The 114790-nt window shown below is 59.3% G+C and carries 110 protein-coding genes and 6 tRNA genes (1 of these 116 cut by a window edge); 83 read left to right on the forward strand and 33 right to left on the reverse strand.

Annotated features, from left to right (window positions below):
• Window positions 1–90: 90 nt before the first annotated feature.
• On the reverse strand, window positions 91–1038 hold the full coding sequence (locus tag QP934_RS01925; RefSeq protein WP_419126657.1) for an NAD(P)/FAD-dependent oxidoreductase: 948 nt from the start codon (window positions 1036–1038) through the stop codon (window positions 91–93).
• An 80-nt stretch (window positions 1039–1118) separates the two neighbouring features.
• Between QP934_RS01925 and QP934_RS01930 the strand changes: the two genes are divergently transcribed.
• Window positions 1119–1493 carry a DUF805 domain-containing protein gene (locus QP934_RS01930; protein ID WP_337887760.1) on the forward strand — a complete coding sequence of 125 codons (375 nt, stop codon included), beginning with the start codon at window positions 1119–1121 and terminating at the stop codon, window positions 1491–1493.
• 30 nt (window positions 1494–1523) lie between these two features.
• Window positions 1524–2249, forward strand: a complete 726-nt coding sequence (locus QP934_RS01935; protein WP_337887761.1) for a fructosamine kinase family protein — start codon at window positions 1524–1526, stop codon at window positions 2247–2249.
• Here the strand turns inward: QP934_RS01935 and nadE are convergent.
• The gene (nadE, locus tag QP934_RS01940; RefSeq protein WP_419126658.1) at window positions 2246–3067 is read right to left on the reverse strand and encodes an ammonia-dependent NAD(+) synthetase; all 822 of its coding nucleotides are present in this window, start codon (window positions 3065–3067) and stop codon (window positions 2246–2248) included. The genes QP934_RS01935 and nadE overlap by 4 nt on opposite strands.
• A gap of 27 nt (window positions 3068–3094) precedes the next feature.
• Between nadE and QP934_RS01945 the strand changes: the two genes are divergently transcribed.
• The 7 genes from QP934_RS01945 (at window position 3095) to nrdE (ending at window position 8982) form a co-directional block, all read left to right on the forward strand.
• A complete protein-coding gene (locus QP934_RS01945) occupies window positions 3095–4450 on the forward strand; it encodes a sugar porter family MFS transporter (RefSeq protein ID WP_049378439.1) in 1356 nt (451 codons plus the stop codon).
• 120 nt (window positions 4451–4570) lie between these two features.
• Window positions 4571–4693, forward strand: a complete 123-nt coding sequence (gene ykgO, locus QP934_RS01950) for a type B 50S ribosomal protein L36 (RefSeq protein ID WP_003847162.1) — start codon at window positions 4571–4573, stop codon at window positions 4691–4693.
• A 166-nt stretch (window positions 4694–4859) separates the two neighbouring features.
• Window positions 4860–5144 (forward strand): esterase/lipase family protein, encoded by a 285-nt coding sequence (locus QP934_RS01955; RefSeq protein ID WP_419126659.1) that lies wholly within the window; start codon window positions 4860–4862, stop codon window positions 5142–5144.
• Window positions 5141–5764, forward strand: a complete 624-nt coding sequence (locus QP934_RS01960; protein ID WP_419126660.1) for a lipase family alpha/beta hydrolase — start codon at window positions 5141–5143, stop codon at window positions 5762–5764. Before QP934_RS01955 ends, QP934_RS01960 begins: the two co-directional genes overlap by 4 nt.
• Window positions 5765–6071: 307 nt before the next feature.
• Entirely contained in the window at window positions 6072–6311 is a 240-nt protein-coding gene (gene nrdH / locus QP934_RS01965; RefSeq protein WP_198491999.1) for a glutaredoxin-like protein NrdH, read from the forward strand.
• 22 nt (window positions 6312–6333) lie between these two features.
• Window positions 6334–6765 (forward strand): class Ib ribonucleoside-diphosphate reductase assembly flavoprotein NrdI, encoded by a 432-nt coding sequence (gene nrdI / locus QP934_RS01970; protein ID WP_239278412.1) that lies wholly within the window; start codon window positions 6334–6336, stop codon window positions 6763–6765.
• 54 nt (window positions 6766–6819) lie between these two features.
• Window positions 6820–8982 carry a class 1b ribonucleoside-diphosphate reductase subunit alpha gene (gene nrdE, locus QP934_RS01975; protein ID WP_419126661.1) on the forward strand — a complete coding sequence of 721 codons (2163 nt, stop codon included), beginning with the start codon at window positions 6820–6822 and terminating at the stop codon, window positions 8980–8982.
• Between the two features lie 55 nt (window positions 8983–9037).
• On the opposite strand, the gene QP934_RS01980 is transcribed toward nrdE, so the two are convergent.
• Window positions 9038–9733 carry a FadR/GntR family transcriptional regulator gene (locus QP934_RS01980; protein WP_284788760.1) on the reverse strand — a complete coding sequence of 232 codons (696 nt, stop codon included), beginning with the start codon at window positions 9731–9733 and terminating at the stop codon, window positions 9038–9040.
• A 142-nt stretch (window positions 9734–9875) separates the two neighbouring features.
• Here QP934_RS01980 and nrdF point away from each other — a divergent pair, with 142 nt between their 5' ends.
• The 4 genes from nrdF to QP934_RS02000 all read left to right on the forward strand — a co-directional run bounded on the left by nrdF (window position 9876) and on the right by QP934_RS02000 (window position 14919).
• Window positions 9876–10865: a class 1b ribonucleoside-diphosphate reductase subunit beta gene (nrdF, locus tag QP934_RS01985; protein WP_049378445.1), complete on the forward strand. Its 990-nt coding sequence runs from the start codon at window positions 9876–9878 to the stop codon at window positions 10863–10865.
• A gap of 342 nt (window positions 10866–11207) precedes the next feature.
• Window positions 11208–12902 (forward strand): cytochrome c oxidase subunit I, encoded by a 1695-nt coding sequence (ctaD, locus tag QP934_RS01990; RefSeq protein ID WP_316127911.1) that lies wholly within the window; start codon window positions 11208–11210, stop codon window positions 12900–12902.
• A gap of 102 nt (window positions 12903–13004) precedes the next feature.
• Window positions 13005–14195, forward strand: a complete 1191-nt coding sequence (gene serB, locus QP934_RS01995) for a phosphoserine phosphatase SerB (RefSeq protein WP_419126723.1) — start codon at window positions 13005–13007, stop codon at window positions 14193–14195.
• Window positions 14188–14919 (forward strand): peptidyl-tRNA hydrolase, encoded by a 732-nt coding sequence (locus QP934_RS02000; protein ID WP_419126662.1) that lies wholly within the window; start codon window positions 14188–14190, stop codon window positions 14917–14919. The genes serB and QP934_RS02000 overlap by 8 nt, the downstream gene beginning before the upstream one ends.
• Here the strand turns inward: QP934_RS02000 and QP934_RS02005 are convergent.
• On the reverse strand, window positions 14885–16864 hold the full coding sequence (locus tag QP934_RS02005) for an ATP-dependent DNA helicase (RefSeq protein ID WP_419126663.1): 1980 nt from the start codon (window positions 16862–16864) through the stop codon (window positions 14885–14887). The two genes, QP934_RS02000 and QP934_RS02005, sit on opposite strands and share 35 nt — an antisense overlap.
• Window positions 16865–16882: 18 nt before the next feature.
• Entirely contained in the window at window positions 16883–18211 is a 1329-nt protein-coding gene (locus QP934_RS02010; protein ID WP_408926742.1) for a nicotinate phosphoribosyltransferase, read from the reverse strand.
• Window positions 18212–18333: 122 nt separating this feature from the next.
• On the opposite strand from QP934_RS02010, the gene clpS reads away from it, so the two are divergent.
• The 8 genes from clpS (at window position 18334) to rdgB (ending at window position 23752) form a co-directional block, all read left to right on the forward strand.
• Window positions 18334–18660, forward strand: a complete 327-nt coding sequence (clpS, locus tag QP934_RS02015) for an ATP-dependent Clp protease adapter ClpS (protein WP_005323948.1) — start codon at window positions 18334–18336, stop codon at window positions 18658–18660.
• A 4-nt stretch (window positions 18661–18664) separates the two neighbouring features.
• The gene (locus QP934_RS02020) at window positions 18665–19201 is read left to right on the forward strand and encodes a DUF2017 domain-containing protein (RefSeq protein ID WP_049377279.1); all 537 of its coding nucleotides are present in this window, start codon (window positions 18665–18667) and stop codon (window positions 19199–19201) included.
• Entirely contained in the window at window positions 19201–20127 is a 927-nt protein-coding gene (locus tag QP934_RS02025) for a P1 family peptidase (protein WP_419126664.1), read from the forward strand. Before QP934_RS02020 ends, QP934_RS02025 begins: the two co-directional genes overlap by 1 nt.
• Window positions 20128–20140: 13 nt before the next feature.
• Window positions 20141–20794: a rhomboid family intramembrane serine protease gene (locus QP934_RS02030; protein WP_419126665.1), complete on the forward strand. Its 654-nt coding sequence runs from the start codon at window positions 20141–20143 to the stop codon at window positions 20792–20794.
• Window positions 20794–21573, forward strand: coding sequence for a glutamate racemase (gene murI, locus QP934_RS02035; protein WP_419126666.1), 780 nt, complete (start codon window positions 20794–20796; stop codon window positions 21571–21573). The genes QP934_RS02030 and murI overlap by 1 nt, the downstream gene beginning before the upstream one ends.
• Window positions 21574–21644: 71 nt before the next feature.
• Window positions 21645–22406 (forward strand): MBL fold metallo-hydrolase, encoded by a 762-nt coding sequence (locus tag QP934_RS02040; protein ID WP_198491987.1) that lies wholly within the window; start codon window positions 21645–21647, stop codon window positions 22404–22406.
• Between the two features lie 15 nt (window positions 22407–22421).
• On the forward strand, window positions 22422–23150 hold the full coding sequence (gene rph / locus QP934_RS02045) for a ribonuclease PH (RefSeq protein ID WP_005323955.1): 729 nt from the start codon (window positions 22422–22424) through the stop codon (window positions 23148–23150).
• Window positions 23144–23752, forward strand: a complete 609-nt coding sequence (rdgB, locus tag QP934_RS02050; RefSeq protein WP_419126667.1) for an RdgB/HAM1 family non-canonical purine NTP pyrophosphatase — start codon at window positions 23144–23146, stop codon at window positions 23750–23752. The genes rph and rdgB overlap by 7 nt, the downstream gene beginning before the upstream one ends.
• On the opposite strand, the gene QP934_RS02055 is transcribed toward rdgB, so the two are convergent.
• Together QP934_RS02055 and QP934_RS02060 are read right to left on the reverse strand one after the other, a co-directional pair.
• On the reverse strand, window positions 23749–24093 hold the full coding sequence (locus QP934_RS02055) for a DUF3817 domain-containing protein (RefSeq protein WP_225746500.1): 345 nt from the start codon (window positions 24091–24093) through the stop codon (window positions 23749–23751). The two genes, rdgB and QP934_RS02055, sit on opposite strands and share 4 nt — an antisense overlap.
• A 2-nt stretch (window positions 24094–24095) precedes the next feature.
• On the reverse strand, window positions 24096–24518 hold the full coding sequence (locus QP934_RS02060) for a hypothetical protein (protein ID WP_225746501.1): 423 nt from the start codon (window positions 24516–24518) through the stop codon (window positions 24096–24098).
• A 90-nt stretch (window positions 24519–24608) separates the two neighbouring features.
• On the opposite strand from QP934_RS02060, the gene QP934_RS02065 reads away from it, so the two are divergent.
• Window positions 24609–24690 (forward strand) — tRNA-Leu (locus QP934_RS02065).
• 85 nt (window positions 24691–24775) lie between these two features.
• Here the strand turns inward: QP934_RS02065 and QP934_RS02070 are convergent.
• Window positions 24776–25954 (reverse strand): IS1249 family transposase, encoded by a 1179-nt coding sequence (locus tag QP934_RS02070; protein WP_419126724.1) that lies wholly within the window; start codon window positions 25952–25954, stop codon window positions 24776–24778.
• A gap of 207 nt (window positions 25955–26161) precedes the next feature.
• Here QP934_RS02070 and QP934_RS02075 point away from each other — a divergent pair, with 207 nt between their 5' ends.
• The gene (locus QP934_RS02075) at window positions 26162–26752 is read left to right on the forward strand and encodes a hypothetical protein (protein WP_340419881.1); all 591 of its coding nucleotides are present in this window, start codon (window positions 26162–26164) and stop codon (window positions 26750–26752) included.
• Here QP934_RS02075 and QP934_RS02080 read toward each other — a convergent pair whose 3' ends face one another.
• Window positions 26753–28663 (reverse strand): solute carrier family 23 protein, encoded by a 1911-nt coding sequence (locus QP934_RS02080; protein WP_419126668.1) that lies wholly within the window; start codon window positions 28661–28663, stop codon window positions 26753–26755. It abuts the gene before it with no gap.
• Between the two features lie 316 nt (window positions 28664–28979).
• On the opposite strand from QP934_RS02080, the gene pflB reads away from it, so the two are divergent.
• Genes pflB through QP934_RS02105 form a run of 5 tightly spaced genes read left to right on the forward strand, consistent with a single transcriptional unit; the run spans window position 28980 to window position 34690 of the window.
• Window positions 28980–31067, forward strand: a complete 2088-nt coding sequence (gene pflB / locus QP934_RS02085) for a formate C-acetyltransferase (RefSeq protein WP_419126669.1) — start codon at window positions 28980–28982, stop codon at window positions 31065–31067.
• Between the two features lie 41 nt (window positions 31068–31108).
• The gene (gene grcA2 / locus QP934_RS02090; RefSeq protein ID WP_005323969.1) at window positions 31109–31360 is read left to right on the forward strand and encodes an autonomous glycyl radical cofactor GrcA2; all 252 of its coding nucleotides are present in this window, start codon (window positions 31109–31111) and stop codon (window positions 31358–31360) included.
• Window positions 31361–31362: 2 nt separating this feature from the next.
• The gene (gene pflA, locus QP934_RS02095; RefSeq protein ID WP_284788732.1) at window positions 31363–32232 is read left to right on the forward strand and encodes a pyruvate formate-lyase-activating protein; all 870 of its coding nucleotides are present in this window, start codon (window positions 31363–31365) and stop codon (window positions 32230–32232) included.
• An 11-nt stretch (window positions 32233–32243) separates the two neighbouring features.
• The gene (locus tag QP934_RS02100; protein ID WP_419126670.1) at window positions 32244–33482 is read left to right on the forward strand and encodes an alpha/beta fold hydrolase; all 1239 of its coding nucleotides are present in this window, start codon (window positions 32244–32246) and stop codon (window positions 33480–33482) included.
• A 59-nt stretch (window positions 33483–33541) separates the two neighbouring features.
• Window positions 33542–34690, forward strand: coding sequence for an SPFH domain-containing protein (locus tag QP934_RS02105; RefSeq protein ID WP_225746505.1), 1149 nt, complete (start codon window positions 33542–33544; stop codon window positions 34688–34690).
• A 131-nt stretch (window positions 34691–34821) separates the two neighbouring features.
• Here the strand turns inward: QP934_RS02105 and QP934_RS02110 are convergent, their stop codons facing one another.
• Window positions 34822–36252 (reverse strand): peptide MFS transporter, encoded by a 1431-nt coding sequence (locus QP934_RS02110; protein WP_419126671.1) that lies wholly within the window; start codon window positions 36250–36252, stop codon window positions 34822–34824.
• A 43-nt stretch (window positions 36253–36295) separates the two neighbouring features.
• Here QP934_RS02110 and QP934_RS02115 point away from each other — a divergent pair, with 43 nt between their 5' ends.
• Both QP934_RS02115 and bioD read left to right on the forward strand, forming a co-directional pair.
• On the forward strand, window positions 36296–37567 hold the full coding sequence (locus tag QP934_RS02115) for an adenosylmethionine--8-amino-7-oxononanoate transaminase (protein ID WP_284791475.1): 1272 nt from the start codon (window positions 36296–36298) through the stop codon (window positions 37565–37567).
• On the forward strand, window positions 37564–38220 hold the full coding sequence (bioD, locus tag QP934_RS02120) for a dethiobiotin synthase (RefSeq protein WP_284791474.1): 657 nt from the start codon (window positions 37564–37566) through the stop codon (window positions 38218–38220). The genes QP934_RS02115 and bioD overlap by 4 nt, the downstream gene beginning before the upstream one ends.
• Before the next feature lie 24 nt (window positions 38221–38244).
• Here bioD and QP934_RS02125 read toward each other — a convergent pair whose 3' ends face one another.
• The 3 genes from QP934_RS02125 to bcp form a co-directional block, all read right to left on the reverse strand.
• Window positions 38245–39231 carry an HNH endonuclease signature motif containing protein gene (locus QP934_RS02125; protein WP_419126672.1) on the reverse strand — a complete coding sequence of 329 codons (987 nt, stop codon included), beginning with the start codon at window positions 39229–39231 and terminating at the stop codon, window positions 38245–38247.
• 75 nt (window positions 39232–39306) lie between these two features.
• Window positions 39307–39513: a hypothetical protein gene (locus QP934_RS02130; RefSeq protein WP_419126673.1), complete on the reverse strand. Its 207-nt coding sequence runs from the start codon at window positions 39511–39513 to the stop codon at window positions 39307–39309.
• Between the two features lie 22 nt (window positions 39514–39535).
• The gene (gene bcp / locus QP934_RS02135) at window positions 39536–40003 is read right to left on the reverse strand and encodes a thioredoxin-dependent thiol peroxidase (protein ID WP_284768741.1); all 468 of its coding nucleotides are present in this window, start codon (window positions 40001–40003) and stop codon (window positions 39536–39538) included.
• A 96-nt stretch (window positions 40004–40099) separates the two neighbouring features.
• On the opposite strand from bcp, the gene QP934_RS02140 reads away from it, so the two are divergent.
• The 5 genes from QP934_RS02140 (at window position 40100) to QP934_RS02160 (ending at window position 44769) form a co-directional block, all read left to right on the forward strand.
• The gene (locus tag QP934_RS02140; RefSeq protein ID WP_005323988.1) at window positions 40100–40378 is read left to right on the forward strand and encodes a DUF3618 domain-containing protein; all 279 of its coding nucleotides are present in this window, start codon (window positions 40100–40102) and stop codon (window positions 40376–40378) included.
• Window positions 40379–40430: 52 nt separating this feature from the next.
• Window positions 40431–41708, forward strand: coding sequence for a glutaminase (locus QP934_RS02145; protein ID WP_419126674.1), 1278 nt, complete (start codon window positions 40431–40433; stop codon window positions 41706–41708).
• Between the two features lie 90 nt (window positions 41709–41798).
• Complete coding sequence (locus QP934_RS02150; RefSeq protein ID WP_419126675.1) at window positions 41799–42962, forward strand: ABC transporter substrate-binding protein; 1164 nt, start codon at window positions 41799–41801, stop codon at window positions 42960–42962.
• Window positions 42962–44017, forward strand: a complete 1056-nt coding sequence (locus tag QP934_RS02155; RefSeq protein WP_049377258.1) for a FecCD family ABC transporter permease — start codon at window positions 42962–42964, stop codon at window positions 44015–44017. The genes QP934_RS02150 and QP934_RS02155 overlap by 1 nt, the downstream gene beginning before the upstream one ends.
• The gene (locus QP934_RS02160; RefSeq protein WP_419126676.1) at window positions 44008–44769 is read left to right on the forward strand and encodes an ABC transporter ATP-binding protein; all 762 of its coding nucleotides are present in this window, start codon (window positions 44008–44010) and stop codon (window positions 44767–44769) included. Before QP934_RS02155 ends, QP934_RS02160 begins: the two co-directional genes overlap by 10 nt.
• A gap of 51 nt (window positions 44770–44820) precedes the next feature.
• On the opposite strand, the gene QP934_RS02165 is transcribed toward QP934_RS02160, so the two are convergent.
• A tRNA-Lys gene (locus QP934_RS02165) sits at window positions 44821–44896 on the reverse strand.
• Window positions 44897–45108: 212 nt separating this feature from the next.
• On the opposite strand from QP934_RS02165, the gene QP934_RS02170 reads away from it, so the two are divergent.
• From QP934_RS02170 to QP934_RS02180, 3 genes are all read left to right on the forward strand, one after another.
• Window positions 45109–46338, forward strand: coding sequence for a L,D-transpeptidase (locus QP934_RS02170; RefSeq protein ID WP_419126677.1), 1230 nt, complete (start codon window positions 45109–45111; stop codon window positions 46336–46338).
• A gap of 29 nt (window positions 46339–46367) precedes the next feature.
• Complete coding sequence (locus QP934_RS02175; protein WP_419126678.1) at window positions 46368–47324, forward strand: MsnO8 family LLM class oxidoreductase; 957 nt, start codon at window positions 46368–46370, stop codon at window positions 47322–47324.
• A 377-nt stretch (window positions 47325–47701) separates the two neighbouring features.
• Window positions 47702–48355: a LysE family translocator gene (locus QP934_RS02180; RefSeq protein ID WP_419126679.1), complete on the forward strand. Its 654-nt coding sequence runs from the start codon at window positions 47702–47704 to the stop codon at window positions 48353–48355.
• Window positions 48356–48381: 26 nt separating this feature from the next.
• Here QP934_RS02180 and QP934_RS02185 read toward each other — a convergent pair whose 3' ends face one another.
• Window positions 48382–49365 (reverse strand): tyrosine-type recombinase/integrase, encoded by a 984-nt coding sequence (locus QP934_RS02185; protein WP_419126680.1) that lies wholly within the window; start codon window positions 49363–49365, stop codon window positions 48382–48384.
• Window positions 49366–49939: 574 nt separating this feature from the next.
• Between QP934_RS02185 and QP934_RS02190 the strand changes: the two genes are divergently transcribed.
• From QP934_RS02190 to QP934_RS02225, 8 genes are all read left to right on the forward strand, one after another.
• On the forward strand, window positions 49940–50125 hold the full coding sequence (locus tag QP934_RS02190) for a helix-turn-helix transcriptional regulator (protein ID WP_121910508.1): 186 nt from the start codon (window positions 49940–49942) through the stop codon (window positions 50123–50125).
• A gap of 26 nt (window positions 50126–50151) precedes the next feature.
• Window positions 50152–52668 (forward strand): hypothetical protein, encoded by a 2517-nt coding sequence (locus QP934_RS02195; protein WP_419126681.1) that lies wholly within the window; start codon window positions 50152–50154, stop codon window positions 52666–52668.
• A 434-nt stretch (window positions 52669–53102) separates the two neighbouring features.
• Entirely contained in the window at window positions 53103–53675 is a 573-nt protein-coding gene (locus tag QP934_RS02200) for a hypothetical protein (RefSeq protein ID WP_419126682.1), read from the forward strand.
• A 2-nt stretch (window positions 53676–53677) separates the two neighbouring features.
• Window positions 53678–53980, forward strand: coding sequence for a hypothetical protein (locus QP934_RS02205; RefSeq protein WP_419126683.1), 303 nt, complete (start codon window positions 53678–53680; stop codon window positions 53978–53980).
• Between the two features lie 391 nt (window positions 53981–54371).
• Window positions 54372–54560, forward strand: a complete 189-nt coding sequence (gene mobC / locus QP934_RS02210) for a plasmid mobilization relaxosome protein MobC (protein WP_419126725.1) — start codon at window positions 54372–54374, stop codon at window positions 54558–54560.
• Window positions 54547–56115, forward strand: coding sequence for a relaxase/mobilization nuclease domain-containing protein (locus QP934_RS02215; RefSeq protein WP_419126684.1), 1569 nt, complete (start codon window positions 54547–54549; stop codon window positions 56113–56115). The genes mobC and QP934_RS02215 overlap by 14 nt, the downstream gene beginning before the upstream one ends.
• Window positions 56099–56527 carry a hypothetical protein gene (locus QP934_RS02220; RefSeq protein ID WP_419126685.1) on the forward strand — a complete coding sequence of 143 codons (429 nt, stop codon included), beginning with the start codon at window positions 56099–56101 and terminating at the stop codon, window positions 56525–56527. The genes QP934_RS02215 and QP934_RS02220 overlap by 17 nt, the downstream gene beginning before the upstream one ends.
• Window positions 56528–56532: 5 nt before the next feature.
• A complete protein-coding gene (locus QP934_RS02225) occupies window positions 56533–56748 on the forward strand; it encodes a hypothetical protein (RefSeq protein WP_419126686.1) in 216 nt (71 codons plus the stop codon).
• Between the two features lie 96 nt (window positions 56749–56844).
• Here the strand turns inward: QP934_RS02225 and QP934_RS02230 are convergent.
• Both QP934_RS02230 and orn read right to left on the reverse strand, forming a co-directional pair.
• A tRNA-His gene (locus QP934_RS02230) sits at window positions 56845–56920 on the reverse strand.
• A 49-nt stretch (window positions 56921–56969) separates the two neighbouring features.
• The gene (gene orn / locus QP934_RS02235; protein ID WP_340418922.1) at window positions 56970–57617 is read right to left on the reverse strand and encodes an oligoribonuclease; all 648 of its coding nucleotides are present in this window, start codon (window positions 57615–57617) and stop codon (window positions 56970–56972) included.
• A 210-nt stretch (window positions 57618–57827) separates the two neighbouring features.
• Between orn and QP934_RS02240 the strand changes: the two genes are divergently transcribed.
• Window positions 57828–59375 carry an alanine/glycine:cation symporter family protein gene (locus QP934_RS02240; RefSeq protein ID WP_419126687.1) on the forward strand — a complete coding sequence of 516 codons (1548 nt, stop codon included), beginning with the start codon at window positions 57828–57830 and terminating at the stop codon, window positions 59373–59375.
• Here QP934_RS02240 and cmrA read toward each other — a convergent pair.
• The 3 genes from cmrA to QP934_RS02255 form a co-directional block, all read right to left on the reverse strand.
• Window positions 59372–60172, reverse strand: a complete 801-nt coding sequence (gene cmrA, locus QP934_RS02245; RefSeq protein ID WP_005327278.1) for a mycolate reductase — start codon at window positions 60170–60172, stop codon at window positions 59372–59374. The genes QP934_RS02240 and cmrA overlap by 4 nt on opposite strands.
• A gap of 96 nt (window positions 60173–60268) precedes the next feature.
• Window positions 60269–60342 (reverse strand) — tRNA-Arg (locus QP934_RS02250).
• 39 nt (window positions 60343–60381) lie between these two features.
• Window positions 60382–61299, reverse strand: coding sequence for a LysR family transcriptional regulator (locus QP934_RS02255; RefSeq protein WP_419126688.1), 918 nt, complete (start codon window positions 61297–61299; stop codon window positions 60382–60384).
• Window positions 61300–61365: 66 nt separating this feature from the next.
• On the opposite strand from QP934_RS02255, the gene QP934_RS02260 reads away from it, so the two are divergent.
• From QP934_RS02260 to ald, 6 genes are all read left to right on the forward strand, one after another.
• Window positions 61366–63417, forward strand: coding sequence for a cytochrome c oxidase assembly protein (locus QP934_RS02260; RefSeq protein ID WP_419126689.1), 2052 nt, complete (start codon window positions 61366–61368; stop codon window positions 63415–63417).
• A gap of 182 nt (window positions 63418–63599) precedes the next feature.
• On the forward strand, window positions 63600–64241 hold the full coding sequence (locus QP934_RS02265) for a single-stranded DNA-binding protein (RefSeq protein ID WP_269953627.1): 642 nt from the start codon (window positions 63600–63602) through the stop codon (window positions 64239–64241).
• Window positions 64242–64360: 119 nt separating this feature from the next.
• On the forward strand, window positions 64361–66031 hold the full coding sequence (gene ettA / locus QP934_RS02270) for an energy-dependent translational throttle protein EttA (protein WP_049377249.1): 1671 nt from the start codon (window positions 64361–64363) through the stop codon (window positions 66029–66031).
• Between the two features lie 25 nt (window positions 66032–66056).
• Window positions 66057–66473 (forward strand): thioesterase family protein, encoded by a 417-nt coding sequence (locus tag QP934_RS02275; protein WP_340418916.1) that lies wholly within the window; start codon window positions 66057–66059, stop codon window positions 66471–66473.
• A 42-nt stretch (window positions 66474–66515) separates the two neighbouring features.
• Window positions 66516–67154 carry a hypothetical protein gene (locus tag QP934_RS02280; RefSeq protein ID WP_419126690.1) on the forward strand — a complete coding sequence of 213 codons (639 nt, stop codon included), beginning with the start codon at window positions 66516–66518 and terminating at the stop codon, window positions 67152–67154.
• 289 nt (window positions 67155–67443) lie between these two features.
• Window positions 67444–68535, forward strand: coding sequence for an alanine dehydrogenase (ald, locus tag QP934_RS02285; protein WP_349820876.1), 1092 nt, complete (start codon window positions 67444–67446; stop codon window positions 68533–68535).
• A gap of 100 nt (window positions 68536–68635) precedes the next feature.
• Here the strand turns inward: ald and QP934_RS02290 are convergent, their stop codons facing one another.
• Together QP934_RS02290 and QP934_RS02295 are read right to left on the reverse strand one after the other, a co-directional pair.
• Window positions 68636–69019 (reverse strand): globin, encoded by a 384-nt coding sequence (locus QP934_RS02290; protein WP_239273989.1) that lies wholly within the window; start codon window positions 69017–69019, stop codon window positions 68636–68638.
• On the reverse strand, window positions 69020–70030 hold the full coding sequence (locus QP934_RS02295; RefSeq protein WP_419126691.1) for a mechanosensitive ion channel family protein: 1011 nt from the start codon (window positions 70028–70030) through the stop codon (window positions 69020–69022).
• A gap of 142 nt (window positions 70031–70172) precedes the next feature.
• Here QP934_RS02295 and QP934_RS02300 point away from each other — a divergent pair, with 142 nt between their 5' ends.
• Entirely contained in the window at window positions 70173–71330 is a 1158-nt protein-coding gene (locus QP934_RS02300; RefSeq protein ID WP_284788843.1) for a cystathionine gamma-synthase, read from the forward strand.
• Between the two features lie 35 nt (window positions 71331–71365).
• Here the strand turns inward: QP934_RS02300 and QP934_RS02305 are convergent, their stop codons facing one another.
• Window positions 71366–73234, reverse strand: coding sequence for an FAD/NAD(P)-binding protein (locus tag QP934_RS02305; RefSeq protein WP_419126692.1), 1869 nt, complete (start codon window positions 73232–73234; stop codon window positions 71366–71368).
• A gap of 202 nt (window positions 73235–73436) precedes the next feature.
• Here QP934_RS02305 and QP934_RS02310 point away from each other — a divergent pair, with 202 nt between their 5' ends.
• The 7 genes from QP934_RS02310 (at window position 73437) to QP934_RS02340 (ending at window position 81417) form a co-directional block, all read left to right on the forward strand.
• Window positions 73437–75092: a TIGR04028 family ABC transporter substrate-binding protein gene (locus QP934_RS02310; protein ID WP_419126693.1), complete on the forward strand. Its 1656-nt coding sequence runs from the start codon at window positions 73437–73439 to the stop codon at window positions 75090–75092.
• A 3-nt stretch (window positions 75093–75095) separates the two neighbouring features.
• A complete protein-coding gene (locus QP934_RS02315; RefSeq protein WP_419126694.1) occupies window positions 75096–76106 on the forward strand; it encodes an ABC transporter permease in 1011 nt (336 codons plus the stop codon).
• Window positions 76103–76915, forward strand: coding sequence for an ABC transporter permease (locus tag QP934_RS02320; protein ID WP_340418909.1), 813 nt, complete (start codon window positions 76103–76105; stop codon window positions 76913–76915). The genes QP934_RS02315 and QP934_RS02320 overlap by 4 nt, the downstream gene beginning before the upstream one ends.
• Complete coding sequence (locus tag QP934_RS02325) at window positions 76915–78537, forward strand: dipeptide ABC transporter ATP-binding protein (protein ID WP_419126695.1); 1623 nt, start codon at window positions 76915–76917, stop codon at window positions 78535–78537. The genes QP934_RS02320 and QP934_RS02325 overlap by 1 nt, the downstream gene beginning before the upstream one ends.
• A 29-nt stretch (window positions 78538–78566) precedes the next feature.
• Window positions 78567–79781, forward strand: a complete 1215-nt coding sequence (locus QP934_RS02330) for an alkylhydroperoxidase domain protein (RefSeq protein ID WP_419126696.1) — start codon at window positions 78567–78569, stop codon at window positions 79779–79781.
• A 65-nt stretch (window positions 79782–79846) separates the two neighbouring features.
• Window positions 79847–80563 carry an SDR family oxidoreductase gene (locus tag QP934_RS02335; RefSeq protein ID WP_419126697.1) on the forward strand — a complete coding sequence of 239 codons (717 nt, stop codon included), beginning with the start codon at window positions 79847–79849 and terminating at the stop codon, window positions 80561–80563.
• Window positions 80564–80637: 74 nt separating this feature from the next.
• Window positions 80638–81417 carry a GntR family transcriptional regulator gene (locus QP934_RS02340; protein ID WP_337887922.1) on the forward strand — a complete coding sequence of 260 codons (780 nt, stop codon included), beginning with the start codon at window positions 80638–80640 and terminating at the stop codon, window positions 81415–81417.
• On the opposite strand, the gene pepN is transcribed toward QP934_RS02340, so the two are convergent.
• A complete protein-coding gene (gene pepN / locus QP934_RS02345) occupies window positions 81414–83930 on the reverse strand; it encodes an aminopeptidase N (protein ID WP_419126698.1) in 2517 nt (838 codons plus the stop codon). The genes QP934_RS02340 and pepN overlap by 4 nt on opposite strands.
• A 97-nt stretch (window positions 83931–84027) precedes the next feature.
• Between pepN and QP934_RS02350 the strand changes: the two genes are divergently transcribed.
• The gene (locus QP934_RS02350; RefSeq protein ID WP_419126699.1) at window positions 84028–84651 is read left to right on the forward strand and encodes a disulfide bond formation protein DsbA; all 624 of its coding nucleotides are present in this window, start codon (window positions 84028–84030) and stop codon (window positions 84649–84651) included.
• Here the strand turns inward: QP934_RS02350 and QP934_RS02355 are convergent.
• Window positions 84648–85052: an MFS transporter gene (locus tag QP934_RS02355; protein WP_419126700.1), complete on the reverse strand. Its 405-nt coding sequence runs from the start codon at window positions 85050–85052 to the stop codon at window positions 84648–84650. The genes QP934_RS02350 and QP934_RS02355 overlap by 4 nt on opposite strands.
• Window positions 85053–85168: 116 nt before the next feature.
• Here QP934_RS02355 and QP934_RS02360 point away from each other — a divergent pair, with 116 nt between their 5' ends.
• Entirely contained in the window at window positions 85169–85642 is a 474-nt protein-coding gene (locus QP934_RS02360; RefSeq protein ID WP_284788850.1) for a ribose-5-phosphate isomerase, read from the forward strand.
• A gap of 86 nt (window positions 85643–85728) precedes the next feature.
• Here the strand turns inward: QP934_RS02360 and QP934_RS02365 are convergent, their stop codons facing one another.
• From QP934_RS02365 to QP934_RS02380, 4 genes are all read right to left on the reverse strand, one after another.
• Window positions 85729–86562 (reverse strand): aldo/keto reductase, encoded by an 834-nt coding sequence (locus QP934_RS02365; protein WP_419126701.1) that lies wholly within the window; start codon window positions 86560–86562, stop codon window positions 85729–85731.
• Window positions 86563–86580: 18 nt separating this feature from the next.
• Window positions 86581–87213 carry a hypothetical protein gene (locus QP934_RS02370; protein ID WP_419126702.1) on the reverse strand — a complete coding sequence of 211 codons (633 nt, stop codon included), beginning with the start codon at window positions 87211–87213 and terminating at the stop codon, window positions 86581–86583.
• 180 nt (window positions 87214–87393) lie between these two features.
• On the reverse strand, window positions 87394–88086 hold the full coding sequence (locus tag QP934_RS02375) for a nitroreductase (RefSeq protein ID WP_419126703.1): 693 nt from the start codon (window positions 88084–88086) through the stop codon (window positions 87394–87396).
• A gap of 117 nt (window positions 88087–88203) precedes the next feature.
• Window positions 88204–88278: transfer RNA gene (locus QP934_RS02380), tRNA-Gly, on the reverse strand.
• 122 nt (window positions 88279–88400) lie between these two features.
• On the opposite strand from QP934_RS02380, the gene QP934_RS02385 reads away from it, so the two are divergent.
• The 9 genes from QP934_RS02385 (at window position 88401) to QP934_RS02425 (ending at window position 96393) form a co-directional block, all read left to right on the forward strand.
• Complete coding sequence (locus QP934_RS02385) at window positions 88401–89225, forward strand: DUF1542 domain-containing protein (RefSeq protein ID WP_419126704.1); 825 nt, start codon at window positions 88401–88403, stop codon at window positions 89223–89225.
• A 134-nt stretch (window positions 89226–89359) separates the two neighbouring features.
• A tRNA-Pro gene (locus QP934_RS02390) sits at window positions 89360–89433 on the forward strand.
• Between the two features lie 90 nt (window positions 89434–89523).
• On the forward strand, window positions 89524–90879 hold the full coding sequence (gene tig / locus QP934_RS02395; RefSeq protein ID WP_204611148.1) for a trigger factor: 1356 nt from the start codon (window positions 89524–89526) through the stop codon (window positions 90877–90879).
• Between the two features lie 189 nt (window positions 90880–91068).
• Window positions 91069–91680, forward strand: a complete 612-nt coding sequence (locus tag QP934_RS02400) for an ATP-dependent Clp protease proteolytic subunit (protein WP_419126705.1) — start codon at window positions 91069–91071, stop codon at window positions 91678–91680.
• 20 nt (window positions 91681–91700) lie between these two features.
• Window positions 91701–92324, forward strand: coding sequence for an ATP-dependent Clp protease proteolytic subunit (locus QP934_RS02405; RefSeq protein ID WP_005324052.1), 624 nt, complete (start codon window positions 91701–91703; stop codon window positions 92322–92324).
• A gap of 236 nt (window positions 92325–92560) precedes the next feature.
• The gene (locus tag QP934_RS02410) at window positions 92561–94063 is read left to right on the forward strand and encodes a peptide MFS transporter (RefSeq protein ID WP_419126706.1); all 1503 of its coding nucleotides are present in this window, start codon (window positions 92561–92563) and stop codon (window positions 94061–94063) included.
• Between the two features lie 318 nt (window positions 94064–94381).
• Entirely contained in the window at window positions 94382–95680 is a 1299-nt protein-coding gene (locus QP934_RS02415; RefSeq protein ID WP_337887798.1) for an inorganic phosphate transporter, read from the forward strand.
• Window positions 95681–95683: 3 nt separating this feature from the next.
• Complete coding sequence (locus tag QP934_RS02420) at window positions 95684–95974, forward strand: hypothetical protein (RefSeq protein ID WP_049377224.1); 291 nt, start codon at window positions 95684–95686, stop codon at window positions 95972–95974.
• A 170-nt stretch (window positions 95975–96144) separates the two neighbouring features.
• The gene (locus QP934_RS02425) at window positions 96145–96393 is read left to right on the forward strand and encodes a hypothetical protein (RefSeq protein WP_239661049.1); all 249 of its coding nucleotides are present in this window, start codon (window positions 96145–96147) and stop codon (window positions 96391–96393) included.
• Window positions 96394–96489: 96 nt separating this feature from the next.
• Here the strand turns inward: QP934_RS02425 and fabG are convergent, their stop codons facing one another.
• Window positions 96490–97257, reverse strand: coding sequence for a 3-oxoacyl-ACP reductase FabG (fabG, locus tag QP934_RS02430; RefSeq protein WP_419126707.1), 768 nt, complete (start codon window positions 97255–97257; stop codon window positions 96490–96492).
• 227 nt (window positions 97258–97484) lie between these two features.
• Between fabG and clpX the strand changes: the two genes are divergently transcribed.
• The gene (gene clpX, locus QP934_RS02435; RefSeq protein WP_419126708.1) at window positions 97485–98780 is read left to right on the forward strand and encodes an ATP-dependent Clp protease ATP-binding subunit ClpX; all 1296 of its coding nucleotides are present in this window, start codon (window positions 97485–97487) and stop codon (window positions 98778–98780) included.
• 69 nt (window positions 98781–98849) lie between these two features.
• Here the strand turns inward: clpX and QP934_RS02440 are convergent, their stop codons facing one another.
• The gene (locus QP934_RS02440; protein WP_419126709.1) at window positions 98850–99614 is read right to left on the reverse strand and encodes a TetR/AcrR family transcriptional regulator; all 765 of its coding nucleotides are present in this window, start codon (window positions 99612–99614) and stop codon (window positions 98850–98852) included.
• 373 nt (window positions 99615–99987) lie between these two features.
• Between QP934_RS02440 and QP934_RS02445 the strand changes: the two genes are divergently transcribed.
• The 7 genes from QP934_RS02445 (at window position 99988) to QP934_RS02475 (ending at window position 108103) form a co-directional block, all read left to right on the forward strand.
• Window positions 99988–100938, forward strand: a complete 951-nt coding sequence (locus QP934_RS02445) for a malate dehydrogenase (RefSeq protein WP_419126710.1) — start codon at window positions 99988–99990, stop codon at window positions 100936–100938.
• Between the two features lie 80 nt (window positions 100939–101018).
• Window positions 101019–103739, forward strand: coding sequence for a valine--tRNA ligase (locus tag QP934_RS02450; RefSeq protein WP_284836891.1), 2721 nt, complete (start codon window positions 101019–101021; stop codon window positions 103737–103739).
• Window positions 103739–105274 carry a bifunctional tetrahydrofolate synthase/dihydrofolate synthase gene (folC, locus tag QP934_RS02455; RefSeq protein ID WP_419126711.1) on the forward strand — a complete coding sequence of 512 codons (1536 nt, stop codon included), beginning with the start codon at window positions 103739–103741 and terminating at the stop codon, window positions 105272–105274. Before QP934_RS02450 ends, folC begins: the two co-directional genes overlap by 1 nt.
• Window positions 105271–105783, forward strand: coding sequence for a DUF4233 domain-containing protein (locus tag QP934_RS02460; RefSeq protein WP_049377216.1), 513 nt, complete (start codon window positions 105271–105273; stop codon window positions 105781–105783). Before folC ends, QP934_RS02460 begins: the two co-directional genes overlap by 4 nt.
• A gap of 54 nt (window positions 105784–105837) precedes the next feature.
• A complete protein-coding gene (locus QP934_RS02465) occupies window positions 105838–106149 on the forward strand; it encodes a hypothetical protein (protein WP_225746550.1) in 312 nt (103 codons plus the stop codon).
• Between the two features lie 78 nt (window positions 106150–106227).
• Window positions 106228–106638, forward strand: a complete 411-nt coding sequence (gene ndk, locus QP934_RS02470) for a nucleoside-diphosphate kinase (RefSeq protein ID WP_419126712.1) — start codon at window positions 106228–106230, stop codon at window positions 106636–106638.
• Between the two features lie 160 nt (window positions 106639–106798).
• On the forward strand, window positions 106799–108103 hold the full coding sequence (locus tag QP934_RS02475; RefSeq protein ID WP_419126713.1) for an exonuclease domain-containing protein: 1305 nt from the start codon (window positions 106799–106801) through the stop codon (window positions 108101–108103).
• 13 nt (window positions 108104–108116) lie between these two features.
• On the opposite strand, the gene QP934_RS02480 is transcribed toward QP934_RS02475, so the two are convergent.
• The gene (locus QP934_RS02480; protein ID WP_337887791.1) at window positions 108117–108467 is read right to left on the reverse strand and encodes a metalloregulator ArsR/SmtB family transcription factor; all 351 of its coding nucleotides are present in this window, start codon (window positions 108465–108467) and stop codon (window positions 108117–108119) included.
• Between the two features lie 108 nt (window positions 108468–108575).
• On the opposite strand from QP934_RS02480, the gene arsB reads away from it, so the two are divergent.
• On the forward strand, window positions 108576–109640 hold the full coding sequence (arsB, locus tag QP934_RS02485) for an ACR3 family arsenite efflux transporter (RefSeq protein ID WP_198491934.1): 1065 nt from the start codon (window positions 108576–108578) through the stop codon (window positions 109638–109640).
• On the opposite strand, the gene QP934_RS02490 is transcribed toward arsB, so the two are convergent.
• Complete coding sequence (locus QP934_RS02490; protein WP_419126714.1) at window positions 109637–110404, reverse strand: hypothetical protein; 768 nt, start codon at window positions 110402–110404, stop codon at window positions 109637–109639. The two genes, arsB and QP934_RS02490, sit on opposite strands and share 4 nt — an antisense overlap.
• A 203-nt stretch (window positions 110405–110607) precedes the next feature.
• Between QP934_RS02490 and QP934_RS02495 the strand changes: the two genes are divergently transcribed.
• Together QP934_RS02495 and rplU are read left to right on the forward strand one after the other, a co-directional pair.
• On the forward strand, window positions 110608–114474 hold the full coding sequence (locus tag QP934_RS02495) for a translation initiation factor IF-2 N-terminal domain-containing protein (RefSeq protein ID WP_419126715.1): 3867 nt from the start codon (window positions 110608–110610) through the stop codon (window positions 114472–114474).
• Window positions 114475–114700: 226 nt separating this feature from the next.
• Window positions 114701–114790 carry the beginning of a 50S ribosomal protein L21 gene (gene rplU / locus QP934_RS02500; protein WP_049377209.1) on the forward strand. The gene runs 216 nt beyond the window's last position, so 90 of the gene's 306 nt are visible here — the first part of the coding sequence; its start codon is at window positions 114701–114703; its stop codon lies beyond the right edge, outside the window.

A 114790-nucleotide genomic window follows, 5' to 3' on the forward strand; every position in this document is an offset into this window, starting at 1 on the left:
AGCCAAGCTCACGAATAGTCTTGGTAACTGATTGCGTGCGTTTATAAACCTGGATGGCTCGACGTCGCTCTTCTTTGGTATACGAACGATTCATGATGGAATTCTCCAAAATTCCGTCCGCATCCCCTTTTGTCGTTTAACCCGGTCCTCATCGAGCATGCGCTGATCGATGGCGATGCCGACGGCCGCGCTGCTTCCCATCGCTTGCGAGACTTGGTCCGGCGAGCTGACCACATTGCCGGCCGCCCACAGGCGCGATACCGAGGTCTGGCCATGCTCTACGCTGACCCACCCGTTGGCTAATTCGCAGCCGACATCCCGCAGCAGTGCGTCATTGGGCAGAAAATCGGGCCCAGTAAAGCATGCTTCGTAGGTGTCTTCTCCAGTAGAGCTTTGCACTACTACGCCGGTTGACGATGTCTCCTCTGGCCGGATCTGTGTCACTTCCGCATCGTTTACCTCTACGCCTAATCCGGCGAGTTGAGTGCGATCAAGATCGGTGAGCTCAAGGCCGTTGGGATAGAAGGTCAGAGTGTCCGACCACTTGGACAGCAGCTTGCTGATCCGGATGGTAAAAGGCGGATTCGCGCCGCCGATGAGCGCAACCTTCTTCCCAGTGACTTCGTAGCCATGGCAGTACGGGCAGTGAAAGACCCTGGTGCCCCACAAATCGCTGAGGCCGGGAACTGCAGGGAGCTTGTCCGTGAGCCCCGTCGCGATGAGAACGTGGCGGGACTCGAGAACCTCGCCGCTGGCAAGTTTTGCCTGCCAAGGCTCGTGCTCGGAAACACGGGTGAGTTTCTCCACCGAGCCCTGGGTAATGGTTCCGCCGAATTTCTTGACCTCCGCGTGACCGCGCTGAAGCAGTTCGGCGGGAGCCGCGCCATCGAGGCCAAGGATGCCGTGGGCATGGTCACTGAAGCGATTGCGGGGAGCCCCGGAATCGATTAATTGAATATTTCGGTTAGCGCGGGCCAAGGTGATGGCGGCGGCGGTGCCGGCAAAGCCACCGCCGACGATAATGACGTCCGAGTACATTGCTCCTCCTGTATAGGACGTGGGTAGCATGGTGCGCAGCCGAGTATATGCAGTCAACATCAAAGGGGCTCGCGCGCAGAATGAATCGTGGTTCCACAGGGTTCTTTACACGTGAAGCGCTCTATGGGGCGTCGCCTGTGCAAGCAGTGGGCAGGTTCTTTGTAAAGTACTTCAACTTTCGTGGCCGGGCGTCCATGAGTGAGTTTTGGTGGGTCTTTGGTTTCCTCGTGCTGATTTCTGTGGCAATCGGCATTATCGACCGGCACTTTGGCGTGGATATTGAGACTATTGCAGAGGCGGTACTTGTGATTCCAGTCGTTTCCTTGATGTGCCGGCGGCTGCATGATTCTGGGCGGACGGGCCTGTTATGCCTGATAGGGTTCATTCCCGTGTTCGGTGGAATCGCGTTGCTCTTTATGATGGCGCTGCCCACGCGCGATAACGCGGAGCTTTAAAAATGTCCTTGCCTGATTAGGCTGGGTGACATGCAGACTTTTTCAAAGCGAGTACGCGACACGGATCAAGCAGGTGCCGAGGCGGCCGGATTGCGGTGGCTGGGGGAAGCCACCGACGCGGTGGTCAACGTCGTAAGCGCCGACGGGCTAGAAATCGTTACCGAGCGCGTAGATGAGGTCATGCCCACGCCGGAGGCGGCGAGGAAGTTTGGTGCGGAGCTGGCGCGCATGCACCGCGCGGGAGCCGAAGCGTTTGGCGCGCCTCCTACCGGGTGGGAAGGCAAAAACTTCATCGGCAGCATCGAGCAAGACTGCATCCCGACGGATAATTGGGGCGAGTTCTACGTTAACCAGCGCGTATTGCCCTTCGCGGAACTGGCGGGGATAAGTGCGGCGCAATTGGACTTGGTAAGGCGTGCCTGCGACGCCATCGCCGCGCGCAGTTGGGATGTGGCGCCGGCGCGCATCCACGGCGATCTATGGGCGGGCAATCTGCTTTTTGGGTCCGACGGTGGCATCATGATTGACCCCGCCGCCCATGGTGGGCACCCGCATACGGATTTGGGGATGTTGGCGCTTTTCGGGGCACCGTACCTCGAGGAAATCTTCCAGGGGTATGGTGCGCCGAAGGACATAGAGAAGTGGATTCCCATGCACCAACTGCACCCGTTGGCGGTACATGCGCTTACGCACGGCGCTAGCTATAACCGGCCGCTGGAGCGCGCGGCGGCCGCTACCTTGGAGGCGCTGTGCTAAAGGTTCGGCCCCTGCGGCATGATGCGCTTATGGGCACCGCGGCGCCATAAGGTTTCGATGCGTTCGCGGGCGGCGTCGGGAATCGCCTTGCCCTCTAGGTAGTCATCGATGTGGGCGTAGGTGACGCCGAGGGCCTCTTCGTCAGGAAGCTGAGGCTTATCGTCCTCCAAGTCCGCGGTGGGAACCTTTTCCCAGGTAGAGCGCGGGGCGCCGAGGTGCTCTAGGAGGGCGGCGCCTTGGCGCTTATTGAGGCCGGCCAAAGGGAGGAGATCTGCCGCGCCATCGCCCCACTTGGTAAAGAAAGCGGTGACGTTTTCCGCCGCATGGTCGGTGCCGATGACTAGCGCGCCGACCTCGCCTGCGATGGCGTATTGGGCGGTCATGCGCAGGCGGGCTTTGGTATTGCCGCGGTTGAAATCGGTGACGTCGGCAAGCTGCAATGCATCCGCCACCTGCTCGTCGAGGGCCAGGGTGGCCGGCTTGATATCGACGGCGGGGCGGTGATCGGGCTGGATGAAATCCAAAGCAATCTGGGCATCGTCCTCATCGGCCTGCACGCCGTGGGGTAGGCGCACGGCCCAAAACTCCGCGCCGTCGACGCGCTCCACCGCCAGCTGCGCAAGCTTTCCCGCCAAGGTGGAGTCTTGGCCGCCGGAGATACCCAGCACGTAGCCTTTAGCGCCGGTGGTGCGCAGGTAATCAACTAGGAAATCCACGCGGCGCTGCACTTCGGCTTCTGGATCGATAAAGGGGCGCACACCCAGGGCTTTTATGATGGTTTGCTGCAGATTTTCGGCATCGTTCGACATGACGTTCATGGTAGCCGCCTGACACAATATTGTGCTGTGAATAAGGAAGTTTATGTCAAGGTAGTAGCTGGCATAGCGGCCCTGGGCGGGCTGCTATTTGGATACGACACCGGCGTGATGTCCGGTGCCTTGCTTTTTATTAGCCCCGCATTCGATATGAGCGCGCACCAAGAGGGCTGGGTGACCTCGATGCTGCTCGTGGGTGCTGCAGTAGGGGCGCTGACGGCCGGGCGCATCGCCGATAGATTCGGCCGGCGGCTTACGCTGATTGCCGGCGGCATCATTTTCGTGCTGGGCTCCGTCTGGTGTGCGCTTTCCGGCTCGGTGGGAATGCTGGCAACGGCGCGCACCTTTTTGGGCTTTGCCGTGGGTGCAGTCTCCATTGTGTCCCCCATGTACATCGCGGAGATCGTGCCGGCCAAGGTGCGCGGGCGCATGGTCTCGCTCAATACCCTAGCGATTGTGGTGGGCCAGTTGATGGCCTACCTGGTCAACTCCGCGCTGGCTTCTACCGGTAGCTGGGAGTGGATGCTGGGCCTAGCCGCCGTGCCGGGCCTAGCGCTGGCGCTCGGAATGGCTTTCCTGCCAGAGACGCCGGTATGGCTGGCTACTAACGGCCACATGGCTAGCGCCCAGGAGATTGCCGGGCGCGCCGGGATGGATATTTCGGAGCTGACCTCGCAGGAGACCGCGCGAAAGTCCAGCGGATCCGAATGGAAGGCGCTGAAGGCCAATCGGTGGATGCAGATTACGGTGCTGCTTGCCATGCTGATGGGGCTGACGCAGCAGATTACCGGCGTCAACGCCATCGTGTACTTCGCGCCGACCATGATGAACCAGGTGGGGATTTCCACGGCCAACTCGGTTTATACCTCCATCGTTATCGGCACGGTATCCGTGCTGGCTTGCTGGGTGGGGCTCAAGGTCGTGGACCGCATTGGGCGAAAGCGGCTATTGCTTACCGGCCTGACCGGCAACGTGGTCTCGCTGTTTATCCTCTCCTTTGCCTATTCCCATGCGCAGGACTCCACCGCCATGGCGATGGTCTCGTTGGTCTTTATGGCGCTGTTTATCGCCTTCCAGCAGGCTGCAGTGTCGCCCACTACCTGGCTACTCATCTCCGAGCTGGTGCCGCTGCAGGTGCGCGGCCTAGGCATGGGCATTGCGGGACTCTCGCTATGGGCCACCAACTGGGCCGTGGCGCAGTATTTCCTGCCGCTAGTGGAGTGGCTGACCGGCCCAGTGGCGTTTATCGTCTTCGGAGTCTTTGGTCTCATCGCCATCGGCTACACCAAGGTTTTGGTTCCAGAGACTATGGGACGTAGCCTGGATGAGGTAGGCGAGGAGATGAAGTCGCGCTACGAGCGCGAGTCCGCACCCGTGAAGCCTTAGTGTTTTGGTATTGACGGCCGTGTGAGGTAACATTTTTCCTCGTGTCATGGCTGGGGATTCCCAGTCCGTGCTTTACTTATTCAACCGCATGTAGATTGCGCATAACGAAAGGAGCGCCCGATGAAGGTCCGTAAGTCCCTTCGGTCGCTGAAGAAGAAGCCGGGCGCCCAGGTTATTCGCCGCCACGGTAAGGTCTTCGTGATCAACAAGAAGGATCCCCGTTTCAAGGCTCGTCAGGGCTAATTGAGACGCGATTCCATCCGCTCCCTCCGGCTTTCCGGAGTGGGGCGGATTTTTTCATGCGTGAGCTCTGGCACAAAAGGATACATTCTCTTCAGTTCCGGTAAACATAAAGGCAAATATATGAATATAATTATTTTGCCTATTTGTGTCGTGAGAAAGAAGACTAATGTCCCAGCGAATCGTTGCCGCGCTCACTGCCACCGCACTCGGATTGTCTGCCCCAGTAGCTCATGCCGCAGAACCACAGTGGGAATCCTCTGTACCGGAGTCCCTTGGCATCAATGACCCGTCCTGTGTGCCTTCAGGGGACATCACTGAGCCCGCTGTGCTGCTGCATGGAACCTCGAATAATGCTTCCGTGTGGGGAAATTTGGTCCACCTCTTGCAAGATCAGGGGGCGTGCGTGTGGGCCTTTGACTACGGCGCCGATGATGTCACCTTGCAGATATGATTCCAAGCGTCAAAGCCATCGCGGATCTGGATGATTCGGCCGCGGAAATTGCGGATCAGGTGGACTATGTCCGTGAGGTCACTGGCTCGGACAAGGTGAACTTGGTGGGCCATTCCCAAGGCGGTATGCACATCAAGACGTATACACAGATGCATGGTGGGGCGGGTCATGTGTCCCATGCGGTGGCGGTAGGTGGCAACTTCCACGGCACCACGCTTAACGGGCAGGGGGAGACGCTTTCTAAATTCATTGCCTTCGCACCTCACCTCGCCGCTTTCCTGGCTAGTACGGCCGGCATCCAGCAAGTAGTGGGGTCGGAGTTTATGAAACGGCTCAATGCGCTGCCAGATACCGCGCCAGGCGTGCTTTATACCTCCATTTACTCACCGGGGGATACGACGGTGACTCCGAATAGTTCTTCGCAGCTGGCGCTTGGCGACGGCGCCGATGTGGTCAACCTCGACCTGGGCGAGGTCTGCGGCGTGGCTCCTCGGCACGACAAGCTGCCGACCAACTGGACAGTGTTGAGTCAGGTCATTTTTGGTCTGAAGCGCGCCCCGGGGGAGGGGCCGGACTCGTCGACCTGCGTCTCTGAGGGGGCGCTGATAAGCGGGACCTAGAGCGGGCCGCCAGCCCCTTAAATGTGAACTTTGACACACAAAATCGTGAACTCCAGGTAAACCTGCAGGAATCCCATTGGTGTAGTTTCATGGCTGTCCTTAGGTGTGGTCAACATGTGGGGTCCGGGGGTGTGCCATCCTGGGAATACCATGGCTGTAACTACTACATATTGTGTTAGTTGCGGGTATTTCCCCCAAAGTATAGTGTCGTTGATGTTGCTCAGAGCGGCGCAGGAAGCGCCCGTTTAGGCGGGAAAACGCTCCCCGCTCTGACGAATTTTTCAATGCAGGAGCTTTAAGGATCTATATGTCTATCACCGTTTACACCAAGCCAGCTTGCGTCCAGTGCAATGCCACCAAGAAGGCCCTCGACCGCGCCGGTCTCGATTACAATCTGGTCGATATTTCTGTTGATGATGAAGCCCGTGACTACGTCATGGCACTGGGCTACGTTCAGGCACCAGTAGTTGAAGCTAATGGCGAGCACTGGTCCGGTTTCCGCCCTGACCGTATCAAGGGCTTGGCTTCCGTAGCGGCATCCGCCTAAGAGGTAGGGGAGGCCAGTAGCTATGTTGGTCGTGTATTTTTCCTCCGCGACGGAAAATACGCACCGGTTCGTGCAGAAACTGGGCTTTCCCAGCGCGCGCATTCCGCTGCGCCGCACGGAGGAGCCCCTCAAGGTCAACGAACCTTATGTCTTGGTGTGCCCCACCTACGGCGGGGGCGCTTCCATCAGCCACCAAAACTCTCGGCCCGTGCCAAAGCAGGTTATTAAGTTCCTCAATGATGAGCACAACCGCAGCCTCATTCGCGCGGTAATCTCTGGTGGTAATAGCAATTTCGGTGCCGATTTTGGCAAGGCTGGTGACGTCATCAGTGCCAAATGTAAAGTGCCCTATGTATATCGTTTCGAGTTGCTGGGAAACGATGACGATATAAAGATTTGTCGTGAAGGTTTATTGGCTAACGCCGCCGAGCTCGGGCTCGAGGCCGCGGCCTAGCGCCCACCACGACTTAAATAAAGATCCTGATTTTTAAGAAAGGCCTTGTCAGCTGTGAGTACGCAATTGGGGAAGACCGTCGCCGAGCCAGTAAAGCCAGAAGAGCAGTTGGATTACCACGCTCTGAACGCGATGCTGAATCTCTACGATGCTAACGGCAAGATTCAGTTTGAAAAAGACCGCGAGGCCGCTAACCAATTCTTCCTGCAGCACGTTAATCAAAACACGGTCTACTTCCATGATCTGGAAGAAAAGATCGATTACCTGATTAATAACAAGTACTACGACCCGCAGGTCATTGAGCAGTATGAGTTCTCCTTTATTAAGGAGCTGTTCAAGCGCGCTTATTCCTATAAGTTCCGCTTCAAGTCCTTCCTGGGCGCGTATAAGTACTACACCAGCTACACGCTGAAGACTTTCGACGGGCGCCGCTACCTCGAGCGCTTTGAGGACCGTGTGTCCATGACCGCGCTGTTCTTGGCAGACGGTGACGCAGGCTTGGCCGAGCACCTCGTAGACGAGATCATGACCGGCCGCTTCCAGCCGGCTACCCCGACCTTCCTCAACGCCGGCAAGGCCCAGCGCGGCGAGCTCGTCTCCTGCTTCCTGCTGCGCATCGAGGACAATATGGAGTCCATCGGCCGCTCCATCAACTCCGCGCTGCAGCTTTCTAAGCGCGGCGGCGGCGTGGCCCTCCTGCTGTCTAATATCCGCGAGTCCGGTGCGCCAATTAAGCACATTGAGAACCAGTCTTCCGGCGTCATCCCCGTGATGAAGCTGCTGGAGGATTCCTTCTCCTACGCCAACCAGCTCGGTGCCCGCCAGGGTGCCGGTGCGGTTTACCTCAACGCGCACCACCCGGACATCATGAACTTCCTGGACACCAAGCGCGAGAATGCGGATGAGAAGATCCGCATTAAGACCCTCTCGCTGGGCATCGTCGTGCCGGATATCACCTTTGAGTTGGCTAAGCGCAATGATGATATGTACCTCTTCTCGCCGTATGACGTCGAGCGCGTCTATGGCAAGGCCTTCGGTGACATCTCCGTGACCGAGCACTACGAGGAGATGGTGGAAGACCCACGCATCCGCAAGAAGAAGATCAACGCCCGCCACTTCTTCCAGACCGTGGCAGAGCTGCAGTTCGAGTCCGGTTACCCGTACATCATGTTCGAGGACACCGTAAACCGCGCGAACCCAGTGAAGACCTCGTGGATCAACATGTCCAACCTGTGCTCGGAAATCCTGCAGGTCAACTCCGCATCCGAATTCAACGCGGACCTGACCTATGAGGAGCTGGGCAGCGATATTTCCTGCAACTTGGGTTCCCTGAATATCGCGATGACCATGGATTCGCCGGACTTTGCCAATACGGTGGAAACCGCCATCCGCGGCCTGACCGCCGTGGCGGATAAGACCTCCATTGACTCCGTGCCGTCCGTGCGCCGTGGTAATGATGAGTCCCACGCCATCGGCTTGGGCCAGATGAACCTGCACGGTTACTTGGGCCGCGAACACATCGAGTATGGCTCGGAAGAAGGCTTGGACTTTACCAATGCTTATTTTGCCGCCATTTTGTATGCGGCGCTGCGTGCCTCCAATAAGATTGCCCGCGAGCGCGGCGAGTACTTCACGGAATTCCCCCAGTCCGAGTATGCCTCGGGCGAATTCTTTGACCGCTACGATCCGGAAGAGTTCAAGCCGAAGACGAAGAAGGTGCAGGAGCTTTTCGACGCCTCTTCGATCCACACCCCGTCCGCCCAGGACTGGGAGGACTTGAAGCAGGACGTGGCTAAGTACGGCCTGTATAACCGCAACCTGCAGGCGGTGCCGCCGACGGGCTCGATTTCCTATATCAATAACTCCACCTCGTCCATCCACCCGATTGCCTCCAAGATTGAGATCCGCAAGGAGGGCAAGATCGGCCGCGTCTACTACCCGGCACCGCACATGGATAATGACAACCTGGAGTACTTCAAGGATTCTTATCAGATCGGTTACGAGAAGATCGTCGATACTTATGCCGTAGCCACGAAGTATGTGGACCAGGGCCTATCGCTCACGCTCTTCTTCAAGGACACCGCGACCACTCGTGAGGTCAATCGCGCGCAGATTTATGCGTGGCGCAAGGGCATTAAGACCTTGTACTACATCCGCCTGCGCCAGATGGCGCTGGAGGGCACCGAGGTCGAGGGCTGCGTATCCTGCATGCTCTAAACCGGTGGTAGGGCGCCTCGATGCACGTCGCGGGGAAGGACGTGCATCGAGGCGTTTAACCGTTTTCGGCCCTAGTGCGGTCGAGAATGGTGCGGGAGGTTTCTTCGGCGGCGTCGGCAAGCCCGGCATCAATGGCGCGGGCCAGTTCCATGTGCAGCTGTGTGGTGCCGCTGATGGGGTCGCGTTTGCGGGAGCCGAAGACGGACTTGCCCTTGAGCATCGCCACTAGGGAGGGGGCGAGCGCGGCGAGCATTTCATTGCCGGAGGCCCGCAGGATGAGGGTGTGGAAGCGCAGATCGGTTTCCAATTCTTCGCCCACGCGCGGAGACGGGGTGGATTCCAGCTCGGCCAATCGCGCGGCGAGGCGCAGCAATTCCGCCCGCTGCTGGGCGGTGGCGTTGCCGGCAGCCAGACGCGCGGCCACCGGTTCGATGCCAAGCCTTAGCTCGTTGAGCCGGGCCACTTGCTGCCCGCGCGTTTTATCGTTGTCTAAGCGCCAGCCAATGATCGCTGGGTCGTATACCGCCCACTTCTCCATCGGTAGCACCGTGAGGCCCACGCGGCGCTCAGAGCTCACCATGCCGAGATGCTCCAAGGCGCGCATGGCCTCTCGGGCTACGGTGCGGGAGATGCCAAAGCGCTTTTCGACGTCCCCCAGCCGGAACCGCTCGCCCTCCGCGAGGTCTCCGCTTACTATATCCGCGCCGAGCTGATCCACCACGGAACCCAGCAGGGGAGGGGTGGCACTCATGCGGAAATCCTTTCTTTGCATGCTCCGAAGTAACTGGGATCAGTATAGGTAAGTGGTATCCAGCACAATGGCTTAGAGGGGCGGCGAATTGGGTATGCTGGAGACCTGAATTTGTCCGTTTTTAGTATTGGAGTGACGCCGCGTGTCGCACGAGTACGATGACTATCTTTCTAGTCATGAAAAGCCAGTTGAAGCCATTAACTGGAATAGCATCCCGGATGAAAAGGACCTTGAAGTGTGGGACCGTCTCACCGGTAACTTCTGGTTGCCGGAAAAGGTTCCAGTCTCCAATGACCTTCCCAGCTGGAAGACGCTGACGGAGAAGGAAAAGGAAACCACCATGCGGGTCTTTACCGGCCTGACGCTGCTGGATACCATCCAGGGCACAGTGGGTGCGATTTCCCTCCTTCCGGATTCCCAGACTCTGCATGAGGAAGCGGTCTACACCAATATCGCCTTCATGGAGTCCGTGCACGCCAAGTCCTATTCCAATATCTTTATGACCCTGGCGTCCACGCCGATGATCAACGATGCCTTCCGCTGGTCCGAAGAAAACGAGAACCTGCAGAAGAAGGCCAAGATCATCTTGTCCTACTACAAGGGCGATGATCCGCTGAAGAAGAAGGTGGCGTCCACGCTGCTGGAGTCCTTCCTGTTCTACTCCGGCTTCTACCTGCCGATGTACTTCTCCTCCCGTGCGAAGCTCACCAACACCGCCGATATCATCCGCCTGATCATCCGCGATGAGGCTGTGCATGGTTACTACATTGGTTATAAGTTCCAGCAGGCGTATAAGCAGCTGGATGAAGAGCGCCAGGCGGAGCTGAAGGAATACACCTTCGACTTGGTCTATGACCTCTATGACAATGAGATCGACTACACCGAGGATCTCTACGATGACCTGGGCTGGACCGAGGACGTTAAGCGCTTCCTGCGGTACAACGCCAATAAGGCGTTGAATAACTTGGGCTTCGAGGGGCTCTTCCCGGCCGATGAGACCCGCGTTTCCCCGGCTATCTTGTCTTCGTTGTCGCCGAACGCCGACGAGAACCATGACTTCTTCTCTGGTTCGGGTTCTTCCTATGTCATCGGCAAGGCTGAGGACACTACGGATGATGACTGGGACTTCTAAGCATTCCCGCTGATCAGCGTGGTCTAGCGGCACACCTTCTGCTCGAACTCAACCGAAAGGTTGATAACGAGCGGGGGTGTGTTTTTACGTTTTGGGGCCGCACAATTCGGCGCGACTGTGACATATAGCACGCTGCATCTTTGGCGAAAACCGTAGGAGGAAATAGTGGCTGCGCCACGTGCAGGGGCAATGTGGCAGATGTGGTCAGTGGTGAGGTGTGTCCTTGTGTCCGAGTATTGGGGGAAGCTGGAAAGAAGAGGGGAAAATGGCCTAATATAAGGCGAGTAAACCTAGGTGTAGGTGGAGTCTGTCCACAGACACTTTGTTATTCAGGAGGATTTTATGACCGCTGTGGCGCCACGGGTCGACGATTACGTCGCCCCCACACGTCCAGAGCCAACCGGTAACGCGAAGACCGGTTCAAAGGCTTGGGTATTTCTAACCACCACCGACCACAAGCAGCTGGGCATCATGTACTTGATCATGTCCTTCAGCTTCTTCTTCCTCGGTGGCTTTATGGCACTGTTGATCCGCGCGGAGCTGTTCACCCCGGGTCTCCAGTTCTTGTCCAATGAGCAGTTCAACCAGCTGTTCACCATGCACGGCACCGTGATGCTGCTGCTGTTTGCGACCCCAGTTGTGTGGGGCTTTGGTAACTACATTCTGCCGCTGCAGATTGGTGCGCCGGACGTGGCCTTCCCGCGTCTGAATGCCTTCGGCTTCTGGGTTACCCTGCTGGGCGGCATCGTCATGCTGCTGGGCTTTGTAACCCCAGGCGGTGCAGCTGACTTCGGCTGGACCATGTACATGCCGCTGGCTGATGGTGTCCACACCCCGGGCATCGGCGCGGATATGTGGATTGTCGGCGTGGGCGCTACCGGTGTCGGTACCATTGCCTCCGCTATCAACATGATTACGACTATCCTGACCCTGCGCGCACCGGGCATGACCATGTTCCGTCTGCCGGTCTTCAGCTGGGCTGTGTTTACCGCATCCGCCATCGTGCTCATGATTTTCCCACTGCTGACCGCTGCGGCACTGGGCGTTCTGTATGACCGCAAGCTGGGCGGCCACATCTACGATTCCGCTAATGGTGGCGCCATCCTGTGGCAGCACCTGTTCTGGTTCTTCGGCCACCCTGAGGTTTACGTCCTCGCGCTGCCGTTCTTCGGCGTTGTGTCTGAGGTCGTTCCGGTCTTCTCCCGCAAGCCGGTCTTCGGCTACATCGGCCTGGTCTTCGCACTGCTGGCCATCGGCTCCCTGTCCATGGCTGTGTGGGCACACCACATGTTCGTCACCGGCGCTATCCTGCTGCCGTTCTTCTCCTTCATGACGTTCCTGATTGCGGTTCCAACCGGCGTTAAGTTCTTCAACTGGGTCGGCACCATGTGGAAGGGCCACATCACCTGGGATACCCCGATGATCTTCGCCATGGGCTTCATGGCTACCTTCCTCTTCGGCGGCATGACCGGCGTTATGCTGGCATCCCCGGCACTGGACTTCCACCTGGCTGAGTCCTACTTCTTGATCGCACACTTCCACTACACCCTGTTCGGTACGGTTGTGTTCTCCGCCTTCGCCGGCCTGTACTTCTGGTTCCCCAAGATGACCGGCCGCATGCTGGACGAGCGTCTGGGCAAGATTCACTTCTGGTTGACCTTCATCGGCTTCCACGGCACCTTCCTGGTTCAGCACTGGGTCGGCAACATGGGTATGCCGCGTCGCTACGCTGACTACCTGGAGTCCGATGGCTTCACGGTCTTCAACCAGATTTCCACCATCTTCTCCTTCGTCCTCGGCGCTTCCGTTATCCCGCTGATTTGGAACGTATTCAAGTCCTGGCGCTACGGCGAGATCGTCACCGTGGATGACCCATGGGGCTACGGCAACTCCCTCGAGTGGGCAACCTCCTGCCCGCCGCCGCGCCACAACTTCGTGTCGCTGCCGCGTATCCGCTCCGAGCGTCCGGCCTTCGAGCTGCACTACCCGCACATGGTTCAGCGCATGCGCGAAGAAGCACACGTGGGTAGCCACTAAAGCGATATAACTCGCTAAAGCACTCCTGACTTAAGCCGCCTCCCAGCCCGCTAGGGCCGTGGGAGGCGGCTTCGGCGTATCTTATTTGCCCCACGTGCGATAATAGGCGGCGTGAGTACCCAAGCTGATACCTATGCCGTCATTACCACCACCGGGCCGGACAAGCCCGGGGTCTCGGCTGCCTTCTTCCGCGTGTTGGCGTCTTATAGCGCCGCGCTTGTCGACGTCGAACAGGCCATCTTTTCCGGCCGTATCACCCTCGCTGCCCATACCCGCATTCCCAGTGCGCGCGCCGAGCAGATTACACAGGGGTTGCGCAATACCTTGAGCATCTATGGGCAGCAGGTATCCGTGGACGTGCGGGAGGAGGAATCTAGCGCGCGAGCTCGCTCCACGCATGCGGTGGTCCTCATGGGAACGGAAGTAACAGCCCACCACGTAGAGGAGGTCGCCCGCGTATTGGCCAACTTCGATGCCAATATCGATCGCATCCGCGGGCTTTCCACCTCTCCGCTGACCGGCCTGGAGCTTTTCTTGTCCCTCGATGGTTCCGCGGCACCCGTACGCCAGGCGCTGGCAGAGCTGGCACAGCAGATTGGCATCGACATTGCCATCGAACCGGCGGGTCTGGGCCGGCGTTCCAAGCGCCTCGTCTGCTTCGACTGCGATAGCACCCTCATTCAAGGCGAGGTCATCGAGATGCTGGCCGCGCACGCCGGCAAGGAGGAAGAAGTTGCCGCAATCACGGCCCGGGCTATGCGCGGCGAATTGGACTTTGAGGAGTCCCTGCGCGAGCGCGTGGCCGTTTTGGCCGGCCTGGATGCTTCCATCATTGATGAGGTAGCCCGCGAGATTCAGCTGACCCCCGGTGCCCGCGAGACTATTGCCACGCTCAACCGCATCGGTTATCGCACCGCTGTGGTTTCGGGCGGGTTCATCCAAGTCCTGGAGGGACTAGCCGCAGAAATGCAACTAGATTACGTCCGCGCCAATACCTTGGAAATCGCCGATGGCAAGCTCACCGGCCGCGTAACCGGCAAGGTGGTTGACCGCAAGGCCAAGGAGGAATTCCTGCGGGAATTCGCCGCAGATTCCGGGGTAGGCATGCGCCAGACGGTCGCCGTGGGCGATGGTGCCAATGACATCGATATGATTACCGCCGCGGGACTGGGCATCGCCTTTAACGCTAAGCCGGCGCTGCAAGAAGTGGCGGATACCTCGGTAAATCACCGGCGGCTGGATGAAGTACTACAGATTTTGGGAATCCCGGCCGAGGAAGTTGTGCGTGGATAAGTTTGAAATCGCCCACCAGCGCTTGGTAGAAGCTTGTGACTCGCGCTCGTGGCGCGATGACCCAGAAAACCCTGACGAGCCCGCCACCATCCAAGCGATGCAGATTGCGCTTAACCTGCCAAAGCAGGAGCCGCCGGCGCGCACGGAGGTGCTGGAGGCGGCCGCCAGCGCCGTTGTGGCCGTGTGCTTGGACGAGCGCGCGGGGGAGGACGGGGCCTTCGCCCACGCCCTGGGCCAGTGGTACGGCCACCGCATCCGCAAGATCGCCCGCCGAGCGCGCAATAAGGCCTGGCGCGATGTACAGAGCCTGCCCGGCGTGACCGTGGCGGACCGTGCCCGGGCCTTCGCGCCTTCGGCCGTGGGGGAGGTGGATCCGCTCATCGGCAAGCTGCAAATCGGTCACACTGACCTTGCTTATGATGAGCCGGGAGCCCCGCTTGGCGATGCCCCCGTTATCTACGTCGACCGCAGCCTCAACATGTCTGCAGGCAAGGCCGCAGCGCAGGTGGGCCACGGTTCGATGATGCTCGCCGCGGCGATGTCGGTGGGGGAGGCCCGTGCCTGGGCCGACACCGGTTTTAAGCTTTCGGTTCGCGAGGTGTCCGGAGAAGATTTTCGCACTGCCTGTGCGCAGGACGGCGCCGTGATCATCGTAGACGCCGGCTTTACGGAGATTGCGCCAGACTCGGCTACCGTGTGCGCCCTGCGGCGACCAATCGCTTAAGCGCGCCGCGCACCGTATCCGGGTCGGTGGTTTGCCAAAAGCGCGGCATGGAGGCCTTGAGGAAGCTGCCGTAGCGCTTATACTCCAAGCGGTTATCGAGCACGGCCACCACTCCGCGGTCGGTCACGTGGCGCAGCAGGCGGCCTGCGCCCTGTGCCATGAGCAAGGCGGCGTGGTTGGCGGAAACCTCCATGAACCCGGAGCGGCCCGCAGCATCGGCTGCCTGGGCGCGCGCCTGCATCAGGGGATCGTCCGGCCGGGGGAACGGAATGCGGTCGATGATGACCAGTGAACAGGCCGGCCCCGGCACGTCCACGCCTTGCCACAGGGTAAGCGTGCCGAAGAGGCAGGAGTTTTCCTTCTGGGAGAATTTTTCTACCAGTGCGCCGATGGAATCCTCGCCTTGCACGAAGAGGTCAAAGGGGATGCGCGGCTTGAGGGCGGTGGCCGCCTCTTCCGCGGCGCGGCGGGAGGAGAACAGACCAAGCGTGCGCCCGCCGGCGGCCATAATGAGCTCGTAGATCTCATCGATGGTTTCTTTGGGCAGGCCATCGCGGCCCGGCGCGGGTAGGTGTTTGGCGGTGTACAGGATGCCGGATTTGGCTGGGTCGAAAGGCGTGCCCGCGTCCAGGGTGTCGTAGGTGCCGCTCGGCATGCCCCACTGCGCGGCCATGGCATCGAAGCGGCCGCCGAGGGCGAGGGTGGCCGAGGTCAGCACCACCGTCTGCTCCCCAAAGAGGTTCTCGCGCAGCATGTGGGCGATGGATAGGGGCGCCACGGCGAGGGTCTCGGCGTCGCTGCGCGGATCGCGCTCGAGCCAGACGACGTCATCTTGCTTGGCCGGGTCATCAGTGGCAAAGACCTCCAGCATGCGCGCTACGGCTTGTGCGAGGTCGGAGAGGTGGTTGCTCAAGTTTTGGCGCTCGGCGTTTTTCTCCGGATCGTCGGTGGCTTCGCCTTCTGGTGCGCGAGAAATGAGGGACTTAACGCGCAGGAATTCGTCGGCAAGCGCGCGCAAGTGGCCCTGTGCGGTTTCATCTAAGTCCGTCCAACGGCCTGGCTCTTGGATTTTCATCAGGTCATCAAATTCCTCGGCCAAGTCCGAGAGGCTGCCAGCATTGCCCAGCGACTTCGCGCGGTTGGCAGCCATCTTGATGGCGCGGGTAGTAATCTCCGCTGTGGACACCGAGGTGATGCGGCCGTCGAGCTCGTGGGCCTCATCGATAATGGCGACGTCATGCTCCGGCAAAATATTTGCCTCAGAAACCGCGTCGATGGCGAGCATGGCGTGGTTGGTGACCACGATATCGACGTCGGCAGCCGCCCTGCGAGCCTCTTCTGCAAAGCAATCTGGCCCGTGCGGGCAGCGCGAAGCGCCCAAGCACTCGTTGGACGTTACGGAAACCGCCCGCCACACCAAGTCCGGCACGCCCGGCTCTAGATCATCGCGGTCACCGGTGTCGGTTTCCTGCGCCCACTCGTGGATACGGCGCACGGCCTTGCCGCGGTGGGATATCTCGGATTCGTCGATAAGAGCTTCCGGGTCATCCGGCGTAGCCGCAATCTTATTCATGCACAGGTAGTTATTGCGGCCCTTCATGATGGCGAAGGTAGGCGTACGCTCCATAACAGGGGCGAGCGCCTTCGTAAGCCGTGGCAGATCGCGCTCCACCAGCTGGCGCTGCAAGGCTAGCGTCGCGGTGGAGACGATGACGGTGGACCCCGAGTTCATCGCATGCCGGATAGCCGGGACCAAGTAGGCCAGGGATTTACCGGTACCGGTACCGGCCTGCACTGCCAGGTGGCGCTCCTTTTCGAGCGCAGCCGTGACGGCCGTGGCCATGCGCACCTGGCCTTCGCGCCGGCTGCCGCCCAGCGCGCCAACGGCCTTGCCCAGCAGCGTTTCCGTGTCGAGGTTTAGGGGCTCATCTGCGTGCTCACTCACCCCACACAGTCTAGCGGCCTACTTTTTAAAGCCCACCATCCGCGTGGGCACGGCCGCCTCATCGCGCGAGAGCGCCAGGCCTTCCCACGGCAGGGTCTTGCGGGCCTGATCCAAATACTCGCGAGAGGCATGCAGATCCGGCAAGCCGTCAACGATGTGCCCATCGCGCATGAGCGGAATGGTCATCTCGCGGGTATCGAGCTGGCCGGTATCTGGCGCCGGTGCCTCAAAGGGGTAGACGATTTCTTCCACCGCCACGCCCGAGGAACGGTAGGTGCGTAGCGCGCGCTTGGCACCGCCGACGGACTGCTTGGAAGTAGAGCGCTTGGCTACTGGGATGCCATCTACCTCCACTACCTTGTAGACCATGCCGGCTGTAGGCGCGCCGGAGCCGGTGACCACGGACGTGCCGACGCCGTAGACATCGACCGGATCGCCGCGCAGGCCAGCGATGGCAAACTCATCGAGGTCAGAGGAGACCACGATATTGGTGTTGTGATTGCCCAAATCATCCAGCTGCTTGCGTACGCGGCGGGTGACCGCACCCAAGTCACCGGAATCTATGCGGACCCCACCTAGCTGCGGGCCACCTACTTTCACTGCGGTTTCTACGCCCTTGGTGATGTCATAGGTATCGACCAGCAGGGTGGTCTCTACACCCAGCGTGTCGATCTGGGAGCGGAAAGCGGCTTCCTCGTTCGGGGTGCCGTCCGGGTTGGTATGCGCCAAGGTCCAGGAATGGGCGGCAGTGCCGGAGACCGGAATGCCGTAGCGGTAGCCTGCCTCCAAATTGGAGGTGGCTTCGAAGCCAGCCAGGTAGGCCGCGCGGGCGGCGGTTACCGCCGCATACTCGTGGGTGCGGCGCGAGCCCATCTCGATAATCGGGCGGCCGTCGGCAGCCGTGACCATGCGGGAAGCAGCCGAAGCCACTGCGGAATCGGCGTTCAGGATGGACAGGATGACGGTCTCAAGGATTAAGCATTCACCAAAAGTGCCGCGCACCGTCAGGATGGGGGAGTTAGGGAAATACAGCTCACCTTCGCGGTAGCCGTCAATCTGCCCGGAAAAGCGGTAGTGACGCAGGTATTCCTTGGTTTTGTCATCCAGGAAGTCCATCTCTGCTAGCTGATTGGCTGAAAAGCGAAAATCCTCCACCGCACGCAGGACCCGCTCGGTGCCGGCAACCACGCCGTAGCGGCGCTCATTGGGCAGACGGCGGCCGAATACCTCGCAGGTGACCTGGCGGTTTGCCGAGCCGTCTCGCAGCGCGGCCTGGAGCATAGTGAGCTCGTATTTATCCGTCAGTAGAGCAGTGGAGCGATCATTAGGAATAGCTTTGTCATTCACGGGAGTGATAATACCCACTGACTAGGTGTTTTTCAGAGGTTTAGATTCTTTGGGCCTAGATTGTCCGCAGTCAGATTGGGCTGGCCCACAATAAATCCCCAAAAGTGGTTAGGCTAGAAAGCATGAAGGCGCAATTTCCCGTAGTCCGCATGAGCTCTCCTATGGCTACGCCCGAATTGGATGAAGAACTCGACGTAGATGTGGCCACGAGTGAGAACCTCCCGTGGATGTGCATCGTGTGGGATGACCCAGTCAACCTAATGAGCTACGTGTCCTACGTATTTCAAACCGTTTTGGGATATGACAAGAAGCGAGCCAATGAACTCATGATGCAGGTCCATACTGAGGGCAAGGCCGCCGTCTCCAGCGGCGAGCGCGACAAAATTGAGGCAGACGTGAAAAAGCTCCAGATCGCCGGTCTGTGGGCAACGATGCAGCAGGCAGGTTAAATATATGCAACCGTGGAAGAAAAAGAAGTCCCTCATGCGCGCGCCGAAGATAACGGCCGTTTTTGAGCCAATGGAGCGCGAGGTATTAGGTGATCTCACCGCTACCGTCTCCGAGGCGATCATTGGGCGCGCGCAGTCCGCACCTAAGGATGAGCTAGCAGAGATGCTGGACATGCCTACCGGCCACACCGAAGCCCCGGACGATCCCTCTCTGGCCCGTCTGTTTCCAGACTTTGAAATGCCCGGCGATGAGGAATACGAAGGCGATGCTTCTTTGCTGCGCTCGCTGCACGAGAATGACATTGCGCGCGCCAAGCTAGAAAACCTTCAGGTCATCGGTTCGGCCCTTGGCCCCACCGGCGGGGTAGAGGTCACCATTAGTGAGCAGGAGGCCCAAGCCTTTGTTGCCGGCCTTAATGATTTGCGCCTCTATGTTGCGGCAGGTGATGTTTCCGATGAAAACCTGATGTTGGACCGCGACAGCCTCGTGGAATGGTTGGCTTTCTGCCAAGATTCGCTGCTGCAGGTGCTGATGGACTAATGATAGACGGCATGAGCATCGGGCACTATAGCGGTGCCGATACTGGAGTCACGGTGCTCTACTGCGGGCCGGGTGGCGCGCTCGGCAGCGTCGATGTGCGCGGCGGCGGCCCTGGCACCCGCGAAACAGACCTTTTGCAGCCGCATAATACGGTCGAGCGCGTCCACGCCGTGGTGTTGGCAGGCGGTTCCGCCTTTGGCTTGGCGGCTGCCGATGGCGTAATGAATGAGCTGGCACACGAGGGGATTGGCTTCCCTGTCTTTGGCGAGGATAAGCCTGGACCGCGCGTGCCCATCGTCCCCGGAGCCGTCATCTTTGACCTCTTGGTCGGGCCTTCCCGCCCTAGGCCGAAAGAAGGCGCAGCCGCGCTGCGAGCCGCGTTCGCGGGCAGCGACGAATCCATGGGGTCGGTGGGAGCCGGCGTGGGGGCTACCGCTGGCAAGCTGCGCGGCGGGTTTGGCCTCGCTTCGCGCCGAGTGGGTGAGTATGAGGTCTCCGCCGCGATGGTCGCCAATCCCGTAGGCGAGGTCATCGATCCGCAGTCCGGCCGGCTGTACGGCGCGCCGGGTCGCACTCCGGTCAATGTTGCCGCCTACCGCGCCTTGCCGCACCCAGCGGAGTCCAAGCTCAATACCACCATCGGCGCCGTGCTTACCGACGCCCCCGTAACCACCGCCCAAGCGCAGCGCTTAGCAATGACTGCCCACGACGGCATCGCTCGTGCGGTGCGGCCTGCCCATTCACCGCTAGACGGCGACACCATCTTTGCCTTGTCGACCGCGCAGCGCCCAGCTGAACTCAGCACGCAGGAGATCACCCAGCTATGCGCCGCGGCCGCCGATGCCGTGGAGGAGGCTATCGCCAACGCGGTTACCGCCGCCGATCCCGGCCTAGGCTTGAGCGCGTACCGCGATCTGCTGGACTAAGATAAAGCGCATTATGACTTCAGGCGGAATATCTAACTACCGGCCGGCGCCCTCGGGGCCGGTCAATCGCGGCGATTCCAAGAATTACACCCGCAGCGGCCGCATCACCACCGGCTTTTCCATAGCCTTTGGCTTCCTTGTCGTGGAGTGGGCAGTCCATATTGTCAACGCCTTCCTCTTTGGCGGCCAGCTATCCAATTACGGCATCCGCCCGTTAGATTTCAACGGGATTTGGGGGATTTTTGCCGCTCCACTGCTCCACGCGAACTTTGAGCACTTGATGTCTAACTCGGTGCCCGGCGCCATCTTTTGCTTCCTCATCGGTCTTTCCGGCCGCAAGGCCTGGTGGGAGGTCACGCTGATTACCACGCTGGTTGCGGGCCTCGGAACCTGGTTTATCGGCGGTCCCGGTACCTCGCATATCGGTGCCTCCAGCTTGGTCTATGGCTGGCTGGCATATCTGATTGTGCGCGGAATTTTTAACCGCTCACTCCTCCAGACCATCTTGGGCATCGTGCTCGGCTTCGCTTACTCCGGCTTGGTATGGGGCGTGTTGCCCGTCTACGAGGGCGTGAGCTGGCAGGGCCACCTCTTCGGCGCCATCGGCGGGATCCTCGCCGGCATGACCATTACCTCGGACGACCCAGTTAAGGCAGTGAAGCGTTAATGCCAACTGCAACCTCTCCCATCGGCATCTTTGATTCCGGCGTGGGCGGGCTCACCGTGGCCCGCGCGGTGATGGAACAGCTGCCGCACGAATCCGTCATCTATACCGGCGATACCGCTCACAGCCCTTATGGCCCGCGGCCCATTTCTGAAGTCCGCACCTTTTCTCAAGACGTGGCCGATCGGCTGGTGGAGCGCGGCTGCAAGATGCTGGTCATTGCCTGCAATACCGCCACCGCCGCCTTCTTGCACGATGCGCGCGAGCGCTACGATATTCCCATCGTGGAAGTCATCCGGCCCGCGGTGCGCCGCGCCATGTCCACCACGCGCAACGGAAAAATCGGCGTCATCGGCACTGAGGGCACCGTTAAATCCGGTGCCTATCAGGATCTCTTCGCGCTCAACCCCAAGGTGCAGGCCTTTGCCACCGCCTGCCCGGATTTTGTTTCCTTTGTCGAGCGCGGCATTACCGCCGGTCGCCAGATCCTCGGCGTTGCCGAAGGCTACCTGGCCCCGCTGCAGGAACAAGGGGTAGACACGCTGGTTCTAGGCTGTACGCATTATCCGCTGTTGACCGGGATCATCCAGCTGGCGATGGGCGATAATGTCTCGCTGGTGACCTCTTCAGAGGAGACCACCAAGGATGTGATGCGGATCCTCACGGAAACGGATATGTTGGCCCCCGCAGAGAATCAGCCGGTCCACACTTTTGAATCCACCGGGGATCCGGAGGCTTTTGCCCGCCTTGCCAGGCGCTTTCTCGGCCCCCAGATTGCATAAGGAAGTGGAATTTCTCCCCCGTTTGCACGTTGAATACGCATGCGGGGTGATTTCATGGAACTATTGAGCCCATGAAGCTGACCATCCTAGGCTGCTCCGGTAGCGTCCCCACCGCCCAGAATCCCGCCTCCGGCTACTTGCTGTCCTTCGATAATGCGCCGTCCATCGTCCTCGACATGGGCCCTGGCACCTTGGCGCAGCTGGAACAGCAGCAGGATCCTTGTGATGCGCACGTGGCCTTTAGCCATCTGCATGCCGATCACTGCCTGGATTTTCCTTCCCTGATGGTGTGGCGCCGCTTCCATCCCACCGCGCCGGCTGCTTCGCGCAATATGTGCTTCGGGCCGAAAGCTACGCCCACGCACCTGGGTCGCCTGTCCTCTGATGAAGTCGATGGCATCGATGACATGTCCGATACCTTCGCCTTTAGTGCCTGGGAGCCGGGCGAGCGCCAGCTCGTGGATGACGTCTATATCACTCCTTTCCCGGTAAACCACCCGGTAGAGGCCTATGCCTTGCGCGTGGAGCACACGAAGACCGGGCACACCATTACCTATTCCGGTGACTCTTCGTATACGCCCGCGCTTGTCGAAGCCGCCCGTGGCGCCGATATCTTCCTCTGCGAGGCGGCCTGGGGTGAGACCTCTGAGGGCAAGGCGCCGGACATGCACATGTCGGGCGCGGAAGCCGGTAGGGCGGCACGCGAGGCGGGTGTGGGCAAGCTGGTGCTCATCCACATTCAGCCGTGGGGCGATGCGCAAGCTACTTTGGAGGCAGCCCGCTCCGAATTCGATGGCGAGATTGTCCTCGGCGCCGCGGGGATGGAGTTCTAAGATACGCTGGACGGCATGACTGAATTTACTCGTGCCGATGGGCGCGCGCTCGACCAGATGCGCAGCGTCCGCATTACCCGCAATTTCACCACCAACCCGGCCGGCTCGGTGCTGGTGGAGTTTGGCAATACCCGCGTCATGTGCACCGCATCCGTAGAATATGGCGTGCCGCGCTTCAAGCGCGATTCGGGCGAAGGCTGGCTTACCGCCGAGTACGCCATGTTGCCTTCCGCCACCCACGACCGCATGCCGCGCGAATCCATGAAGGGCAAGGTCAAGGGCCGCACCCATGAGATTTCTCGCCTCGTCGGCCGCTCCCTGCGCGCCGCGGTGGACCTGGAGGAGCTGGGCGAGAACACCATCCAGCTCGACTGTGACGTCCTCCAGGCCGATGGCGGCACCCGCACTGCGTCTATCACCGGCGCCTATGTTGCGCTTGCCGACGCCATCGCACACCTCAAGGCCGAGGGCGTTGTCCCCGGCGAGCCGCTGCTCGATCCCATCGCTGCGGTCTCGGTAGGCATCATAGACGGCGAAATCTGCCTCGACCTGCCTTATGAGGAAGACTCCCGCGCCGAGGTCGACCTCAACGTAGTAATGCAGGAATCCGGCGATTTCGTGGAAATCCAGGGCACCGGTGAGCACGGCCTCTTTGGCCGCGAGGAGCTCAACGAGATGCTGGACGTAGCCCAGAAGGGCTGCCGCGAGCTCATCGCCGCACAAAAGGCGGCGCTGGGGTGGTAATTCTCGTCGCGTCCAATAATCCGAAAAAGCTCGCGGAGCTCGAGCGCATCCTGGCCGATGCCGGCATCGAGGGCGTCGAGCTGCGCCCGCTATCCGCTGTGGAGCCTTACCCGGAGCCGGTGGAAGACGGCCGCACTTTTGCCGATAACGCGCTCATCAAGGCCCGCGCCGGCGCGGCTGCTACCGGCTTTGCTACCGTCGCGGATGATTCCGGCCTGGCCATCGAAGAGCTTAACGGCATGCCCGGCGTGCTTTCCGCCCGCTGGTCCGGCCAGCACGGCAATGACCAGGCCAATAATGACCTGGTCTTGGCACAGATGGCCGATGTTCCCGATGAGCGCCGCGTCGCCGCCTTTGTCTCCGTCTGCGCGCTCGTGACTCCCGATGGCACCGAGCACGTGGCCGAGGGCCGCTGGGAAGGCCGCTTCCTGCGCGAGCCGCGCGGGGACAACGGCTTTGGCTATGACCCGCTCTTTCAGCCAGAAGGCGAGTCCCGGTCGGCTGCGGAGATGTCCCCAGAAGAAAAGAACGCGGTCTCGCATCGCGGCCGCGCTCTAAGTCAACTAGTCCCCGCCATCGCGGAGCTGGTTCGCAGTTCCTAAAGCTGGAACTCTTCCTCAATTTCCCTGCGGCGCTTGTGCTCCATCCAGAAGGACAGGAAGGGCACCACGCCGGCAAGGGCGGTGGTAAAGAGCTTGCCCACCGGCCACAGCGCGCGCGGGCCGAGGATGAGGATGGACAGCAGGTAAGTCATGTACGCGATGCCGTGAACGATCGCGATGTAGGTGGCCCACTCTGGGATCTCCATGCCGATGAGGTACTGGCAGACCATGCGGATGACCAGGATAATCAGGAAGATACCGGTCACGGTGGCTGCGATGGAGAAAAACTTCAAAGGTCCGCGGATGCGGGCCTGGCGGGCGGGGTGAACTTTATTGGTCATAATCAGCTTTCTTCGTTCTCGCCGCGCCGGCGGCGCGGGGTATTCATGGCGTTAAACGTTTCCACATCTATCTGAGGCCGCTGGGGCAGGAAATCTTCATCGATTTTGGTTTCCGCCTGCGGTTGTGCAGGAGACTCAGCCGGGGCCTCAGTGACGGTGCTATCCATGTCGCGGGCTTCTTCCTCGGCCGCGAGGCGCTCGTTTTCATAGCGCAGCGTGGTGCGATAGGCGTAGACCACGAACACGGCGAACAGTGGCCACTGGAAGGCATAGCCCAAGTTTTGGAAGGTGCCCGAGCCGGAGCGGAAGCGCGTCCATTGCCAATAGGCCAGGAATAGGAAGAGCACGACGAAAAACGCGATGAGGAGGATGTGCCACCACCGCACCTGCACGCGCTTGTTCTTCTTTTCCTCTTGAGTGCTCACGCGATCCACCCTACCCACCAGCGGCCGGAAAACAGAACACCCCTGGTTTCTGGATTGACGGCGTACCGTGTACACTATGGCAAGTCCCCCGCGCCCGTGGCGGAATTGGCAGACGCGCTAGATTTAGGTTCTAGTGTCTTAGGACGTGTGAGTTCAAGTCTCACCGGGCGCACAATCGGCGCCGTCGACTCGCAGAGCCGGCGGCGCTTTCGGGGTTAAGGGTCAAAATGTGTGTCTGGCTCGGCGTGTCGCTGGGGTTAGATTTGGCCTTTTTGGATGCCGATTGAGTGGGTGTACTCGGTGTCGATACCGTTGTCGTAGAGGGCTGGTCGTCCTGTTTCGTGGTCGACTTGGTTCTCGGTGTGGGTCAGGATGGATACTTTGGCGAGTTGGTCCTGGCCCCAGTGGGACTGCCTGGCGATTTGTAGTGGATCGTCGGGCAGTTCTGTTTTTAGGTACAGCCACCAGTCCAGCATTTTGCGCTGGTGTTCATTTGTTCTGCCTCGGTGAGCACGCGCAATCTCTTTCAGACGAGCGTTAATCCCGCCTTCAAGACTGTTGGTCGTAGATTTGATGCGGGCAGGTTCTAAGACGCCTTTAGGTTGATTGATGTAGACAAAGAGCATGCCTTGGCGCCATAGATGATTCAGACTGTTGTAGGCCTTTCGCACGTTGGAATGTGTCCATACCCATGTCCAATTTCCTGTATCAGGGTCTTTAACCCTGGTCTTTTCGTCCATCCACCTGCGGTAGACAGTGTTGAAGTCGTGGAGTAGCGAACTCCAGTGGGCTATATCTTCTGTGGTGCGTACCCGGGTTAGTTTCAGCGCTAGCGTGTAGATAGCTTTGCCGGCATCAGTACGTGGGCGTGAGGTTGTGTAGCGACGAACTACACGCTGTGCGTGGACAAGGCAACGCTGCACATGTGTTGTTGACCAGCAGGTTTTTATTGCGCTTGCTGTTCCTTGCCCGCCATCTGTCGTTGCGATTAACGGGGCAGGGATGCGTTCGAGTAGGCGTGTGTAATCGGGAGCGGTTTCGTGTTTGCACCAGTGCCAAGCAACAACGTGGTCGAGGGTGGAAGCTACAATCAAGCATCCGCCAGCGGTGTAGGTTCCGTCGAGAAATATCTGGTCATAGACTCGGCCTGTATGTGCCACGGTGGGATCCGGTAGGTCAATAAGCCAGCACCATGTAAATCTGCGCTTCATAGTTGAGTGGCTTACTTTGTTGCGTTTAGCCAGTGCAGTTAGCGAGATTGTGGTGGTGCAATGCTCGATGAAATCCGCAAAAATTCTTGGGTTGGTGACGTCGGGGCGACGTTTGATGCTTGATGCCCCACAGGCTTTACATCGCCATCGTGTGGTTCCTTTGCTGGTAGTTCCGTTGCGTTTCATGTCGCCGCCGCAGTGGCAGCGTGGTCGATTCTTCGGCATCAAGCCACCACACCACTAGGACCTACCACATCCAGGTAGAAACACCGGGGATTAACCGTCAAGGACAGCGATATACGGTTGTGAAGCCTATACTTTCAACAAACACACTGGACAGTGACTATAAAACACCGATCCCAGACACACTTTCTGACCTTTAGCCCCGCTTTCGCATATCACCGCCCGCATAGTCGCCCTAAGATAGTCATCATGAAAAAGCTGCTTTCCACCCTTATCGCCGTCATTCTCATTGCCGCCGTGGCTGCCGCCGCGGTGTTCGTTTGGCAGGTACGGGAGCCGGTGGAGGTGGAGACCGAATCGAGTAATACCAAGGTCATCAAGGCCGTGGAGCGCGAAGAGCAGGTGGTCCTCGTCTCGCTGGGTGTCGAGGGCCTATCGGAGGAATCCGCCACGAGCACGCTGTGGAATTGGCAGGTCCCGGGCAGCGAGCGCACCCAGTACATCAAGTACTCTTACCGCGCCAAGCTCGGCATCGAAGGTTCGCAGGTACAGGTGGAAGAAGAATCCCCGCACCACTTCCGCGTGGAGATCCCCGAGTTCATTTTCATCGGGCACTCGGATGAGAATTTCGAAACCGCGGTGGAGGACAATGGCGCGTTGAGCTGGATTACCCCGGATATCGATAAGGCGGAAACCATCACCAAGATCCTCAACGAGGACAAAAAGAAAGAGGACATCGCGGATAATCGCGATGTCCTCCAATCCCAGGCCAAGCAGTTCTACACCGGCATTATTTCCGGCGTGGACCCAGAGGCCGAAGTGGACTTTTCCTTTCGCTAACTAGTCCACCTCGGTGAACTTGCGGTCCCACGAGGAGCGGACCGGGTTGGCGTCGGCCAGCAGAATATCGAAGCGGTCGTTGGCAATTTCTACGATTTCGCCCAGCGCGGTGCGGTACTCCTGCTCCGGGGAGTTGGCTAGGCGGCGCACGCCGGCATCAATGACGCGGTCGACGGTGTCATTGGTATCCAAATAGGCCACAAAAGGCATGTCAAAGCGCTCGCGGTAGGCGGCGGAAAGCTCGGTGATGCGCTCGGTCTGCACATCATCTAGATCGGTCAGACCGAGGGAGCCGCGGTCGGCGGAGATGGTGGCGGCTTCGTCGGCGTCGGCAAGCAGCAGCTCATCCATGGCCGGGTAATCGTGGATGAGGGCGGCGCGGCGGGAATCATCCGCGGTCAGCACGGCCACCTGAATGGCCGCCCGCAGCTCATTAACATCGCCGAACGGCCGCGACTCCCACGCCAGCTCCAACGGCCAGGTCTCGTTATTAAACAGCGGGCGCAGCGCGGAGACGAATTCCTCGCGGGAGGCGCCATTGAGTTGCTGCAGGCTCACGCTCTTGCCGACGGCCCGAGACACCTGCGTTCCCTGCTTGCCCCCAGTGTGGAAGAACAAAAGGTTGAGCACGATGGCGGTAATCGCGCCGATGGACATGCCAGAAGAGACAAAGGTTTGTGCCCACTCCGGGAAGGCGGAGGCGATATCCGGTTTGAAGGTCACCAGCATGGCCAGCCCCAGCGCGGAGGTAACGATGACGGAGTTGCGGCCATCGGAAAGATCGGACTTGGCGATGGTCTGCAGGCCCACCCACGCCACGTTGGCGAAAAGCGCCAGGGAGGCGCCGCCGAGAACGGGGGAGGGGATGGAGGCCACGACCGCGCCGGCCTTGGGCAAAATACCCAGCACCATCATGAACCCCGCGGCGGCAACGGCCACCCAGCGCGATTTCACGCTGGTCAGGCGTACCAGGCCAACGTTTTGGGCAAAGCAGGTATAGGGAAAGGAATTCATCACGCCGCCCACCAGGGTGGACAGGCCATCGGCGCGAATGGCACGCACGACATCATCGCGGCGGATGCGCTTTTTTACAATCTCGCCGGTGGCAAAGACGTCACCGGTGGTCTCCACCATGGTGATAATCATGACGATGATGAGCGAGAAAATCGCTACCAGGTCAAACTTCGGCATACCGAAGTAGAACGGGGTGGTAATGCCGAGGGCGGGGGCGGAGGAGACCTCGTCAAAGGAGGCGTCGCCAAGCACGAGCGCCACGCCAGTGCCTAAGACTAGGCCGATGAGCACGGCCAGGGTACCCAGGAAGCCGGAGGAAAAACGCTGCACCAAGATGATGACCGCGAGCGTGCCAAAGCCGTAGAGCAAGTCGCGGGTGGCCGGCACGCCTTCGGCGTAATTGACAAAGTCATTGGCCGACACTCCCAACAGTGACGTACCCATGACCAGCAGGACCGAACCGGTGACCACCGGCGGGAAGAAGCGCAGCACCTTGCCAAAGACCGGCGCCGCGAAGAAGGTAAAAAGGCCGGCGACAATAATGGCGCCATAGATGGTTGGCAGCGAGGCCACCCCACCCGCGCCGTCGGTCGCGCCCAGTCCAATGGCAATAATTGGGGAGACGGCCGTTGTAGTCACGCCCTGCACGATGGGCAGGCGCACGCCAATGCGCTTGCCGACGCCCAGGGATTGAATGATCGTCGCTATGCCACAGGTCAACAGGTCCGCATTAATGAGGTGGATGGTGGTTTCCGCATCCAGATTGAGCGAGCCGGCAATGAGCAGCGGGACGATGACCGCGCCGGCGTAAAACGCCAGCACGTGCTGTAAACCCAAGGCGGCTAGTTTGGGGGCGGGCGGGATAATATCTACTGGATGCTTGGGCTGCGAAGCCACGAAGTCCTCCTTTGTGCGGAAGCGAAGCTGAACGGCTTTAACAGTAGAGGTTCGTGCAGGTAGCGGCCAAAATCTTACCGTGATGAGGAACACGTTCGGGGCTATTTCACCCCCGATGGAAGACGTACGTGCGTACTGCATAAAATCACTCACCTGCGAAACATCACGACCGGTTTATTACTTGGCTTTCAAACGTTTGCGAGACTTGTTATTACCAGGGAACTAGTCAACAATTGGGGCCAGAGGGGCTTGGTGCTGTGGCTCGAAGAAGGCGGCATTTATCCCCTGCTAGAAATTCGCCCGAAAGAAGGGAATTATGACTACCGCAACGCAGCCTCAACAGTTTGAAGCTTGGAAGGGATTTGAGTCCGGTCCGTGGACCGAGGGCATCAACGTCCGCGACTTCATCCAGCGCAACTACACGCCGTACGACGGCGACTCCAGCTTCCTGTCAGGCCCGACCGAGAAGACCGAGCGTGTCTGGGACACCCTGGAAAAGAAGTACCTGTCCGTCGAGCGTGAAAAGCGCGTCTACGACGTTGACACCCACACCCCATCAGACATCGACGCCTTCCCAGCCGGCTACATCTCAGAGGACGACGACGTCATCGTCGGCCTGCAGACTGATACCCCGCTGAAGCGCGCCATGATGCCTTTCGGTGGCTGGCGCATGGTCAAGCAGGCTATCGGCGAAGCGGGTAAGGAAGTAGATCCTGAGGTGGAGAAGATCTTCACCCGTTACCGCAAGACCCACAACGATGCGGTCTTCGATATCTACACCCCGCGCATCCGCGCTGCTCGTTCATCACACATCATCACCGGCCTGCCGGATGCTTACGGCCGAGGCCGCATCATCGGCGACTACCGCCGTGTCGCACTGTATGGTGTGGACTACCTGATTGAGGAAAAGCAGGCTTCCCGCGATTCCGTCGCAGATGCTGGCTTCTCTGAGCACTGGGCACGCTTCCGCGAGGAGCACTCCGAGCAGATCAAGGCCCTGAAGAAGCTCAAGAAGATGGCTGAGTCCTACGGCTTCGACATCTCCCAGCCGGCCAAGACCGCTCACGAGGCAGTGCAGTGGACCTACTTCGGCTACCTGGCTTCCATTAAGTCCCAGGATGGCGCCGCAATGTCCATCGGCCGCCTATCCGCCTTCTTCGATTGCTACTTCGAGCGCGACCTCGCCGCTGGCATCATCACCGAGGAAGACGCCCAGGAGATCATCGACTCCCTGGTTCTCAAGCTGCGTATCGTTCGCTTCCTGCGCACCATCGATTACGATCAGATCTTCTCCGGCGACCCATACTGGGCAACTTGGTCCGACGCTGGCTTTGGCAACGACGGCCGCCACATGGTCACCAAGACCTCCTTCCGTCTGCTGCAGACCCTGGTGAACCTTGGCCCATCACCTGAGCCAAACATCACCATCTTCTGGGATCCGAAGCTGCCAGAGGGCTACAAGGAATTCTGTGCCCACATCTCCATTGAGACCTCCTCCATCCAGTACGAGTCTGACCGCCAGATTCGTGAGCAGTGGGGCGATGACGCGGCAATTGCTTGCTGTGTCTCCCCGATGGAAGTTGGCAAGCAGATGCAGTTCTTTGGCGCTCGTGTGAACGCCGCAAAGGCTCTGCTCTACGCCATCAACGGCGGCCGCGATGAGGTAACCGGCAAGCAGGTTGTCGAAGGCTACGAGCCCATCAAGGGCGACGGCCCGCTGGACTTCGACGAGGTTTGGCAGAAGTACGAGGAGATGCTGGACTGGGTTGTTGGCACCTACGTAGAAGCCCTCAACATCATCCACTACTCCCACGACAAGTACGCCTACGAGGCAGTCGAGATGGCGCTGCACGATTCCAATATCGTCCGCTCCATGGGCTGCGGCATCGCCGGCCTGTCCATCGTTGCTGACTCCCTGGCTGCTATCAAGTACGCCAAGGTCACCCCGGTACGCGACGAGACCGGCCTGATTACGGACTACGTCACCGAAGGTGACTTCCCGTTCTACGGCAACGATGACGACCGCGCCGATGATATCGCCGCTACCATTGTCCACACGGTGATGGAAAAGATTAAGGCCATCCCGATGTACCGCAATGCCATCCCAACCCAGTCCGTGCTGACCATTACCTCGAACGTGGTCTACGGCAAGGCAACAGGCGCCTTCCCGTCGGGCCACAAGGCTGGCACGCCGTTCTCCCCGGGTGCTAACCCAGAAAACGGTGCTGACAGCCACGGTATGGTCGCGTCCATGCTGTCGGTCGGCAAGCTGGACTACAAGGATGCCCTCGACGGTATCTCGCTGACCAACACCATCACTCCTTCCGGATTGGGCCGCACTCCAGAAGAGCGCATCTCCAACCTGGTGGGCGTGCTGGACGCCGGCTTCATCATGGAAAAGTAAGAACCACTCATCCCATCAACCATCTCGAAAAGGAGAAAATCATGGCAACCCCAACTTTCGAAGACCGCATGTCAGCAATGAAGGCAAACCGCGATGCACACCAGATGAACTCTGGTCTGTACCACGCCAACATCAACGTGCTGGACAAGTCCACCCTGGAAGATGCCGTTGAGCACCCAGAGAAGTACCCGAACCTCACCGTTCGCGTCTCTGGCTACGCAGTCAACTTCGTTAAGCTGACCAAGGAGCAGCAGCTCGACGTTATCTCCCGTACCTTCCACCAGGGTTCCTAATCATGGCAGATGGCGTTACTGGTGTCGTTACCCTCTCTCCTGAAGAGGGAGAGCGAGTCCGCGGCGCGGCCGCGGGCCTGGGAAATGACGCTCAATTCGATGACATTACCCGCCCCGAACTCATGGAGGCGCGCCGTACCGGCGATATTGCCCTCGTGCACTCTTGGGAGCTCGTGACCGCCGTCGATGGCCCGGGTACCCGCATGACGATGTTCATGTCCGGCTGCCCACTGCGCTGCCAGTACTGCCATAACCCAGACACCTGGGAGATGAAGACCGGCACGCTGGAGCGGGTCGAGGATGTGGTCAAGCGCATTAAGCGTTATAAGCCAATCTTCAACGCTTCCGGTGGCGGTCTCACCATCTCCGGTGGCGAACCCCTCTTCCAACTTTCTTTCACGCGCCGCGTGCTCAAGGAAGTTCACGATGCGGGCATCCACACCACCATCGATACTGCCGGTTATCTCGGTGCGCGGTTGCGTGACGAGGACCTAGACAATATCGACCTCGTGCTTCTCGACGTCAAGTCAGGCGACGAGGAAACCTATCGCAAGGTCACTCAGCGCGAACTCCAGCCCACGCTGGACTTCGGCGACAGGCTGAACAAGATAGGCAAACCGGTGTGGATCCGCTTCGTGGTGGTGCCAGACCTCACGGACTCGCCAGAGAACGTGGAAAATGTGGCCAATATCGTGGCGCGTTGGAAATCCAACGTTGAGCGTGTTGAGGTCTTGCCTTTCCACAATATGGGCAAGGACAAGTGGGAGAGCTTGGGAATGAACTACCAGCTAGCTGACACGAAGCCACCTAAGCCGGAGGACGTGGAGAAAATCCGCGACGTCTTCCGCTCGAAGGGCTTGGAAGTCTACTAGCCTGGGAGGACATGACCTCCTATCGCCGCTTCGGCCACACAATTAAAGAGCACCACCTAGAAGTCCCGTGGGATTATTCCAATCCCCACGGGACTTTTGGGCTTTACGCCCGCGAAATCATTCCGCCCGGCGGAGAGGACCTGCCTGCGCTGCTTTATCTTCAGGGCGGGCCTGGTTTCCCAGCGCCCCGGCCGTTGGCGCCTACGGGGTTGATTGGCAAGGCGCTAGAGCGCTATCGCGTTATCCTCATGGATCAGCGGGGCACCGGCCGCTCGCACCGTATTGATGCACTTAGCCCGGCCGCAGAGCGCACCGCCAAGCACTTGGCGTTGCTGCGCCAGGACAATATCGTCCGCGATGCCGAGCGCCTGCGCGAGCACCTCGGCCTCGAGAAGTGGTCGCTGTTCGGGCAGTCTTTCGGCGGCTTTTGCATCACCGCCTACCTGTCCCAGGCGCCCGAGCGCGTCGAGCATGCTTTCTTCACCGGAGGCATCCCCACGCTCAAGGGCGCGGATGATCTCTACCGCGCTACTTTCGATAAGCTTAAGGCCCGCCAGCAGCGTTTCTACCGCGAATTCCCGTGGGCACAGGGCCGTATCGAGGAGATTATTTCCCACCTCGACAATTCGGATGAGCGGCTTCCTACCGGCGAGCGCCTGTCCGCGCTGCGCTTTCGTACCATCGGCATTGAGCTCGGCCGTGGCACCGGCTTTGATTCGCTGGCCTATCTGCTGGAAGAACCCTTCCGCACCGTGGCGGGGGAGAAGCGGTTGCGGGGTGATTTCCTGGCGGACGTCGGCCAGCGCGTGAGCTTTGCGGACGGCCCGTTATATGCCGCCATTCATGAATCCATCTACGGCGGCGCCGGTGGCCAGGCCACTACGAACTGGTCGGCGCACCGCGTGCGCGAGGAGTTCCCCGAGTTTGCCGAGTCCGGTACGTGGCTAACCGGCGAGCACATCTTTCCCTGGCAGTTCGACGAGGACCCAGCTTTGCACGCGTTTGCCGACGCCGCCCATGGCCTCGCCCGCCATGAATTCTCCCCGCCCTATGCGTTGGGCGAGGTGCCGACCACAGCCGCGGCCATCTACGTCGATGATATTTTCGTCCCGCTCGAGGAGTCCTTGGCTACGGCCGCGCACCTGGGAGACCTGCGGCCGTGGATCAACAATGAATTCCAGCACAATGGCATCCGCGAGGATGGTGCGACCATCTTGGGGAAGCTCTTTTCGCTTATCGACGATCACTAGCATTTCGCTATTTCCTATGCGAAAATATTGGTGATCATCACGACATTTAGGGAGACTCAATGATTGCCACCATAGTAATAGTCTTTATCCTGCTGATTATCTTGGGAACGCTCTTCGATGGCTATTTCATCGTTCGCACTCGCGAAGCTGCCATACTGGAGCGTTTGGGCAAATTCCAAAAGGTGGCACACGCTGGTCTGCACTTTAAGATGCCGTGGATAGACCGCGTCCGCGATAAGATTTCGCTGCAGGTGCGTCAGCTGGATGTCATGGTAGAGACCAAGACGAAGGACAATGTCTTCGTCCAAATCCCTGTCGCCGTGCAATACGAGGTAGTCCAGGGCCGCGAGCGCGAGGCGTACTACATGCTCTCCAATCACGAGCAGCAGATTGTGGCTTACGTCCAGGACAATGTTCGTTCCTCCGTAGCGAATATGAACCTAGATGATTCCTTCTCCTCCAAGGACACCATCGCCCGCAATGTTGCGGCCTCCCTGCGCGACAACATGGCCGAATATGGCTGGAACTTCGTCAATACCTTGGTCACCGATATTCGCCCCGATTCCCGCGTGCGCGAGTCCATGAACTCCATTAACGCAGCGCAGCGCGAGCGCGAGGCGGCCGTCGCCCAGGCGGAGGCTGAAAAGATCCGCGTGGTGAAGGAGGCTGAGGGTGCAGCCGAGGCGAAGAAGCTGCAGGGCCGCGGCGTCGCTGACCAGCGTAAGGAAATCGTCGAGGGCATTGCCCAGCAGTACGAGATGCTTCGCGACGCCGGTGTGGAAGAGTCCCCCGAAGCCCTCATGCTGGTCTCCCAGTACCTCGACGCTATGGTCGACGTCTCCCACAATGGCCAGGCGTCCGTTCTTTATATGCCCTCTAACCCGCAGGGGATGGGCGATCTTTTCAGCGGCATGCGCGACGTGCTCATGGCCAACCGTGCGCTCGACTCCGCCGAGGAGCCGTCCCAACGCCGTCGCCCGCAGCCTAAGAAGCCTTCCCGTGCCGAGGAAATCGAGCGCGAATCTAAGCGTCAGGCCGAACGCGCTAAGCGCGAAGCCATCGCCGCTTCCCAGCGCGCTGAGCAGCAACGCTCCGAGAACCAGCAGGCAGAGCCGCAGGCGCAGCAGGGCCAGCACTCCACCGCGCAGCCCCAGGCTGCCCGCGAGTACTTCCAGCAGCTGCGCGAGCAACTGAAAAGCGAGGACTAGCCCTGAGCATCGATAACCTCTTTGATGCCTATACCGTGCAGCGTGGTATAACCCGTAGCGCGGAAGTTGTGCCGGATCACGAGTGTCAGATTTTCTCCACTGACACCAAAGCTGCCTCAGGAGCCGATACCTTAGACGCCGCCCGAAACCTCGTCCACGACGTCCTTTCGGCCGACCAAGAGCATGAGCCCCAGTGCGACGGGGACGATTCCGACAATAAGTAGGTAGTTCCGCTCCGCATCTGCCGAGGAAGGGTCATAGAGCGTCGATAGTGTTCCTGCCAGCGAGGTGCCGATGGCCATGGTGAGAAAGTACAGGGCTGAAAAGCGCGTCGCGTAGGCCCGCGGTGCGTGCGCGGCCGATGCCGCCATGCCCACTGGTCCGATGAATAGCTCGCCGAGCGACATCAAGAAGATGGTCACGGCCAAAACCGCGAACGGCGTTGAGTTTTCTCCGCCCCCGATGAACGGCAACAGCACAAACATTCCGGAACCGGCCACCATGATGCCTACGGCCATTAATAGACGTCGCGAGCGAGCCCATCGAGCCATGCCTGCCGCCAACGGAAGGGACAACACCAAGATGAACAGTGGGTTGAGCGATTGCGTCCACGCCGCTGGAATCTCAAATCCGCCTACCATGCGGTTTACACGCTGATCCGAGTACACGGCTAGCACGCCGTAAATCTGCGGTTGGAGGGTCCAATAGGCCGTCGAGCAGAAAAACAGCGGAATATATGCCACGACCTTCCGCCGCTCCGGTGCGCTGACCCCTGGCGATCGCAGCATGCTGGCGAAGAGGGCGAGGGCGGCCGTGATCGTCGTAAAGAGCAAAAGCATGGCCAGCTTATCTGGCGAAACAGTCACCGCGACGGCGACGCCACCCACGACGGCCGCCAACGCTATCGCCGCGGCCCTGCCCGGTGTGGTGGTGGGGTTGGGCGGTCGCGAATCGAACTCGGCGACTACCCGCCGGCGCAGTGTCCCGTAGAGGACGCACCCGCAACACATGAGGACCGCGGCCGCGAGGAAGCCAGCGTGATAGCCGTATTCTTGCGCCAGCCAGCCAGTAAGCATTGGCCCGAGCAGGGCGCCGATATTAATCCCTAGATAAAAGATCTGGAAGGCGCCATCTCGTGCGCCAGCCGCGGGAGGAAAAGCCGCGCCCAGAATGGTGATTGCTGCTGTCTTGAGCAGGCCTGATCCCAGCGCAAGCGGCAAAAGTCCGGCTACGAGACCTGCCGCGCCAGGCACCAAGGACAGCGAAAAGTGCCCGCAAATGAGCAGACCCGCGCCGGCAAGCAGCGTGCGTTCGGCGCCCAAGAGCCGGTCGCTGACCCACCCGCCGACGAACGTGCACAGATAGAGCAGACTACCGTATGCGCCGACAAGCGCGGTGGCCTGTGCTTGGTCCATGCCGAGCCCGCCAGAGGTGGAATAGAGGTAGTAGGCGAGGATGGCTTGCATGCCGTAGAAGCTAAAGCGCTCCCACATTTCAATTCCGGCGACTGCTGGTAAAGCCGCGGGTAGACGCCGAATTGAACGCTGTTTAGTAATTGTCATAAAAGCACTATAACGGCCGAAAGTCTGTGGTAGACCTAAAATCATGGATATTTCAGCGGAGGATATTGCCGCTCTCGATGCGCGATACATTTGGCACCCCTACGCCGCGCCAGGCGAGCCAACGCTTGTGGTGGACTCGGCCGCCGGCGTCCATCTAACGCTTGCGGATGGCACCACGCTTATCGACGCCATGTCTTCCTGGTGGGCCGCCGCCCACGGCCACGGACACCCGCGACTCAAGGCAGCAGCGGCCGCACAAATCGAGCGAATGAGCCACGTCATGTTCGGCGGGCTCACCCACGAACCTGCCGCGCGGCTTACCCGCAACCTCATGGAACTGACCCGGGGTGATTTCGAGCAGGTCTTTTATTCGGACTCCGGATCTGTATCGGTAGAAGTAGCCATCAAAATGGCGCTACAGTACGCTCGTGGCCTAGGGCACCCAGAGCGTACCAAGATGCTGACGTGGCGATCGGGGTATCACGGCGATACCTTCGCGGCGATGAGCGTGTGCGATCCTGAAGGCGGCATGCACTCGATGTGGACTGGCACCTTAGCGCGCCAGGTTTTCGCCCCAGCGCCGCCTACCCGCGGAGCTAGCCCGGCCGAGCGCGCAACCTATCTGCACGAGCTGGAAGCGTGCATCACTGAGGAGGTCGCGGCCCTAGTCATTGAACCTGTAGTCCAAGGTGCGGGAGGCATGCGCTTTCATGACCACGAGCTGGTGCGCGGGGCCCGGGATATCTGTGACCGCCACGGTATCGTGCTCATCGCGGACGAGATCGCCACCGGCTTCGGCCGAACTGGCGACCTTTTTGCTACCCAAGCAGCCGGCGTCGTGCCGGATATTATGTGCGTTGGCAAGGCGATGACCGGTGGGTTTATGACCATGGCCGCCACGCTCGCTACCGCGAAGGTGACCGAGGGGATGCGCCCGCGCGCGCTGATGCATGGACCGACGTTTATGGCTAATCCGCTTGCTTGCGCCGTTTCAGCCGCGGCAACTGAGCTCATTGTGGAAGGACACTGGCGCGAGCAGGTAGCGGGCATCGAAAAGCAGCTGCAGCGCGGGCTTGCAGACCTAGCTGAGGAGCCGGGGGTAGCGGATGTGCGCGTGCTCGGTGCCATCGGCGTGGTGGAAATGGAACGCGAAGTAAATATGGCCGCAGCGACGGCCGCGGCCGTGGAACAGGGCGTGTGGTTGCGCCCGTTCGGCCGACTGATTTATATCATGCCGCCGTTTATCAGCACCGCCGACGAAGTAACCCAGATGTGCCGCGGCGTGCGCGCCGCGGTAGCAGGAGGAAGACAGTGATTATTTACGTAACGGGGACGAACACGGACGTCGGCAAGACGGTGGCAACGGCCGCGCTCGCCAGTGCCTTCAAGCAGCGCGGCCGTGAGGTTGTCTACGCTAAGCCACTGCAGACGGGGGAGCCGGAGGGAAAGGGAGATGCGGCGACCGTCGGCAAGCTGGCAGGCGTGGAGGTTACCGAGATGGTGCGCTTCCCGGAGCCGCTGGCGCCAAACCTTTCTGCGCGCCGGGCCGGAATGGACCAACCCGGCCTGCAGGAACTCAAGGAGTGGATTGCCGCCCTCGACGCGCCCGGCCGCGTGGTGCTTGTTGAAGGCGCCGGCGGGCTGCTCGTGCGTCTGACGGACGCCTATACGCTTGCCGACGTCGCCGATAGGCTCCTCATCGTCACCTCCCTCGGCCTAGGAAGCCTCAACGCGGCCGAGCTGACCGTGCGCGAGGCGCAACGCCACGGAATCGAGGTGCTCGGGCTGATTGGTGGCTCGCTGCCGGCCGATCCGGACTTAGCTACCCGACTGAACCTCGAGGAGATGCCGCAGGTGACCGGCTGTCAGCTGTGGGGCAGTCTGCCGGAGGGCATGGCCCGCATGACGCCGGCCGAATTCGCGCGGGTAGCCGCCGAAGTATACGCGGACTTTTTAGAGCACGCCTAGTAGCGCTACCTCGCAGAGGCAGCGCTAACGAACCCAGCGGACCTTGCCATTGACTCGGGCAAGGCGCCCGCGCAGTGGCGGGGCATTGGGATCATCTTGGTTGACCCCGTTGTGGTAGGGGCAGCACACCGTCAGGTTCTCCATATTGGTCAACCCGCCGTGTTTCCACGCCTTGAGGTGATGGATCTGGGCCTTGTCCGCCGGGTGGTTGCACGGCGGCCACGGGCAGGTGGGATTTTCGGCCGCGGCCATTTGCCGCTGTTTCTCGGTGGCGTAACGCGATGTGCGATATAGGTTGACTGGGCCCTTGACGGGGTGGATTAGGGTGGCTAGACCATGCTCGGTGAAGGTGCGCTCGACCAGCTCGGCGCCGGTAATGGTGGCGCCATTCGTTAGGCGCAGGGTGACTTCTTCACCATCGCCGTCCAAAATGCGGTCCAGCGCGTTGAGCGGGATGATGACATTGGTTGTGGTGCGCGCGGAAGGGGCGCCCGAGCCGCGAAGGAGATCGCGTAGGGAATCGAGTGGGTGTGCGGGGTCGAGCGCGGCGTCGAACTCCGCGAGGAAGGCTGAGGGGGCAGTAATCCGCATCGTCCACGGGCCATTCGGCCGGCGCAGCAACTGCACTCCCTCGCGGGGCGGCATGCGACGCGGGCGGAGGTCGCGCAGGCGCTGCTTGGCGCGGCGCGCGATTTCGGAGGCTGGCCCGCGCAGGCGGCATAATTCTACGCGCAAGTTCCAGGCATCACGTTTATTGCGCAGCCGGGAGACGTATTTTTCGATGAGCTTGAGCGTTACGAGGTCGTGGTGGCGGGCAGCCGTGGCCGCATGGCGTTGCTTGCGGCTAAAGCCGGTCGTACCGAAATAGACTTCGGCCATGGCGCGCAGTTCGCGCGCTTCCACGTCCGGCAAACCAAGCTCGAGGAGGGCGCGTTCAGGCATGCCGTGAGCCTCGGCGAGGATGTCCATCGCCGAGGCAATATTGGTGGCATAGGCCTGCAGTGCGCTCATAGCTGCAACTTTAAGCAGAGCCGGCGGGCGAGCCGAGGCGAAGACGTCCGCAACTGTGGATAACTTGTTTAAGCGTCAACTTCCCCGGTGGCCCGCAATGGCAAAAAGGTACGAAACGAGCAGGCGCTTAATCTCTACGACCACGGCATCAAAGTCGTCCGAGTCGCCCGCAGTTGCGCAATTGAGCTGCGCGACGACACTGTGGATAAGGAAGCCGGCCAGGTCAATGCGCTCGACATCCGCGGCGGTGTCACGCCGAGTGAGATCGCAGGCGAGGTACAACGCACCGACGGGTGCCCCAGCGCTAGCTAAGCCCCTTCATCACGCGGGCGACGTGGCCGGTGGCCTTGACGTTGTAGTGCGTTTGGCCGATGGTGCCATCCGGCTCGACCAAGAAGGTGGAGCGGATTACGCCCTGGACGACCTTGCCGTAGTTCTTCTTCTCACCAAACGCGTCGTAGGCGGTCATGACAGACTTATCCGGATCCGAAAGCAGCGGGAAGTTCAGCTCGTGGTCCGCGCGGAACTTCGCCAGCGCCTCCGGCTTATCTGGCGAGATGCCTACGACGGCAATATTGAGATCGTTGAGCTGTTCCAGGGAATCGCGGAAATCGCAGGCTTCCTTGGTGCAGCCCGGGGTATTGGCGCGGGGGTAGAAGTAGACCAGTACGCGCTGGCCTGCGTAATCGGCGAGGGAAACGGTGTTTCCGGCGTCGTCGGCAAGCGCAAAGGCAGGGGCGGTATCTCCAACGTTCAAACGGTTTTCAGTCATGGTTTCCACCTTACTTACCGCCCGGGCTGCACGCTTTTGGGCCGGCGGGGTAGAATGACCCCGTTAAGAGCGAACCTAAGTTAAGAGGAGAACTTCGTGGCACGCAATATTGAAGACATTCAGCGCGATATCGAGCGCACCCGCCGCCAGCTGGCCGGCACCCTGGACGAGCTGGCACAGCGCAGCAAGCCGCAGAACTTTGCCAACGAGGCTAAGACCGCGGCCACCGATAAGCTGCAGGACCGCAACGTGCAGATGGCCCTGGGCGGCGTCGGCGCCGCTGTGGTTGGGCTGATTGCTTTCTCGGTCTTCCGCTCTCGCCGCCGCAAGAGCGACCTGAAGGAGCTGCAGCGCCTGCTGTCCGAGCGCCACTAAATTATGGAAGTCCTCGCACACTGCGGGGACTTTTTTCGTAGGCTGGGTTGGGATGAAGACACCAATCCCTTTTTATTTGCAGGAAATCCTCACCAAGGTGCGCGATAATCGCGACGGTGCCGTGGCGGATTATATTCCGGAGCTGGCCAAGGCTGAGCCCGAATACCTCGGCGCCGCGATGTGCACCACCACCGGCCACGTCTACTCAGCGGGCGATGATGAGGTGGAATTTACCCTGCAATCCTTGTCCAAGCCGTTTGTCTACGCACTGGCGCTGCAGGAGCTGGGCCTTTCTGCGGTGCGTGAGATAGTGGGCATGGAGCCTTCGGGGGAGGCTTTTAATGAGCTTTCGCTCAACCGTGATGATCACCGGCCGGTCAACCCCATGATTAATGCGGGCGCGATTGCGGTCACGCAGTTAATTAATGGCGTGGATTCGGAGCCGGCCGAGCGCGTGGAGCGCCTGCGCACCTATTTCTCTCGGTTGGCGGGACGCGATTTGCTTATCGACGCCCCCATGCGCGACTCCGAGCTCGAAGTCAGCGACCGCAACCTCTCCCTGGCGCATATGCTGCGCAATTACGACATCATCCAAGACGAGGCGCACGATGCGGTTTCGACCTATATCGAGCAGTGCTCGATTGTGGTGACGGTACGGGACCTGGCCGTGATGTCGGCAACGCTGGCCAATGGTGGCGTGCAGCCGGTGACGGGCGACAAGATTCTCGATGCGGACGTGTGCCGGTTGACGCTATCGGTAATGAGCTCGGCCGGCATGTACGACGGTGCGGGCCGGTGGATGGCAGAGGTGGGAATCCCGGCGAAGTCGGGCGTCTCGGGCGGCCTATTGGGCACATTGCCGGGCCAGTTGGGCGTGGCTACATTCTCGCCGCGGCTGAACAAGGAAGGCAACTCGGTGCGCGGAGTGGATGCGTTCAAGCTGCTGTCGAAGGACATGGGCCTGCACCTGATGTCTACGGATGAGCGTTATGGCGTGAACCCGGTGCGCAAGGTGGAGCAGGATGCGGAGCTGACCGTCATTTATCTGCAGGGCTTGATTAACTTCAACGCGGCCGAGACCATCTTGTACGAGCTGATGGGGTCGGATTTTGGCGAAGGTACGGTAGTGCTCGAGCTATCGCATATCACCGGTACAAACCGTATGGGTCGGCGCATGCTGAAAGAGGGGCTGCGCCGCATCCGCGAATCCGGCTTTGATATTGCGATCGTGGATCCGGATGGAGAGCTGGAAGATCGCACCATGTCGGACGGTACCCAGGTGCCCAAGGGAGAGCCGGAAGACTACACGATTAACGGCGAACCCGTTTAGGTTTGGGTTGCCTTACTTAATCAGGTTAGGATGTCCTATGCAAGGCCCTTCGCGTTAGCCGCGGGGGCATCCAACGACCAAGGACTAAAAATGGCTCATACCCCCTTCAAGGTGATGGCGGTTGTGGCGGCATCGGCAACCGCACTCGTCGGCTGCGGCGCAGCTGAGGAAGTAACTGGCGGCTCCAGCGGCGATGCTGAGTTCTCCTTCACCGATATCACCGGCCGTGATGTGGAACTGGATAAGGCTCCCGACCGCGTGATTTTGGGGGAGGGGCGATCGATTTTTGCCACCGGCGTTCTTAATACCGACAATCCGCTGGATAAGGTCGTTGGCATCGGCACGGACCTCAAGCAAAACGTGCCGGATTACTACAACGCGCTGGAAAAGGAATTGCCGTCCGTCAACGAGGTGCCGGAAATCGGCGGCTTTACCAAGGGCGATGTCACCGTGGAGAAGCTTGTGAGCTTGGATCCGGATCTTATCGTGCTGTCGCTGGATCAATACGATGCTTCCCGTGAGGCGGGCCTGACCGACAAGATGGACCAGGCTGGCTTGAAGTATGCGGTCACCGATTTCCGCCGCGACCCGCTGGAGAATACGCCCAAGACTATGGACATCTTCGGCGAAATCTTTGGACAAGAGGATCGCGCAGAGGAATTTAACTCGGATTGGCAAAAAACCGTGGATTTGGTCGAGGCCCGCGCGGAGAAGGTAGAAGATAAGCCGAAGACTTTCGTTTGGAGAGCAGCAGGTGTGTCCGATTGCTGCGGTTCCTGGAACGATTCCAATATCTCCCAGCTGGTCAACGCGGCCGGTGGCGAGAATATCGGCGATAAAGTCATTCCGGGCGAGTCTGGCACAATCACCCCGGAAAAAGTCCTGGAATCTGACCCGGATATGATCATCGCCACCGGTGGCGATTGGTCCGAGATGAAAGACGATGAAGGCCACCCTGTCGGATACGCTGCAGTCGGCTACGGCATTGATGAAAAGGAAGCCAAGGGCAGCATCGCGAAGCTTCCGGAGAAGCAGGCCGGCTTCGATAAGCTGCGTGCGGTTAATGAGCATCACCTGCACAGCATGTGGCACCAGTTCTATGATTCGCCGTTTAATTACCTGGCACTGCTGCAGGTAGCGGAGTGGATCGACCCGGAGGCGTATACCGATATGGACGTCGCCAAGCAGTGGATGGATGCGCAAGAAAAGTACTCGCCGGTCTCTGGTGAGGGAACCTTCTTTAGCACCAACTAATGGAGGGCGCAGAGGTAGCCGCCCTCGCGCGGCAACATAAGAAGTTAACCTGGCAACGCATAGGCATCGTTGCGGGCCTGACCCTGATTGCGGCCGCCGCATTTGTCATTAGCAACTTCGTCGGTGCAATTGATATCAGTCCTGGCGAGGTAATAAAGGGCATTGTGAATCCCGCGGGTCTGGAGGACCAGACGCGCACGGTGCTGTGGCAACTGCGCCTGCCTATGGCCGTGATGGCCGTGCTTATCGGTATGGCCTTGTCCTTGGCCGGCGCGGAGATGCAGACCATCCTCAATAACCCGCTAGCCGAGCCGTTTACCCTCGGCATTTCTGCGGCCGCCGCGTTTGGCGGCGCCACCTCCATCGTGCTCAAGTGGCAGCTGATTGCGCAGCCGCAGTTCAACCTGGCGCTGATGGCGTGGCTTGCTGCCGCGGTGGCTACGGCCATTATTGTTATCGCGGCCGTCATCCGTGGCGCGAAGGCAGAAACCATGGTGCTGCTGGGCATCGGCTTGGTGTTCTTCTTCCAGGCCATGCTGGCGCTTATCCAGTACCAGTCCTCGGCCGAGGCGCTGCAACAGATCGTCTTTTGGTCCATGGGCTCTCTTACCCGCGCCAATTGGGCGGCCAACGGCGTGCTGGCGGCCGTGCTGATTATCGCCCTGCCCATTCTGTGGGCGCTGGGCTGGCGTCTTACTGCTTTGCGGCTTGGCGATGCCCGCGCCACCGCCATGGGCGTAAATACCTCCCGCCTGCGCATCGTGGTGCTCATCGTGGTGTCGCTCGTCGCGGCGACGACCGTGGCCTTTGCCGGCATCATCGGTTTCATTGGTCTGGTCGGCCCGCATATTGCCCGCATGCTGGTGGGCGAGGACCAGCGCTACTTCTTGCCGGCCTCCATGGCGGCGGGTGCGGCCGTGATGTGTGCCGCGCATGCGGTCAGCCTGATGATTAAGCCGGGCCTGGCTATTCCCATTGGTATCGTTACCTCGCTTTTGGGCGTGCCATTCTTCATTGCCATCGTCATGACCCGAAGGAGGGCACTGTGGACGTAGAACTGACTATTTCCGGGCTGAGTGCAGCCTATGGCAAGCACCGCGTACTGGAGTCCGTGGATGTGGAAAAACTCCACGGCGGGCAATTGGTGGGCCTGTTGGGGCCGAATGCCTCCGGCAAGACCACGCTTATCAAGTCCCTGGCCGGCGTCCACCGCGGCTGCGATGGCGAGGTGGATTTCCGCGTCGATGGTACGGCCCCGCGCGGCAAGCGCCGCCGGCAGCTCATCGGCTACGTGCCGCAGGATCTCACGAGCACGGCCGCGCTGCGGGCGTTTGAGGCCGTGCTGATCTCTGCGCGCCGTGAAGCCTGCGAGGACCCGATTACGCGCACCGGTGAGGTGCTGCACTCGCTGGGGCTGGACGCGATTGCCTCGCGCTACCTCAACGAGCTTTCCGGCGGCCAGCGCCAGCTGGTGGCGGTGGCGCAGATGTTGGTGGGCAACCCAGGCCTGATGCTTCTCGACGAACCTACCTCCGCCCTCGACCTGCACCACCAGATCTTCGTATTGGACGAGGTGCGTGCCAAGGCGAAGCGCGAGGGCAGCCTGGGCCTGGTGGCCATTCACGACATCAACCTGGCTGCGCGCATGTGCGATCAGCTGGTGGTGCTCAAAAAGGGCCATATTCGCGCTCAGGGCACGCCCTCAGACGTTCTCACGGGGGCGCTCGTGGAAGGCGTGTATGGGGTAGAGGCGGACGTCGTCCAGCATGGCGGCGCTCCACTCATTGCTCCGCTGCGGGTGAGATAACAAAAAGGCCGGGCTTTTGCCCGGCCTAATTTTTTAATTTAAATTTTTAAGTGGTGCGCCATCAGGGAATCGAACCCCGAACCCACTGATTAAGAGTCAGTTGCTCTGCCAATTGAGCTAATGGCGCATTGTTGACTTCCTGCCGTGTGGCTCTCTGTGCAACGAGTAGATACTCTAGCAGCCATTCTTGAAAAGTGTAAAATCGCCTGGTTATGGCGTGTTTTTAGGGGTCTATAACGAATTGGTTAATACCTGAAGTGGCTTCTGGTAATTGCTGGAACGAGACGCTAATCTAAATTGGTCTTTGAAAGCAGCAATTACGTGTCTAAGGGCAACTCAGTGAAACATTCCCTCCCTATTGCGCGCCGCCTCATCGTGGCCGCGGGCGTTGCGTGCATTTCCCTAGCCGCCGCCTCCTGCTCCTCTGATTCCTCTGCCGAGAATCAAACCGCTGACCAAGAATCCACCGCCGCCGCGAGCGCGAGCGGCGCGAAGGATGGAGGCAAAGAGTCCGAAAAGAAAAAGGACGGCCTGAAGGTTTCCGTAAAGGACGGGGCGCAGGACGTAGACCCGTCGAAGCCGGTAACGGTGGAGACCAACGGCAAGCTCAAGAGCGTTACCATGACCAATGAAGTGGGCGTGGAAGTCAAAGAAAAGCTCTCGAAGGATGCTAAGACCTGGTCTACTGCGGAGGACTTGGGCTATAACCACACCTATTCCATCGTCGCCTCCGATGTGGATGGCAACAAGAAGAACCTCAGCTTTTCCACCCCGCAAGCAGCGGGCGTAGCCGAAGTCTCGCTTACTCCGATCCCGGACTCTGAGGTGGGCGTAGGCCAGGTCATTGGTGTGAACTTTGGTGTGCCGATTACGGACCGCAAGGCAGCCGAGAAGACCATTACTGTCACCACCAACCCAGAGGTTAAGGGCGCGTTCTACTGGGTCAACAACCAGGAGGTGCGCTGGCGTCCGAAGGACTACTGGGAGCCAGGCACCAAGGTTGAGGTGAAGGTGGACCAGTACGGCAAGGATCTAGGCGGCGGAATCTATGGCGGCGAGAACGCCAAGACCAATTTCACCATTGGGGACCGCACCGTCGCGATTATTGATAACGCCACCAAGACCATGAAGGTCTTCAAGAATAAGAAGTTCTTGCGCGCCATCCCGGTCTCGCTAGGCCGCGATTATCAGTACGATACGCCGAACGGGCGCTACATCATCGGTGACGAGCACCCGCAGCTAGTCATGGACTCGGAGACCTTTGGCCTAGCCCATGAGGCAGGCGGCTACCGCACGACCGTGGACTGGGCTACCCAGATGTCCTATTCCGGCATCTATGTCCACTCTGCTCCGTGGTCAGTGTGGGCGCAGGGCAATACCAATACCTCCCATGGCTGCATCAATGTGACGCCGGAGGCTGCCCAGTGGTTCCAGGAGACGATGAAGCGCGGCGACGTGGTGCGCGTGTTCAATACTTACGGTGAAACGCTTAATGCGATGGATGGCCTGGGTGACTGGAATATGTCCTGGGACGAGTGGTCTAAGGGCAACGCGGACGCCAATCAGTAGCGCCCAACCGCGGTGCAGGCGATGAGCGCATGGCTACAGTGGTGGCCATGCGCTTTTCTGTTTTAGACCGCGGGGCGGCCAGCCCGCTGGACCAGGTGGCTGAGCACGCCCGGCACGTGGAGAGGCTTGGTTTCCGGCGATTTCTGGTGGCCGAGCACCACGGCGTGCCGGGCATTCCGGCGGGCCAGCCGGGCATGTTGGCGGCGCACGTGGCGGCGCACACGCAGCGCATTCGGGTGGGAACGGCCGGAATCATGCTGTTGAATCATCCGCCGTTTCTGGTGGCGGAGCAGATAAACCTCCTCGAGGCGCTGTATCCCGGGCGTATCGATATTGGAATTGGTTCCTCTGTTGGCTTTACCAGCCCGGTGCGGCGGGCGCTGCGCCAGGGCGACCCGGCCGAGGTGAAACAGCGCTTTGAGGCGGAGCTGGAAACGCTGTTGCGCTACCTGCGCGGCGAGGAGGCGGTGACGGTGCGGCCGGAGTATGCGGGCACTCCGATCTACGTCTTGGCGGGCTTTCGATCGGCCATGGTTGCGGCCAAGATGGGGCTCGGCGTCATCTTGGGTGGTCCGGTGGCCACGCAAGAGGCTGCCGCGCGGGCGTATCGGGAGCATGCGCTTGCCGACGCCCCACCTATCATCTCCTCGCTCAATATTGCCGTTGCCGATACGTCCGCGGCCGCCCGTGATCTGTTGTTACCGGAGGCCTATGCCAAGGTACTCGCGCAATCTACCGGCGAGTTCACGGCCCTGCGGCCTGCAGGAGAGCTGGATATGGATACGCTCACGGGGCAGCAGCGCCGGCGCATTGAGGAGGCGCTGGCCCATGACGTATGGGGAACGGTGAGGGAAGTGGGGGAGGAGCTTAGGGGCGTCGGCAAGCGGCTGGGTGTTAGCGAGTTTGTGGTGACCGGAGACATGCCAGATGTGGCCGGTCGGGCGCGTTCGGAGGAGCTGCTGGCGAGCATGCAGGCGGAAAACTGAAAAGGCCCGAGCACAAGGCTCGGGCATTTGGGGTGGCTGACGGGGCTCGAACCCGCGACACCCAGGGTCTTGACGGACAACTTCAGTACCTGTACGTATATGTGCGTAGGCAGTGGTCAGCGATATTTTATCTACTGTGTTCTACTGCCGGATACGTGCTGTTACTGGATCGCTTAACGTACTTTTTAACGTACTTCTACGTACCCCTCCGATTCCTCTATTTGAATCGGACGATTTTGCAGGGAAGACACGATTGCTCAATAAAGGCAGGGCAAAAGCGTGCCACTAAAGTGGTGACTTGGGCCATGTTCCGATTAGTCGTCTGACAGGAGTGGCTGGCACATCAGCGTAGGACCACCGGAGGTTGAGGGAGATTAATGGTAATCGGTGATTTTCTCGCGCTAATCGGCGTGTTCGCTGCCGCGGTGGCAGTGCCTGGTCCTGATGTTGTGCAGATTATTCGTTTCAGTGTGAAATCTCGGGCCGCTGGCGTGGCGTGCGCTACGGGGGTCATGGCGGGGTGCGCAGTCTGGATCGCTGCGTCGCTGCTGGGGTTAAGTGCCCTCATGCAAGCTGCGCCCCAATTGCTCGCCGTTCTACAACTGGTTGGTGGGGCTTACCTTCTCTATATGGGGTTTGGCGCGGTGTGTGGCGGGCTTCGAGCCTGGCGATCGGGCGAGTCGGCAGCTCTGCCTACGAATCCTCGCGATCAGTCAGTGGAAACGCGCAAGGCTTTTGGGGTTGGGATGGTAACGAACCTATCGAACCCTAAGTCGGTGCTGTTCTTCGGAGCAGTATTTGCGCAGTTTGTAAAACCCGATATGGGTGCAGAGTGGATGCTGCTGATTCTCGTCACTCTCGTTGTTGTGGGCTTTGTGATGTTTGCTGGCTTTGCGCTTCTCGTAGATGTTTTTTCCAGCTTTCTGTCCCGCTACGGCCGCTTCGTCGATATGGGCACAGGCTCGATTCTTATCGTGTTAGCTCTATGGATGCTTGGAGAAGGTGCTGCGAGCTTGGTGTCAGCTCGCTAGTTCAACTTACTGCAGCGCACGCATGTCTACTTTGGTGTGTCTACGAAAGTACGTGCTTGCGCGGTCGCTCGAATGAGTGCTTCGACGTTGGCGCGGTCGTTGTAGTACTCGTCTGCGATCTGCTCGGTGTGGCCGAAAATGTCCGCCCGTGTCCTCGCGTCCATCACGTCGGCGTACACGCCGTGCAGTGTGGCGCGCCATGAGTGGCTGCGAAGGTCGCGAAGAATCTCGACACCCGTCTCGTCGGCGATCTGTGAGTACAGCTCCGGTACTTTGTCGTCGGCGTTGGTCGCGTCCCATGCGCTCGCCGTCGTTGTTGGTGAGCCTACGACGTGGTGTGCCTCGTCCTCGCGGTGTGTACGAAGGTATTCCGCCACGTCGTCCCTCAGGATCGGTATGTAGCGGCCCTTTTCCTTGCCCTTGCGGCCTTTGACGATGTCGCGCGTTGCGTTGATGATGATGTTCTCGCCGTTGTCCTCGACGTGTCCCCAGCGCAGCCGGTTTGCCTCAGAGATGCGTAGCCCGGTTACCGCTTGCAGCAGCGTCAGCCTCGTAACTCGGGCGTGCGCATTGATTGTTGACTGTCGCGCGCCGCCTTTCTTCGGCTGCACCAACGGTCCGCTGGTATCGCGCGTGAGCAGGTGCTTGACGACCGTGTCGTATTCCTCGCTCGTGAGCGTTCTACGGCCGTCTACCTCGTCTTTCCCCTGTGTGCGAATGTCTAGCCTGGCCCCGCGTATGGGGTTGCCTGAAATGACTCCGTCGCGGACAAGTGCGTCGGCGATGTAGGTCGATAGCACCGTGCGTGCGCTCGACACGCTGCCCGGGTGTGTGTTCGTGACGGCTTGCAGCGTGTGCTCTAACACCCTGAACTGCATCGCGTCAAAAACGCTATAACCCTTGAGTTCAGCCGCGACCAGGTTGAGCGATGCGAGATAACGCCGTTTTGATAGGTCTTTGAGCTGCGACGACTCTTCGATTTTCGGCCGTGTGACTTTCTCGATGTACACGTTCATCGGTGTACGCGGTGTCCACTCTGTTGAGGTTGTAGACAACAGCTCGTCGGCTTTGCGCCGTGCGCGTGCGCGTACTTCGCCTTTCGTCTTTGCCTTCGACCGTCGTTGTATGATCCTGCCGTCGTGTAATCGGACTGACCAGTCCAGCTGGTATCCGGTTTTCGTCTTTCTCGGTGTGGCTCGGTCGATCGATGTATGCCCCGGTTCGATCCGGGTTTTCGCTGTAGTGCTCATACCTTTAACGTACTTTATGATCCGGGTTGGAAGGTACTTGCATCGTAAAGGTAAGTGCGTTACAGTAAGCACTGCGCATAAGCTCTTGTTTTGCTAGAGAACTTTCTAAGACGCTAAGAAACTAAATCGTACACATGCCGGTAACATCCGGAGATGTCGCTCATCGCGCCCCTAAGCAAGGTAATCTCGTGTACGAGGCTGACAGGAACTTAGTGGTAGTGGGTCGCGCCCACGTAAAGCAATTTTTGAGCACGGGAACCGTAGACCGCCACACATAGAAACCGGGAAGGCGTTACCTCCTGCCGGATAGCTTTGCTATCTCAGGAGATTTTTTATGTCCCCGGCTTTTCTGAAAACTCCAGAAGCTGCTGTCTATCTCGGTCTGTCGCGCCGAACGCTCGAACATTGGCGCTACCAGGGTGAAGGCCCTCGCTACTCTCGTCTCGGTCGATCTGTCGTGTACGCGGTCACCGACCTCGACGATTTCACCCGCGCTCGCGCTGTCGGCGGTGGTGCATAATGCAAAAGGGAACGGCCCCCACCGCTGTGAACCGTGAGAGCTGGAGCGTAGATGCTTCAGTCGTCAGTGTATCACAGGAGATTCGTGAACGTTACGAACAAATCGAAAATGATGCTGTCGGTTGGGACGCCCGGTTGGTCGATTTCCAGTCGGACCAGCGTGGAAAATTGACCGATTTAGCCGTCGTTTTACACCGCGTAAATGCCTGGCGCGTGGATGAAAATGACCCGGATCTCATCATCAAACAAATGAATGATGATGAAGATCATTCGAACATCGAGGGTAAAACCGCAGGTCAAACCATTCGAACGCGATCAGGCCAAAATATCCTACGAGGCTGCAGTTTGGCCTGGCCGGATGGCCAGGTCCAAAATGGTACCGGTTCAACTGACGTCGCTGACGATTTCACGAGTGTTGACTTTGGCTCTCTAGCTAGCGTCCGCGCGATGGGTAGTGGTGAAAGGCGTCTCGTCATCGGTTTTGATACCGAATTCGTCAGCGACGACGGTGAGGGTCGCCGCGACATTGTGAGCTACCAATTCAGTTGGATTGATCCGCTCGACGGTACGGAACATGAAGTCGTGATTATGCCCCTTGAGGGACAGCGGCTTCTTGTTGATAGCTGCTTTTACGCGATCTCTCTGCTTGGGAAACTCGAGCGCTACGCCAACGGTTTTAAAGATGTTGGTGAAATTGGTACCTCGGACATGGACCCGCGCGGGATTCTGCGGTCTGGGCTTGGTAAGGATCGTCTACGGGATTCGTTGTTCAAGCGTGCTTCGATTCGTATCGTGCTTGCCGGTCATTTTCTGAACGTCGATGCGACCGCTTTCCGTCGTCCAAAACGTCGGTGCGATGACATCTTGCATGAACTTACATCCGCTGGTGGCGGGCTTGTGAGCCTGCGGCCGGTCCGTGTCGTTCGTACCTCAGGGTTTGGATCGTTCCGGCGTCTTCTTCCCTTCAGTGTGGTCTTCCGTGACACTCGCAATCAGGCGTCTCCAGAACATAAGAGTTTGGAAGCGCTCGGTGATGCGTGTGGTGTTGAAAAGCTCGACGTTGGCGCTGCCATTGAGGACATGGAAGCGCTGTCACGCGAGGATCTGCCGCGGTTGCTCGACTACGCAGCGAACGATGCGCGAATTGTGGTCCACTACCTGGGCACCGTCTGGGGCTACAACACAACCCCGCCGGTCACCATCTCGTCTGGTGGTGCGCGGGCGCTCAAGTCTGGGATTTCGAAGTTTTGGCGGGAAGAGGGGTTTATCGATTCTGGAGATATTGGTAGTGCTCTTGTCGATTCTGGTAAACCGAGCAACGCGATTTTCCGTCGGATGTTCCAAGGACTCAAGACTCGCGGTGTTGAGTTGGAATCTGACCGTGACTCGCTTGAGTACTACGCAGTTCGTGGCCTGGGGCCGGTTGACGGCGACGCGTGTGTATCTCACGCCTTGTGGGCCGACGCATTCGCTGGTGGCTACAACACTTGTCCGTCCCCGGGTGTGCATGCCTACCCTACGTACGACTGGGATCTGCAGTCTGCTTATCCCACTGCGATGGCCAGTATCTATGACCCTGATTACACCGATGGTGGTGTGATCAAGGAACACATCGACAAGCGTGAACTGACTCTCGATGATTTTCCGCTCGGGTATCTCACGCCTTTCGTTGGACATGTTTCGTGGGTCTTCCCCGACGATGTCGAAACTCCCTGCTTGCCGGTGCGGCGTGGTAACTCTCTGATCTTTCCTCAGACCTCATACGGCTGCGGCTTTGGCGAGGACGAGCGTCTCGACGAAGATGGTCTGGACCGTGAGGGTCGGGACCTTGGCGGACGGGATTACATCCGCGAACAGCTCGATGAGATCGCTGCGCGTGTCAACGGTGAGATCGGTGGTGTCTTTCACGGGTCTACCTGCGCCGGCCCCGAGGTCTACCTCGCGTTGAAGCTTGGCGCTCGCGTCTTTTGCCAGACTGGCATCACGCTCAAGCTTCTCACCCGCGAGGTAGATGGTGAGGTTGTGCGCTCCCGGTCTCTGCGTCCTGCGCTTCGTCAGATGGTTCTCGACCGTGCTGTAGCGAAGGAGACCTACGGGAAAAAGTCTCTTCAGGAGCTGACAATCAAGGTTGCGACCAATTCGTGCTACGGCAAGTTAGCTCAAGACGTCGTTGACCAGAACGGTTGGAATGCCTACGCCGAAGAGATGGAGAACATCGGTGGTTCTGCCGTGACTTCTCCCTACCACGCGGCTATGACGACGTCGTTGGTGCGTGCTGCGCTTACGGCTGTCTCTAACCAGACCTCTATTCTGAGCGCGACTACCGACGGTGTGATCACCGCCGACGATGATCTTGAGCGTTACGATCTTTTCGGTCTTGCTGAGATTCTCCGTGAGTCGCGTCTTGCGCTCGCTGATGACGATTCGATCTGGGAAGTGAAGCATCGTCAGACTGACTTGGTGAACCTTTCTACCCGTGCAAACGTCTCGTGTGAGGACGGTGGTGTTCTCGCTAAGGGTGGTGTGCGCACCCCAAAAGCGTAAAGCGCGGCTCAGCTGAGGAACGGTACTACTTCCGTAACCTCGCTCTGTCGCGCACCGGGAAAATCCCCAACCCCTACTCGACGTTCCCATCGTTCAAGTATCTGTCACGTTCTGAGAACCGCCTCGACTGTGTACTGGTCGCGCGCGAGCCTGAGCTATCCACGCTTGACTACGACCTCAAGCGTGAGCCTGTCCCTGAGACGTTCGAGTCTGCTTTGGTTGATGGGAACGAGCTCTGCGGGTTTGCAACCCGCCCCTGGTTGAGCGTGCTCCATTACGACAAGGCGCGGAGCATTGCGCGGCATCTTCAAAACCATCGTCCGGGTGCGGTTCATCTGACGGGTTGTCTTCGCACTCGTGGGGATTGGGATAACTGGGACCGTAGGTACCGATCGAAGGGTGGACGTCGAGTCCGCACTGCAGGCAGTGCTCTTTTGTCTGAAATCGTAGCTGCGCATAAAGCCGGGCTGATTGATGTGCCTGAGTTGTCGTCCTCGCGTCTCACGATCGGCGACAAACTTGAGTGGTTGTCCTCTCTCGGGGCCGGTGAGTTCACGCGGAGCCAGTGGGACCATATGTCTAAACGGGACCGCCGCGAGAATGTTTTACGTGACGCGAATATGGATGAAGTTCGCGCCCTGGTCGATAAATTGAATCGTGAGGAAGAAGAAGAAATGAGTGACAGTCACGCATCTTTTGTCAATGACTTGGCAGGCAGTGTTGCTAATGCTGATTTACCCGATATGGAACCTGCGCTCGAAGCAATAAACGAGATGAAGGCTCCCCAAGATGCTGTCAAGTCTCCTGACTTTGAGCGCCTGGGCGAGGTGGTCAAAGGCGTCGAAGAAGCACGCGCTAAGCGTGCGCAGCGCGAAGCCGAAAAGCAATCTAAGCAGCGTGCTGCTGAAGCTGCTGCGCGTCCTCAACGGCGCAAATCGAAGCATCGGTTTGTGCCTCGTAACCCATCTACTGAACCCGGCCCGGAGGGGCCAGAAATGGAGCTTTAATCATGGCTACGAATAAGCAAATTGAGCGCTCGCTTAATCGCGCCCAAAAGTTGCGAGAGCGTCAAAAGGCTCTCGCCGAAAAGGTGCGCGAGGCTGAGCGGGAAGCTGACCGGATTGTCGGTCAGGCTTTGCGCGAAGGTGCGACCGATTCTCGGTCGCGTTGGGCGAAGTACCGGCACCTCAACATGATGGAGTTTTACTCCTTGGCTGTTGCCGGTGGTGCCTCGCCCGCTGAGCCGGAAAATCGCGGTAGCGATTCCGGTGAAGCAACCGCTGACGAAGTCGGCGGAAACCAGGGGTACTAGGGGGCGGAGCGCCCCTAGCCAGCAGCCCGCAGGAGGACACGACCCGGAGGGTCGTTTGTCCGACAAGGGTGATGCTGGCCCCTCCTGTTGGAAGCCGCGTGGTGTGGGCCACGAAGTAGGCCGAAACTGCTCACGCGGCTGGAGGCGGGAGGCACGTGGGCGCTAGCCCACTTAGCACGGGAACAAGGAGCTGTGGATTATGAGTAATGGGCGACGCGTGACAGTGCGTCTGGGTGACGCAGAGGCTGAGGTGGTGCGTGGCACCGCGTCGGCTCTCGGAGTCACCGAAAGCGAAGTTATGCGTCTGGCCCTAACCGCCTTAGCGGGTAGGCTGCCTGACGGTGTAACTGAGCGTGCGACAGCGGCTCCGGTGTCGCGGGAAGTGGTCGAGATGCGTGACGCTCTCGACCGCGCCTCGGCGGCTATTCGTCGCATCGGTGTCAACATAAATCAGGTTGTCCGCATGGCTCATGTCATGGGCTGGTCTGATGATGTGGTGCCCGGGTTGTGCAAGATTCCCGATGCCGTCGATGGGTTGGACAAATACGTCCGGAAGGCGGTCGACGATGTCGGTAAGTAAAGTGCAGCGCTCCAAGAGTGCTGTCGCTTCCACCATCTACGCCGTGTGGGGGACTCGTAAGGCAAAGAAGGCTGGCGAAGTTCGTGCTTCCGCGCTCTCTGTTGTTGGTCCTCGTGGCTATCATCCGTTGGCATGGGCGTTGGAGGTTCAAGAGCGCGTAGCAAGCTCTGCGCAACGTCGTAATGAGACCATCAACATCATTCAATCTTTCAGCCCTGAAGAACTTGATCCAGTTAAACCTCGTGACGTGGAACGCGCGCACTCTGCGGGGCTTGCTCTCGCTGAGAAAGTGGCCCCTGGGTGTGACGTGCTTGTTGCTACTCACACCGATACTGCTCACGTTCACAACCACATTCTCATAGCCAATCACGACCGCCAGACTGGCTACGCTGCACCGAAGGGTGCTGGCAATGCTTGGCACGTCCGGGAGGTCAACGACGAGGTGATGAAGTCGTATGGGTTGGTGGTGCTGGAACAGCACGAGGTGTCGTACTCACACGATGAACGGATGGCTAAAGCTAAGGGGCTTGATATTGACGGTTCCGAGCTGTCGTTGGATGAATTAACTCGTGAGAACTGGCGCGAGTTTGCTCGTGCTCGCATCGAGGATCTTCTTGAAGATGACCGCGTTGTCGAGGCCCTGGACGCCGATGGCGAAGAGGGTATCAACTCTGCCTTTGACGTGATGGAAGATATTGCGCCCGAGTATCACCTTTCCTTCTCGCGTAAGGGGCGTGGCAAGCGCAAACGTGAGCGCTCGTCTTTCGCGGTTGTTGATGATAACGACGATGTGCTCCGGGTGACCGGTGCGAACGGTAAAGGTAATGCCCGAGCTGCGAGCGCTGGCTCGCGTCTCGGTGCTGATTTCACATTAAACGGGCTTCGTGCCCAGCTGCTGCTAATGCAGGCCAAAGAGAATGTTAGGGAAATAGGTGAATTTGATTATGCCGATGAATATGCGTCGGAAGAAGAATCGGGATACTGGCGAGAATTTGGAGCTGGTGAATCAACTGGCTCAGGAGGTGAAGAACCTTCAGCAGATTGTGGCGGGGCTTCGCAAGGACGTGGTTCACGTGTCCAGGCAGCAGGTGAAAAGCGACCAGGGCGTGAAGAAGCTCTCCAGTTCCGTTGGGGAGTTGAAGAACTCCCCTACGGCATCCCTAGTCGAGAACCACGGGCAGACCTTGGGGGATATGCAGACCTGGTTGACCAACTTGGACGGGCAACTGAAGGTCTTAAAGAATACAACCGTAGGAACGGAGGAATACAACGAGGCAGTGAAACAGACCGTGGCCGTGATGACGAAGGTCGCGGAAGCAGCGGCCCAACTGCCGGTGGCGATTCAAAATCAGAAACAGTCTCTGACGAACGGGGCGGCGGATATCGTCGAGTCCCTGGCGTCTCTGGGAACTCTAGTCCAGGCCGTCCTCGAAGCAAGCGAGGGGCCAATGAGTCTAAGCGACAGCGCAGTCGAGAGGCTGACCGACTGCATCGAGAAGCGTCTGAAGCCGATGGTGGATCAGAGGCTGGAAACGACCATGAACCAGAGTTTTAGTCGCTATGAGGACTCTTTTCAGCGCATGATTGATGATGGCATTGAGCGTCTCGCCCAGGAGCGCGAGCGCTTGGATGCCTCTACTCGGGAAGCTGCTAAGACTGCTGACCGCATCGATAAGCGGTTAAAGGCCGGTGCTGTCAATGTGGCTGGCCTCCTGATGTTTGCCGCTACTCTCTGCCTCGCTGTGGTTGTCGTGTCCGGTGTCTTTGGCATGACTATCTCGGTCTTTGGTCTGGATTTGGCTTTGCCCGAGATATGGCAGCGTACCCATGATGCTGAGTCGTGGAAGGGTCATCTCGGCTGGGGCTTGCTAGGTGTAGCGGTGCTGGCGGGTTTGTTCGGTGCTATCTGGTTTGTCGCAAAGTGGATTTGGGAGCACACTGACTGGGGTGTTCGTTCTGACAAGTGACGATAATGAAAACGGGTGAAAACGCGACTATGGTCTCCGAGACCATAGCCGCGGATTTATCGAACAAAGAGGGCGGGGCGCTCTGGAGTCACGTCGCTGGCGCTGAGACGTGGTACGGGACCGTTGGTTGGTTGATCGTGACCATGACGGTCATCGGACTCATCGTCGGCCCGATGGTCTACCTTGCCGAGAAGGTGATCGAGATCGGTGACGATGACTAGCGCCGGATTTCTAGAACCTATAACGTACTCTTTAACGTACCCGGCGTGAAAAGCAATGTACCCCGCAACCTGATCGTGCAGGTTACGGGGTATCTTTGGGGTGGCTGACGGGACTCGAACCCGCGACACCCAGGATCACAACCTGGTGCTCTACCAGCTGAACTACAGCCACCATCGCTGCGTGAAAGCAACGAGATATAGGTTAACTCACGCCGCCTAAATTACAAAAACGCCTGGTAGTCGGCGGTGGTTTCGGCCTTGATCTCCTCCGCCTCGGGGGAGGCGGGGCCCTCGTCGGTGCGGAAGACGCTGCGGCGGTAGAAGTCCAACTCGCGGATCGATTCGATAATGTCCTGCAGTGCGCGGTGGGCCATGCCCTTATCGGGCTGGTTGAAGTAAGCGCGCGGGTGCCATCGGCGGGCAAGCTCCTTGATGGTGGAGACGTCAATCATGCGGTAATGCAGGGCGCTATCGAGCCGCGGCATATAAGCGCGGATGAAGGTGCGGTCCGTGGCGATGGAGTTGCCGGCTAGGGGAGCGGGGTGCTCCGGATCGCAATGCTCATTGATGAGCGCGAGTACGGCATCCTCGGCTTCTCCGATGGAGGTGGTGGACTCGCGGATTTCCTTATCTAGCCCAGACTTAGCGTGCATCTCGGTGACGAAGGAATCCATCTGTGCCAGCTCATCCTCGGTGGCATGGACGACGAGGTCGATGCCCTCGCCCAGGATATTGAGGTTGCCATCGGTGATGACGGCAGCGACCTCGACGATGACGTGACGTTCGGGGTCCAAGCCCGTCATCTCCAAATCGATCCAGACGAGGCGGTCGTGTTTTGCGGCTATCTCGGAATGTGGCATGCGGTCCATTCTACGCCCGCGTGCTTTTACCCCTGTATGGGGTACGAACCGGGCTGCCCTGGAGGGGCGATTGCTACTGGACAACGCAACCTTTTAGAGAGTGTGGCACTGTGCTGCATAAAATGAATGGTGATTTGCCTCACTTGTAGATGTGAGTTACGGCATACTTTGGTTAATCGCTCTTCATCCGGGAGGTGCGACAGACTTAGGAGAGACCAGATGGCAAACTTCCTCGAGGCCCTCAATACCGTAATTTGGTCCCCCGTCTTGGTGTTTTTATGCCTCGGCGCGGGTATTTATTTCACCGTGGTGACACGCGGCCTGCAGGTGCGCTGTATACCGGACATGCTCAAGCAGATCGTTAACGGAGAAAAGTCCGCGGATGGCGTGTCTTCCTTCCAATCCTTGATGGTCTCGCTCTCTGGCCGCGTGGGTGTGGGCAATATCGCCGGCGTGGCCACGGCTATCGCTTTCGGTGGTCCTGGTGCAGTGTTCTGGATGTGGGCAGTGGCGCTTTTGGGCTCGTCCACCTCGTTCATCGAATGTACGTTGGCGCAGATTTACAAGGAAAAGGATCAGGACACCGGTGAGTACCGCGGCGGGCCCGCCTATTACATCGAAAAGGCCTACAAGCACACTAAGGCCGCGCCGTTCATGGTGGTCTACGGCATCGTATTTGCCGTCGCCATGATCCTGGCGACGAGTTACTTCCTGCCGGCCATCCAAGCCAATGCGGTGGCCGCTGCGGCCGATACCGCCTGGGGTATCAACTCCACCTGGGCGGCCGTCGTCCTCGCGGGCATCCTGGCCATCATCATTATTGGTGGCGTCAAGCGTATCGCGAACTTCGCCACCATTGTCGTGCCCTTTATGGCGCTCATTTATATCGTGATTTCCGTGGTGGTTATGTGCATGAACTTCTCGCAGATTCCGGAGGTCTTCGGGCTCATCTTCAAGTCCGCATTCAATATGGAAGCCGGATTCTCCGGCATGCTGGGTGCGGCCATTATGTGGGGTGTGAAGCGCGGCATCTACTCCAATGAGGCTGGCCAGGGTACCGGCCCGCAGTCCGCGGCAGCTGCCGAGGTCTCCCACCCTGCTAAGCAGGGCTTTGTGCAGTCCTTCGCGGTGTACGTTGATACGCTTTTTGTCTGCTCGGCCACCGCGTTCATGATTATTTCTACGGATATGTACACCGTCTTCCGCGGCAGCTCCGAGGACGGCGAAGTGGTCTATAACGGCTCGCTTCCTGATGGCGTCGAGGTCGGCCCCGGCTACGTGCAGTCCGGCCTCGATAGTGTTTTTGCCGGCTGGGGCCCAACCTTCATTGCTGTCTCCATTGCCTTCTTCGCCTTTACTACGGTCCTGGCGTACTACTACATGTCCGAAGTCAACCTGACCTACTTCAACCGTTGGGTTCGCTCGCGCACGGCCCGCCGTGGCCTGATCTGGGTTCTGCGCGCACTGATTATTGTTTCTGTCATCGTTGGCGCCACCACCACTCCAGGTGCGGCGTGGGCGCTGGGCGATATCGGCGTCGGTACGACGGCATGGCTCAATATCATCGCTATTCTTTTCCTGCAGGTCCCCGCCATCAAGGCACTCAAGGACTACGAAAAGCAGAAGAAGGCCGGCAAGGATCCGCAGTTCGACCCAGAAGCTTTGGGCATTAAGAATGCGGACTTCTGGGTAGAGCGCAAACGAGCACGTGGCGAGGGCAGCGTGCTCAAAGACAAAGACAAGGACTTAGAAGGCGCTGGGGCCTAGCCCATCTTGGCGTAGAAGCTGCCTACCAGCGGTGCAATCACTGGGGTGGGCAGCACCTGGCTGAGGGTATTCATCGCCTTAGACAGCGGGCCGGGCACCACGCGGCGCTGATTGCGGCGCATGGCCTCGATGGTTTCTTGGGAGCACGACTCGTAGGTGGTCCACAAAAAGTCCGGCACCACCTTGTCCACGATCGACTGGTCTTCCTCTGCGATGGTGGCCTCGCGCACTGGGCCGGGGGCAAGCAGGGTGCACGAGACGCCGGAGCCCTTCAGCTCATAGTGCAGGGCCTCCGTAAATGCATTGACGCCCGCCTTGGTGAAAACGTAGGTGGCGTTATTAGGAATGGGGATATTGCCCGCGGCAGAGCCGACATTACAGATGGCGCCGCTGCGGCGAGGCAGCATCTGCTCCAAGGCGGCTCGCGTGAGGTGGTGGACGGCAGTTCCATTGAGCTCGAACTGCGTCGTCTCGTACGACCAGTCTTGGTCCATGAAGGGGCCGAAGCTGGCGATGCCGGCGGAGTTGACCAGGATCGACACCTCGCGGGTGGCGATGGTCTCGGCCACGCGGGCGACGTCGTCAGCTACCGCTAGGTCCGCTGGCAGGGCAATGGCTTCGATATTATGGCGCTGCTCGAGCTCGGCGGCGATGGACTCCAGGACCTCGCGGCGGCGGGCCACAAGGATGACGTTATATCCCAGTGCTGCGAAATCCTGCGCCATGGCCTTGCCAATGCCTTGGCTGGCACCCGTAACGAGGGCATAAGACGTGCGGGAAGGGGCGGGAAGTGACATGGTTAAGCCTTTCCGGAGAGGGGGCATGGTGAGTCCTAGCGTAAACAAAAAGCCTTGAAGCGGCGAGAAACTCGACGCCTCAAGGCTTTCGCGCGGTGCCCCCAGCAGGATTCGAACCCGCGACACATGGGGTAGAAACCCACTGCTCTAATCCACTGAGCTATGGGGGCTTACAACGCACTCATAGTAGCCCACGAGGGCGGGGAAACCTAAGCCAGGGTGCGCTGCGGCGTGCGCAGGATGTCCACCAAGTCTTGGGCGGCTGCGGTCAGCTCGCGATCCGTGCGGTAGGCCACGATGGCGTAGTAGCGCGGCAGATCATCAGCAATGGGGCGGGTGATAATGCCGTGTGGCTGCACAGTAGGTGCGCAATTGGGCACGATGCTGACACCGAGGCCACTGGAGACCATGGGAATCGCGCTATTGAGGCTGGCGACCTCCTGGGTCTGTTCCGGCTTGAGATCCGGGCGGCTATTCCATAGGTCGTGATAGAACTCGGCCAGTTCAGGAACTTCGCGGCTGCGCGGTGGGACAAGCCAAGTTTCCTTCTTCAGCTCGGCGAGGGAGACGGGGGATTCCAACTCGGCGAGGCGCTGGGGAAGGGCGACGGAGTAGTCGAACGTGGCCACTTGGTGGACGGTGAGTTCGGGGGAGTAGCGGCGAATGAAGGCCTTCGGATCGGACGTCGGCAAGAGCGCTAGGTCCACCTGGCCATCCAGTAGGTGTTTGATAGCGGTGGCTGGCTCGGCGTCATCCAGCGAGACATTGGCGGTGGGGTAAATCCGCTTGAGCTCAGCGAGGGCCGCAGGGGTAAATTCCCAGTTCAAAATAGCGCCGGAGGCTAGCGACACGGTGCTGGCTTTATCGCCGGTGATTTCGCTGATATGGCGCTGGGTTTCGCTCAGTAGTGCATCAACCTTAACGGCCGTTTCGTAGACATAATCGCCAGCCTCAGTGGTGGAGACGCCAGAGCGCCCGCGCGAGAGCAGCTGCGTGTTCAGTTCTTTTTCTAGCTTCCGGATGGAAAGGCTCAGGGATGGCTGGGTCATATCGAGGGATTCAGCAGCGTGCGTGAATGAGCCATTGTCTACAACGGCGCGGAAATAAAGAAGTTGACGGGTGTCCATAAGCTCCATGATGACACATGTAAAGACAAAACGTGTGTTATGTGCGAAACTAGGTCGCGCTATACAATGCGCACTATGGCAAATGAGCAGGTTAACAGTGTGAACGCGGCGGGTAGGAAGCCCCGCCCTTCCTGGGGAATTTATATCGCAGCGATGCTTATTGCCGGCCTAGTTGCCGGTTTTATTTCGCTGTTTCTCCTAGCCGATTCCCTAGCTGCCTTGGGCATTCCGGATCCCGGTCGCATAACCACCTTTGGCCTGCCACTTTTTCGTGGCATGGCGTGGGTTCTCATGGCTTTGTCCGTGGGCTCTTTCTTGGCCTCGTCCTTCCTCATCGCTCCGCGTGGAAACAACGCTGCGCTTATCGATGCCCCCTTGTCCGTCGACGGCCACATCGCCGCGCGCACCGGTACGTGGGCTTCCTTTGGTATGGCGGCCGTGGGGCTCGTGGAAATTCCGCTCATTATGTCCGACCTCACCGGCGCGCCCTTTTCCCAGGTATTCGAGCCTTCCATCATGAAAATGGCGCTGACGGAAATTTCCACCACCATTGTGTGGGCAATCTCCGTGGTCATCGCCCTAGTAGTGGGCATTCTCGGTCTCGTGGGCCGCGGCTGGTCCATGCAGCCAGTCCTGCTTTTCTTGTCCATTATGCAGGTCGTACCAATTGGCATGGAAGGCCACTCCGCGGCGGGCGGCGACCATGATTACGGCACCAATTCGCTGCTGTGGCACTTGGTCTTTGTCATGCTCTGGGTAGGCGGGCTTATGGCGCTTATCGCCCACGGTCGGCGTCTCGGCCCCAATCTCGCCTTTGCGGTGAAGCGCTACTCCGGTATCGCCTTTATGGCTATTGTGGTGCTCGCTGTTTCGGGCTTGATTAACACGCTTATCCGCATGAATATCTCCGATTTAGTGGATTCCGCGTACGGAATCATTCTGATTACCAAGTTCGTGCTGACGATTTTGCTGGGCATTTTCGGCCTTGCACACCGTGAACTCACCATCCCGCAGCTGGGCAAGAATCCGCGCCTTTTCCTTCGCATTGCCATCGTGGAAGTAGCGGTCATGGCCGCCACCATTGGCGTGGCCATTACGCTGGGCCGCACTGTGCCGCCGGCGCCGCGCGATCCTAACCTCAACTCGATGCAGATTTTGATGGGCTATGAGCTGTTTGAAAAGCCTACGGTGCTCAACGTGTGGACCATGTTCCGCTTTGACATCATGTTCGGCACCATTGGCCTGCTCTTGGCCGCGGCCTATGGCTACTGCGTCTACCGCGTGCATAAGCGTGGCCTGACCTGGAGCAAGGGGCGCACCGCATGGTTTATGTGCGGTGCGCTTGGCCTGACTCTTGTAATGTCTACCGGCCTAGGTCTTTACATGCCCGCGATGTATTCCATGCACATGTTGGTGCACATGATTTTGTCCATGGCGGTACCGCTCCTGCTCGTCCTGGGAGCGCCGCTGACCTTACTTATGGAGGCTTTTGAAGCGGGGCCGGAGGGAAAGCCTAGCCTGCACGACTATGCGCTGGCGGCCACCCAGTCCAAGATCGTCGGGTTTATCACTAATCCATTTGTCAACCTCGTGCAGTACCTATTTTTCCTCTACGTGCTGTATTTGTTCCCGGGCCTATATCAATTCGCTATCTCCGAGCACGCCGGCCACCTCATTATGAACTTCGCGTTCATCATCTCCGGCTGCTTCTATTTCTGGGAAATCATCGGGCCGGATCCGCTGCCCAAGCGCCACTCCACTCCGTTCCGATTGGCCGTGTTGTTCCTTTCCATGCCATTCCACCTCTTTGCCGGTGTGTATCTCATGCAGCTGCAAAGCGTGTTGGGGGCAGACTTCTACCAGTATTTGGAGCTGCCCTGGGATCAGGATCTGCTCCAAGACCAACGCGTGGGCGGCGGCATCGCGTGGGGCTTTGGCCAGTTCCCGCTGGTTATCGTCTTTGGCAAGCTCTTCCTGGACTGGCTGAGCGATGATCGCGCTACGGCTCGCCGCCACGATATGCAGGCGGATGCGGACGATGATGCCGAATTGGAACGCTATAACGCGATGCTGCAGGATATGGGCCACGGCGATGAATCAAGCTTCCGCGGGCGCTAGCCTGTGGATAACCGGTTTAAAATCACCCCAAATCCCTAGTTTTGTTGACGGGTACAACAAGTTATTCACAGGCTAAAGGTGGTCGGCATGGTGCGGCTTGCGCGCTGGTATCAGGATGTGGAAGCGAGCGAGGAAAACCGAACTCGCCTATCCAACTATCCAGCAAAGGATTTTCTAGCACCATGTCCCAATACCCAATTACCTTGACCGGTCGCCTTACTCGCGATCCCATCCTGACCAAGACGTCAACTGGGGCCTATAAGGCCAAACTGCGCGTTGCCTCCTCGCGCCGAATTCCGGACCGTCAGGTCGATGCCGGCGCCAATGATCCGGAAGGACACAACTCCAAAGCCCCGCAGTGGCGCGACGTGGACCACCTCTACATCGACGTCGAAATGTGGAATCAATTCGCCATCAATGTGCGCAAATCCCTGGCTAAAGGCATGCCGCTGATCATTGTGGGCTCCTTAGTGACAGAACAATGGCGCGATGACCAGGGCACCGATCACTTCCGCACTTTCATTAAGGCGCAGTATGTAGGCCTGGATCTAAACCGCCACGTTATCGGTACGAAGCGGCTTGCTCCGCAGTACAACCAGGAAAATATTGCGGTCCCAGAACTAGGGGACAACGCCATCGAACCGGACGTGGACCACAGCCTGCCGTCGCAGCAGGCGGGGCAGGGAGATACCGCTGCCGATACAGCAGCGGACCGCTACCTAGCCGAACGAGCCGCAGCTGCACGCGGTGGGGAGGAAGATACCTTCGACGCCGAAGTGGAAGAGGAGGCTGCCGAGGCAGAATCCGCCCCAGTGAACGCTTAAGCGTTTCCTCCCCGGCTTGATCGCCTCGGGTGTACCTGACCCGAGGCACTTGGGCGGTGGTTCTGATGTAGTGTTTGTGTAGATAAATACGTCTCCCAAATTTTTGCAAAGGGGTAAAAGTGGGCGAATTCATCTACACGATGAAAAACGTGCGCAAGGCAATTGGCGATAAAGTCATCCTTGACGATGTAACAATGGCGTTCTACCCAGGTGCCAAGATTGGTGTGGTCGGCCCTAACGGTGCCGGTAAGTCCTCCATTCTGAAGATTATGGCCGGCCTGGACCAGCCTTCCAACGGCGAGGCTTTCCTGGATCCGGGTGCCACCGTGGGCATCCTGCAGCAGGAGCCGCCACTCAATGACGAGAAGACCGTGCGCGGAAACGTCGAAGAGGGCTTGGGCGATATCTTTGAAAAGAAGCAGCGCTTCGAGCAGATCGCCGAGGAAATGGCCACCAACTACAGCGATGAGCTCATGGAAGAGATGGGCAAGCTGCAAGAAGAGTTGGACGCCGCCGATGCTTGGGAGGTTGATTCCAAGATCGAGCAGGCCATGGAAGCTTTGCGCTGCCCGCCTTCCGACGCCCCAGTGACCAACCTTTCTGGTGGCGAGCGCCGTCGTGTAGCGCTAGCTAAGCTCCTGCTCACCGAGCCGGACCTGCTGCTGCTCGACGAGCCTACGAACCACCTAGACGCCGAGTCCGTGCAGTGGCTGGAGAAGCACTTGGCCGATTACCCGGGTGCCGTCTTGGCCGTGACCCACGACCGCTACTTCTTGGACCATGTCGCGGGCTGGATTTGTGAGGTTGACCGCGGCAAGCTCTACCCGTATGAGGGTAACTACTCCACCTACCTGGATAAGAAGCAGGAGCGCCTGGAGGTCGCCGGCAAGAAGGATGCGAAGCTGCGCAAGCGCTTGAAGGACGAGCTGGAGTGGGTACGCTCCGGTGCGAAGGCTCGCCAAGCCAAGAATAAGGCTCGTCTGGAGCGTTACGAAGAGATGGCTGCTGAGGCCGAGAAGTACAAGAAGCTCGACTTCGAAGAGATCCAGATTCCTACCCCGCCGCGCCTGGGCAATAAGGTCGTGGAGGTCAAGGACTTGCAGAAGGGCTTTGATGGTCGCACCTTGATTAAGGACCTCTCCTTCACCCTGCCGCGCAACGGCATCGTGGGCGTTATCGGCCCGAATGGCGTGGGTAAGACCACCCTGTTTAAGACCATCGTTGGCCTGGAGCAGCCGGATGCCGGTTCTGTCGAGGTGGGCGATACCGTCAAACTGTCGTACGTGGACCAGAACCGTGAAAACATTGATCCTGAGGCAACCGTGTGGGAGGTTGTCTCCGGCGGCCTAGATTACATTCACGTGGGTCAGAACGAGATGCCTTCGCGTGCTTACCTGTCCGCTTTCGGCTTCAAGGGCCCGGATCAGCAGAAGCCATCCAAGGTACTTTCCGGTGGTGAGCGCAACCGTCTGAACTTGGCACTGACCCTGAAGGAGGGCGGCAACCTGATCCTCCTTGATGAGCCGACCAACGACTTGGACGTGGAAACCCTTGGCTCGCTGGAAAACGCGCTGGAGAAGTTCCCGGGCTGTGCCGTGGTCATCTCCCACGACCGCTGGTTCTTGGACCGTACTTGTACCCACATCTTGGCCTGGGAGGGCAATGTGGAAGAAGGCCAGTGGTTCTGGTTTGAGGGTAACTTCGGCGATTACGAGAAGAATAAGGTCGATCGCCTCGGTGAAGAGGCAGCTCGTCCTTCTCGCGTGACCCACCGCAAGCTGACCCGCTAAGTAGCTGAAGCCTTTATTGAGGAGAATGATGGCATCCCCAAGTGTGCACACGTATCGTATTCAAACCCGCTGGTCGGACTTTGATATGTACGGCCACATGATGAACGCAAACTACATCGAGCTCGCCCAGGAGGCGCGCTTGGCCTTTGCGAAGGAGCATATCTATTCCAAGGGCCTTGACTTCATCGCGTTCGTGCGCCACCTCGATGTGGACTTCCTTCGCCCGATGGAGTTTAAGGACACCACTACGGTGGAGGTAGAAACTACCATTTCGCAGATTGGCACCACCTCGTTTACCACTACCCAGCAGGTCAAGGATGACCAAGGGGAAGTCGCGGCAACTGTGGAGTGCGTGCAGGTAGTCATCGATCGTCAGCAGCAGACTCCTCGTCCGCTGACGGAACAGGAAAAGGATATTCTGCAAAATACCGCGGCTAATTAACCGCGGCGCAGAGCGAAGATGAGAAAGGCAGGGCCCGAAGGCATGGTCACCGAGACTCTAGAAATTGGAAGCGGTGGACCTGGCCTTCGGGCCCTTGTCACGCGCGCAGTCGGCTTGGACGCGGGTGCCTCGGTACGGCTGCGCCAGCTGACTGACGACGTCGTTGATGTCTTTGTCACCACACCTTTCGAGGTGGTTGCCTCCCGCCGCGTCCAGGGCGTCGTTTCCCGCGATGGGGCAGTGGTTTCTGCTGCCACGCTCGCCGAGCAGCTCAAAGAGCATGAATCTAGCGGCACGTTAGATTTGGGTCCAGCCCGCGATCCATCCTGGCCGGGAGCCTTGCCGCCGGCCACCGGCTACAGTGCGGTCGATACCTTGCCGGTCACCGTTGTTCGCGAACTTTCCGATAAAGGTCAGCAATTGACCCGGCAATTTTCCGGCCCCATGGGCCCACCATCCAGCTTGTTGAATCAGACTGTCGTCACGGTGGAGGGGCAAGGTACCACGGTGGAAATCCCTATGCGCATGATTTTTGCCTGCACCAATTTAGGTTTGATCCCTGGCTTTTCGGCACCGATGGATGTGCCGCGGCACCTGCGGGTGGCTCAATTGGGCAGGTGGGTGCGTCTCGACGCCCCCTTTGGCAGCATCTACCGTTCCACCCGCCTGTCGCTGTTCTAACTTCGCTGGCTCGCGAGAAACCGGACCACCACGTCCCAGTTCTGTTCAATAGAATCGGCGCGAACGCGTCCTGCTTTGGCGAATTTGCCCGAAAGTGGTCCGCCTAAGGGGGAGGGGGATTCTGCCCAAGTGGGGAGTAATACTCTTTTGAACTGCACATTTACCTTATGGCTCGCTGTGTTGCTACCCCCGCTTTGTGAATTCAGGAACATAGTGCGACACGCAAACGTGTCCTGCGTTACCCTTACGTGGTCGGTGTAATTTACTCCACCCGCAAGGAGATTGTGTAATGCGTATTGCTGTGCCTAAAGAAATCATGAATAACGAGAACCGCGTGGCTCTTACCCCGAGCGGCGCGCAGACCCTCGTTCACGACGGCCACGAGGTCCTTATCGAGACCGGTGCTGGTGAGGGCGCATCGTTCCCGGATTCCGAGTACGAGGCCGCCGGTGCCAGCATCGTTGGTACCGCGGAGGATACTTGGGCGCAGGCGGAACTGCTGCTGAAGGTCAAGGAGCCGCTCGAGTCTGAGTACCAGTACCTGCGTCCGGACCTTACCGTCTTTACCTACCTGCACCTTGCCGCGGATCGTCCCTTGACTGAGGCGCTTGTTGAGGCCAATACCACTGCCATCGCCTATGAGACGGTTACTGACCGCCACGGTACCTTGCCACTTCTTACCCCGATGTCCCAGGTGGCAGGCCGCCTCGCTGCAATCGAGGGCACCCACCACCTGCTCTCCACGCAGGGTGGCCGCGGCCTGTTGGTTTCTGGAGTTCCGGGTACCCAGCCAGCACGCGTCGTCGTGATCGGCGGCGGCCAGGTTGGCGCGTCCGCCGTTGCCATGGCCCATGGTCTGCGTGCCGAGGTCACCGTGCTTGACCTTGATCCGCACGTTTTGCAGCGCTTCGATGATCAGTACGCCGGTGGCGTGCGCACCTTGATTTCGGATCCGGCCACCATCGATAAGGAACTGCAAGAAGCCGACCTTGTCATTGGCGCCGTGCTTATTCCAGGCGCTGCCGCACCGAAGCTGGTGCGTGAGGAGACCGTAAAGAAAATGAAGAAGGGCGCTGTTCTCGTGGACGTGGCCATCGACCAGGGTGGTTGCTTCGAAAACTCCAAGAAGACCTCCCACGATGAACCGACCTTCAAGGTGCATGACACTCTGTTCTACTGCGTGGCGAATATGCCGGGTGCGGTGGCCAATACCTCCACCCGTGCCCTGTCCTCCGCAACCCTGCCCTACATTCGCGCGGTAGCCAATGACAGCCTGGATGCCGCCATCAAGCGCTTCCCGGGCCTAGAAGGTGGCGTAATGACTCGTGGTGGCCGTCTGGTCTCCGAGCCTGTGCGTAAGGCCTTTGACTGGGAAGACTAAGCATCGGGTCCCCATAGTGTGGGCTAGATAAACCACAAGCCCGGCTCCTCGCTAAATAGCGGGGCCGGGCTTGTCTCGTGCGCGGGGGAAGACGGTGCGGTTATGGTGCCTTGTTGATCATCATGGCGGCCACGCGCTGCATATGATCCCAGATCATCTCGCGGTAGGCCGGCGGGATGGTTTCCTCGTCGATCTTGGCGAGGGAGTTACCCATAAGCTCTAACCACCGGTCATGCGCGGTTATATCGATGGGGTAAGGGGCGTGGCGCATGCGCAGGCGCGGGTGGCCGCGGTTTTCAGAGAAGAGCTGCGGGCCACCCCAATACTGTGCCAAGAACCAGGTAAGGCGCTGCTCGGCGCCTTCCCAGTCATTATCGGGGTACATTGGGCCGATGACATCGTCCTCTTTGACTTGGGAATAAAAGCCATGGACGAGGCGCTCAAAGGTTTCCATGCCGCCAATGGCCTCATAAACAGAATCCATTTACTCTTCTTCTTCCTTGCGGGGATCGGGAATGCCGATGCCGTGAGGGTAGGGGGTAGTAATACCTTTAGCGTGCATGACATTGAGCACGCGGGACTGTAGGAAACGCTGAACGTCCCACTGCTTGCCTGGCAAGGTCTTGGTCGAGACGCGGAAGGATACATAATCCGGCTCAAAGCCAGACATGCCGTCCACACGTGGCGTGCTGAGGATGAGCTTGCGCACCTTATCGTCCTGTGCGGCTTCTTTCACTGCGTCCTCAATGACTTCGCCAGCAACCTCTGGGTCATTAGAAAGACCTACCGGAATCTGGATGCGGGCAACGGAGTACTCATCAGAGTGGTTGGCCACCTGGAGAATTTCACCATTGCGCACGTACCACAGGGCGCCATCGATATCGCGGACCGTGGTGATGCGCAGGGAGATGGACTCGACATCGCCAAAGACACCATTGCCCAAATCAACCACGTCACCAATGCCGTACTGGTCCTCAATGAGCATGAAGATGCCGGAAAGGAAATCCTTTACCAGCGCCTGGGCGCCAAAGCCGAGGGCAACGCCGATAACACCGGCAGAGGCGATAAGCGGTGCCACGTTAACGTCTAGCTCATCCAAGATGGCAATAACAGCCCACACCCAAACGAAGATGGCGGCGGCGGAGCGGGCTACGCCGGCAAGTGTCTTGATACGGGAGGCTCGCCGGGTCTCGCGGGTTTGGCGCATGGCCTCTTCTTGTTGGCTGAGCTCGGGGCGATTGGCGCGGCCCTTGAATTTCCCGCGCAGGCGCTGCTTATCCAGTCCGGAGGATTTAATGCTATTTTCGGCCACTTTGTTGATAACTCGACGGAGGAGCCAGTGGGCGATAATCGCCAGGATAAGGATGATTGCGATGCGAATCGGGCGCTCGATAAGCCAACTTTGCACCTTCTCGTCATTCCAAAAACTGGACACGGACTCGACGGCCGAGTCCGTGGTGGAAGCGGCTGAGGCTAAGAATTGCGTATTCATCATTCTTTCTTAGTCGTGGACAATGGGAACCACGCCCATTGTAGGGGTTGCTCCTGAAAGTTCGACGGGCCCCAGGCTAAGGTTTGTGAAAATAAATACTCATCTCCCCGTAGGAAATGAACAGCTTGGTCTAGACTGTGTGGCTATGACAGAACGCAGCACGCAGAACCTCGCTCAAGGCTTTACGTCCCGTTCCATCCACGGCGGCTATCACCCGGATCCGCACATGGGCTCTATCAACGTGCCCATCTATGCCTCGACCACGTTTGCGCAAGACGGCTTGGCGCAGCTGCGCGGCGGATTCGAATACGGCCGTGTGGCCAATCCGACCGTGCGCTCGCTCGAGCACACCCTAGCGGCACTAGAAGGCGCAGAGTATGCACGCGTGTTTTCCTCCGGCATGGCCGCTGCCGATACCTTGATCCGCATCCTGGTGCGCCCAGGAGATCACGTCATCCTGGGCAACGATGCCTACGGTGGTTCCTACCGCCTGCTTAATGATTTCACTGAGTGGGGCGTGGAGATGTCCATCGTGAACACCAGCGATACCGCTGCGGTTGCGGCCGCGGTCCAAGAGAATACCAAGCTTATTTGGCTGGAAACGCCCACTAATCCGGCGCTAAATATCACCGATATTGCCGCGGTGGCCAAGATTAAGGGCAACGCGCAGGTACTGGTGGACAATACTTTTGCCACGCCCTACTTGCAGAACCCACTGGAACTCGGCGCCGACCACGTGCTGCACTCGACCACCAAGTACTTAGGCGGGCATTCAGATGTACTGGGTGGCGCGGTAGTTACTAATGACGCCCACGTGGACGAGCGCCTGCTCTACTTCCAAGGCAATGTGGGCGCGGTGAGCTCGCCTTTCGACGCCTACCTTACCGCCCGTGGTATCAAGACGCTGTCGGTGCGCATGGATCGTCACTGCGCGAATGCCCAGAAGGTAGCAGAATTTCTACAGGGCCGACCCGAGGTCAAACAGGTGCTCTACCCGGGGCTCAAGGAGCACCCGGGGCATGAACTGGCGGCACAGCAGATGCGTGGCTTCGGCGGCATGATGTCAGTGCGCTTCCACAGCGCGGAGCATGCCAAGCAGATCTGCCTCAATACCCGGCTTATCTGCCTGGCGGAGTCGCTGGGCGGAGTGGAATCGCTCATCGAGCATCCAAAGAATATGACGCACGTATCTGCGGAAGGGTCCGAGCTGGTGCCGCCGGAGGATCTGGTGCGCATTTCCATCGGTATCGAAGATATCGATGACCTGCTCGCAGACTTGGAGCAGGCCCTCGACGCGCTATAGGCCGCGGCTCCGGGCCCATAGCGCAGCTGCGGTGGCTAGGAACGCACCACGGCAAGGAGGGAACCGGCAGCCTTGTCGGTTTCCTGCAGCATGAGCGGGTCCGTGCCCGGCATGGGGGAAATGGTGGTGTCCGGCCACTGGGAATAGGTGGGGATGCCCACGATGTGCAGGCGTGCATCCAGCTCGCCGTCCGGGTGAACGGTGCGGCGTGTGGCCCCATCCGTTTCCGGCGAACCGGTGGGCTGGCCATGATCGGGGAAGGGGCGCACGCGGGCGGAATCCACCAAGCAGCGCGTCATGGCATCGCCGGCGGTGCGGATATCGGGGCGGTGTATAAAGGCGTCGACAAGCGTGGGCGCAGAAGCGGAGCGCGGGCCGGAGGTCAAAGTGAAGTGATCGGCCGCGATGGACACGGTGGGGTGATCGCCTAGGAAGTGGGCCAGGCCGGCGTCGACAAGCGCGAGCAACTGGCGCACGCGGAAGAGTGGTGGGCCGGAGCCGATCATCTGGCCAAAGGACATGACCTGGCCGTAGCGGCCGGTGCGGGACTCGCGGGTGTAGCGGCCCTCTGCGCCGAGGATGGAGGCCGGCTTGCGCGATTGCGAAAGCGACCACAGCGCGGCCTTGATGGGGGAGTCATGGCCGGCGGCGGCCTCCCGAATATCGCCTTCCATGGACTGGGCAATGTGCTCGGTGAGCTCAGCGATGTCCCCGGTAAAACCGGCAATCTGGTACATGAGATCGTTCATGTCCCATGGCTCGGTGACCATGGGCGCAATCGCCGCGCCCAGCTCATCGGGGGCGGTGGCATCGATAGCCTCGAGAATCTCTGCGCGCGGGCGCAGGAGGGAATCCGGGCGCACGCGCTCCAAGGTGGTGATATAAGCCTCGTAGCTATCGCGCGCGATGGCGGGCCAAACCTGGGCGTCAAAGTCGATGTCCTGGGCGCCACTGAGCTCCGCAATGACCTTCTTCAGGCGGCGACGCGGCATGGTAGGCGGCAGCTCACCGTACTCGGACTTGGGGTGGTAGGGGTAGCCGCGGCCGGAGGAAATAATGAAGTTAGGCTCCTGCCCGCAAGGCTCATAGCGCAGGCCGGAGCGCGCGGAAGGATCCTCCACGAATTTGCCGCCGCGCTCGATGGTGGTCAGCGCCATAATGTCATAAAAGCCCATGCCCAGACCGCGTACCAGCACGTCCTCGCCGCCCGGAATGGCGGCGTAGTCCTGCTCTACCGGGTTATTAGGGGCGATCCAGTTCAAACCGGAAGCGGCCAACTGCTTTTCTTGCTCGTTATATTCCGGAGTCATCCAGCCATAGGCCAGTACCGTGGCATCGGCGCGCACCTCGGAGCGATCGGCTAGGTGGAGGACGTCTTGGTGACCGTCCTCTTTGATGGTCTCCAACCGGCTGAAGTGATTCACGGTGGAAATACTCTTGGGCAGACGTGCAATGACCACGTCATAGACCCAGCGCAGGTACTCGCCATACAGTGCGCGCGAAGGGTTGGATTCGGGGCGGGTAGCCGCGAGTTCCTCGCGGTAGTCTTGGGCAATATGTGCGGCCGGTGGGTGCTGCTCAAAAAGCTCGCGCTTGGCGGCGGAGATATTCTCGCCATCGCCGCGCAGCAGCTGGATCCACTCGTACTGAATGGGGCCCTCGAGCACAGGGGCATCCACGGTGGAGCCGGGCTCGGTAAAGAGGGTGACCGCGCCGGCGCGGGTGTTCATACACAGGGTTTTGGTTTGGTCCGTTTCCCAGATGCGGCCGGCGCCATGTTGGGCGTCATCGATGAGGTGGACGGTAATGGGGTCGCTGGAATCGTCCATGCGGGCGGAGAGGCGTTCCAAGATGGAAATGCCGCGCGGGCCCATGCCGACGATCGCGATTGCTGGAGTAGACATACCTCCTATCGTGCCACATTCAGGCCCTTTCAGGATCATCGGACCTTGCAGTAAGAATAAAATAGACCAGAAGGTCTATCAGTGGATTTATGAACTCTTGTTTTGCCAGGTAATGAAGTAGACCGTCCGGTCTTGTATTTGAGGGAAGGTGTGTGGTCTAATGGGCGAGTACTACTTAAGACTTAAAGGAACTCGAGCTTTTATGAAGCAATTTTCTCGGCTCCTGCGGCCCGTGGCTGCGGTCCTGGCCAGTGGCGCGCTAGCTCTCTCGCTTACCTCGTGCGCCTCTACTTCCCACGCCGCGGAAGATGGCGTGGTCACCTATGTCGAGCCCAATATGTTCAACAACCTCTATCCGCCCTCCGGCGGTTATTACCCCAATGGGGGTGTGCTCAATAACATCACGGACCGCCTGCTCTGGCAGGACCCGGATACCCTCGAGCTGCACCCGTGGATTGCGGAGGAGATGCCCAAGGCAAACAAGGACAACACCGAATTCACCTTCAAGATTCGCAAGGGCGTGACCTACTCTGATGGCTCCCGCCTGGATGCCGCGAACGTGAAGAAGAACTATGACCTTTATGCCCTAGGCGACGAAGATCGCATGCTCACCCCATCGGAGCAGCTGCCCAACTATGAAAAGTCCGAGGTCATCGATGACTACACGGTGAAGTTCTACTTCAGCGAGCCTTCCCCAGGCTTCCCGCAGTCCACCTCCGTGATGAACCAGGGCCTGCTTTCTAATGCCACCCTGGATTTGGATGACACCGGCTTCGCGCCGGGCAACGCCACCGCGATTTCCGGTTCGGGCCCCTTCGTCATTGAGGAAGAAGAGCTGGGCACCAAGCTGGTGCTCAAGAAGCGCGAGGATTATGACTGGGCGCCCCCTGCCCGCAAGGACCACCAGGGCCCGGCCGATATTGAGGGCATCAATATCGTGCTTGCGGCCGAGGACTCCGTGCGCGTGGGCTCGCTTGTAGCCGGCCAGTCCGATGTCGCGCGCCAGATCGAAGCCCCCGATGAGAAGCACCTGAAGGATCAAAACCTGCAGATTTTCGCCGCCCCCACCCGTGGCGTGAATAATAGCTTCCACTTCCACTTCCGCCATCCACTCTTGGAAGATAAGCGCGTGCGTCAGGCCATCATCCACGCCATCGACCGCGATAACATCCTGGACACCCTCTTTTCTGATTCCTACCCCAAGGGCACGTCGATCTTGGCCAAGACGGCTATTGGTTATAAGGATCAGTCCGCGAACTATGCCTTCGATCCAGAAGAATCTAAGCGCCTGCTCGATGAGGCCGGCTGGCGCCCAGGCGAAGATGGCATTCGCGAAAAGGACGGCAAGCGCCTTTCTGTCACCTTCAATGAGGCCGTCCCACAGCCGCGCTCTAAAGAGATGTTCACCAAGGCTCAGGAGATGCTCAAGAACGTCGGCATCGAGGCCAACCTCAACCCAGGTGACCGCTCTGCACAGCAGAAGGCCATGAAGGACCAAGACACCGTGCAGGTACGCCACACCATGACTGGCCGTGCCAACGTGGATACCTTGGCCACGTGGCTGGATGGCACCGGGCGCAATTCTTTCCTCAACTATGACGAGGAGACCGATAGCTTTGGTGATGAGAAACTGCAGAAGTTGGTGCAGGACTATTTCAACCTCAGCAGTGAAAAAGAGCGCCTGGCCATGACTGGCCGCATGCAGGACTACTTGTCCGAACAGGCTTATATCCTGCCGATGTTTGAAGAGCCGCAGGTCTATGGTTTCCAGCCATATATCGAAGGCTTTAGCACCGAGGCCATCGGCCGCCCGTCGTTTTATGCGGTAGATATCAACCCCGCAGAAGGGGAGGACTAAACCATGAGCCTGAAAACTATTGCCCTGCGCATCGGCCAAGCCGTGCTTGTCATCTGGGCAACCTTCACCCTTTCTTTCATCCTTTTGGCGGCACTGCCTGGTGACGCCGTCGCGACCCGTTATGACAACCCCAACTTGGGGCTCAACGCCGAGCAGCTGGCCGCTATCCGCGAGGTTTATGGCGCCGATGAGCCACTGCTGAGCCGCTACGTCAGCGCGCTCGGCGGGTTCCTCACCGGTGATTTCGGCTTTTCCGTCGCCACTGGTACCGCCGTATCGGAGATGCTGGCAGATGCCCTTCCCTCCACGCTGGCACTGGCGGTCTTCGCCTTCCTTGTAGGAGTGGTCCTGGCCTTCGTCGTGGCTATTGTCTCCACCTTTGGCCCATTTTCTTGGCTGCGCAGTTTCTTCCGCAGCCTGCCTTCCGTGATGGTTTCCCTGCCCACCTTCTGGATCGGCATCATCTTGATCCAGATATTCTCCTTTGGCTTGGGCTGGGTACCAGTCATCGGCGCGAGCGACGCTCAAAGCCTCATCCTGCCGGTAATTACCCTGGCCATCTTCGTGGCAGCACCGCTAGCGCAGGTGCTGCTGCGCTCCATCGATGAGGTAATGGATATGTCCTTCGTGCAGGTAGTGCGCGCCAAGGGTGCTAGCGGTGCCTGGTTGTTGTGGCGCAACGTCCTGCGCAACGCGCTGCTGCCGGCGCTGACCATGGCCGGTCTTACCTTTGGTGAACTCGTCGGCGGCTCCGTGGTGACGGAGGCGGTCTTCGCCCGCCACGGCATCGGTGCGCTCACCGTGGATGCGGTGGCTAACCGCGATACCTCGGTGCTGCTGGCCATTGTGGTGCTTGCCGCCGCCGTCTTTGTCCTTATCAATCTGATTGTGGACCTGCTCTACCCAGTGCTTGACGTGCGCCTGCGCGAGCGCAAGCATGACACGGCATCTGACAATTCCACCGCCACTACCACCGATACCCCCGCAATAAACGAGAAGAAGGTCCAAGCATGAAGCTTAAATCCACACAGCTGAAGCTCACCCCGGGCACCATCCTCTCGCTGATTGTGCTGGGCCTAGCGGTGCTCTGCGCGTTATTCCCCCAACTGTTTACCTCCCAGGACCCTAACCAGGGCGGGGACACCACGGCGCTATTGCAACCCAGTTTCCAGCACTGGTTCGGCACCGATGCCGTCGGCCGTGATCTTTATACCCGCGTGGTCTATGGTGCGCGCCAATCCCTACTTGGCGCGTTGCTGGCCGTACTCTTCGGCCTCATCGTCGGCACCATTTTGGGCATCATCGCCGGAGTGCGCCGCGGCTGGGTCGATGCCGTCATCATGCGCATCGTGGACGTGCTGCTGTCCATTCCCGGCCTGTTGCTCTCCCTGTCCGTCATCATCGTGCTCGGACACGGCATCTTCAATGCCGCCATCGCGGTAGGTATCACCTCCGTGGCCACCTTTGCACGCCTTGCACGCTCCCAGGTGCTTAGCGTTGCCGGCTCCGATTTCGTCGAAGCCGCCTACGGCTCCGGCGGTTCTTCCTTCCAGGTGCTCGTGCGCCATATTCTTCCCAATTCACTCACCGCGGTCTTCGCTGTAGCAGCGCTGCAATTTGGCCTGGCTATTTTGCAGCTAGCCACCCTAGGCTTCCTGGGCTATGGCGCACCGCCCCCAACCCCGGAATGGGGCTTGCTCATCTCTGAATCGCGCGATTACATCGCCACGGCCGGCTGGTTGACCATCGCCCCGGGCCTTGTCATCGTCGCGGTGGTCCTCGCGGCCAACCACCTCAGCCAGACACTGCGAAAGGCGGCCTAATGTCACTGCTTAGCATTAGTGATCTATCCATTACCTACCGCACCGCCCATGGTGAGGTAGAAGCGGTAAGTGGCATTGAGTTTGAGGTAAAACCTGGCGAAATGACCGCCATCGTTGGCGAGTCCGGTTCCGGCAAGTCCACCTCCGCGATGGCCGCCATCGGCCTGCTGCCAGACAATGCGTCGATCGTTTCTGGCACCATTACTTTCGACGGCCGCGACGTTACCCAGTATTCCCAAAAGCAATGGCGGGAACTGCGCGGTCGCCGTATTGGACTTATTCCGCAGGATCCCAATAACTCGCTCAACCCGCTCAAGACCATCGGTGCTTCGGTGGAGGAGGGTATGGCCATCCACGGGCAGGGCGATAAGGCCTCCCGGAAAAAGCGTGCACTGGAGCTTTTGGAGCGCGTGGGCATTGATGATCCGCAGCGCCGCTATCACCAGTACCCGCATGAGCTATCCGGCGGCATGAAGCAACGCGTGCTCATTGCCGCGGCCGTGGCATTGGAGCCGGAGCTTATCATCGCCGATGAGCCTACCTCCGCGCTCGATGTCACCGTGCAGAAGATCATCCTGGACCTCCTGGATGAGATGCGCGAAGAGCTCACCATGGGCATCCTTTTCATTACCCATGATCTGGCCGTAGCGGGCGACCGCGCCAATAACATCGTGGTGATGGAAAAGGGCACCGTCCGCGAGTCGGGCGTCGCTGCCCGCGTCCTCACCGACCCCCAGCATGCCTATTCTAAGCGCCTGCTTGCCGACGCCCCCTCGCTCACCGCCCCCACTTCCTCCCAGTCCGCATCTCCTGTGCGGGCCGCCGCGCCCGCGCACCGCGAAACCTTGCTCGAGGTGGAAGGGCTGAGCCAACGCTTCGGGAATTTCACCGCGGTGGAGGACATCAACTTTTCCGTGGCCCGCGGCACTACCCATGCATTGGTGGGGGAGTCTGGCTCCGGTAAGACAACCACCGGCCGCGCCATTTCCTTGTTGAGCACGCCCACCTCCGGCAGCATTCGCTTGGGCGGGGAAGACATTAGCTCCGCCCGTGGCAAGCGCCGTCGCGAGCTGCGCCGTTCGATCCAGATGGTCTACCAAAATCCTTTTGGCTCGCTAGATCCGCGCTTGAGCATTGGCGATACCATCGCCGAACCGGTGCGCAATTTCACCGGCGCTTCCAGGCGTGATGCGCGTGCCAAAGCACGCGAATTTCTTGATTTGGTGGCCTTGGATTCTTCCATGGCTTCCCGCCGTCCCCGCGAGCTCTCCGGTGGCCAACGCCAGCGCGTGGCTATCGCCCGCGCCATGATCATTGAGCCCGATCTCGTGGTGCTTGATGAGGCCGTGTCCGCGCTCGACGTCACCGTGCAGGCGCAGATACTGCGCTTGCTCGACGAGCTGCAGCGCGAGCTGGAGCTTACCTATATCTTCATCTCCCACGATCTGGCGGTAGTCAACCAAATTTCCGATACCGTCTCCGTGCTCTCCCACGGCACGCAAGTGGAATCTGGACCTACCGCGCAGGTCTTTGCGCACCCAGAAACCGAGTACACGCGCCAGCTCATTGACGCCATCCCTGGCTCCCGCTATCGTTCCGGAGACTTAAACTTGGGGCTATAACCGCGCCCCAGAAAGGTTGGACTGAGAATATGACCGACATTATTAATGAACTTTCCCATGCCAGCGCCGAGGTGCAACAGCTGCGCCGTGCGCGCCACGATGCGCAGGACAATGCGCAACTGAGCTTTAGCGCTTTGCTCGAGCCTGCAGAACCAGGCGAGTTCTCCTATGCCGAGCGCTATGCCGTAGCGGCCTTTACCGCCGCGATTTATCAGACCGGCGAGGCTGCGGACTTCTATTTCGATCTACTCAGTGACGAAGCCGATGAAGACCTCGTCGCTGCCGTGCGTACCGCTAGCCAGCGCGGCGTGTCCACCGGCCCCTATTATCAGGGCGACTTCCTTATCTTCGGCGATACCGCTGCGGAAGCCGCGCTGGGCGCGCGCCTAGCTGCAGCCTTCGATTGGGCGCACCTTCTGGCTTTCCACCCCAAGGATGCCTCCCCGCAGGCGATCGGACACCTCGATGCCGCAGGATGGTCTGCTACGGATATCGTCAGCCTGTCCCAGCTGGTGGCATTTTTGGCCTTCCAGCTGCGCGTGGTCCACGGCCTGCGCGTGCTTTCTGGTGAGGATCCCGCATCCCACCCTGCAGCCGAGCGCGCCGCCGGCGTGGCCGATCCGGGTTGGGAGGTAACCGCGACTACATTGCAGCCCAATACCGTGCTGCCGGACCACTTTGTCAATCACTCCCTGGGCTGGAAGCCCTGGGTAGAGGCGCTGGCGAAGGAGGATTTCACCGCGGTGCATACCGATGCCCTCATCAAGCCAGAGCGTATCGATTCCGAGTACTTCCGCTTGCTCGCCCGCGACCCTGCGGCCTTGAAGGCGCGCACGCTGACTGACCTGGACATTTTCTATAACACCGAAGGTGGGCTCTCCCGTGCGGACCGCGAGCTCGCCGCTACTGTGGCATCGCGCTACAACGGCTGCGAGTACTGTGCCTCCGTGCACCAGGCGCGGTGCGTCCAGGAAGGCGGCGACCGTGAAATTGTAGACCGCCTCTTGGACGAGGGCATCGACGCCGACCTTGGCTCAAAGGAATGGGATCTTATCCGTCGCGCCGCCGTGGCGCTGACGGAAACCCCCTTCGCCTTTGATGCGGCACTATGCGCGGACCTGCGTGCGGCCGGATTCGATGAACAATCCATCTTGGATCTCATCTACGCTTCCTCCTTCTTCAACTGGGCTAATCGCTTGATGCTCACCTTGGGCCAGCCGGACGTGCCTAAGCGCTTCCGTTAATCGGCTACCGCCGGCGACTGGTGCGGTGCGGCGCTGAAAGCAAAGGATCCCTATGATGGGGCGGCATGACTGATACAAAGAACGCCACCGCACCAGCACACTCGGAAAGCGAAATCCCGCAGAAGGTCGCCGTCGTCACCGGCGCTACCGGCGGCATGGGCCGCGAAATCATCGCTGACCTGGCCGGTGATTACCACGTGTACGCACTGGGGCGGAGCGCGGCAGATCTGCCCGAAGCGGACTCCATTACTCCGGTGGCCATCGACCTCGTCGCCGGCCTCGATGAAGGCATGAAGCTGCCGGAGCTAGACCGCGTGGACGTGCTCGTCCACGCTGCAGCACGGGCTACCAAGTATTCCGTGGAGGAGGCCACGCCGGAAAATTGGCGCGCGCACATGGACCTCAACGTGCACGCCCCTGCTGAGCTGACCCGCGCCTTGCTGCCGCAGCTGCGCAAAGCGGAAGGCACCGTGGTCTTTATTAACTCTGGCGCTGGACGCCACAGCTACGGCGATAACGTCATCTACGCGGCGACCAAGCACGCGTTGTATGCACTCGCCGATGGACTGCGCATCTCTGAGCCGGGGATCCGCGTATCCACCGTGGCTCCGGGGCCTACCGATACCCCGATGCTTAAGGGGCTACAGGATTATGATCCCTCCCAGGTTATTGCCCCGGCTGAGGTGGCTCGTGCCATTCGTACCGTGGTAGAGGCAGGCCCCACCACCCAGCTGACGGAAATCCAGGTCAGGCCGCGAATCGAGTTACATCTGCGCAAGTAGGAACGCAAGTGGTGGTAATGAACATCACACATTAATGGGGTTGGTTTTCAGGGGTGTCCATTACACTCGGGGCTGTGAATTCCCAAAGCCGAAAGCGGCCCGCCTATCTCCGTATCTCGGATGCCCTACGCGACAAGATCGAACGCAATGAATTAGAACCCGGTCAGCGTTTTCCTACCGAACGCGAATTGGTCCGGGAATTCCATGTTGCGCGCATGACCGTGCGCCATGCTTTAGACATTTTGGAAGTAGAAGGGCTCATTGACCGCCGCCGCGGGCGCAGTGGCGGCACCTATGTGCGCACGGTTCCCCCTACACTGAGCCTGACCAATAAGGACAATATTGTCACCCAGCTGCGCGAGCGCGGGCACGAGACCGCTGTACGAGTGGTCTCCGTTAACAAAGGCCACGTGCCCAAGCACGTGGCAGCGGTTCTGGGTGTTAGTGAGTCCACCTTCGCCTGGGATATTAAGCGCCTTTATACAGTCGATGGCAAGCCCGTCATCCTTTCTCGCTACACCATCCCGGTAGATATGGCTCCCGATCTCAATCAGCACGATCTGCGCGAGCCCATTATGGAAATCCTGGGTGGCTATAACCTCAAGCCCGTCTTTAAGCGCGAGAGCATGAGTGCCGCTACCGCTCGCACCGAAGAACAGAAACTCCTGCACGTGAGCCGGTCGCACCCGCTGCTGCGGTTTGTGCGGCTGCTGAAGAATAAGTCGGGCGCGGTCTTTGCCTATATTGAAGAGTCGCTGCGCTCTGATATCGCCAACGTAGAAGTGGTCTTGGGCGAGGATCCCGCACCGCGACCCCTACCTGAGAAGGGAAGCGGCGCTGGGAAGCCGGCCTAGCTAGCGTCTACTTGCCGGTTGCGCAGTGCCCGGGCTACGCGGTCACGCTGCTCGGTAATCGTACGGCGCAGACCACCCGGCAGCTCCTTCTTCAAGAAGGCATCGGCGCGGTCCAGGCCTTTCTGCGTGATATCCCAGGAAGGGAAGAGACCCGTCACGGTGGTTAGCGCCACCTCTGAAGACTGGGAAGACCACACCTTTTCCGCGATGTCGAAGAACTCTGCGGTGGGCAGGAATTCATCGCTATGCGGGTAGAGCAGGCCTTCCAGCTTGGAAGTGAGCTCGCGGTTGGTGAGATTTCCCGTCACGATTTCTTCCCATACCGCGCGCTTGTTCTCGGCGGTTGCCACGGCTGCGCGGGCACGCAGGGAAGAGTAGTAGCCGGTGGCGGAATTATCGCGCTCGAGTTGCGCATCCGTGGCAGCAGCGACGTCCTCTACTGCGCCATCGGCGGCGAGTGCCGCCAGTGCGGACCAGCGCAGCCCCGCATCCTCGGAGGACTCGAGCACGCCCCGCAGGTACTCGCGCGCGCTATCATGCAGGCGAATCTTCGCCAGCGCTTGGGTGCAGATGATGGAGCGCTGGGCATCAGGGCTGTGGGCGCCGTCGAGGAGGGCGTCGGCAAGCAGGGTGCTCTGAGCGGCCCACTGTGGATCGGCATAGTTCTTCAGCGCGCTAGAGGCCTGCAGGACAATGCGCTCGAGGACTGCAAGCTCGGTTTCGGCCTGCATGCCGCGGGCTACCAGCTGGATGAAATCGCGGGCGCGCATAGTGCCGGCGCGGGTCATCTCCCAGGCGGTAGACCAGCACAGGGTGCGGGCCATGGGATCGGCAAACTTATCAATATTATCCAGCAGGAACTGCAGGGAACCCGCGTCCAGCTCGATGAGGCAATAAGTCAGGTCATCGTCATTGGGCAGCAAGAAATCGATATCGGCTAATGGGCGGCCAATGAGCTCAGGAATCTCGGTGGAGGCGCCATCAATATCCATCTCGATGCGATCGGTGCGCACCACCTGGCCTTCCTGCAAGTTGTAAAGGCCTACCGCTACGCGGTGGGTGCGCAAAGTATCGCCGCTCTGGGTGAGATAGGCATGAGTGATGTTGCCGGATTCATCCGCATTGAGTGCCACGCTAAGCGTATTGATGCCCGAGGTCTTGAGCCACTGCTGCGCCCAGAAGGAAAGGTCGCGGCCGGAGGCCTCTTCTAGGTGGCGCAACAGATCATCAAAGGTGGCATTGCCCCACGCATGGGCGGCAAAGTGGCGGCGCATGCCGGCCAGGAAGTTGTCGCGGCCGACATAAGCCTGCAGCTGCTTGAGCACCGAAGCGCCCTTGGCATAGGTGATGCCATCGAAGTTTTGCTCCACCGTTTCGATATCGCTGGCATCGCTGGAAATCGGGTGGGTGGTCGGCAGCTGATCCTGCTGATAGGCCCAGGATTTTTCCACATTGGCAAAGGTCACCCACGCGGTATCATATTCGGTTTCCTCCGCCTGGGAGATGGCGGCGGACCAAGTGGCGAAGGACTCGTTGAGCCACAGATCGTCCCACCACTGCATGGTGACCAAGTCACCGAACCACATATGCGCCAGTTCGTGGAGGATGGTGTCTGCGCGGCGCTCGTACTTATAGTGCGTGGCCTGTGAGGTAAAGACGTACTCATCGCGGATGGTGACGCAGCCGGCATTTTCCATCGCGCCGGCATTGAACTCCGGCACGAAAATCTGGTCGTATTTGCCAAAGGGGTAGGGGAAACCAAAATTGCGATGGTAGAAATCAAAGCCCTGCTTAGTCTCAGTAAATAGGCGCTCGGCATCCAGCGCGTGGGCGAGCGAAGAGCGGCAGTAAATGCCAAGTGGCACCTCGAGCTGCTGGGCCGGCTTGCCTTCTGGGTGTGCAGTCAGTTCGCCGCGCCAGGTATCGGTGACCTCGTGGTATGGGCCGGCGCACAGGGCCACCAGGTAGGTAGATAGTGGATAGTCAATAGCCGTGCTGGCTACATCGCCTTCCCAGCGCATCGGGCCATTGCTGATGATGGTCCACTCTTCGGGCGCCTTGAAATGCAGCGCGTAGGTGGCCTTCATATCGGGCTGATCAAAGCAGGCAAAGACTCGCTTGGCATCGGCGGTTTCAAACTGGGTATAGAGATAGACCTTGTCATCGGCGGGATCGACAAAACGGTGCAGGCCCTCGCCGGTGCGGGAATACGGGATCTTGGCGGTGACTTCCAGCGTGTAGTCGGCCACTTGGAGGCCGGAGAGCGGAATGCCGTAGGTGGGATTATAGGAATTCGTGGGCAGCGGGTTTCCGTTGAGGCGCACCTCGTGCACTTCCTCGGCGCGTAGATCGATAAAAGTCGAGCCGATCTCTCGCGAGGTAAAGCTCACCTTCGTGGTGGACAGGAAGTGGGTATCCGAATACTTGAGGTCTAAAGTGACATCATAGTGGTGCACCTCGATCATTCGGGAGCGCTGATCCGCTTCCTCGCGAGTCAGGTTTATAGAGGCCATGGCCTATATTCTCCTTCTAAGCCGAAAATAGTTCTGCATCCACAGTAGTCGCGCACCTAGGCTGGTGGGGCAAACTTTTTCAATCCAAGGAGTATTCATGGCTGACGCAGTAAAGTTCTGGTTCGACGTATCCTGTCCCTTCGCTTGGGCCACTTCGCGCTGGATTAAGGAAGTGGAAAAGGTACGCGACATTGAGGTGGAGTTCGAGCCAATGTCCCTGTCCGTGCTCAATGACGGACGCGATTTAGACTCCACCTACATGGACATGATGAAGGCTAACTGGGGCCCGGCCCGCGTGTTTGCCAAGGTCAAGGCCGAGCGCCCTGAGAAGGTAGACGAGCTCTACACCGCAATGGGCACCCTGGTTCACGCCAAGGGCAATGGCGGGCGCACCGGCTTTGGCGCCTATGACGACATCATCGCCCAGGCCCTAGCGGAGGTGGACCTGCCGGCCGAGTTCGCCGAGGTAGCCAATACCGAAGAGTACGACGAAAAGCTGCGCGAATACCACCACAACGGCATTTCTTCCGTAGGCGATGAGGTGGGCACCCCGGTTATCAAGCTGGGTGATACCGCGTTTTTCGGCCCAGTCATTACCCGTGTGCCTACCGGGGAAGAAGCAGGCGAGCTTTTCGACGCCTCCTTGCGCCTTGCCCAGTACCCCTACTTCTTCGAACTCAAGCGCTCTCGCACCGAGATGCCGCAGGTGGAGGAGAACTAAGTGTCTTTCTTTTGTCGGCGCAGCTGAATCGCGGCGCCGACGCACAGTGCGATGGTCAGCGGGGTCAAGATGAATGCCGGCAGACCTGCGATATTGATAGAGGGAAGTTCCATGCCGGCCTGGAAGTCGTCCCACGCAACAAGTACCCAGGAAGCCCACGAGGCACCGGCGAGAAGCGCGATAATGCCGGCCGCAATTGCGCCCCCGTTGGCGCGCGGATTCCCGCGCACCTTCTGCGCAATCCACCACACTCCCAGGCCTAGGTGAGCCAAAGTGGCAAGAATGCTCGCGATAAGCGGGAGGAGGAAGCCTCCGGCGCCGGAAACCTGAACGCCAAGCAGGATGATGCAGGCGAGAAGACTCCCGCCGTAGAGCGCGAGGACTGGTTTGGTCATAGGCATGGCTTTCCTCCTTCATAGCGATGGTGACCGTCCGAGAGCTTATCAGGAAAATGTAATGCGAAACAGGGTGGGCGCTAAGCCTCCTCAAGGCGTGCCGGGCCGGTAGGATATGGGCCATGCGCGTATATCTAGGAGCAGACCACGCAGGTTTCGAAACCAAGAACCTGATCGTTGAACACCTCACCAAGCAGGGCCACGAAGTCATTGACTGCGGCGCCCATACCTACGATGCCGAGGATGATTACCCGGCCTTTTGTATCGAAGCGGCACAACGCACCGTCAATGACCCAGGTTCCCTGGGCATCGTGCTTGGCGGCTCCGGCAACGGCGAGCAGATTGCCGCGAATAAGGTCAAGGGTGCCCGCTGTGCACTGGCGTGGTCCGCAGAGACCGCACGCCTTGCCCGCGAACACAACAATGCCCAGCTCATCGGCATCGGTGGCCGCATGCACACCGAGGAGCAGGCACTGGAAATCGTCGACGCCTTCTTGGATCAAGAATGGTCCCGCGCGGAGCGCCACCAGCGTCGCATTGACATCTTGGCGGAATACGAGCGCACCGGCATCGCCCCGGAGCTGCCGGAGGCCTAAGCCACGCAGAATAAACGCCGCGGACCAAAGCTGGTTCCGCGGCGCTTTTGTGTACGCACCGGCAGGCTCGGCCGAGGCGCTAAGGCTTAGGCATCATTCATGTCATTCGGGTGCGGGCCGCCGCGCCCGTCTTCGCCCTCATCCAGGGCGGTGATGGCAGCCATCTCGTCCTCGGTGAGCTCAAAGCCGAAGACGTCGAAGTTCTCCGCGATGCGCGAGGGGGTAGCTGACTTGGGGAAGAGGATCACGCCGTTTTGCAAGTGCCAGCGGATGACGACCTGCGCCGGGCTGACATCGTGCGCCGCAGCGGCGTCGGTGACCTCGGGGGCCTCCAAGATATCGCTCTTTCCCTGGCCCAGCGGGCCCCACGCCTCGATAGTGACGGTGTGGGCGCGGAAAGCATCCAGCTCGCGCCAGCGCTGCAAATAAGGGTGAAGCTCAACCTGATTGACCGCCGGCTTGACGTCGGTCTTGAGCTCCAGCTGCTCCAAGTGTTCCAGCTCGAAGTTGGAGACGCCGATGGACTTTGCCTTGCCCTGCTTCTGCAGCTCGATGAGCTGCTGCCACGCCTCGACGTAGGTTCCCTTCGCCGGAGTAGGCCAGTGGATGAGGTAGAGATCCACATACTCTAGGCCGAGCTTGTCCAAAGACTCATCAAGTGCTGCGGCGGCATCGGTCTGGCGGTCATTCCACAGCTTGGTGGTGACAAAAAGTTCCTCGCGCGGGATGCCGGACTTGGCAATTGCCCGGCCCACGCCTTCCTCGTTGCCATAGATAGCGGCGGTATCGATATGTCGATAGCCCACGCGCAGGGCCTCGGCTACCAGCTCTTCGGTCTTATCCGGATCCATCTGGAATACGCCGAAGCCAAGCTGCGGGATGGTATTGCCATCATTAAGGGTGATGTTAGGTACGCTCATGCGCCCCAGACTACCTGCCTACTGCAGTGGGCCGAGCGTGATGAATTTATTCCACGTTTCCCACTCGTCCTGTAGGCGGGCACGCTCATGGGGTGGGGTAGCGGTGCCGTCGATAAGCGCGGCATCTATCATGCGCACGCCATTGTCAAAGAACAACGCGGCGTGCCCCGAAGCGCCGTGGCGCAGTACCGGAACCAGGTTCAACCCATCGAAGGACAGGCGCGCATTGGGCCGCACATCCAGCCCGGCAATGGCGGCGAGGGTGGGAGCCAAATCAATAGGGGAGACTAGCTCGTTATTTTCCCCGCTTTCCGCCACACCCGGCCACAGCACCGACATCGGAGCATTTCCACCTAGCAAGGAGCAGACAGCAATGACGCCTTCAACCTGGTCAAGTTCCTCCAGGCTGGGCTGTTCAAGTAGGCGGAAAACATCGTCACCGGCAGGGTGCGTGTCTTCACGCACCTCATAGCCCACTCCGGCAAAAACCTCACTGATGCGTGTGGTGGCTTGGCGCTGTGGGTACTGCCCAGTCAGGGTACCGCGGCGGGAATCCGCATAGGTTTCCGAAGGCACCCACGTGTTATTAAAACGAACGCCGCGCAGTGCGGTCTCCGGCGCATGGTCAAAGGTCGCAAGAGTGATATCCATGGGCTCAATTCTAGGCTTGCCGACGCCCCCTTCGGCCAACTTCGCTTAGTGATATTGGTGAGCGGGCACTCGCCGCGGCGATTCAACGATTTCGTCCCTATAAATCGCCTATTTCGTCGACGGTCGCGGTGGTTTAGATGGACGAAATCGTTGAAATTAGCTTTCTGATGGGAGCCGGTGCTAATCGAGCTCCAGGCCCTCAATGCCGTGCACCGTCACGGTCTCTGACAGCGGTGCGCGACCCGGATTCGTCTTGAAGACTGGGCTAGATTCGTCGGCCGTACCAAAGGTGATGGCGGCGACCAGCTTGTAGTCCTCGTCTACACCGAGGAATTCACGCGCGGTTGGTGCAATCAAAGAAATCATGCCTTGCGGGATGCCGTGATAGCCGTGTGCTTCCAAGGAAAGCAAAAAGTTTTCGGCGTAGGTTCCCTGGTCAAAGGCGGCACGGACGCGGTCGCCCATCGGTGGGATAAAAAGAAGTGCCGCATGCGGCGCGCCGAAGAACCGCAGGTTTTCGCGGACGAACTCCACGCGGCCTTCTTTATCCTCGCGCTTAATACCAAGCAGCCCGTACATTTTGGCGGCCAGTTCTTGGGAACGCTGGGGATGGATGCCCTCACCATAATCGGTGGTGAAGTCCGGGCTGAGGCCGTTGGTGTCGAATTCCTTAATCAGCGCAGCGCTGAGCTCCTTGAGCTTTTCTCCGCCCACCACGTGCACGTTCCACGGCTGGGTATTGGAGTTGGACGGTGCGGATTGAGCGTCCTTCAAGACCTGCTTGATGTCTTCTACCGGCATGGGCTCCGGAAGGAATGCGCGGGGAGAGTGGCGATTGCGGATAAATTCGGAATACTTATTGGTTGAAGTCATGCGCGCCACTGTACACATTGCCGCATGCGTCCGCCTTAAACCAAGTGTGGCCAGCGCAGATGAGTCGGGCCGGGGAAGTAAAACGAAAAATCGCCCACCTGAAAGATGGGCGAGACGTGGAGGGAATGACGGGAATCGAACCCGCGTCTTCAGCTTGGAAGGCTGAGGTATTAGCCACTATACGACATTCCCACAGCGCGCTATTGAAACGCTGCGCCATACTTTAGCGCACGTCGGGGCAAAAATGAAAATAGGGAACTAGGCTGGCGCCTGAGCCGTTGTTATAAGCAGAACGGCCCTACCAATAGAAGGCGATGATCATAGTGGAAATTTTGCTCCTTGTGCTGGCAGTGGGCGGAGGCGCGTGGTTTATGTCCTCGCGCAACTCTCAAAAGCGCCGCGAGGAACGAGAAGCGCAGCAATTGGCCGATGCGCAAGCCGATGCTCGCCGGTGGATTGAACGCCTGGGTGGACAGGTAATGCAGATTTCTGGCACCGATTCTGCCTCCCAGCAGGCAATGGCCGATGCATCCGAGCGCTTTACTGCGGCTAACTCGGCAATTTCGCGCGCCACTACTGCAAAGCAGGCGAACCTCGCGCGTGAGTCCGCTCTGGAAGGCATGCACTATGTGAATGCCGCGCGCGAGATTATGGGCATGAACCCAGGCCCAGAGCTGCCACCGCTCGAGGGGCAGCGCGCCGCCGGCAAGGTAACGGAAAAGCGCACCGTGGAAGCGAATGGTCAGCAGATCACTGCTTCGCCGTACGCCTCCGCGGATACCCCGAACTACTACCCAGGCGGAACCGTCGCAGGGCGCCCAGTTCCGGCAGGGTGGTACTCGCGTCCGTGGTGGGCTGATGCATTGCAGACCGGCGTGTGGATGGTTGGCTACTCCATGATGTTTAATGCCCTGTTCTCCGGTATGTCTGGCGTTGGTTATTCTGCGGCCGCTGCCGAAAGCGGCGACTGGGGTGGCGGTGATGGCATGGGCGATGCTGGCGACATGGGTGGTGACGTTGGCGATGCTGGCGACACCGGTGACATGGGCGATGGCGATGACGGTGGTGGCCTGTTTGATGGCCTTGGCGATGGCGATGGCGGTGGATTCTTTGACGGAATGTTTGATTTCGATTTCTAGCCGCTAGGCTGTCAAAATCGTCTTCTGTGCTGCGAGGATTCCATTAAGTGGGGGTCCGTTTAGGAGATTTAAAACGGACACGGTACACTGTCTCAGGTATGCAACGCAGCCAAGGTAACTTGGTGGCCTACATACGGGGCGTGGCGCAGTTTGGTAGCGCACCTGCTTTGGGAGCAGGGGGTCGCAGGTTCAAATCCTGTCGCCCCGACGTATGGGGGTCTGGAAATGCCCTAATAAGGATTTCCGGACCCCCTTTAAGTTTATGTACGTAAAACAATGAAGCCAGGGAGATTCACTCGTGAAGACCACCGTAGACAAGCTGAGCGATACCCGCGTTAAGCTCACCGTCAACGTTCCGTTTGCGGAGCTGGACCAGGAAATCGATCAAGCTTACGCGGCAATCGCGCAGCAGGTTTCTATTCCAGGTTTCCGTAAGGGCAAGGCACCGCGCCAGCTTATTGACGCTCGCTTCGGCCGCGGCCCCATCCTGGAGCAGGTTGTCAATGACATGCTGCCTTCCCGTTACGAGCAGGCAGTCAAGGAAAACGATCTGAAGGTCATCGGCCAGCCGGACGTTGATATTTCCAAGATTGAGGACAAGGACTTCGTGGAGTTCACCGCAGAGGTTGATATCCGCCCTGAGTTCGAGATTCCGGACTTCTCCAAGATCTCCGTTACCGTCCCAGCCCTAAAGGCTGACGAAGAGGACGTCGACAAGGCTCTGGAGGAGCTGGCAGAGCGCTTCGGTGAGCTCAAGGACACCAAGCGCAAAATGAAGACCGGCGACTACGCCATCATCGACATTACCGCTGAAATTGACGGCGAGAAGATCGAAGACGCTTCCACCGAGGGTCTGTCTTACCGTATCGGCGATGATGACCTCATCAAGGGTCTGGACACTGCACTGCGCGGCATGAAGACCGGTGAGGATAACGAGTTCACCTCTACCATCCAGTCCGGTGAGCACAAGGACGAAGAGGCCACCATCAAGGTCCATGTCCAGCAGTCCAAGGAGCGCAAGCTGCCGGCTATGGACGATGAGTTTGCTCAGATGGCTTCCGAGTTCGACACCATGGACGAGCTGCGTGAATCCACCAAGACCCAGGTGGAGGAGACCAAGAAGGCTGAACAGGCTGCACAGATCCGCGATGAGGTTCTGAAGTCCGCACTGTCCGAGGTTGAATTCGAACTGCCGCAGTCCGTAGTGGACGAGCAGGCTCACTCCCAGCTGCACCAGATCCTGGGCCAGCTGGCTCACGATGAGAAGGCACTGGCTCAGCTGCTTGAGGCACAGGGCACCTCCCGCGAGGAGTTTGATAAGCAGACTCGCGAGCAAGCAGAAGAGTCCGTCCGCACCCAGCTGTTCCTTGACGCCGTAGCCGAGAAGGAAGAGCCGGAAGTTTCCCAGCAGGAGCTGACCGACCACATCCTGTTCACCGCTCAGTCCTACGGCATGGACCCGAACCAGTTCATCCAGCAGCTGCAGTCCAACGGCCAGATCGCAAACCTCTTCTCTGACGTGCGCCGTGGCAAGGCACTCGCTGCCGCTATCTGCCGCACCACCGTCAAGGATGAAGAGGGCAACGACGTAGACGTTGACCAGTACTTCGGTGAAATCGAAGAGGAAGAAAACGACGCAACTGACGCGGAGTAATCCTTCCTTTTAAAAGCCCAGCCCCATAGCCACACAGTGGTTAATGGGCTGGGCTTTTGCCATGCGTGGCGGGAAAGAAATGACCAAGAATGTGGGCCAAACGCTGATAGCGAACAGTGCCCACAAGAGCCGTCACATTAAGTAGTGTGGTGGCATTAGAGATTAACCGTCCTCAAGGAGACTATTCGAATGTCTAAGAAATCTGACCAGCTTCAGATGAACAACCCCTCGGGTTCCGGCCTGAGCTTGGGAGATAGCGTTTATGAGCGCCTCTTGCATGAGCGCATTATCTTTTTGGGCACCCAGGTAGACGACGAGATTGCCAATAAGCTGTGCGCACAGATTTTGCTGCTGTCCGCAGAGGATCCCACGCGCGATATCTCGCTCTACATCAACTCCCCGGGTGGCTCCGTCACGGCCGGCATGGCCATCTATGACACCATGAAGTACTCACCGTGCGATATCGCCACCTACGGTATGGGCCTGGCCGCTTCCATGGGCCAGTTCCTGCTTTCCGGCGGCACCAAGGGCAAGCGCTTCGCGCTGCCGCACGCACGCATCATGATGCACCAACCTTCTGCCGGTGTTGGCGGTACCGCTGCGGATATCGCCATCCAGGCTGAGCAATTTGCTCAGACCAAGCGCGAGATGGCCGAGCTCATTGCCGAGCACACCGGCCAGACCTTCGAGCAGATCACCAAGGACTCCGACCGTGACCGTTGGATGACCGCACAGCAGGCCAAGGACTACGGCATTGTTGACCACGTCATTGAGTCCGTCAACGGCCCGCTGAGCAACTAGGGAATAAGGAGAAAATCACTATGAATCAGTCCCAGATGCCAAGTTCCCGCTACGTTCTGCCGTCCTTCATTGAGCAGTCCGCACAGGGCACTAAGGAAACCAATCCATATTCCAAGCTTTTTGAAGAGCGCATTATCTTCTTGGGCACCCAGGTGGATGACACTTCCGCAAATGACATTATGGCCCAGCTGCTGGTTCTGGAGAGCCAGGACCCAGACCGCGATATCACCATGTACATCAACTCGCCCGGTGGTTCCTTCACCGCGTTGATGGCTATCTATGACACCATGCGCTACGTTCGTCCCGATGTGCAGACCGTGTGCCTGGGTCAGGCCGCTTCCGCCGCCGCTGTGCTCTTGGCTGCGGGTGCGCCGGGTAAGCGTGCCGCGCTACCTAACTCCCGTGTGCTCATTCACCAGCCGGCAACTCAGGGTACTCAGGGTCAGGTTTCTGATCTGGAGATTCAGGCGGCCGAGATTGAGCGCATGCGCAAGCTGATGGAAACCACCCTATCTGAGCACACCGGTCGTACCGCTGAGCAGATCCGCATTGATACGGATCGCGATAAGATTCTGACCGCTCAGGAAGCCGTTGAATATGGCATCATCGATACGGTCTTTGATTACCGCAAGCTCAACGCTTAATTTGGAATAACTCATTCCAAGTAGCCCCTGCTGCTCAACCGAATTCCGGTTGTGAGGCAGGGGCTTTCAGCATTGTAGGGCAGGAAAGGGGCAATGCCCGGTAATTCTTGCTGCACCCGAATGGGGTAATTCTCTCTGCGTAATATCTGCAGGTCGTTAGGTTTATTTCTATCGTGCGACACTAAACTTATAATGACCGATTTGTGATTTAGACCTCCAAGTGGTCAGATATTTTTATGGAGAAACACACATCTGACGCGGCGGCCCAGGCTGCTACACCCACGCCGCAGAGCGGCGAACGTACATTCTTTGGTCACCCTTGGGGTTTGGCAAACCTCTTCGGTGTGGAAATGTGGGAGCGCTTTAGCTTCTATGGCATGCAAGCTCTTGTCTTGCTTTACATGTATTACTCCACTACCGATGGTGGTCTCGGCCTCGACCGAGCGGACGCGACGTCTATTGTGGGAGCCTACGGTGGCTTGGTCTACATGGCCTGCTTATTGGCTTCTCTTGTTGCTGACCGTGTCTTGGGCGCAGAGCGCACTTTGTTTTATTCGGCCGTTCTGGTCATGGCCGGTCACCTCGCCTTGGCATTTATCCCCGCGGTAACTGGTTTGGCCATTGGTCTTGTCCTCATTGCAGTTGGTTCCGGTGGCGTTAAGACGACTGCACAGGTTGTGCTTGGCTCCATGTACTCCCGCGATGACCCGCGCCGCGATGGTGGCTTCTCCATCTTCTATATGGGCGTTAATATTGGCGCGCTTGTTGGTCCGCTGCTCACCACCGCGCTGTGGGGCTGGAAGGGCTTCCACTGGGGCTTTGGCATCGCGGCAATTGGTATGGCGCTTGGCCTGATTCAGTATTCCCTCATGCGCAAGACCACCATTAAGGATGCGGGGCATGAGGTTCCAAACCCGGCTAGCTCGAAGCAATTGCTCATGGGTGTGGTGGTAGTTGCAGCCATCATCGTGGTTATGGTGGTGGCATTGGCTACCGGCGCTATTCAGGTTGATTGGCTGTCCAATATCGTTACCGCGGTTGCTCTGGTTGCAGCAATCTATCTGTGGGCACAGATGTATACCTCGGAGTTAGTGACCCGGGAGGAAAAGAACCGCCTGTTGGGCTTTATTCCGATGTTTATTTCCGGTGTTTTGTTCTTCGGTATCTTCCAGCAGCAGTTCACCGTAATGACGATTTATTCGGATGTGCGCCTGGACCGCCACATGTTTGGCTGGGAAATCCCTCCATCACTCGTCCAGTCCATTAATCCAATCTTTATTGTTGTTTTCTCTGCGGTCTTCGCAACGATGTGGACGAAGCTAGGGGATAGGCAGTGGTCCACCCCAGTAAAGTTCGGCGTAGCCAATATCGTCATCGGCATCTCCTTGTTCTTCTTCCTTCCTTTCTCGGGTGCGGAAGCGAACTCCACCCCGATGTTTGTCATCGTTTTCATCCTCTTCCTTTTCACCATGGCGGAGCTCCTTCTTTCGCCGGTGGGCAATGCGCTTGCCACCAAGGTGGCGCCGGTGGCATTCCCGTCCCGCATGATGGCGGTGTGGATGATGGCGGTGGCTATGGGTACCTCGCTGGCCGGCTCCTTGGCTAGCTTCTATAACCCGGATGATGCAGGCGCGGAGAATACCTTCTTCATCTCCCTTGGTGTTGTATCCATCGTGTTGGGTGCCATCCTGCTTGTTCTAAGCCGCTGGGTGGTAAAGAAGTTCTCTACTTTCCGCTAGGTGCTGTAAAGCACCCTTAAATGGGAGGTATGTCGGCGTGATGTTGGCATACCTCCCTAAGTGGTTTTTATCACTCGGGTTAAGCGGGGGAGGTGGGGGCATTTAATTGGCATTAGCTGGGGAAATTTTATCCCTTTGGAATCCTCTTGGGCTCGATTCTGGGCCCCAGCAGGTTAACAAAAGGTTAACCAAAGGAAATATTAAAGAAAAGCAATTGTCTGCGAATAGGTGCAGGAGTAATCTGCATTTCGTCCGCGACGTGTGAAGGCGCCGCAGATGCGTACCGTGTTCATCTTTTCTTTCCAAGGGGCCAACGCTGTGACAGCGACTCTGATTATCCTCGGCATTGTGGTGGTGACCGCCCTTGCCTTTGACTTCACGAACGGGTTTCATGACACTGCCAACGCGATGGCTACGTCCATTGCCACTGGTGCTTTGAAGCCTTTTACTGCGGTAGCCATCTCCGCAGTGCTTAACCTTGTGGGTGCCTTCCTTTCGGTCAATGTTGCTGCGACCGTCGCAAAAGGCATTGTTAACCTTGATTCCTACGACCTGTCTGGCGCCGCCGCTGATACCGACGGTCAGGCACTGTTGATGGTCGTCTTCACTGGCCTTATCGGCGGCATCATCTGGAACCTGTTCACCTGGTTGCTGGGTATGCCGTCCAGTTCCTCCCACGCCTTGTTCGGTGGCCTTATTGGTGCCGCCTTCGCTGCGATGGGCTCGGCTGGCGTGGAGTGGTCCTCCATTGCCGGAAAGATCATTATCCCGGCCGTTGCCTCGCCTATCATCGCGGCGCTGGTTTCGGCGTGTGCCACGTTCCTTATCTACTGGGTAACCAACACTATCCCGAATAAGGCTAAGAACGAGCACTTCCGCCACGGTCAGATCGTCACTGCGTGCCTGGTGTCCCTGGCGCACGGCGCTGGCGATGCACAGAAGACCATGGGCGTTATCTTCCTGGCACTGGTTGCCTCTGGGCATGCGGTTGCAGACGCCCGCATTCCAACCTGGGTTATCGTTTCTTGTGCTGTGGCTATCGCTCTCGGCACTCTGTCTGGCGGCTGGCGCGTTATCCGCACCCTTGGCAAGGGTCTGGTGGAGATCGAGTCTCCACAGGGAATGGCCGCTGAAGCTACTTCCGCAGCCATCATCCTCACCTCTGCTACCGGTGGTATGGCACTGTCCACCACCCACGTGTCCACCGGTTCTATTCTGGGTACCGGCCTGGGGCGCCGCGGTGCTGAGGTTCGCTGGGGCGTTGCCATGCGCATGGTGTCCGCATGGCTCATCACCTTGCCGTGCGCTGCGTTCGTGGGCTTTGCTACCTGGTGGTTGGCACACGGCGTCTCCTCCTTTACCAACGTCGCAACCGGTGCCATCGTGGACTTCGTCTTGCTGCTGGCAATGGCCGCGCTCATTGTCATCCGTTCCCGTATGAACCCGGTGGATGCTTCCAACGTCAACAACGACTGGGATCCAAACTCCGAGTCCGTGGATTCTTCCATGGGTGCGGGCTCTGACCGCAAGGAGCCAGTTGCTGCCGGCGCCGCACCAGTGTCCGCTACCAATGCGGAGGATGCCTCCGCGCCGTCTACTGTTCAAGAGGAGCGCTAAACCATGACTGCTGCAGAAATCTTCCAGTCCCTCATTCACGTTGCAGGCTTGGCGTTGGTCTTCGGCGCTGGCATTCCGCTACTTTTCTCCTTGGGCATGCGGTGTATGACCGGTGACCCCATTCGCGACGACAACGGCGTCGTTGTTGGCGATACCCCTGCAAGCCCTCAGATGAAGGTGCTTGGCTGGACTGTCTATGCGGTGCTGGCCGTAGTTATCCTGGTGGCCATCATGTGGATTGCCCGCGATACGCTGGACCACTACTTTGGCTTCACGCCGTTTGGTGACCTCTAAGTCATTGTCCTTCCTTGGGGACAAACCTCTAATGTGGCGTGCGACACACTTTCTTTAAGTTAACAAAAGGTTAACTTAAAGCGACCAAAGGGTTGCCTAACGAGGGCGTGTCGCGTATATTTTTCTGTATCAAACAGAGAGAAAGCCACATGGAGGTGTGAGAAATGAACATGATGCGTTCTTTGATGGACGGCATCGCTGATGCGTTCAAGAGCTCCACCACTGGTACCGGCCTGGACACCATTTCGGAAGCTCCGGTTCGTGCTTTGGTGGCAGAAACCCTGCTTGACGCTGATAAGACTCCTGCTACGACCAAAGACGTTGCAGAAGCACTAGAAACCGTTACCGGTCATGCACCGGATGAACTTGAGATGCTCGATGCAGAACTTTTCCTGCTCGACTTCGACTGGCTGCAGTAGGCAGCAAATGAATGAAATCCCACGAGGCCCCTCGCCGCACACTGTGTAGTGAGGGGCCTCGTGCTTTGTGCACATGGGGGGCGTCGGCAAGCGCGGCTAATCGCGCGGCGGCAGTATGGCCTCGGGAGTCTCGGGCAAGAGCTGGCCGCCATCTATGACGAGGGTTTGGCCGGTGATGTAGCCTGCCTCTTCCGAAGCCAGGAAGGCTGCCGCAGTGCCAATATCTCGCGGGGTGCCTAGGCGGTGCAGCGGTACTGACCGCGTCATTTGATCGAGGTACTCTTGGCCTTGGGCCTCGAGGCCCTCGGTGAGGATATTGCCTGGGAGGACGCCGTTAATGGTGATGCCATCGCGGGCCACTTCCAGCGCGGCTGAACGCATAAACCCCTGCTGGGCGGCCTTGGAGGCGCCGTAGTGGGCCCAACCCGGAAAGCCCGTGTGTGAGCCGGTGATAGATGTGGTGATGACGATGCGCCCATAGCGGCGTTGCTTGAGGTAGGGGAGTGCCTCTTGGACCACCTTGAAGGTGCCGTGGGTGTTGATGGCAAACATCGCCTCCCACTTTTCATCGGTCATCTCTGCCAGCGGACAGTTGGGAAAGACCCCGGCATTGGAGCACACAATGTCGAAGCCGCCGTGCTCGGCAGTGACCTGGTGATACAGGTCCTTAACCGAAACGCGGTCGGTGACGTCCACGCGAATGGCGCTGGCACCCAACTCCTTAGCGGTAGTGGTGGCGTGGTCGAGGTCGATATCGGCGATGACAACGGTGGCGCCGGCCTCCCGCAGCGAGGCGACGATGCCGCGGCCAATGCCGGAGGCGCCGCCGGTGACAATGGCTACTCGTCCTGTGAGATCGAACATGATGCTCCTGTTCCTAAAAGGGGTGGGATGAGGGTGATTTCACCTTCTAGTTTAGGCCGCAGGAGCAGGAAAGGCCTGGGAAATTCGCCACGCGGGAGGGAATGAATGAAGGGCCTGTCGGGTTGATTTACTAAGGTAGAAACAGATGAAGATTAAGCCGCTCGGAAGGGTAGAATCGTCCTTCCAACTGTGGATAGCGGTACGAAAAGCGAGTGTGAAAGAACTTAATGGCACGTATGCAAGAAAGCGCTGACCTGCTCAAGTGTTCCTTTTGTGGCAAGAGTCAGAAGCAGGTGAAAAAGCTCATCGCCGGCGGCGGTGTCTACATCTGCGATGAGTGCATCGAGCTATGCAATGAGATCATCGAAGAGGAACTGGGCCAAGAGCAGGCGCAGGAATCCTCCGATGCGGAGGTGCGCCTGCCTCGGCCCTCGCAGATTTCCGCCTTCCTTGATAAGTACGTCATCGGCCAAGACAAGGCCAAGCGCGTGTTGTCTGTGGCAGTGTATAACCACTACAAGCGCATCAAGGCCGAAGAGTCGGCCGCATTGGAGGCCCGCCGCAGGAAGGCCGAGGGCGATGAGGTGGAGATTTCTAAGTCCAATATCTTGATGTTGGGCCCCACCGGTTCCGGTAAGACCTACCTAGCGCAGACCTTGGCCCGGCTTCTCGATGTCCCCTTTGCCATCGCCGATGCCACCAGCCTCACCGAGGCTGGCTACGTGGGCGAAGATGTGGAAAATATCCTCCTGAAGCTGCTGCAAGCCGCGGACTTTGACGTGGAGCGTGCCCAGCGCGGCATCATCTACGTCGATGAGGTGGACAAGATTTCCCGCAAGTCCGAAAATCCGTCCATTACCCGCGATGTCTCCGGTGAGGGCGTGCAGCAGGCGCTGCTGAAGATTCTAGAAGGCACCGTGGCGGCCATTCCGCCACAAGGCGGCCGCAAGCACCCGAATCAGGAGTTTATCCAGCTGGATACCTCCAATATCTTGTTCATTGTGGCCGGCGCCTTCGCGGGCCTGGATCAGGTCATTGCGGATCGCGTGGGCAAGAAAGGCGTGGGCTTTGGCGCCAACTTGGATACCAAGGACGAGCGCGAAAAGGTTGACCTTTTCTCCCAGGTGCGTCCCGAGGACCTAGTGAAGTTCGGCCTTATTCCAGAGTTCATCGGCCGCCTACCTGTCGTGGCCACGGTGGATAACCTGGACCGTGAATCCCTGGTGAAGGTGCTCACCGAGCCAAAGAACTCGCTGGTTAAGCAGTACAGCCGCCTCTTCGAGATGGATGACTGCGAATTGGAGATTGAGCCTGCGGCTTTGGATGCCATCGCGGAGCTCGCCTTGGAGCGCAAGACGGGTGCGCGTGGCCTGCGCGCCATCATGGAAGAGCTTTTAGTCCCGGTCATGTACGACCTACCGGACCGCGAAGACATTGCCACGGTGCATATCACCCCAGAGTGCGTGACCGAGGGCGCGGAGCCGCAGTTTAGCTATAAGGATGAGGCAAAAGAATCTGCCTAAGGGCTCTCCGCTTACATCCCTGCCACTGTCCGCAGGCAGGGTAGGGCGTGGGCCGGAAGGCCCGCGCTATTACTCCTCGCTGTAGATATCCTGCGGGGAGGCCTCGTCGCCTTCCTTGGTATCGAACGAGGACGAGGTGAGGTAGGACTCGTGGCCCGAGGCCGGAATATTGGCGGTCAAAAACGCCAGCACAGCATCAACGGTGAGCCTATGCATGCCGTCGATATTTTCTTGGGTATTGAAATTAACGCCCAGCATGTTTTCCACCATCACCTGGTTGGTTACGCGGTAGACCGTCAACGAGGAAATCAGGGTGAAAATGTCATTGGCGGAGATGCCGGGGCGGAAGGCGCCGGCATCTTGGCCCAAGAGCAGCAGGCGGTCGAGGTGGAGGGCTACCCCGGCGACGTCGGCAATAGCCTGCTGTGCCGGGTCCAGAATCTGCTGGTTAGTTTCCCACACCAGCATTCGGATGGCCTCCGGGTTGGCTACGCGCTCGCGAAAGAGCCAATCCACCAGTTTGCGCACGCCTTCGACCGGAACCGTGGTATCGATTTCCAGGGCATCCTCAGGCGGATTGAGGCGCTGCGCGGCGGTGCTCAGCGCTCGTAGGTAAAGGCCCTTCTTATCACCAAAGTGGTAATGGATCATGCGCTTGGACATGCCGGATTCTTGGGCGATGGATTCCAGCTTGGTTTCTGCAAAGCCAAAGCGAGAAAACTGCTTGATCGCAATGTCCACCACGGAGTCAATGCTGACGGACTCCGCGTGGGCCGCGAGAGCAGAATCTGCCTGGTCTGCAGCTTGCAGTGGGTCAGTATTCTCAGTGCTCATTGCGTAAGTCCTTAATCCTTGCGGCGCGGCGGTGGCGCGGGAAACGGTTGTCTCATAGTGCGGGAGTAGGAAATCCCTAGGCATTCTGGGTGTGCAGCGTGGGGGAGTGTCCCGCATTTCCTTTTCCTATCATGCCCGATTAATCACCCCGTGCGGGAGTATCTGGCCCATTGGGGGCGCTAATTTGGAGGTAAATGGGGGTAATTTAACGCAAGTGCTCTAGATTTTCCCTCCAAAAGAGGGGGCCAGATTCACAGCGCGGATGCTGGCAGTGGGGCTAAGCTCGGTGATGGATTACATTCCGTGGCGGTGCGAGCACACTGGCTCGCGTGTGCCGCCCATGTCGCAGCCATTATTGAGGAGGCTTTACACCATGACCCAGCCCGTCAAAATCACTGTCACCGGCGCCGCCGGCAACATCGCGTATTCGCTGCTGTGGCGCATCGCTGCCGGTGATGTGTACGGAAAAGACACCCCGGTAGACCTAGCGTTGCTGGAAATTCCTGCTGCGGTGGAAAAGGCCCAAGGTGTAGCCATGGAGCTCAATGACTCCGCCCTGCCGCTGGTTAACTCCATTACGGTTACTGATGATCTCAAGGAAGCCTTTGAAAACACCTCCGCTGCCTTCCTTGTCGGCGCTCGCCCACGCAGCAAGGGAATGGAGCGCGCCGACCTGCTGGAAGCCAATGGCGCCATCTTCACCAAGCAGGGCAAGGCCATCAATGACTACGCCGCGCGCGATGTCCGCGTGCTAGTTGTGGGCAACCCGGCTAATACCAATGCGCTCATCGCGGCGAATAATGCACCGGACTTGGATGATTCCCAGTTCACTGCCCTCATGCGCTTGGATCACAACCGCACCCTGAGCCAGCTAGCGCTAAAGACCGGCAAATCCACCACCGATTTCACCAACGTGGCGGTCTGGGGCAACCATTCTGCTAGCCAGTTCCCGGATATTACCTACTCCAACGCTGAGGTGGACCAGGAGTGGTACCGGGAGGAAATGATCCCCAAGGTGGCCAAGCGCGGTGCGGAAATTATTGAGGTACGCGGCAGCTCCTCGGCCGCTTCGGCGGCGTCGGCAGCCGTGGACCACATGCATGACTGGATCCATGGCACCGAAGATTGGCGCACCGCGGCGGTAGTATCGGACGGATCCTACGGCGTTGACAAGGGCCTTATTTGCGGATTCCCCACAGTCAGCCGCAATGGCCAGTGGGAGATTGTGCAGGGGCTCGAGCTCACTGAATTCCAAAAGGAGCGCATCGAGGCCTCTGTGGCCGAGCTGCGCGAGGAGCGCAAGGCCGTGGCGGGCCTGCTCTAAAACCTGCTCGGTGCGCACCTCATACTCGGTGCGCACCCTGCCTGGCTGAGCCGGTTGACGCGCAAGGTAGAATCGGCCAGGTGACTGAGCAAAATAATGAACAATTAGTTGGTACCAACCGCGCCGATGCGCTGCCTAAGTCGTGGGAGCCGCAGGCCGTAGAGAAGGACCTCTATGAGGGCTGGGTAGAAAAGGGCTACTTCACTCCGGATGCGAATTCGGAGGCCGAGCCTTATTCCATCGTGCTGCCGCCGCCGAATGTGACCGGTCAGCTGCACATGGGCCACGCATTGGACCACACGCTGATTGATTCCATTATCCGCCGCAAGCGCATGCAGGGCTATGCCACCCTGTGGTTGCCCGGTGCCGATCACGCCGGCATTGCCACCCAGACCAAGGTCGAAGCCAAGCTCAAGGAGACCGAGGGCAAGAAGCGCTGGGATTATGAGCGCGAAGAATTCATTGGCAAGGTCTGGGAATGGAAGGAGCAGTACGGCGGCACCATCCAGAACCAGATGCGGGCCATTGGCGACTCCGTAGACTGGTCCCGCGAGCGTTTCACCTTGGATGATGGCCTCTCCCGCGCCGTCCAGACCATCTTTAAGAACCTCTATGATGAGGGCATGATCTACCAGGCCAACCGCCTGGTGAACTGGTCGCCGGTGCTAGAGACCGCAGTGTCCGATATCGAGGTGGTGTACAAGGACGTCGAGGGCGAGCTGGTGTCCATCCGCTATGGCTCGCTCAATGACGATGAACCGCACCTCATCGTGGCCACCACCCGCGTGGAGACGATGCTGGGTGACGTTGCCATTGCCGTCCACCCAGACGATGAGCGCTACGCCGACTTGGTGGGCAAGGAGCTGCCGCACCCGTTCCGCGATGACCTGACGCTCAAGATCATCGCCGATGACTACGTAGACATGGAATTCGGTACCGGTGCGGTGAAGATCACCCCGGCACACGACCCGAATGACTATGCAATGGGCACCCGACACGACTTGGAGATGCCTACCGTTATCGATACCACCGGCCACATTGCCAATACTGGCACCCGCTTCGACGGACTGACCCGCGAGGAAGCCCGCGTGGAGATCCGCGAGGCGCTGCGCGAGCAGGGCCGCATTGTTAAGGAAATCCGCCCGTACGTCCACTCCGTGGGCCACTCGGAGCGCTCCGGCGAGCCCATCGAGCCGCGCCTGTCACTGCAGTGGTTCGTGGACGTAGCCAAGATGGCCAAGGCCTCTGGCGACGCCGTGCGCGAGGGCGATACCACCCTGCACCCGCAGTCGCTCGAGCCGCGCTACTTCGAGTGGGTCGATGACATGCACGATTGGTGCATCTCCCGCCAGCTGTGGTGGGGCCACCGAATTCCTATCTGGTACGGGCCAGAAGGTGAGGACGGCCAGCGAGACATCGTCTGTGTCGGCCCTGATGAGGAGCCGCCGGCAGGATACGAGCAGGATCCGGACGTGCTGGATACCTGGTTCTCCTCCGCGCTGTGGCCATTTTCCACCCTGGGCTGGCCAGAAAAGACCCCGGATCTGGAGAAGTTCTATCCCACCAACGTGCTGGTCACCGCCTATGACATCTTGTTCTTCTGGGTGGCCCGCATGATGATGTTCGGCACCTTTGCCGGCACCCACACCCCGGAGCTTTTGGGTGAGGGCACCGATGGCCGCCCGCAGGTTCCGTTCAAGGACCTGTACCTGCACGGCTTGGTCCGCGATGAGCAGGGCCGCAAGATGTCTAAGTCCTTGGGAAACGGCATTGACCCGATGGATTGGGTGCGCGATTACGGTGCGGATGCCCTGCGCTTTACCCTTGCCCGCGGCGCCAACCCCGGCGTGGACCTGCCGCTTGGCTCTGATGCCGCCGCGGCCGCCCGCAACTTTGCTACCAAGCTCTTTAACGCCACCAAGTTCGCGCTTATGAACGGCGCTGGAGTGTCCACGCTGCCGAACCGGGCGGAGCTTAGCGACGCCGACCGCTGGATCCTCGACCGCGCCGAAGAGGTTCGCGCCAAGGTGGATGCCTACCTGGATGACTACCAATTTGCTAAGGCCAATGAGCTGCTCTACCACTTCACCTGGGACGAGCTGTGTGACTGGTACTTGGAGATTGCCAAGACCCAGATCCCGCGCGATGGCGTAAGCGAGCAGGGCCGCAATACCCAGATCGTGTTGGGTCGCGTGCTCGACGTTGTTCTGCGCCTGCTGCACCCGACCATGCCATTCGTCACCGAGGTGCTGTGGAAGGCGCTGACCGGCGGCGAGTCCATCGTCGTGGCACCATGGCCAACCGTTGCCGATACCAATGGTGGCGCCACCAAGGATGAGGTGGCCGCCCGCCGCATCGAGGACGCCGATAAGCTCATCACCGAGCTGCGCCGCTTCCGCTCCGACCAGGGCGTAAAGCCTTCCCAGAAGGTGCCGGGCCGCCTCGACTTTGCCGCAGCGGATCTCGCCGGCCAAGAGGAACTGGTGCGCAATCTGGCCAATACCACCGCCCCGGGCGAGGATTTCGATCCTTCCGCCTCCATCGAGGTACGTCTTTCCCAGGCCACCGTGGAGGTCACCCTGGATACCCACGGCGCCGTGGACGTAGAAGCCGAGCGCAAGCGCCTAGAAAAGGACCTGGCCAAGGCCAATAAGGAACTGGAGCAGACCGGCAAGAAGCTGGGCAACGAGAACTTCTTGTCCAAGGCACCGGAAGAAGTGGTCAATAAGATCAAGGAGCGCCAGCAGATCGCCCGCGAAGAGGTCGAGCGCATCACCAGCCGTTTGGAGGGCCTGAAGTAGTGGCGGATAAGGACAAGGAGACAGAGGACTTCGAAATCGTCGATGCCCTCAAAGAAGGCACGGACGGTGGCCCGGTGGAAATTACCGAGTCCGGCCTGACGCTCAACTTGGGCATGGGCAGCGAGGATGAGTACAACGAGGCCGCACCACAAGAGGTGTCGGCCGAGGAGTTGCGCGCCCTTGCGGAGGTGGAAGAAGAACTCAACGAACGCTGGCCGGAGACCAAGATTGAGCCTTCCCTTGATCGCATCGAGATGCTCATGGATTTGCTGGGCCACCCTGAACGTTCCTTCGATGTCATCCACATTGCCGGTACCAATGGCAAGTCCTCTACCGCGCGCATGGTGGATTCGCTCCTGCGGGCCTTCCACCGCCGCGTCGGCCTGGTCACCAGTCCGCACCTGCAGCGCGTTACCGAGCGCATCGGCATCGATGGCCAGCCCATCCATCCGCGCGACTATGTGCGCATCTGGCACGAGATCAAGCCTTTTGTGGAGATGGTTGATGCCCAGTCGGACGTTCCCATGTCCAAGTTCGAGGTCCTCGTCGGCTTGTCCTATGCCGCGTTTGCTGACGCCCCCGTGGACGTCGCCGTAGTAGAAGTCGGCCTCGGCGGCCGGTGGGATGCCACCAACGTGGTCAATGCGGACGTTTCCGTCATTACTCCGGTGGGCTTGGATCACACGGATTACCTGGGCGATACCCTCGCAGAGATTGCCGGTGAAAAGGCCGGCATTATCAAGCCGCGCGAGGATGCTGATGATCCGCTGACCCCCAACGAAAACATTGTTGTCATCGCCGAACAGGCCCCGGAAGCAATGCGGGTTATCTTGCAGCAGGCCGTGGAAGTAGAGGCGGGCGTGGCCCGCTCCGGTTCCGAGTTTGCCGCCCTCGAGTCCCGCATCGCCGTTGGCGGCCAGCAGGTCAATATCCAGGGCCTTGGCGGTCTGTACGAGGATATTTTCCTACCCCTGCACGGCGAGCACCAGGCCAAAAATGCCGCCGTGGCCCTTGCTGCGGTGGAGGCATTCTTCGGCGCCTCGGCCGGCCACCCGCTGGATGTTGCGACCGTGCGCAATGGCTTTGCCCAAGCGATTTCGCCCGGCCGCCTGGAGCGCGTGCGCACCTCGCCGACGACGTTTATTGACGCCGCCCATAATCCACATGGCGCCAAGGCACTAGGTGCTGCACTGGACCGTGATTTCGACTTCGCCCGCCTCATCGGTGTGCTCTCGATCTTCGCGGACAAGGACGCTACGGGCATCCTTACCGCGCTACAGCCGTACCTCACTGAGGTAGTCATCACCCAAAACTCCTCGCCGCGCGCCCTCGATGCCTACGACTTGGCAGAGACTGCCCGCGATATTTTTGGCGAGGAGCGCGTGCACGTAGCCGATAACCTGCCGGGCGCCTATGCCCAGGCCGTGGAGCTTGCCGAGGACGCCGAGGTCCAGTCCGGCTCCGGCATCATCATCACCGGCTCGGTCGTCACCGCTGGTGATGCCCGCGCGATGCTTGGAAAGGAACCTGCATGAGCCGCGATAATCACCACCCAGGCGGAGAGCGCCAACCCCGCCCGCCCCGCAGCAGCCGTGCCCGCGGCCGCGAGGAACATATCCCTGAAAGCGAGATTGGGCCCCTGGGCATGGGTCAAGCTCCAGTCAAGGACCCACTTAAAAGCTTCAACGGGATGGTCATTGCCAGCTCCCTGACCATGGAGGCGCTCGCCCTATCCTTCGCACTGCCGATGCTGTACAAGCTGTATGACGGTACCTTGTGGACCCCCTTCAACTACGGCTTTGTCATCGCCGCAGTGGTATTCCACCTCGTGATGATCGCGTTCATGAATAAGAAGTGGGCGCTGTCTGTCATCGTATGGGCGCAGCTGTTGTGCGTCATTGTGGGCTTTATGGTCCACTGGGCCGTGGCCGCCATCTTCATCATCTTTGGCATGGAGTGGCTACTGGCCGTCTACCTGCGCAGCAACCTCATCGCCCGCATGAAGCGCGGTTACCTCACCACGCAGCACCTCAACGAGAAATAGCACGGTAGCCTTGACGCCTTCGGCGAGTGGGCAAGACGCGATAGACTGGCGGCCATGCGCACTCTCTATCTCGTCCTTGCCGCACTCGCCTGCGTCGCCGCGGTGGTAGCCCGCGCCGCGACGGGAACGCCGTGGCTACCGCTAGTCGCCCTCATTATTGGCGGCGTTTTTCTGGTTTTGGCCCTGCGGAGCAACTTCGAGCCGGCCAAAGAAGCCACCTTCGAGGATTTGGATAAGGAACAGCGCGCGGAGCTGCAACGCCTGCTGGCCAATGGCCAGTTTGGCGCCGCAGTAGGCCAAGTGCGCCTGTGGTTTCGGGGCACCTCGCAGGAGCGTGCCGAAGAGATAGTTAAACAACTCGCATAGCCCTGGACCCCATACTTTTACCCCAAAGGAATACCCCAGCGCGCGACGCATGCGTGCGGTTTCGGTACAGTGTGGGGCATGACTGAACGTACACTGATTCTCATCAAGCCGGACGGCGTAAAGAACGGCCACGTAGGCGAAATCATCTCCCGCATCGAGCGCAAGGGCCTGAAGCTGGCCGAGCTCGACCTGCGCGTTGCTGACCGCGAGACCGCGGAGAAGCACTACGAGGAGCACAAGGATAAGCCATTCTTCGGTGACCTCGTCGAGTTCATCACCTCCGCACCGCTTATCGCTGGTGTTGTCGAGGGCGAGCGCGCCATCGAGGCATGGCGTCAGCTGGTTGGCGGCACCGACCCGGTCTCCAAGGCCACCCCGGGCACCATCCGCGGCGACTTTGCTCTGACCGTTGGCGAGAACATCGTGCACGGCTCTGACTCCCCTGAGTCTGCAGAGCGCGAGATCGCTATCTGGTTCCCGAACCTTTAAGTCTTACCAGCGTTTCGTACGCACTTAAGCCCGAGCCACCGGCTCGGGCTTTATTCATAGCGTCACCTGGTCCTCCGTTATATGGACAGCGAGCAGGAGCGCAACATGCCTACACTGGTGCGGCTAAGAACTATTTTCAACAAGACGTAGGGAGGCGCATATGCGCGGCTACGCGGTCGTAGACATTGAGACCACCGGATTTTCCTATAAGCACGGGCACCGCATCGTTGAAATTGGCGTCGTGGAGCTATCGCCGGAAGGAGCAGTGCAGGATTCCTGGGAGACGCTCATTAACCCGCAACGCCATATCGCGGCCACGGAAATTCATGGCATTTCCGCCTCTGATGTTCTTGGTGCGCCCACCTTTGTGCAAGTAGCGGACAAGCTGGCTAATTCTCTCGAAGACCGCATATTCGTTGCTCACAATGCGGGATTCGATCGGTCCTTTATTCAGTCCGAGCTGCTGGCTTGTCGAGCCTGTTCTCAAGAGGCGTTGCCGACGATCGATACGGCCGTATTGGCACGCAGGTATCTTGGTCTTCCCAAGGTGAAGCTGGGGGATTGCTGCGCCCATCTGGGAATTCATAATGAGTTGGCACACTCCGCATTGGCGGATGCGATGGCCACGGCGCAACTATTCCAGCATTTCCTAGCCAATACCCCGGCAGCCCAAGAGGACTATATGAGTGAGCGCTTGGCTGAGCAACAGCTGTATCGCAGCCTGGCACCCCACCCGGGTTGGGCGGAGCCGGCACTTCTCAGCCGCGCAGCTGCGGAATCCGCCAAGCAAGCGGCACAGTACGGCGGCTGGTTCGCTGGGCTCGTCGCACAACGTGAGACGCCATCGAATACGGCTGCGGAAGACTATTTCAAGCTTCTCGATGCCGCCTTGCTCGACCGCCGCCTCTCCGCCACCGAGCAAACCCAATTGCTGGCCTTTGCTCAAGCACATGGGCTCGATGAACATGGTCTGCGCGAGCTGCATGAAGCCTATATCACGCTGCTGATTGAAGAAGCCTGGGCTGATGGTGTTGTCACGGCTGAGGAACGCGCCATCCTGGCTTCTGCCGGCCGCGCCTTGGGGATCCCGGCTACTGATTTCGAGGCTGCCGTAGACCCCGACACCGCTCCACAGGCAGAAGGTCGGCATGGTGCCCCTAGTGAAGAGGCGCCGCAAGGTTCTGAAGAGGACGGCAGTATTGGCGGACTCGCCAGCATGGGCGGCATTGTGGTGAGCGCTGGCGAGCGAGTAACCATTACCGGCGCTAAGGCCTACTCGACTGCGGAATGGGAAGAGTATTTTGCCGCGCACGGCGTGGAAATTGGCGGCCTAGCCAAAAAGACTAAGGTGCTCATCGCCGGTGACCCGGACTCGCAATCGGGCAAAGCCAAGAAAGCGAAGCAGTATGGCATTCCCATCGTTGCGGAAGACGTCGCCCGTGAGGTCATTCACTTCGCAGACTAGGACTGGAGTTCTCCTAATCGAAGGAGAGTAACTGGCGCAGTGTGCGGAAGGCTTCCTTTTGCACTCGATGGGTAACGGTACGGCCCGATTGTTGCTTGATTAAAAGACCGGATTCCCTCAACTTACCGAGGTGATGAGATACCGTCGGTTGGCTAAGGCCGGAAAGCTTAGTTAATTCCGTAACGCTCATCGGGCCGCAGCCCTCGTCGCACAATATGGATAGCAGGCGCAGGCGGGCTGGGTCAGCAAGTACTTTAAATTGCTGGGAAAAGCGGAGGGAGTCGCCCTGGCTGAGCGGGCCACTGCTCAGGGAACAGCACTGTGCATCCGGGGTGTTGTCGGCATTGCTAGGGGAGGAGTCCATGCACACAGTATAAGGAGCCTTCCTCCCACTCCGTTATATTGACGAGTATCAATATGGGTGATTAAAGTACTGCTCGAAAGTTGAATTCCTCGTCGCACAAGGAGAGCCATGGCCGTTACGCAACGCCCAAAGTTGTCATTTCTCGATAGATTCCTTCCCGTTTGGATCATCATGGCCATGGCTGTGGGGCTATTGATAGGCCACTTCCTGCCAGGCATTGGAGAAGCACTGTCTGCTCTAGAGGTTGGCGGTATTTCTCTTCCAATCGCGCTGGGCCTGCTAGTTATGATGTATCCGCCCCTGGCTAAAGTCCGCTATGAAAAGACCCGAGATATTGCTGCCGATGGCCGGTTGATGGTGGTATCGATTGTGTTGAACTGGCTGGTGGGGCCTGCATTGATGTTCACCCTGGCGTGGATTTTTCTTGCCGATCAGCCAGAGCTGCGAACCGGCCTGATTATCGTTGGGCTAGCCCGTTGTATCGCAATGGTCCTAGTGTGGTCCGATCTATCCTGCGCCGATCGGGAGGCCACCGCCGTTCTTGTCGCCATAAACTCTGTATTCCAAGTAGCCATGTTCGGTGTGCTGGGATGGTTTTATTTGCAGATTTTGCCAGGGTGGTTGGGGCTAGATACCACCTCTGCTGATTTCTCTTTCTGGTCCATCGTCACCGCGGTTCTCGTATTTTTGGGAGTCCCCCTGCTGCTTGGTGTGCTCTCACGGGTCTGGGGTGAGAAAGTCAAAGGCCGCGAATGGTTTGAAAACCGCTTCCTTCCGGCAGTTTCTCCCTTGGCGATGATCGGCTTGCTCTATACCATTGTTTTGCTATTCTCCCTGCAGGGAGAACAGTTGGTAGCGCAGCCCACGGCAGTGATCAAGGTTGCGATTCCGTTGGTCATCTACTTTGTTGGAATGTTTTTCCTAGCTTTGGGTGTAGCAAAGGTCGTGGGAATGAACTACGCGCAATCCGCTTCCGTTGCGTTTACCGCAGCTGGTAATAATTTCGAACTAGCCATCGCGGTTTCCATTGGCACTTTTGGGGCGGCGTCGGCACAGGCTCTCGCCGGTACCATCGGGCCGCTTATTGAAATTCCGGTACTTGTCGGACTCGTGTACGTAATGCTCTGGATAGGGCCGAAGCTTTTCCCCGGAGACAAAAGCTTGCCAAATTAACGTCGGCCCACTTGATACAAACAGCGCACCCCAGTCGCCGTGATGGTGATGGTCCACTTTGCAGGCGCGGTGCGCAGGCCCATTCGGCTCAGCTTCACCAGGTCCGCCTTTGCCAAAGCATCGAGGTGCTCGCATAGAGGGTCGAGGTCTACCCGCATGAACTTCGAGAGGGCAGTGGAATTAATCGTGTTTCCCTGCACCGCGCCGGTGGCGACGAGGGCGGTGAGGATGTCCGAGTGGGCGTCGGCAAGCTGCAAACGAGCCTCCGTAACCCCGTCGAGCGGGTCCTTTTCCAAAATCTTGTTAATGCGGCGCCGGCCGATGCGGAAGGACTGAGAAAACATGCCCCATATGCCCAGCGGCAAGCCAAAGGCCCACCATGCCCCGGACAGAATTCCGGCAACGGGCGGGGCCAGCTCTACCTCTGGAAGCAGGTTGGCCGCGCTCAGTGGCGCCATGATCAATGGCGCAGCGATTGGGATAAACGGGGCGATATAGGCAATCGTGGGATAGTCGCCATCGCGGAATTCCTCTTGCGCAGCGTTGATGCCGCGCGGGTAATTGTGGATGAGGTGCACCAACCCCAGGACCGCAAAGACGGCAAAAACACCGGCTCCCATCAACATATAATCCACGCCTGTGTTGGCGAAGCCCATGGCAAAGCCGGCCGGCACGCCGAAGTAAAGCGCCGAGCGCACTGGGACTTCATTGCGGTGCCTATGCTGCGCCAGCTCGCGGGCGGGGATTCGTGCTAGTTCTGCCACGCTGCCAACATAACACCGCCTGCCAGCCTGGCCGCGTTTCTGTGACACAATGGGGGATAGCGCGTACGAGACGCGGCATAACTTCATATCCCACAAACTTTTATAGCGCACAGAAAACCTCGTGCGGCGGCGGTACGGTCTTCGGCCGTGCCTGCGCCCGAGGCCGCGCCCCATAGAGACGATATACAGGAGTAAGCCCGAACATGGTGGCACAGAACTCTCAAGAAACAACTGAAAGCCTCAAGGCAGCGGCGTCTTTGGCCCAGAACCTAGACCGCAGCCAACTCAAGGACAAGACCCGCGTGTATTCCCTAGCCAAGCAGCTGGGGCTTTCCTCGCGCGAGTTAGTGGCACAGCTTAAAGACATGGGCTTGAAAAAGAGCGCGCAAAGCTCCCTTTCCCGCGAGGAAGCAGGCCAGGTGCTCGATGCTGTGGCGAATGCCGCTGCGGTTGCCGACGCCCCCGCGGGCGATACCACTGAAGCACCGGCTGAAGAGCCCGAGGACAAGCCTGCTGCGCAACCGGAAGAAAACCCGGACGAGGAAACAGAAAAGAAGCCAGCGAAGAAGCGTGTCAAGCGTGCCCGCAAGGCCACCCGTAAGTCCGCCGCACCAGCGCCCGAAGAGCCGGCAGATACCGCCGAGTCAGAGGAAGGGGAGCAGACCACGGAAGACGAAGAACACCTGCGCCACCGCGTGCGCAAGAACGTGGATAACGAAATCTCCCAGATCGAAGACAAGGTAGAGGCATCGCTTGCTCAGGCTGCGGCCGAAACTGGCGCAACCACCGAGGACGCCGAGCACGCTGAAGCAGAAGTACCCGAAGCAGCAGAAGCCACGGAGGAGGCGGAAAAAGCACCTGCGAGCGGCTTTGATACCGGAACGGTTGATGCGGCAAAGCTGCACGAGGCGCTGGCAGAAGCCGGCGAGGACTTCGAGGATGACTACTACGCCCCACACATCGTCCCACGCGCCGAATCCGAGGAAGACTCCGGGCACTATGACTTTGCGCCCATCTTCATGGCCCCGCAGCAGGACGAAGCTGCGGCATTTGCACCGGCTTTAGATGCAGCGGAGGAGGACTTCTCGGCCGAAGACTCCGCAAGCGACGACAACGAGGATGCTGCAGACTCCGCCGCAGAAAGCCGCGAGCACTCCGGCCCCGACCGCGGTTCCGGAAAGCCTGAGGGCCGCCGCCGCGGGCGCCGCGGCGCATCCCGCGGACGCGGCGCCGGTGCGAAGCGTGAAGAGCAGGCAGACGAGCCCGAGCACATTGAAGAGCCGAAAGCCATCCGCGGCTCCACGCGCATCGAGGCTCAGAAGCGCCGCCGCGCGGAATTGCGCGAAAAGGGCCGCACCCGCCAGCACATCGTCTCCCAAGCGGAGTTCCTCGCCCGCCGCGAAGCCGTGGAGCGCACCATGGTGGTGCGCGATAAGGAGCGCGAGGACGGCGCCGGCATTATCACCCAGGTGGGCGTGTTAGAAGATGACCTGTTGGTCGAGCACTTCGTGACCACCGAGTCCCAGGCCTCGCTCATTGGCAATATCTACTTGGGTCGCGTCCAAAACGTGCTGCCGTCTATGGAGGCGGCCTTCGTGGATATCGGACAGGGCCGAAACGGCGTGCTCTACGCCGGTGAAATCGACTGGCGCAAGACTAAGCTGCACGGGCGCGCCCGCAAGGTAGAAAACGCCCTGAAGTCTGGTGACCAGGTGCTGGTTCAGGTGGCTAAGGATCCCATCGGTCATAAGGGCGCGCGCCTGACCACCCAGATTTCCCTTGCTGGCCGCTACCTGGTCTACGTACCGGGTGGGCGCAGCGCCGGCATTTCCCGCAAGTTGCCTGCCCCAGAGCGCAAGCGCTTGAAGGATATCCTCGGCCGCGTGGTTCCAGGCGATGGTGGAGCGATCATCCGCACCGCTGCCGAAAACGTACCGGAAAAGGCAATCGCTACCGACGTCAACCGCCTGCACAGCCGGTGGGAGGACATCGTGGCACACGCTAAGAAGGAAAAATCCTCCAAGGGTGCCAAGCCGGTGACCATGTATGAAGAGCCGAACATGCTCATCAAGGTGGTGCGCGATCTCTTCAACGAAGACTTCACTGAGCTCATCGTCGATGGCAAGCGTTCCTTTAATACCGTCCGTGCTTATGTGGATTCCATGGCGCCAGACCTTGCGGACCGCGTAGTGCGCTACCGAGCCAAGGACCACGGCGGGCAGGATGCCTTCGAGGCTTACCGCATTGATGAGCAACTGCATAAGGCGCTCTCGCGCAAGGTATGGCTGCCCTCCGGTGGCACGTTGATCATCGACCGCACCGAGGCCATGACCGTGATTGATGTCAATACCGGAAAGTTCACCGGTTCTGGCGGCAACCTGGAGGAAACGGTAACCCGCAATAACCTCGAGGCGGCCGAAGAAATCGTGCGCCAGATGCGCCTGCGCGATCTCGGCGGCATGATCGTCGTGGACTTTATCGATATGGTCCTGCCGGAAAACCAGGATCTGGTGCTGCGCCGCCTGAAGGAAGCCTTGGGCCGCGATCGCACCCGCCACCAGGTCTCGGAGGTGACGTCGCTGGGTCTGGTGCAGATGACCCGCAAGCGCCTCGGTACCGGCTTGGTAGAAACGTTCTCCACCGAGTGCGAGTGCTGTAACGGCCGTGGCATCATCATTCACCAGTATCCGGTGGATGAGGCCGAGGACGAGCACCGCTCCAAGCATTCTGGCCGCAAGCCCAAGGCGCACAAGAAGCAACACCACGATCCGCAGCAGCACCCGGCTGCGGTGGCGATGCATAAGCACGAGCTTGACGACGCCGCCGAAAGCTCCTCCAAGCCTAAGCGATTTAAGAAGACCCAGGCGCCGGTCTACGGTACCGAGAGCGAAGAGGCCGCACGGGAATCTGCGAAGACGTCGCTGGAAGATCTCGTAGCGAACGTCGTTGTAGATGAGCGCGGTCCGGCTCAGTCGCACGCTGGATCGGAAGAGCACAGCGGGGACCATGACCGCAGCAAGGAGCGCGGACGTGGACGCGGTCGCCGCCGTGCGCGCAAGCACACCCAGACTCAGGTATCCGATATCGAGGCCATCGCGTATGCCGCGGCGGATAATGCTGCCGAGAGTGACGAGGTGCAGGAATTTAATTCCTACGTCCCCGATGCGGATACGGAAGCCGATTCGGGTGCTATTGCGCAGGTCCACCCAGGTGCTGGGGCGGGCTCCAAGCGTGGCAAGAAGCCGCGCCGGGCGACGCGTCGGTCTAAGGCCACGCGTGCAGCTGCAGGCGGCGAGCAGAAGATTACCGAGAAGGCAACGGCTACGGAGACGGCAATTGAAAAGACCTATGACGAGGCAGTAGCTGAGTTTGAGGCTTCCCCGCGCCGCAAGCGCCGCACCCGCGGAAATTCGCGCTCCGATAGGCGCCCGCAGCCGCAGGATTTCGCGGTCTCCGGTGAGCAGGACTCTGTCGACGCCGACGATAATGCCAACGGCGCTGAAGCCCAGCGCGGACAGAAGAGCTCGCGCGAAGAGCGCAAGGCTCGCGGGCGTGGCCGCCGTCGTGCGGTGCGCACCCGGCAGGCCACGCATCGGACCACCTCGCGCGTGCCGCACGAGGTCAAGGAAAAGGCACAGGAGCACGAGCACAAGCAGGCGGGCGGGTCCGCCGAGCAGCGCCATGAAAAGGCCGCTGGCGCCGCGCGTGCGGGGCGCGCCGGTGGCAAGGGCCGTGGGCGTCGCCGTGCCGTGCGCCAGGCCGCTTCTAAGAAGGCGGTAGCAGAGAATCCGAAGGCAGCGAAGACCGCCCAAGGCCGTTCGACGCAGCAGGGTGGATCGCCGGATCGTTCCGATGCTGGCCAGCGGGCGACCACGGGCGATACCAAGGTGCTGCGCCGCGGAAAGAAGAGGGCGGTGCGCAAGAAGGGGACGTCGGCAAGCGTCAAGGCCCCAAAGGCGCAGGATAACGCAGCTCAGAAGCAGTCTTCTGCGAGCGGTGCGCACAAGGAAATGTCGCGCGCTAAATCTGGGCGTGGCCGACGCCGCGTAGCACGGCGAAGCACGTCTTAGGGCTACGCCACGCGGGCACAAAAAGCGTGGTTTGTATTTTGTGCCCGCTACGGGGTAGTCTTTGACAGTCGCTGTTTAGTACTCACGGCGCTGGATCAGTCCGACACTCACTTAGTGAGCTGTGCGGGCATGTTCGCGCGGGAACTAAACGCAATGTGTAAGTGTCCATTCGGAACGCGGCCTCCCCGGTTGCTTCCGAGCGAGTTTAGATAAGGGGTAACCCTCTATGTACGCGATCGTCAAGACCGGCGGCAAGCAGTACAAGGTTGCTGAAGGTGACCTCGTCAAGGTCGAGAAGATCGAGGGTGAGCCAGGC

Source organism: Corynebacterium sp. MSK122 (genome assembly GCF_030229435.2).
In the GTDB taxonomy this organism is placed as follows: Bacteria; Actinomycetota; Actinomycetes; order Mycobacteriales; family Mycobacteriaceae; genus Corynebacterium; species Corynebacterium marquesiae.

Bases quoted from the DNA above. Each gene is read 5' to 3' on its own strand.
- QP934_RS02295 (WP_419126691.1), bottom strand. From the start codon at position 70,030: ATGATGAATACGCAATTCTTAGCCTCAGCCGCTTCCACCACGGACTCG.
- QP934_RS02075 (WP_340419881.1), top strand. From the start codon at position 26,162: ATGAAAAAGCTGCTTTCCACCCTTATCGCCGTCATTCTCATTGCCGCC.
- QP934_RS02370 (WP_419126702.1), bottom strand. From the start codon at position 87,213: ATGGATATCACTCTTGCGACCTTTGACCATGCGCCGGAGACCGCACTG.
- QP934_RS02445 (WP_419126710.1), top strand. From the start codon at position 99,988: ATGACCCAGCCCGTCAAAATCACTGTCACCGGCGCCGCCGGCAACATC.
- QP934_RS02330 (WP_419126696.1), top strand. From the start codon at position 78,567: ATGACCGACATTATTAATGAACTTTCCCATGCCAGCGCCGAGGTGCAA.
- QP934_RS02205 (WP_419126683.1), top strand. From the start codon at position 53,678: ATGGCTACGAATAAGCAAATTGAGCGCTCGCTTAATCGCGCCCAAAAG.
- QP934_RS02440 (WP_419126709.1), bottom strand. From the start codon at position 99,614: ATGAGCACTGAGAATACTGACCCACTGCAAGCTGCAGACCAGGCAGAT.
- QP934_RS02420 (WP_049377224.1), top strand. From the start codon at position 95,684: ATGACTGCTGCAGAAATCTTCCAGTCCCTCATTCACGTTGCAGGCTTG.
- QP934_RS01935 (WP_337887761.1), top strand. From the start codon at position 1,524: ATGCAGACTTTTTCAAAGCGAGTACGCGACACGGATCAAGCAGGTGCC.
- clpX (WP_419126708.1), top strand. From the start codon at position 97,485: ATGGCACGTATGCAAGAAAGCGCTGACCTGCTCAAGTGTTCCTTTTGT.
- QP934_RS01980 (WP_284788760.1), bottom strand. From the start codon at position 9,733: ATGAGTGCCACCCCTCCCCTGCTGGGTTCCGTGGTGGATCAGCTCGGC.
- QP934_RS02360 (WP_284788850.1), top strand. From the start codon at position 85,169: ATGCGCGTATATCTAGGAGCAGACCACGCAGGTTTCGAAACCAAGAAC.
- QP934_RS02025 (WP_419126664.1), top strand. From the start codon at position 19,201: ATGATAGACGGCATGAGCATCGGGCACTATAGCGGTGCCGATACTGGA.
- QP934_RS02335 (WP_419126697.1), top strand. From the start codon at position 79,847: ATGACTGATACAAAGAACGCCACCGCACCAGCACACTCGGAAAGCGAA.
- ykgO (WP_003847162.1), top strand. From the start codon at position 4,571: ATGAAGGTCCGTAAGTCCCTTCGGTCGCTGAAGAAGAAGCCGGGCGCC.
- QP934_RS02125 (WP_419126672.1), bottom strand. From the start codon at position 39,231: ATGAGCGCACTGCAGGCCTATGCCACCAATATTGCCTCGGCGATGGAC.
- QP934_RS02105 (WP_225746505.1), top strand. From the start codon at position 33,542: ATGATTGCCACCATAGTAATAGTCTTTATCCTGCTGATTATCTTGGGA.
- QP934_RS02115 (WP_284791475.1), top strand. From the start codon at position 36,296: ATGGATATTTCAGCGGAGGATATTGCCGCTCTCGATGCGCGATACATT.
- QP934_RS02055 (WP_225746500.1), bottom strand. From the start codon at position 24,093: ATGACCAATAAAGTTCACCCCGCCCGCCAGGCCCGCATCCGCGGACCT.
- QP934_RS02265 (WP_269953627.1), top strand. From the start codon at position 63,600: ATGTCCCAATACCCAATTACCTTGACCGGTCGCCTTACTCGCGATCCC.
- bcp (WP_284768741.1), bottom strand. From the start codon at position 40,003: ATGACTGAAAACCGTTTGAACGTTGGAGATACCGCCCCTGCCTTTGCG.
- QP934_RS02155 (WP_049377258.1), top strand. From the start codon at position 42,962: ATGGAGGGCGCAGAGGTAGCCGCCCTCGCGCGGCAACATAAGAAGTTA.
- grcA2 (WP_005323969.1), top strand. From the start codon at position 31,109: ATGGCAACCCCAACTTTCGAAGACCGCATGTCAGCAATGAAGGCAAAC.
- QP934_RS02030 (WP_419126665.1), top strand. From the start codon at position 20,141: ATGACTTCAGGCGGAATATCTAACTACCGGCCGGCGCCCTCGGGGCCG.
- nadE (WP_419126658.1), bottom strand. From the start codon at position 3,067: ATGAACGTCATGTCGAACGATGCCGAAAATCTGCAGCAAACCATCATA.
- rph (WP_005323955.1), top strand. From the start codon at position 22,422: ATGACTGAATTTACTCGTGCCGATGGGCGCGCGCTCGACCAGATGCGC.
- clpS (WP_005323948.1), top strand. From the start codon at position 18,334: ATGAAGGCGCAATTTCCCGTAGTCCGCATGAGCTCTCCTATGGCTACG.
- QP934_RS02150 (WP_419126675.1), top strand. From the start codon at position 41,799: ATGGCTCATACCCCCTTCAAGGTGATGGCGGTTGTGGCGGCATCGGCA.
- QP934_RS02100 (WP_419126670.1), top strand. From the start codon at position 32,244: ATGACCTCCTATCGCCGCTTCGGCCACACAATTAAAGAGCACCACCTA.
- QP934_RS02180 (WP_419126679.1), top strand. From the start codon at position 47,702: ATGGTAATCGGTGATTTTCTCGCGCTAATCGGCGTGTTCGCTGCCGCG.
- QP934_RS01930 (WP_337887760.1), top strand. From the start codon at position 1,119: ATGAATCGTGGTTCCACAGGGTTCTTTACACGTGAAGCGCTCTATGGG.
- QP934_RS02325 (WP_419126695.1), top strand. From the start codon at position 76,915: ATGTCACTGCTTAGCATTAGTGATCTATCCATTACCTACCGCACCGCC.
- QP934_RS02260 (WP_419126689.1), top strand. From the start codon at position 61,366: ATGCGCACTATGGCAAATGAGCAGGTTAACAGTGTGAACGCGGCGGGT.
- ctaD (WP_316127911.1), top strand. From the start codon at position 11,208: ATGACCGCTGTGGCGCCACGGGTCGACGATTACGTCGCCCCCACACGT.
- arsB (WP_198491934.1), top strand. From the start codon at position 108,576: ATGGCCGTTACGCAACGCCCAAAGTTGTCATTTCTCGATAGATTCCTT.
- QP934_RS02110 (WP_419126671.1), bottom strand. From the start codon at position 36,252: ATGACAATTACTAAACAGCGTTCAATTCGGCGTCTACCCGCGGCTTTA.
- QP934_RS02220 (WP_419126685.1), top strand. From the start codon at position 56,099: ATGAACCAGAGTTTTAGTCGCTATGAGGACTCTTTTCAGCGCATGATT.
- QP934_RS02275 (WP_340418916.1), top strand. From the start codon at position 66,057: ATGATGGCATCCCCAAGTGTGCACACGTATCGTATTCAAACCCGCTGG.
- QP934_RS02355 (WP_419126700.1), bottom strand. From the start codon at position 85,052: ATGCCTATGACCAAACCAGTCCTCGCGCTCTACGGCGGGAGTCTTCTC.
- QP934_RS02495 (WP_419126715.1), top strand. From the start codon at position 110,608: ATGGTGGCACAGAACTCTCAAGAAACAACTGAAAGCCTCAAGGCAGCG.
- orn (WP_340418922.1), bottom strand. From the start codon at position 57,617: ATGGACCGCATGCCACATTCCGAGATAGCCGCAAAACACGACCGCCTC.
- QP934_RS02315 (WP_419126694.1), top strand. From the start codon at position 75,096: ATGAGCCTGAAAACTATTGCCCTGCGCATCGGCCAAGCCGTGCTTGTC.
- cmrA (WP_005327278.1), bottom strand. From the start codon at position 60,172: ATGTCACTTCCCGCCCCTTCCCGCACGTCTTATGCCCTCGTTACGGGT.
- fabG (WP_419126707.1), bottom strand. From the start codon at position 97,257: ATGTTCGATCTCACAGGACGAGTAGCCATTGTCACCGGCGGCGCCTCC.
- QP934_RS01960 (WP_419126660.1), top strand. From the start codon at position 5,141: ATGATTCCAAGCGTCAAAGCCATCGCGGATCTGGATGATTCGGCCGCG.
- pepN (WP_419126698.1), bottom strand. From the start codon at position 83,930: ATGGCCTCTATAAACCTGACTCGCGAGGAAGCGGATCAGCGCTCCCGA.
- QP934_RS02190 (WP_121910508.1), top strand. From the start codon at position 49,940: ATGTCCCCGGCTTTTCTGAAAACTCCAGAAGCTGCTGTCTATCTCGGT.
- QP934_RS02070 (WP_419126724.1), bottom strand. From the start codon at position 25,954: ATGCCGAAGAATCGACCACGCTGCCACTGCGGCGGCGACATGAAACGC.
- mobC (WP_419126725.1), top strand. From the start codon at position 54,372: ATGCGTGACGCTCTCGACCGCGCCTCGGCGGCTATTCGTCGCATCGGT.
- QP934_RS02020 (WP_049377279.1), top strand. From the start codon at position 18,665: ATGCAACCGTGGAAGAAAAAGAAGTCCCTCATGCGCGCGCCGAAGATA.
- QP934_RS02215 (WP_419126684.1), top strand. From the start codon at position 54,547: ATGTCGGTAAGTAAAGTGCAGCGCTCCAAGAGTGCTGTCGCTTCCACC.
- nrdI (WP_239278412.1), top strand. From the start codon at position 6,334: ATGTTGGTCGTGTATTTTTCCTCCGCGACGGAAAATACGCACCGGTTC.
- QP934_RS02365 (WP_419126701.1), bottom strand. From the start codon at position 86,562: ATGAGCGTACCTAACATCACCCTTAATGATGGCAATACCATCCCGCAG.
- QP934_RS02405 (WP_005324052.1), top strand. From the start codon at position 91,701: ATGAATCAGTCCCAGATGCCAAGTTCCCGCTACGTTCTGCCGTCCTTC.
- QP934_RS02375 (WP_419126703.1), bottom strand. From the start codon at position 88,086: ATGACTTCAACCAATAAGTATTCCGAATTTATCCGCAATCGCCACTCT.
- QP934_RS02425 (WP_239661049.1), top strand. From the start codon at position 96,145: ATGATGCGTTCTTTGATGGACGGCATCGCTGATGCGTTCAAGAGCTCC.
- ald (WP_349820876.1), top strand. From the start codon at position 67,444: ATGCGTATTGCTGTGCCTAAAGAAATCATGAATAACGAGAACCGCGTG.
- pflB (WP_419126669.1), top strand. From the start codon at position 28,980: ATGACTACCGCAACGCAGCCTCAACAGTTTGAAGCTTGGAAGGGATTT.
- QP934_RS02460 (WP_049377216.1), top strand. From the start codon at position 105,271: ATGAGCCGCGATAATCACCACCCAGGCGGAGAGCGCCAACCCCGCCCG.
- QP934_RS01955 (WP_419126659.1), top strand. From the start codon at position 4,860: ATGTCCCAGCGAATCGTTGCCGCGCTCACTGCCACCGCACTCGGATTG.
- QP934_RS02280 (WP_419126690.1), top strand. From the start codon at position 66,516: ATGGTCACCGAGACTCTAGAAATTGGAAGCGGTGGACCTGGCCTTCGG.
- QP934_RS02225 (WP_419126686.1), top strand. From the start codon at position 56,533: ATGAAAACGGGTGAAAACGCGACTATGGTCTCCGAGACCATAGCCGCG.
- QP934_RS01925 (WP_419126657.1), bottom strand. From the start codon at position 1,038: ATGTACTCGGACGTCATTATCGTCGGCGGTGGCTTTGCCGGCACCGCC.
- QP934_RS02400 (WP_419126705.1), top strand. From the start codon at position 91,069: ATGTCTAAGAAATCTGACCAGCTTCAGATGAACAACCCCTCGGGTTCC.
- QP934_RS02290 (WP_239273989.1), bottom strand. From the start codon at position 69,019: ATGGATTCTGTTTATGAGGCCATTGGCGGCATGGAAACCTTTGAGCGC.
- QP934_RS02475 (WP_419126713.1), top strand. From the start codon at position 106,799: ATGCGCGGCTACGCGGTCGTAGACATTGAGACCACCGGATTTTCCTAT.
- QP934_RS02240 (WP_419126687.1), top strand. From the start codon at position 57,828: ATGGCAAACTTCCTCGAGGCCCTCAATACCGTAATTTGGTCCCCCGTC.
- QP934_RS02305 (WP_419126692.1), bottom strand. From the start codon at position 73,234: ATGTCTACTCCAGCAATCGCGATCGTCGGCATGGGCCCGCGCGGCATT.
- QP934_RS02255 (WP_419126688.1), bottom strand. From the start codon at position 61,299: ATGGACACCCGTCAACTTCTTTATTTCCGCGCCGTTGTAGACAATGGC.
- QP934_RS02465 (WP_225746550.1), top strand. From the start codon at position 105,838: ATGCGCACTCTCTATCTCGTCCTTGCCGCACTCGCCTGCGTCGCCGCG.
- QP934_RS02175 (WP_419126678.1), top strand. From the start codon at position 46,368: ATGGCTACAGTGGTGGCCATGCGCTTTTCTGTTTTAGACCGCGGGGCG.
- QP934_RS02350 (WP_419126699.1), top strand. From the start codon at position 84,028: ATGGCTGACGCAGTAAAGTTCTGGTTCGACGTATCCTGTCCCTTCGCT.
- QP934_RS02385 (WP_419126704.1), top strand. From the start codon at position 88,401: ATGATCATAGTGGAAATTTTGCTCCTTGTGCTGGCAGTGGGCGGAGGC.
- QP934_RS02480 (WP_337887791.1), bottom strand. From the start codon at position 108,467: ATGGACTCCTCCCCTAGCAATGCCGACAACACCCCGGATGCACAGTGC.
- QP934_RS02040 (WP_198491987.1), top strand. From the start codon at position 21,645: ATGAAGCTGACCATCCTAGGCTGCTCCGGTAGCGTCCCCACCGCCCAG.
- QP934_RS02145 (WP_419126674.1), top strand. From the start codon at position 40,431: ATGAAGACACCAATCCCTTTTTATTTGCAGGAAATCCTCACCAAGGTG.
- QP934_RS02310 (WP_419126693.1), top strand. From the start codon at position 73,437: ATGAAGCAATTTTCTCGGCTCCTGCGGCCCGTGGCTGCGGTCCTGGCC.
- nrdH (WP_198491999.1), top strand. From the start codon at position 6,072: ATGTCTATCACCGTTTACACCAAGCCAGCTTGCGTCCAGTGCAATGCC.
- ndk (WP_419126712.1), top strand. From the start codon at position 106,228: ATGACTGAACGTACACTGATTCTCATCAAGCCGGACGGCGTAAAGAAC.
- QP934_RS02320 (WP_340418909.1), top strand. From the start codon at position 76,103: ATGAAGCTTAAATCCACACAGCTGAAGCTCACCCCGGGCACCATCCTC.
- murI (WP_419126666.1), top strand. From the start codon at position 20,794: ATGCCAACTGCAACCTCTCCCATCGGCATCTTTGATTCCGGCGTGGGC.
- QP934_RS02300 (WP_284788843.1), top strand. From the start codon at position 70,173: ATGACAGAACGCAGCACGCAGAACCTCGCTCAAGGCTTTACGTCCCGT.
- QP934_RS02410 (WP_419126706.1), top strand. From the start codon at position 92,561: ATGGAGAAACACACATCTGACGCGGCGGCCCAGGCTGCTACACCCACG.
- pflA (WP_284788732.1), top strand. From the start codon at position 31,363: ATGGCAGATGGCGTTACTGGTGTCGTTACCCTCTCTCCTGAAGAGGGA.